The 115343-nt window shown below is 64.0% G+C and carries 100 protein-coding genes, 1 tRNA gene and 3 pseudogenes (1 of these 104 running past the window's edge); 69 read left to right on the top strand and 35 right to left on the bottom strand.

Annotated elements, in window-relative coordinates:
• From mraZ to lpxC, 17 genes are all read left to right on the top strand, one after another.
• A protein-coding gene (gene mraZ / locus AB4Y32_RS27360; protein ID WP_090868358.1) for a division/cell wall cluster transcriptional repressor MraZ crosses the window boundary here: on the top strand, positions 1 to 309 show its 3' portion. The gene continues 120 nt to the left of window position 1, outside the view; the window shows 309 of its 429 coding nt (coding positions 121-429); its start codon lies off the left edge, out of view; its stop codon occupies positions 307 to 309.
• 27 nt (positions 310 to 336) lie between these two features.
• On the top strand, positions 337 to 1278 hold the full coding sequence (gene rsmH / locus AB4Y32_RS27355) for a 16S rRNA (cytosine(1402)-N(4))-methyltransferase RsmH (protein WP_368724356.1): 942 nt from the start codon (positions 337 to 339) through the stop codon (positions 1276 to 1278).
• On the top strand, positions 1275 to 1628 hold the full coding sequence (ftsL, locus tag AB4Y32_RS27350) for a cell division protein FtsL (RefSeq protein WP_368724355.1): 354 nt from the start codon (positions 1275 to 1277) through the stop codon (positions 1626 to 1628). Before rsmH ends, ftsL begins: the two co-directional genes overlap by 4 nt.
• Positions 1625 to 3499, top strand: a complete 1875-nt coding sequence (locus AB4Y32_RS27345) for a peptidoglycan D,D-transpeptidase FtsI family protein (protein WP_368724354.1) — start codon at positions 1625 to 1627, stop codon at positions 3497 to 3499. Before ftsL ends, AB4Y32_RS27345 begins: the two co-directional genes overlap by 4 nt.
• Positions 3496 to 5034: a UDP-N-acetylmuramoyl-L-alanyl-D-glutamate--2,6-diaminopimelate ligase gene (locus AB4Y32_RS27340; RefSeq protein ID WP_368724353.1), complete on the top strand. Its 1539-nt coding sequence runs from the start codon at positions 3496 to 3498 to the stop codon at positions 5032 to 5034. Before AB4Y32_RS27345 ends, AB4Y32_RS27340 begins: the two co-directional genes overlap by 4 nt.
• Positions 5031 to 6458, top strand: coding sequence for a UDP-N-acetylmuramoyl-tripeptide--D-alanyl-D-alanine ligase (locus tag AB4Y32_RS27335; RefSeq protein WP_368724352.1), 1428 nt, complete (start codon positions 5031 to 5033; stop codon positions 6456 to 6458). Before AB4Y32_RS27340 ends, AB4Y32_RS27335 begins: the two co-directional genes overlap by 4 nt.
• Positions 6459 to 6475: 17 nt before the next feature.
• Complete coding sequence (gene mraY, locus AB4Y32_RS27330) at positions 6476 to 7645, top strand: phospho-N-acetylmuramoyl-pentapeptide-transferase (RefSeq protein WP_087735237.1); 1170 nt, start codon at positions 6476 to 6478, stop codon at positions 7643 to 7645.
• A 36-nt stretch (positions 7646 to 7681) separates the two neighbouring features.
• Positions 7682 to 9196, top strand: a complete 1515-nt coding sequence (gene murD, locus AB4Y32_RS27325) for a UDP-N-acetylmuramoyl-L-alanine--D-glutamate ligase (protein WP_368724351.1) — start codon at positions 7682 to 7684, stop codon at positions 9194 to 9196.
• Entirely contained in the window at positions 9193 to 10476 is a 1284-nt protein-coding gene (gene ftsW / locus AB4Y32_RS27320; RefSeq protein ID WP_368724350.1) for a putative lipid II flippase FtsW, read from the top strand. Before murD ends, ftsW begins: the two co-directional genes overlap by 4 nt.
• On the top strand, positions 10473 to 11588 hold the full coding sequence (murG, locus tag AB4Y32_RS27315; RefSeq protein WP_368724349.1) for an undecaprenyldiphospho-muramoylpentapeptide beta-N-acetylglucosaminyltransferase: 1116 nt from the start codon (positions 10473 to 10475) through the stop codon (positions 11586 to 11588). Before ftsW ends, murG begins: the two co-directional genes overlap by 4 nt.
• Positions 11585 to 12979, top strand: a complete 1395-nt coding sequence (gene murC, locus AB4Y32_RS27310; protein WP_368724348.1) for a UDP-N-acetylmuramate--L-alanine ligase — start codon at positions 11585 to 11587, stop codon at positions 12977 to 12979. The genes murG and murC overlap by 4 nt, the downstream gene beginning before the upstream one ends.
• Positions 12976 to 13917 (top strand): D-alanine--D-alanine ligase, encoded by a 942-nt coding sequence (locus AB4Y32_RS27305; protein ID WP_368724347.1) that lies wholly within the window; start codon positions 12976 to 12978, stop codon positions 13915 to 13917. Before murC ends, AB4Y32_RS27305 begins: the two co-directional genes overlap by 4 nt.
• Before the next feature lie 30 nt (positions 13918 to 13947).
• Positions 13948 to 14700 (top strand): cell division protein FtsQ/DivIB, encoded by a 753-nt coding sequence (locus AB4Y32_RS27300; RefSeq protein ID WP_368724346.1) that lies wholly within the window; start codon positions 13948 to 13950, stop codon positions 14698 to 14700.
• A 27-nt stretch (positions 14701 to 14727) separates the two neighbouring features.
• A complete protein-coding gene (gene ftsA / locus AB4Y32_RS27295; RefSeq protein ID WP_007747080.1) occupies positions 14728 to 15960 on the top strand; it encodes a cell division protein FtsA in 1233 nt (410 codons plus the stop codon).
• A 121-nt stretch (positions 15961 to 16081) separates the two neighbouring features.
• Positions 16082 to 17275: a cell division protein FtsZ gene (ftsZ, locus tag AB4Y32_RS27290; RefSeq protein ID WP_368724345.1), complete on the top strand. Its 1194-nt coding sequence runs from the start codon at positions 16082 to 16084 to the stop codon at positions 17273 to 17275.
• Between the two features lie 242 nt (positions 17276 to 17517).
• Positions 17518 to 18027 carry a peroxiredoxin gene (locus AB4Y32_RS27285; RefSeq protein WP_368724344.1) on the top strand — a complete coding sequence of 170 codons (510 nt, stop codon included), beginning with the start codon at positions 17518 to 17520 and terminating at the stop codon, positions 18025 to 18027.
• A 267-nt stretch (positions 18028 to 18294) separates the two neighbouring features.
• Complete coding sequence (gene lpxC / locus AB4Y32_RS27280) at positions 18295 to 19212, top strand: UDP-3-O-acyl-N-acetylglucosamine deacetylase (protein WP_368724343.1); 918 nt, start codon at positions 18295 to 18297, stop codon at positions 19210 to 19212.
• A gap of 88 nt (positions 19213 to 19300) precedes the next feature.
• On the opposite strand, the gene AB4Y32_RS27275 is transcribed toward lpxC, so the two are convergent.
• Positions 19301 to 19804 (bottom strand): DciA family protein, encoded by a 504-nt coding sequence (locus AB4Y32_RS27275; RefSeq protein ID WP_368724342.1) that lies wholly within the window; start codon positions 19802 to 19804, stop codon positions 19301 to 19303.
• A 317-nt stretch (positions 19805 to 20121) separates the two neighbouring features.
• Here AB4Y32_RS27275 and secA point away from each other — a divergent pair, with 317 nt between their 5' ends.
• The 4 genes from secA to AB4Y32_RS27255 all read left to right on the top strand — a co-directional run bounded on the left by secA (position 20122) and on the right by AB4Y32_RS27255 (position 25698).
• Positions 20122 to 22929, top strand: coding sequence for a preprotein translocase subunit SecA (secA, locus tag AB4Y32_RS27270; protein WP_368724341.1), 2808 nt, complete (start codon positions 20122 to 20124; stop codon positions 22927 to 22929).
• Positions 22930 to 23077: 148 nt separating this feature from the next.
• Positions 23078 to 24319 (top strand): bifunctional glutamate N-acetyltransferase/amino-acid acetyltransferase ArgJ, encoded by a 1242-nt coding sequence (argJ, locus tag AB4Y32_RS27265; RefSeq protein ID WP_368724340.1) that lies wholly within the window; start codon positions 23078 to 23080, stop codon positions 24317 to 24319.
• A gap of 57 nt (positions 24320 to 24376) precedes the next feature.
• On the top strand, positions 24377 to 25246 hold the full coding sequence (locus AB4Y32_RS27260; RefSeq protein WP_368724339.1) for an ATP-binding protein: 870 nt from the start codon (positions 24377 to 24379) through the stop codon (positions 25244 to 25246).
• Positions 25243 to 25698, top strand: a complete 456-nt coding sequence (locus AB4Y32_RS27255; RefSeq protein WP_368724338.1) for an NUDIX domain-containing protein — start codon at positions 25243 to 25245, stop codon at positions 25696 to 25698. The genes AB4Y32_RS27260 and AB4Y32_RS27255 overlap by 4 nt, the downstream gene beginning before the upstream one ends.
• Before the next feature lie 66 nt (positions 25699 to 25764).
• Here the strand turns inward: AB4Y32_RS27255 and yacG are convergent, their stop codons facing one another.
• The 9 genes from yacG to AB4Y32_RS27210 all read right to left on the bottom strand — a co-directional run bounded on the left by yacG (position 25765) and on the right by AB4Y32_RS27210 (position 33670).
• Positions 25765 to 25959: a DNA gyrase inhibitor YacG gene (gene yacG / locus AB4Y32_RS27250; protein ID WP_090868399.1), complete on the bottom strand. Its 195-nt coding sequence runs from the start codon at positions 25957 to 25959 to the stop codon at positions 25765 to 25767.
• Between the two features lie 59 nt (positions 25960 to 26018).
• Positions 26019 to 26774, bottom strand: a complete 756-nt coding sequence (gene zapD, locus AB4Y32_RS27245; RefSeq protein WP_007747120.1) for a cell division protein ZapD — start codon at positions 26772 to 26774, stop codon at positions 26019 to 26021.
• 195 nt (positions 26775 to 26969) lie between these two features.
• Entirely contained in the window at positions 26970 to 27572 is a 603-nt protein-coding gene (coaE, locus tag AB4Y32_RS27240; RefSeq protein ID WP_368724337.1) for a dephospho-CoA kinase, read from the bottom strand.
• 3 nt (positions 27573 to 27575) lie between these two features.
• Complete coding sequence (locus AB4Y32_RS27235) at positions 27576 to 28505, bottom strand: A24 family peptidase (RefSeq protein WP_368724336.1); 930 nt, start codon at positions 28503 to 28505, stop codon at positions 27576 to 27578.
• A 31-nt stretch (positions 28506 to 28536) separates the two neighbouring features.
• Positions 28537 to 29757 carry a type II secretion system F family protein gene (locus tag AB4Y32_RS27230; RefSeq protein ID WP_368724335.1) on the bottom strand — a complete coding sequence of 407 codons (1221 nt, stop codon included), beginning with the start codon at positions 29755 to 29757 and terminating at the stop codon, positions 28537 to 28539.
• The gene (locus tag AB4Y32_RS27225; RefSeq protein ID WP_368724334.1) at positions 29754 to 31001 is read right to left on the bottom strand and encodes a GspE/PulE family protein; all 1248 of its coding nucleotides are present in this window, start codon (positions 30999 to 31001) and stop codon (positions 29754 to 29756) included. The genes AB4Y32_RS27230 and AB4Y32_RS27225 overlap by 4 nt, the downstream gene beginning before the upstream one ends.
• A gap of 92 nt (positions 31002 to 31093) precedes the next feature.
• Complete coding sequence (locus AB4Y32_RS27220; protein ID WP_368724333.1) at positions 31094 to 32401, bottom strand: HlyC/CorC family transporter; 1308 nt, start codon at positions 32399 to 32401, stop codon at positions 31094 to 31096.
• Positions 32402 to 32560: 159 nt separating this feature from the next.
• A tRNA-Pro gene (locus AB4Y32_RS27215) sits at positions 32561 to 32637 on the bottom strand.
• Between the two features lie 43 nt (positions 32638 to 32680).
• Entirely contained in the window at positions 32681 to 33670 is a 990-nt protein-coding gene (locus AB4Y32_RS27210; RefSeq protein ID WP_368724332.1) for a polyprenyl synthetase family protein, read from the bottom strand.
• Between the two features lie 229 nt (positions 33671 to 33899).
• Between AB4Y32_RS27210 and rplU the strand changes: the two genes are divergently transcribed.
• The 4 genes from rplU to proB all read left to right on the top strand — a co-directional run bounded on the left by rplU (position 33900) and on the right by proB (position 37037).
• Entirely contained in the window at positions 33900 to 34211 is a 312-nt protein-coding gene (gene rplU, locus AB4Y32_RS27205; protein ID WP_006025184.1) for a 50S ribosomal protein L21, read from the top strand.
• A gap of 24 nt (positions 34212 to 34235) precedes the next feature.
• Positions 34236 to 34496: a 50S ribosomal protein L27 gene (rpmA, locus tag AB4Y32_RS27200; protein WP_087735215.1), complete on the top strand. Its 261-nt coding sequence runs from the start codon at positions 34236 to 34238 to the stop codon at positions 34494 to 34496.
• Between the two features lie 236 nt (positions 34497 to 34732).
• A complete protein-coding gene (gene cgtA / locus AB4Y32_RS27195; protein WP_368724331.1) occupies positions 34733 to 35845 on the top strand; it encodes an Obg family GTPase CgtA in 1113 nt (370 codons plus the stop codon).
• Between the two features lie 73 nt (positions 35846 to 35918).
• A complete protein-coding gene (gene proB / locus AB4Y32_RS27190) occupies positions 35919 to 37037 on the top strand; it encodes a glutamate 5-kinase (RefSeq protein ID WP_368724330.1) in 1119 nt (372 codons plus the stop codon).
• A 121-nt stretch (positions 37038 to 37158) separates the two neighbouring features.
• Here proB and AB4Y32_RS27185 read toward each other — a convergent pair whose 3' ends face one another.
• Positions 37159 to 37734, bottom strand: a complete 576-nt coding sequence (locus AB4Y32_RS27185; protein WP_368724329.1) for a CNP1-like family protein — start codon at positions 37732 to 37734, stop codon at positions 37159 to 37161.
• 79 nt (positions 37735 to 37813) lie between these two features.
• Positions 37814 to 38509: an RNA pyrophosphohydrolase gene (locus tag AB4Y32_RS27180; RefSeq protein WP_368724363.1), complete on the bottom strand. Its 696-nt coding sequence runs from the start codon at positions 38507 to 38509 to the stop codon at positions 37814 to 37816.
• A 267-nt stretch (positions 38510 to 38776) separates the two neighbouring features.
• On the opposite strand from AB4Y32_RS27180, the gene AB4Y32_RS27175 reads away from it, so the two are divergent.
• Both AB4Y32_RS27175 and AB4Y32_RS27170 read left to right on the top strand, forming a co-directional pair.
• Complete coding sequence (locus tag AB4Y32_RS27175; protein ID WP_368724328.1) at positions 38777 to 40525, top strand: proline--tRNA ligase; 1749 nt, start codon at positions 38777 to 38779, stop codon at positions 40523 to 40525.
• Positions 40526 to 40537: 12 nt separating this feature from the next.
• Positions 40538 to 41137, top strand: a complete 600-nt coding sequence (locus AB4Y32_RS27170) for a MarC family protein (protein WP_368724327.1) — start codon at positions 40538 to 40540, stop codon at positions 41135 to 41137.
• A 72-nt stretch (positions 41138 to 41209) separates the two neighbouring features.
• Here the strand turns inward: AB4Y32_RS27170 and AB4Y32_RS27165 are convergent, their stop codons facing one another.
• Both AB4Y32_RS27165 and ffh read right to left on the bottom strand, forming a co-directional pair.
• Positions 41210 to 41761 (bottom strand): hypoxanthine-guanine phosphoribosyltransferase, encoded by a 552-nt coding sequence (locus tag AB4Y32_RS27165; RefSeq protein ID WP_368724326.1) that lies wholly within the window; start codon positions 41759 to 41761, stop codon positions 41210 to 41212.
• 152 nt (positions 41762 to 41913) lie between these two features.
• The gene (gene ffh / locus AB4Y32_RS27160) at positions 41914 to 43281 is read right to left on the bottom strand and encodes a signal recognition particle protein (RefSeq protein WP_368724325.1); all 1368 of its coding nucleotides are present in this window, start codon (positions 43279 to 43281) and stop codon (positions 41914 to 41916) included.
• A 108-nt stretch (positions 43282 to 43389) separates the two neighbouring features.
• On the opposite strand from ffh, the gene AB4Y32_RS27155 reads away from it, so the two are divergent.
• The 7 genes from AB4Y32_RS27155 (at position 43390) to AB4Y32_RS27125 (ending at position 51767) form a co-directional block, all read left to right on the top strand.
• A complete protein-coding gene (locus AB4Y32_RS27155) occupies positions 43390 to 44337 on the top strand; it encodes an inner membrane protein YpjD (protein ID WP_368724324.1) in 948 nt (315 codons plus the stop codon).
• Positions 44338 to 44342: 5 nt separating this feature from the next.
• Positions 44343 to 44663, top strand: coding sequence for a PP0621 family protein (locus tag AB4Y32_RS27150; protein ID WP_368724323.1), 321 nt, complete (start codon positions 44343 to 44345; stop codon positions 44661 to 44663).
• Complete coding sequence (gene ampD / locus AB4Y32_RS27145; protein WP_368724322.1) at positions 44660 to 45280, top strand: 1,6-anhydro-N-acetylmuramyl-L-alanine amidase AmpD; 621 nt, start codon at positions 44660 to 44662, stop codon at positions 45278 to 45280. The genes AB4Y32_RS27150 and ampD overlap by 4 nt, the downstream gene beginning before the upstream one ends.
• A 491-nt stretch (positions 45281 to 45771) precedes the next feature.
• A complete protein-coding gene (locus tag AB4Y32_RS27140) occupies positions 45772 to 48768 on the top strand; it encodes a ribonucleoside-diphosphate reductase subunit alpha (protein WP_368724321.1) in 2997 nt (998 codons plus the stop codon).
• A 716-nt stretch (positions 48769 to 49484) separates the two neighbouring features.
• Positions 49485 to 50708, top strand: coding sequence for a ribonucleotide-diphosphate reductase subunit beta (locus AB4Y32_RS27135; protein WP_368724320.1), 1224 nt, complete (start codon positions 49485 to 49487; stop codon positions 50706 to 50708).
• 79 nt (positions 50709 to 50787) lie between these two features.
• Positions 50788 to 51114 (top strand): hypothetical protein, encoded by a 327-nt coding sequence (locus AB4Y32_RS27130; RefSeq protein ID WP_368724319.1) that lies wholly within the window; start codon positions 50788 to 50790, stop codon positions 51112 to 51114.
• Between the two features lie 29 nt (positions 51115 to 51143).
• A complete protein-coding gene (locus AB4Y32_RS27125) occupies positions 51144 to 51767 on the top strand; it encodes a histone H1-like repetitive region-containing protein (protein WP_342935874.1) in 624 nt (207 codons plus the stop codon).
• Positions 51768 to 52090: 323 nt separating this feature from the next.
• On the opposite strand, the gene AB4Y32_RS27120 is transcribed toward AB4Y32_RS27125, so the two are convergent.
• From AB4Y32_RS27120 to AB4Y32_RS27075, 10 genes are all read right to left on the bottom strand, one after another.
• A complete protein-coding gene (locus AB4Y32_RS27120) occupies positions 52091 to 52582 on the bottom strand; it encodes a glycine zipper 2TM domain-containing protein (RefSeq protein ID WP_368724318.1) in 492 nt (163 codons plus the stop codon).
• Between the two features lie 70 nt (positions 52583 to 52652).
• The gene (locus tag AB4Y32_RS27115) at positions 52653 to 53597 is read right to left on the bottom strand and encodes a carbohydrate kinase family protein (protein WP_368724317.1); all 945 of its coding nucleotides are present in this window, start codon (positions 53595 to 53597) and stop codon (positions 52653 to 52655) included.
• A 107-nt stretch (positions 53598 to 53704) separates the two neighbouring features.
• Entirely contained in the window at positions 53705 to 54205 is a 501-nt protein-coding gene (tpx, locus tag AB4Y32_RS27110; RefSeq protein ID WP_368724316.1) for a thiol peroxidase, read from the bottom strand.
• A 95-nt stretch (positions 54206 to 54300) separates the two neighbouring features.
• Positions 54301 to 56253, bottom strand: coding sequence for a zinc-ribbon and DUF3426 domain-containing protein (locus AB4Y32_RS27105; protein ID WP_368724315.1), 1953 nt, complete (start codon positions 56251 to 56253; stop codon positions 54301 to 54303).
• 59 nt (positions 56254 to 56312) lie between these two features.
• Positions 56313 to 57215, bottom strand: coding sequence for a 50S ribosomal protein L11 methyltransferase (prmA, locus tag AB4Y32_RS27100; protein ID WP_368724314.1), 903 nt, complete (start codon positions 57213 to 57215; stop codon positions 56313 to 56315).
• A gap of 3 nt (positions 57216 to 57218) precedes the next feature.
• Positions 57219 to 58586 carry an acetyl-CoA carboxylase biotin carboxylase subunit gene (accC, locus tag AB4Y32_RS27095; RefSeq protein WP_087735195.1) on the bottom strand — a complete coding sequence of 456 codons (1368 nt, stop codon included), beginning with the start codon at positions 58584 to 58586 and terminating at the stop codon, positions 57219 to 57221.
• Positions 58587 to 58721: 135 nt separating this feature from the next.
• Positions 58722 to 59195 carry an acetyl-CoA carboxylase biotin carboxyl carrier protein gene (accB, locus tag AB4Y32_RS27090; protein WP_368724313.1) on the bottom strand — a complete coding sequence of 158 codons (474 nt, stop codon included), beginning with the start codon at positions 59193 to 59195 and terminating at the stop codon, positions 58722 to 58724.
• A 68-nt stretch (positions 59196 to 59263) separates the two neighbouring features.
• The gene (gene aroQ / locus AB4Y32_RS27085; protein ID WP_342935868.1) at positions 59264 to 59728 is read right to left on the bottom strand and encodes a type II 3-dehydroquinate dehydratase; all 465 of its coding nucleotides are present in this window, start codon (positions 59726 to 59728) and stop codon (positions 59264 to 59266) included.
• A gap of 194 nt (positions 59729 to 59922) precedes the next feature.
• Complete coding sequence (locus tag AB4Y32_RS27080) at positions 59923 to 60468, bottom strand: TlpA family protein disulfide reductase (protein WP_368724312.1); 546 nt, start codon at positions 60466 to 60468, stop codon at positions 59923 to 59925.
• An 18-nt stretch (positions 60469 to 60486) separates the two neighbouring features.
• Positions 60487 to 61137, bottom strand: coding sequence for a UDP-N-acetylmuramate--alanine ligase (locus AB4Y32_RS27075; RefSeq protein ID WP_368724311.1), 651 nt, complete (start codon positions 61135 to 61137; stop codon positions 60487 to 60489).
• 164 nt (positions 61138 to 61301) lie between these two features.
• On the opposite strand from AB4Y32_RS27075, the gene mpl reads away from it, so the two are divergent.
• The 5 genes from mpl (at position 61302) to mtgA (ending at position 67263) form a co-directional block, all read left to right on the top strand.
• Positions 61302 to 62762, top strand: a complete 1461-nt coding sequence (mpl, locus tag AB4Y32_RS27070) for a UDP-N-acetylmuramate:L-alanyl-gamma-D-glutamyl-meso-diaminopimelate ligase (protein ID WP_439899851.1) — start codon at positions 61302 to 61304, stop codon at positions 62760 to 62762.
• Positions 62759 to 63361 (top strand): YqiA/YcfP family alpha/beta fold hydrolase, encoded by a 603-nt coding sequence (locus tag AB4Y32_RS27065; RefSeq protein WP_368724309.1) that lies wholly within the window; start codon positions 62759 to 62761, stop codon positions 63359 to 63361. The genes mpl and AB4Y32_RS27065 overlap by 4 nt, the downstream gene beginning before the upstream one ends.
• Positions 63362 to 63489: 128 nt before the next feature.
• Entirely contained in the window at positions 63490 to 65613 is a 2124-nt protein-coding gene (locus AB4Y32_RS27060; protein WP_368724308.1) for a ribonuclease catalytic domain-containing protein, read from the top strand.
• Positions 65610 to 66479 carry a shikimate dehydrogenase gene (gene aroE, locus AB4Y32_RS27055; protein WP_368724307.1) on the top strand — a complete coding sequence of 290 codons (870 nt, stop codon included), beginning with the start codon at positions 65610 to 65612 and terminating at the stop codon, positions 66477 to 66479. The genes AB4Y32_RS27060 and aroE overlap by 4 nt, the downstream gene beginning before the upstream one ends.
• Positions 66480 to 66528: 49 nt before the next feature.
• Complete coding sequence (mtgA, locus tag AB4Y32_RS27050; protein WP_368724306.1) at positions 66529 to 67263, top strand: monofunctional biosynthetic peptidoglycan transglycosylase; 735 nt, start codon at positions 66529 to 66531, stop codon at positions 67261 to 67263.
• Between the two features lie 75 nt (positions 67264 to 67338).
• Here the strand turns inward: mtgA and AB4Y32_RS27045 are convergent, their stop codons facing one another.
• The gene (locus AB4Y32_RS27045; protein ID WP_368724305.1) at positions 67339 to 67854 is read right to left on the bottom strand and encodes an outer membrane protein; all 516 of its coding nucleotides are present in this window, start codon (positions 67852 to 67854) and stop codon (positions 67339 to 67341) included.
• Between the two features lie 563 nt (positions 67855 to 68417).
• Between AB4Y32_RS27045 and AB4Y32_RS27040 the strand changes: the two genes are divergently transcribed.
• The 11 genes from AB4Y32_RS27040 (at position 68418) to pyrF (ending at position 80229) form a co-directional block, all read left to right on the top strand.
• Entirely contained in the window at positions 68418 to 69425 is a 1008-nt protein-coding gene (locus AB4Y32_RS27040) for an IclR family transcriptional regulator (protein WP_368724304.1), read from the top strand.
• Positions 69422 to 70468: a 2-dehydro-3-deoxygalactonokinase gene (locus tag AB4Y32_RS27035; protein WP_368724303.1), complete on the top strand. Its 1047-nt coding sequence runs from the start codon at positions 69422 to 69424 to the stop codon at positions 70466 to 70468. The genes AB4Y32_RS27040 and AB4Y32_RS27035 overlap by 4 nt, the downstream gene beginning before the upstream one ends.
• 97 nt (positions 70469 to 70565) lie before the next feature.
• A complete protein-coding gene (locus tag AB4Y32_RS27030; RefSeq protein WP_087735183.1) occupies positions 70566 to 71246 on the top strand; it encodes a 2-dehydro-3-deoxy-6-phosphogalactonate aldolase in 681 nt (226 codons plus the stop codon).
• The gene (locus AB4Y32_RS27025; protein ID WP_368724302.1) at positions 71243 to 72019 is read left to right on the top strand and encodes an SDR family oxidoreductase; all 777 of its coding nucleotides are present in this window, start codon (positions 71243 to 71245) and stop codon (positions 72017 to 72019) included. The genes AB4Y32_RS27030 and AB4Y32_RS27025 overlap by 4 nt, the downstream gene beginning before the upstream one ends.
• A gap of 180 nt (positions 72020 to 72199) precedes the next feature.
• Positions 72200 to 73198, top strand: a complete 999-nt coding sequence (locus AB4Y32_RS27020; protein WP_368724301.1) for an arabinose ABC transporter substrate-binding protein — start codon at positions 72200 to 72202, stop codon at positions 73196 to 73198.
• Positions 73199 to 73383: 185 nt separating this feature from the next.
• Positions 73384 to 74898, top strand: a complete 1515-nt coding sequence (gene araG, locus AB4Y32_RS27015; protein ID WP_368724300.1) for an L-arabinose ABC transporter ATP-binding protein AraG — start codon at positions 73384 to 73386, stop codon at positions 74896 to 74898.
• Positions 74899 to 75026: 128 nt separating this feature from the next.
• A complete protein-coding gene (gene araH, locus AB4Y32_RS27010) occupies positions 75027 to 76043 on the top strand; it encodes an L-arabinose ABC transporter permease AraH (RefSeq protein WP_368724299.1) in 1017 nt (338 codons plus the stop codon).
• A 37-nt stretch (positions 76044 to 76080) separates the two neighbouring features.
• On the top strand, positions 76081 to 76881 hold the full coding sequence (locus AB4Y32_RS27005; protein WP_368724298.1) for an SDR family NAD(P)-dependent oxidoreductase: 801 nt from the start codon (positions 76081 to 76083) through the stop codon (positions 76879 to 76881).
• Positions 76878 to 77840: an SMP-30/gluconolactonase/LRE family protein gene (locus tag AB4Y32_RS27000; protein WP_368724297.1), complete on the top strand. Its 963-nt coding sequence runs from the start codon at positions 76878 to 76880 to the stop codon at positions 77838 to 77840. Before AB4Y32_RS27005 ends, AB4Y32_RS27000 begins: the two co-directional genes overlap by 4 nt.
• 342 nt (positions 77841 to 78182) lie before the next feature.
• Positions 78183 to 79247, top strand: a complete 1065-nt coding sequence (locus AB4Y32_RS26995; RefSeq protein WP_368724296.1) for an aldose 1-epimerase — start codon at positions 78183 to 78185, stop codon at positions 79245 to 79247.
• A 160-nt stretch (positions 79248 to 79407) separates the two neighbouring features.
• The gene (pyrF, locus tag AB4Y32_RS26990) at positions 79408 to 80229 is read left to right on the top strand and encodes an orotidine-5'-phosphate decarboxylase (RefSeq protein ID WP_368724295.1); all 822 of its coding nucleotides are present in this window, start codon (positions 79408 to 79410) and stop codon (positions 80227 to 80229) included.
• Positions 80230 to 80260: 31 nt separating this feature from the next.
• On the opposite strand, the gene AB4Y32_RS26985 is transcribed toward pyrF, so the two are convergent.
• The 4 genes from AB4Y32_RS26985 to thiL form a co-directional block, all read right to left on the bottom strand.
• A complete protein-coding gene (locus AB4Y32_RS26985) occupies positions 80261 to 80776 on the bottom strand; it encodes a cupin domain-containing protein (RefSeq protein ID WP_368724294.1) in 516 nt (171 codons plus the stop codon).
• Between the two features lie 126 nt (positions 80777 to 80902).
• Positions 80903 to 81403, bottom strand: a complete 501-nt coding sequence (locus tag AB4Y32_RS26980; protein WP_368724293.1) for a CinA family protein — start codon at positions 81401 to 81403, stop codon at positions 80903 to 80905.
• A 53-nt stretch (positions 81404 to 81456) separates the two neighbouring features.
• A complete protein-coding gene (locus tag AB4Y32_RS26975; protein ID WP_368724292.1) occupies positions 81457 to 82053 on the bottom strand; it encodes a phosphatidylglycerophosphatase A in 597 nt (198 codons plus the stop codon).
• The gene (thiL, locus tag AB4Y32_RS26970) at positions 82043 to 83038 is read right to left on the bottom strand and encodes a thiamine-phosphate kinase (RefSeq protein ID WP_368724291.1); all 996 of its coding nucleotides are present in this window, start codon (positions 83036 to 83038) and stop codon (positions 82043 to 82045) included. The genes AB4Y32_RS26975 and thiL overlap by 11 nt, the downstream gene beginning before the upstream one ends.
• A gap of 218 nt (positions 83039 to 83256) precedes the next feature.
• Here thiL and AB4Y32_RS26965 point away from each other — a divergent pair, with 218 nt between their 5' ends.
• The 3 genes from AB4Y32_RS26965 to AB4Y32_RS26955 all read left to right on the top strand — a co-directional run bounded on the left by AB4Y32_RS26965 (position 83257) and on the right by AB4Y32_RS26955 (position 86921).
• On the top strand, positions 83257 to 85551 hold the full coding sequence (locus AB4Y32_RS26965) for an NADP-dependent malic enzyme (RefSeq protein ID WP_368724290.1): 2295 nt from the start codon (positions 83257 to 83259) through the stop codon (positions 85549 to 85551).
• Positions 85552 to 85939: 388 nt separating this feature from the next.
• The gene (locus tag AB4Y32_RS26960) at positions 85940 to 86344 is read left to right on the top strand and encodes a ribonuclease (protein WP_152755283.1); all 405 of its coding nucleotides are present in this window, start codon (positions 85940 to 85942) and stop codon (positions 86342 to 86344) included.
• A 16-nt stretch (positions 86345 to 86360) separates the two neighbouring features.
• Complete coding sequence (locus AB4Y32_RS26955) at positions 86361 to 86921, top strand: barstar family protein (RefSeq protein ID WP_368724289.1); 561 nt, start codon at positions 86361 to 86363, stop codon at positions 86919 to 86921.
• 153 nt (positions 86922 to 87074) lie between these two features.
• Here the strand turns inward: AB4Y32_RS26955 and AB4Y32_RS26950 are convergent, their stop codons facing one another.
• Both AB4Y32_RS26950 and AB4Y32_RS26945 read right to left on the bottom strand, forming a co-directional pair.
• Complete coding sequence (locus tag AB4Y32_RS26950; protein ID WP_368724288.1) at positions 87075 to 87815, bottom strand: 16S rRNA (uracil(1498)-N(3))-methyltransferase; 741 nt, start codon at positions 87813 to 87815, stop codon at positions 87075 to 87077.
• 19 nt (positions 87816 to 87834) lie between these two features.
• A complete protein-coding gene (locus AB4Y32_RS26945; RefSeq protein ID WP_368724362.1) occupies positions 87835 to 88248 on the bottom strand; it encodes a VOC family protein in 414 nt (137 codons plus the stop codon).
• 666 nt (positions 88249 to 88914) lie between these two features.
• Here AB4Y32_RS26945 and tkt point away from each other — a divergent pair.
• Together tkt and gap are read left to right on the top strand one after the other, a co-directional pair.
• Positions 88915 to 90933, top strand: coding sequence for a transketolase (gene tkt / locus AB4Y32_RS26940; protein WP_368724287.1), 2019 nt, complete (start codon positions 88915 to 88917; stop codon positions 90931 to 90933).
• A 105-nt stretch (positions 90934 to 91038) separates the two neighbouring features.
• On the top strand, positions 91039 to 92049 hold the full coding sequence (gap, locus tag AB4Y32_RS26935) for a type I glyceraldehyde-3-phosphate dehydrogenase (RefSeq protein WP_368724286.1): 1011 nt from the start codon (positions 91039 to 91041) through the stop codon (positions 92047 to 92049).
• Positions 92050 to 92158: 109 nt separating this feature from the next.
• Here gap and AB4Y32_RS26930 read toward each other — a convergent pair whose 3' ends face one another.
• A complete protein-coding gene (locus tag AB4Y32_RS26930) occupies positions 92159 to 92851 on the bottom strand; it encodes a FadR/GntR family transcriptional regulator (RefSeq protein WP_368724285.1) in 693 nt (230 codons plus the stop codon).
• Positions 92852 to 93102: 251 nt separating this feature from the next.
• Here AB4Y32_RS26930 and AB4Y32_RS26925 point away from each other — a divergent pair, with 251 nt between their 5' ends.
• From AB4Y32_RS26925 to AB4Y32_RS26915, 3 genes are all read left to right on the top strand, one after another.
• Positions 93103 to 94431, top strand: coding sequence for a C4-dicarboxylate transporter DctA (locus AB4Y32_RS26925; RefSeq protein ID WP_368724284.1), 1329 nt, complete (start codon positions 93103 to 93105; stop codon positions 94429 to 94431).
• Positions 94432 to 94533: 102 nt separating this feature from the next.
• Positions 94534 to 95544, top strand: coding sequence for an allantoicase (gene alc, locus AB4Y32_RS26920; RefSeq protein WP_368724283.1), 1011 nt, complete (start codon positions 94534 to 94536; stop codon positions 95542 to 95544).
• Positions 95545 to 95583: 39 nt separating this feature from the next.
• A complete protein-coding gene (locus AB4Y32_RS26915) occupies positions 95584 to 96096 on the top strand; it encodes an ureidoglycolate lyase (RefSeq protein WP_368724282.1) in 513 nt (170 codons plus the stop codon).
• 135 nt (positions 96097 to 96231) lie between these two features.
• Here the strand turns inward: AB4Y32_RS26915 and fur are convergent, their stop codons facing one another.
• Positions 96232 to 96660: a ferric iron uptake transcriptional regulator gene (gene fur, locus AB4Y32_RS26910; RefSeq protein WP_012401967.1), complete on the bottom strand. Its 429-nt coding sequence runs from the start codon at positions 96658 to 96660 to the stop codon at positions 96232 to 96234.
• 150 nt (positions 96661 to 96810) lie between these two features.
• Between fur and AB4Y32_RS26905 the strand changes: the two genes are divergently transcribed.
• From AB4Y32_RS26905 to AB4Y32_RS26865, 9 genes are all read left to right on the top strand, one after another.
• Positions 96811 to 97662 carry an outer membrane protein assembly factor BamE gene (locus tag AB4Y32_RS26905; protein ID WP_368724281.1) on the top strand — a complete coding sequence of 284 codons (852 nt, stop codon included), beginning with the start codon at positions 96811 to 96813 and terminating at the stop codon, positions 97660 to 97662.
• 250 nt (positions 97663 to 97912) lie between these two features.
• Complete coding sequence (dapB, locus tag AB4Y32_RS26900) at positions 97913 to 98710, top strand: 4-hydroxy-tetrahydrodipicolinate reductase (RefSeq protein ID WP_368724280.1); 798 nt, start codon at positions 97913 to 97915, stop codon at positions 98708 to 98710.
• Between the two features lie 61 nt (positions 98711 to 98771).
• Positions 98772 to 99509: a MotA/TolQ/ExbB proton channel family protein gene (locus AB4Y32_RS26895; RefSeq protein WP_368724279.1), complete on the top strand. Its 738-nt coding sequence runs from the start codon at positions 98772 to 98774 to the stop codon at positions 99507 to 99509.
• Positions 99510 to 99548: 39 nt separating this feature from the next.
• Positions 99549 to 100055 (top strand): ExbD/TolR family protein, encoded by a 507-nt coding sequence (locus AB4Y32_RS26890; protein WP_368724278.1) that lies wholly within the window; start codon positions 99549 to 99551, stop codon positions 100053 to 100055.
• A gap of 244 nt (positions 100056 to 100299) precedes the next feature.
• Positions 100300 to 102894 (top strand): leucine--tRNA ligase, encoded by a 2595-nt coding sequence (leuS, locus tag AB4Y32_RS26885; protein ID WP_368724277.1) that lies wholly within the window; start codon positions 100300 to 100302, stop codon positions 102892 to 102894.
• 72 nt (positions 102895 to 102966) lie between these two features.
• Positions 102967 to 103518: an LPS-assembly lipoprotein LptE gene (locus AB4Y32_RS26880; RefSeq protein ID WP_368724276.1), complete on the top strand. Its 552-nt coding sequence runs from the start codon at positions 102967 to 102969 to the stop codon at positions 103516 to 103518.
• A gap of 46 nt (positions 103519 to 103564) precedes the next feature.
• A complete protein-coding gene (holA, locus tag AB4Y32_RS26875; protein WP_368724275.1) occupies positions 103565 to 104704 on the top strand; it encodes a DNA polymerase III subunit delta in 1140 nt (379 codons plus the stop codon).
• A 229-nt stretch (positions 104705 to 104933) separates the two neighbouring features.
• Positions 104934 to 106205, top strand: a complete 1272-nt coding sequence (locus tag AB4Y32_RS26870; RefSeq protein WP_368724274.1) for a glutamate-5-semialdehyde dehydrogenase — start codon at positions 104934 to 104936, stop codon at positions 106203 to 106205.
• A gap of 26 nt (positions 106206 to 106231) precedes the next feature.
• Positions 106232 to 106654, top strand: a complete 423-nt coding sequence (locus AB4Y32_RS26865) for a CopD family protein (RefSeq protein WP_368724273.1) — start codon at positions 106232 to 106234, stop codon at positions 106652 to 106654.
• Between the two features lie 133 nt (positions 106655 to 106787).
• Here AB4Y32_RS26865 and AB4Y32_RS26860 read toward each other — a convergent pair whose 3' ends face one another.
• Both AB4Y32_RS26860 and AB4Y32_RS40730 read right to left on the bottom strand, forming a co-directional pair.
• Entirely contained in the window at positions 106788 to 110702 is a 3915-nt protein-coding gene (locus AB4Y32_RS26860) for a YadA family autotransporter adhesin (protein ID WP_439899852.1), read from the bottom strand.
• Positions 110691 to 110825, bottom strand: a pseudogene (locus tag AB4Y32_RS40730) (ESPR domain-containing protein); the annotation flags it as partial. The gene AB4Y32_RS26860 and the pseudogene AB4Y32_RS40730, both read right to left, overlap by 12 nt.
• Positions 110826 to 111808: 983 nt before the next feature.
• Here AB4Y32_RS40730 and AB4Y32_RS40725 point away from each other — a divergent pair.
• A pseudogene (locus AB4Y32_RS40725) lies at positions 111809 to 112207 on the top strand (ESPR domain-containing protein); the annotation flags it as partial.
• Between the two features lie 45 nt (positions 112208 to 112252).
• Positions 112253 to 115343: pseudogene (locus AB4Y32_RS26850) on the top strand (adhesin); the annotation flags it as partial.

Genomic DNA, 115343 nt, shown 5'->3' with positions numbered 1-115343 from the left:
GACGGCTGCCTGTTGCTGTTTCCGCGCCCCGAGTGGGAAGTCTTTCGCGCGAAGATCGCCGCGCTCCCGATGGAAGCCAAGTGGTATCAGCGGATCTTTCTCGGCAGCGCTGCGGATGTCGATCTCGATACGGCCGGCCGCGTGTTGATCGCGCCTGAGTTGCGCCAGGCGGCGTCGCTGGAAAAAGACGTGATGTTGTTGGGAATGGGTAATCGCTTCGAACTGTGGGACAAGGAAACGTACATCGCGCAGGAACAGGCGGCGATGGCGCAGGGCATGCCCGAGTCTCTGAAGAACTTCACATTCTGAACGCAGGTAATCGAAATGGCGCCTGCGATGGGTAACGAATTGCAGCATCGCACGGTGCTGCTCGAAGAAGCGGTGAATGCGCTCGTCACGCGCGCGGACGGCGTCTATGTGGACGGCACGTTCGGGCGCGGCGGCCATAGCCGTGCGGTGCTGGCAAGGCTGAGTGATGCGGGGCGTCTGATCGCTTTCGACAAAGACCCGCTCGCCATCGCCACCGCGCAGCAGATCGCCGATCCGCGCTTCGAGATCGTGCATGAAAGCTTCGCATCACTGCGCGACGCGATGAGCGCGCGCGGGGTAGGGCGTGTGTCGGGGGTGTTGCTGGATCTGGGCGTGTCGTCGCCGCAATTCGACGATCCGGAGCGGGGTTTCAGTTTCCGCGCCGATGGCCCGCTCGACATGCGGATGGACCCGACGCGCGGCGAGTCCGCGGCGGATTGGCTGGCGCGGGCCACGGTGCAGGAAATGACGGAGGTGATACGGGATTATGGGGAAGAACGGTTTGCTTTTCAGATTGCAAAGGCGCTTGCTGCTCGCCGGGCAGAGTCCGACCGTCTTGGGCCTCTCGTCAGCACGGGCGAGCTTGCCCAAATCGTGGCTAACGTCGTCAAAACCCGTGAGAAGGGTAAGGACCCGGCAACCCGCACCTTTCAAGCTATACGGATTCACATCAATCAAGAGCTTGCGGAGCTGCAAGTCGTACTAGAAGCAGCATTGTCGTTGCTGGAGCAAGGGGGGCGGCTGGTCGTGATCAGCTTTCATTCGCTCGAAGACCGGATCGTCAAGCGGTTCGTGCAGGCGCAGTCGAGCGCGCCTGCTGTCGACCGCCGTCTGCCGATCCGCGCAGTCGATCTGCCGAGCCCTCCGCTCAAACTGCTAGGCCGCGTATTTGCGAGCGACGCCGAAGTCGCCGCCAACCCGCGCGCCCGTTCCGCCGTGATGCGCGTTGCGGAGCGGATCGCGCCATGAATCGACTCAATATCTTCCTGCTGATCGTCGTAATGGGCTGTGCGCTTTCCGTCGTCAAGGCGACGAACCAGCAGCGTCAGTTCTTTATCCAGTTGCAGCGAGCCCAATCGCAGGAGCGCCAGCTGCAGCAGGATTATTCGCAGCTTCAATATCAGCAGAGCGCGCTGTCGAAGACTTCGCGCATCGAGCAGATCGCGACCGACTCGCTGAAGATGCAGGGCGCGACCACGGGGCGCACGCAATATCTGACGCTCGACGCCGGTTCCGCGAAGGCCGAAGACACGCCGATTCCCACTTCCGCGCCGGCTTTGGCGCCCGCCACGAACGTTCGTCGTCGAGGCACGCGATGAAGAAATCGTCGAACAAGAACAAGAGCGTCGCGTTCTCGGCGAATCCGATTCTTTCGGTGCGACTGCCGATGTGGCGCTCGAAGCTCGTCGTGTTCCTGCTCTTCATCGCATTCGTCGCGCTCGCGGGGCGCGCGTTCTGGATTCAGGGCCCGGGCAACGCGTTCTATCAGAAGCAGGGCGAAAGCCGCTATCAACGCAGGCTGGAACTTCCCGCGACACGCGGCAAGATTCTCGACCGCAACGGGCTCGTGCTCGCGACGAGCCTGCCCGTGCGCGCGATCTGGGCGATTCCCGAATCGGTGCCGGACGATCTCGGCGCGGACAAGCTCGCCCAGCTGGCCAAGCTGCTCGACATGACACAGCCGGAGCTGCGCAAGAAGCTGTCGGAAGACAAGACGTTCGTCTACGTGAAGCGCCAGGTGCCCATCGAGGTGGCCGCGAAAGTCGAAGCGCTCAATATTCCGGGCATCTATCAGCGCACCGAGTACAAGCGATTTTATCCGGAAGGCGAGATCACCGCTCACCTGATCGGCTTCACGAACGTCGAAGACGAAGGTCAGGAAGGCGTCGAGCTTGGCGACCAGAAGCTTCTCGCGGGCGTGGCCGGCAGCCGCCGCGTGATCAAGGATCGCCTGGGTCACATCGTCGAGGACGTCGACGAGCAGGTCGTGCCGCACAACGGTCTGGACGTCGATCTGTCGATCGACAGCAAGATCCAGTACATCGCGTACACGAACCTCAAGGCGGCCGTGCAGCGGTTCAAGGCCAAAGCGGGCGCCGCGATGGTGATCGACGTGCGCACGGGCGAAGTGCTCGCGCTCGTCAATTACCCGACGTACAACCCGAACGACCGCTCGCATCTGACGGGCGACCAGCTGCGCAACCGCATCCTTACCGATACGTTCGAGCCGGGCTCGATCATGAAGCCGTTCACGGTTTCACTGGCGCTCGACCTGCATCGCGTCACGCCGACTACACTTGTTGATACAGGCGGCGGCCGCTTCGTGCTTGACGGTGCGCCGATCACCGACGACTCCGCGTTCGGCGTGCTGACGGTCGGCGGCGTGATCCAGAAGTCGAGCAACATCGGCGCGACGAAGATCGCGATGCAGCTCAAGCCCGAAGAAATGTGGAACATGTACACCAGCATCGGTCTCGGCCAGGCGCCGAAGGTCGGTTTCCCAGGCGCGGCGGCGGGCCGTCTGCGTCCGTGGAAAAGCTGGCGGCGGATCGAGCAGGCGACGATGTCGTACGGCTACGGCCTTTCGGTGTCGCTGTTCCAGCTCGGGCGCGCGTACACGGCGATCGCGCACGACGGCCAGATCCTGCCCGTGTCGATCTTCCGCACGCCGAAAGATCAGCCGATGACAGGCGCGCAGGTTTTCTCGCCGACCACCGCGCGTGAAGTGCGCGCGATGCTCGAAACCGTCGTCTCGCCGGGCGGCACGTCGCCGGATGCGGCGGTGCCGGGCTATCGCGTCGGCGGCAAGTCGGGTACGGCGTACAAGCACGTCGGCCGCGGCTACGATCACAGCAAGTACCGCGCGTCGTTCGTCGGCATGGCGCCGATGCCGAATCCGCGCATCGTGGTGGCCGTGTCCGTCGACGAACCGACGGCGGGCAGCCACTTCGGCGGCCAGGTGTCGGGCCCGGTGTTCTCGTCGATCGTCGGCGATACGCTGCGCTCGCTGAATGTGCCGCCCGATCAGCCCGTCAAGCAGATGGTCGTATCCGACGACGTGAATCCCGCCGTGCCCGCGGCAGCATCCCAACCGGCGGCGAACGGCGCGAAAAGACTCGCGACGCATGCAGCGCCGAAGAAGTTGACGATTTCAGACAACGCGAAGAACCGCCCCGGAGTAGTTCGATGAGTGCGCTGCGTTCTTCTCATCCGGCGCAACAGCAGATTGCTGACGCGCTCGCCTGGCTGCGCTCACGCGTGCAGCCAGGCGCACATTTGCACGCCGATACCCGCACGATCGCGGCGGGCGACGTGTTTCTCGCCTATGCCGTCGACGGAGCGGACAACCGTCCGTTCATCGATAACGCGATCGAGCGCGGCGCGGCCGCCGTGCTCGTGCAATCGGACGGCTTCAGCGGCAACATCGACGCGGCGACGATGCTCACCGTGCCGCGCCTGAACGAACTGGCGGGCACGATCGCGAGCGCGTGGTACGGCGACCCGAGCGACGCGATGCGTGTGATCGGCGTGACGGGCACGAACGGCAAAACGTCGTGCACGAACTGGATCTCGGCGGCGCTGACGGCGATCGGCGAGCCGTGCGCGATCATCGGCACGCTCGGCAGCGGGATGCCGGGCCACCTCGTGCACACCGGCTTCACGACGCCCGATGCGCCGCAATTGCAACGCAGCCTCGCGCAGTTGCGTGTCGCAGGTGCGAAGGGGGTCGCGATGGAAGTCTCGTCGCACGCGCTGCATCAGGGCCGCGTGAACGGCACGGCGTTCAGTGTCGGCGTGTTCACGAATCTGACGCAGGATCACCTCGACTATCACGGCACGTTCGAGGCGTATGAAGCGGCGAAGGCGCGTCTTTTCGCCTGGCCGGAGTTGCAGGCCGCCGTCATCAACGCCGACGACGAAGCGGGCCGCCGCATGATCGCGAGCACGAAGGGCCACGCGAAGACGATCGCCTATGCGCTCGAGCCGCACGCCGACGTGCAGGCCGATGCGTCGATCGTCGCGTCAAACGTGCGCGCGACGGCGACGGGCACTGCATTTCATATCGCATCGGATTGGGGCGATACGGAGATCGAGGTCAACACGCTCGGCGCGTTCAACGTCAGCAATCTGCTCGGCGTGCTCGGCGCACTGCTCGCATCCGACGTGCCGTTCGATGCCGCCGTAGCGCAACTCGCAAAGCTCGAATCGGTGAACGGCCGGATGGAACGCCTCGGCGGCCGTTTGCAGAACGACGAACCGCTTGTCGTGATCGACTACGCGCACACGCCGGATGCGCTCGAAAAGACGCTGACCGCATTGCGCCCGATTGCCGATGCGCGCGGCGGCAAGCTGATCTGCATGTTCGGCTGCGGCGGCGACCGCGACGCGACGAAGCGTCCGCTGATGGGCGCAATTGCGGAGCGCTGCGCCGACGCCGTCGTCGTGACGAGCGACAACCCGCGCGGCGAAGATCCGCAAAAAATCATCGACCAGATTGCGGCCGGCATGAAGGACGACGCGAAGGCGCGCCGCATCGAAGATCGCGCGAGCGCGATCCTGCAAGCGGTGCGTTGCGCCGCGCGCGAAGACGTCGTCGTGCTGGCGGGCAAGGGTCACGAATCGACGCAGGAAATCATGGGCAAGAAGCGCGCGTTCTCGGATCAGGATCATGCTCGGCTCGCGCTCGCGGCCCGCGCGACGCACGGACGCGGAGGTGGCGAATGACCCGGCGAGGTGACGCGATGTTCTCGCTGCGTGAAGCCGCCGCCGTCATTCCGGGCGCAACGGTGACGGGCGACGAATCGGTTTCGTTCGACCGCATTTCGACGGACAGCCGCACGTGCGGTCCCGGCGACCTGTTCGTCGCGCTGAAGGGCGACCGCTTCGACGCGCACGACTTTCTCGCTGACGTCGCCGCGCGCAACGTGAGCGCGGTGCTCGTCACGCGCACGCCGGAGAACTTCGACGTGCCCGCGCTGCGCGTGCCGGGCGACACGCGCACGGCATTGGGCTCGCTCGCGAATGGCTGGCGCCGACGCTTTGCGATGCCGCTCGTCGCCGTGACGGGCAGTAACGGCAAGACGACGGTCAAGGAAATGATCTCGTCGATCTTCGCTGCGGCCGTCGGCGAGCAGTCGCGTCTCGCGACGGCGGGCAATTTCAACAACGACGTCGGCTTGCCTCTGACGCTGTTCCGTTTGAGCGAAGCGCACAAGCTCGCCGTCGTCGAACTCGGCATGAATCATCCGGGCGAAACGGCATTGCTCGGCAAGATCGCCGAACCCACGGTCGCCGTCGTCAATAACGCGCAGCGCGAGCATCAGGAATTCATGGCGACCGTCGAGGCCGTCGCGCTCGAACACGCAGCCGTGATTCACGCATTGAAGCCGGAAGGCGTCGCCGTGTTTCCCGCCAATGATGCCTATGCGAGCATCTGGCGCGTCGCGGCGACGGGCAGCCGCATCATCGATTTCGCGCTGAACACGGTGGAGCGCACGACGGAAGCGGCCGTTCAGGGCACGCTCGACGGCAATCAGTTGAGCATCGATACGCCCGAAGGCCACGTCGACGTCACGCTGCAAGTGCTCGGCGCGCACAACGCGCACAACGCACTGGCGGCGACGGCGGCGGCGCTCGCATCGGGTGTCGCGCTCGATGCGATCAAGCGCGGTCTCGAAGCGTTCGGCGCGGTGAAGGGCCGCCTGCAGGTGAAGCGCGCGGTGCTCGGCGCGATGGCGGGCGCGACCGTGATCGACGACACCTACAACGCGAATCCCGATTCGATGATCGCCGCAATCGACGTGCTCGCCGCGCGTCCGTCGCCGCGCGTGCTGGTGATGGGCGACATGGGCGAAGTCGGCGACAACGGCCCGGAATTTCATCGCGAAGTCGGCGCGTATGCGAAGGTGCGCGGCATCGATGCGCTGTACGCGCTCGGCGATGCATCGCGTGACGCGTGCGCCGCTTACGGCAGCGAAGCCAGGCATTTCGGCGACGTGCGTGCGCTCGTCGCGCAATTGCAGCAGGCCGGTCATGGCGCGGCTGCGACGTATCTCGTGAAAGGCTCGCGCTTCATGAAAATGGAACGCGTGGTGGACGCCGTTACGAGTCCACAACCCGCACCGGGCACGGCGCCCGGCGCACACTGAAAGAGAAGGACAGAAGCATGCTACTGGCGCTGGCGCAATGGCTGCAGAACGACGTCGGCTTTTTGCGCGTGTTCAGTTATCTGACGTTTCGTGCCGTCGCGGCGACGATCACCGCGCTGCTGATCGGGCTCGTCTGCGGCCCGTGGGTGATCCGCAAGCTGACGGCGATGAAGGTCGGCCAGGCCGTGCGCAAGGACGGCCCGCAAACGCACCTCGTGAAATCCGGCACGCCGACGATGGGCGGCGTGCTGATCCTGATCGGCATCGCCGTGTCGACGCTGCTGTGGGCCGATCTGACCAACCGCTTCATCTGGATCGTGATGCTCGTCACGTTCGGCTTCGGCGTGATCGGCTGGGTCGACGACTATCGCAAGGTCGTCTACAAGGACCCGCGCGGGATGTCGTCGCGCGAAAAGTATTTCTGGCAGTCGGTGATCGGTCTCTTCGCGGCCGTGTATCTCGCGTTCAGCGTGTCGGAAGCGAGCAACGTGCGCGTGTTCGATCTGTTCATGGCGTGGGTGCGCAGCGGCCTGTCGATGGGCCTGCCCGCACGCGCCGACCTGCTGCTGCCGTTCCTCAAGTCGATGACTTATCCGCTCGGCGTATGGGGCTTCATCGCGCTCACGTACTTCGTGATCGTCGGTTCGAGCAACGCGGTGAATCTCACCGATGGCCTCGACGGCCTCGTGATCATGCCCGTCGTGCTGGTCGGCTCGTCGCTCGGCGTGTTCGCCTATGTGATGGGCAGCGCTGTCTATTCGAAATACCTGCTGTTCCCGCATATAGCGGGCGCGGGCGAAATGCTGATCTTCTGCTCGGCGATGGGCGGGGCAGGGCTCGCCTTCCTCTGGTTCAACACGCACCCGGCGCAGGTGTTCATGGGCGACGTCGGCGCGCTCGCGCTCGGCGGCGCGCTCGGCACGATCGCGGTGATCGTGCGCCAGGAAATCGTGCTCTTCATCATGGGCGGGATTTTCGTCGCCGAGACGGTGTCGGTGATGTTGCAGGTCACGTGGTTCAAGTTCACGAAGGCACGTTTCGGCGAAGGCCGCCGCATCTTCAAGATGGCGCCGCTGCATCACCACTTCGAATTGTCGGGCTGGAAAGAGACGCAAGTCGTGGTGCGTTTCTGGATCATCACGCTGATGCTGTGCCTGTTCGGTTTGTCCACGCTCAAGCTGCGTTAAGCGGCATTCAAAGTCGCACTCAAGGGGAAGCAGTCGATGTTTGGCGAGAAGTTTCGGGATCGGCAAAAGCCGATGGTGCTCGTGCTGGGGCTCGGCGAATCGGGCCTCGCGATGGCGCGCTGGTGCGCGCGGCATGGCTGCCGCCTGCGCATCGCCGACACGCGCGAAGTGCCGCCGAACCTGTCCGCGCTAGAAGCGCACGGCATCGCTGGCGATTTCGTCGGCGGGCCGTTTTCGCCGGTCCTGCTCGAAGGCGTCGAACTGGTCGCGATCAGTCCGGGCCTGTCGCCGCTCGCCGCCGATCTCGTGCCGCTGATCGCAGCGGCGCGCGAGCGCGCCATCCCCGTGTGGGGCGAGCTCGAATTCTTCGCCCAGGCATTGAGAACGCTCGGCGAAAGCGGTTACGCGCCGAAGGTGATCGCGATCACCGGGACGAACGGCAAGACCACCACGACGAGCCTGACGGGCCTGCTGTGCGAGCGCGCGGGGAAGAAGGTCGCGGTCGCGGGCAACATCAGCCCGGCCGCGCTCGACAAGCTCACGGAAGCCATCGACAACACCGCATTGCCCGACGTGTGGGTGCTCGAACTGTCGAGCTTCCAGCTTGAGACCGCGCACACGTTCGAGCCGGACGCGGCCGTGATCCTGAACATCACGCAGGATCATCTGGACTGGCACGGCGGCCTCGATGCGTACGCGGCGGCGAAGGGCAAGATTTTCGGCAAGAACACGGTGCGCGTGCTCAATCGCGACGACACGCGCGTAATGGCGCTCGCGCCGTCGGAGCAGAACGGCTCGCAGGTGGTGACGTTCGGCGTCACGGAGCCTTTGCGCGACGGCGATTTCGGTCTGCTGCGCGACAGCGGCATGATCTGGCTCGTCGAGGCGCAGGACCGCGACGCGACCGACGAGCCCACGCCGACGCGCCGTCGCAAGAGCGAATCCGCGACGCCGCCCGATATTGCGTTGAAGCGGCTGATGCCCGCTGACGCGCTGCGCATCCGTGGCCTGCACAACGCGACGAATGCGCTCGCCGCATTCGCGCTTGCACGCGCCATCGGCCTGCCCGGCGCGCCGCTGCTGCACGGCTTGCGCGAGTATCGCGGCGAGCCGCATCGCGTGGAGCTGATCGCGTCGATCGACGGCGTCGACTATGTGGACGACAGCAAGGGCACTAATGTCGGCGCGACGGTTGCAGCGCTCGACGGTCTCGCGCAGCGCGTCGTGCTGATCGCGGGCGGCGACGGCAAGGGCCAGGCATTCGAGCCGCTCGCCGAGCCTGTGACGCGTTGGTGCCGCGCCGTGATGCTGATCGGCCGCGACGCGCCGCAGATTCGCGCCGCGCTCGCGCATACGGGGATCGTGATGACCGACCACGCGACGCTCGAAGAGGCGACGCGCGCAGCCACCGCCGTCGCCGAACCGGGCGACGCCGTGCTGCTGTCGCCTGCCTGCGCCAGCTTCGACATGTTCAAGGGCTACGCGCATCGCGCCGCAGTATTCCGCAGCGCGGTCGAAGACATCGCTGCCGAACGGGGGACGATGATATGAGCTGGTCGGAACGTTTCGGTTCGCAACTCGGCAAGCAGCGCGGCTCCATAGCGGGCCAGCCAGGCGGCGCGGCTGTGTCGGAACGCACGTCGCGCACGGGCGGACTGTCGAGCGCCGTCAACGGCGTGCGTCCGCTGCGCTCGCGGATGCTCGACTACGATCATTCGCTCGTATGGGTCGTCGTTGCGCTGTTGGGGCTCGGTATTGTGATGGTGTACTCGGCGTCGATCGCGATGCCCGATTCGCCGAAGTACGCGTCGTATCACGACTACGCATTCCTGATGCGCCAGGTCATCTTCGTCGTCATGGGCACGATCGCGGGCGTGATCGCGTTCCGCGTGCCGATCTCGACGTGGGACAAGTACGCGCCGAAGCTCTTCCTGATCGCGCTCGTCGCGCTGGTGATCGTGCTGATTCCGCACATCGGCAAAGGCGTGAACGGCGCGCGCCGCTGGATTCCCCTCGGCATCACGAACATGCAGCCGTCTGAAATCATGAAGCTCGCCGTGACGATCTACGCGGCGAACTACACGGTGCGCAAGCAGGAGTACATGCACAGCTTCGCTAAGGGCTTTCTGCCGATGGGCTTTGCCGTCGGCGTGGTCGGCATGCTGCTGCTGCTCGAGCCCGACATGGGCGCGTTCATGGTGATCGCGGCGATCGCGATGGGCCTGCTGTTTCTCGGCGGCGTGAACGGCAAGATTTTCGGCGGGCTGGTCGCAACGGCCGTGGGCACTTTCACGCTGCTCGTGTGGGCGTCGCCGTGGCGCCGCGAGCGGATCTTCGCGTACCTCGATCCGTGGGACGACCGTTACGCGCAGGGCAAGGCGTATCAGCTGACGCACTCGCTGATCGCATTCGGCCGCGGCGAATGGTTCGGCGTGGGCCTCGGTGGCAGCGTCGAGAAGCTCAACTATCTGCCGGAAGCGCACACCGACTTCATTCTTGCCGTGATCGGAGAGGAACTGGGCTTTGTCGGCGTGCTCGTCGTGATCCTGATGTTCTACTGGATCGTGCGCCGTTCGTTCGAGATCGGCCGTCAGGCGCTCGCGCTCGACCGCACGTTCGCGGGCCTGGTCGCGAAGGGCGTCGGCATCTGGTTCGGCGCGCAGACCTTCATCAACATGGGCGTGAACCTCGGTCTGCTGCCGACCAAGGGTCTCACGCTGCCGCTCGTCAGCTACGGCGGCTCGGGCATCTTGCTGAACTGCATCGCGGTGGCGGTGCTGATGCGAGTCGATTACGAAAATCGTGTGCTGATGCGCGGGGGCAAGGTATGACGATGCAGCAACGCACGCTGATGGTGATGGCGGGAGGCACCGGGGGCCACGTGTTCCCGGGCTTGGCCGTCGCTCATCTGATGCAGGCGTGGGGCTGGCGTGTCGTGTGGCTCGGCAATCCGTCGGGGATGGAAGCGACGCTCGTCCCGAAGCACGGCATTCCGATGGAGTACGTGCAGTTCGGCGGCCTGCGCGGCAAGGGCATCAAGACCAAGCTGATGCTTCCCGTGAATCTGCTGCGCGCGTGCATGCAGAGTCTCGCGGTGCTGCGCCGCGTGAAGCCGGACGTCGTGCTCGGCATGGGCGGCTACATCACGTTCCCGGCGGGCGTGATGACGGCAATGAGCGGCACGCCGCTCGTGCTGCATGAACAGAATTCGATCGCGGGTCTCGCGAACAAGGTGCTCGCGAAGCTCGCGAGGCGTGTGCTCGTCGCGTTCCCGAACGCATTGCCGCATGCCGAGTGGACGGGCAATCCGATTCGCGCGGAACTTGCGCGCACGCCGGCACCCAAAGCACGCTACGCGGCGCGCAGCGGTCCGCTGAACGTGCTGGTCGTGGGCGGCAGCCTGGGCGCGGCGGCGCTGAACGAAACGGTGCCGCGCGCGCTCGCGCAGCTCGCGCCGAACGAGCGGCCGCGCGTCGTGCACCAGGCGGGCGCGAAGCATATCGACGCATTGCGCGCGAACTACGCGGCGGCCGGCATCGCGGCGGGCGACGACGTGCAGCTCGTGCCCTTCATCGACGACATGACGAGCGCCTACGCGAACGCCGATCTCGTGATCTGCCGTTCGGGCGCGATGACGGTCGCGGAGATCGCGGCTGTCGGCGTGGCGGCGTTCTTCGTGCCGTTCCCGTATGCCGTCGACGATCACCAGACAACCAACGCAGCGTTTCTCGCCGATCACGGCGCGGCGCTGCTCGTACAACAGCGCGACCTGACGGCGGAGAAGCTCGCCGACTGGTTGCGCAGCCAGACGCGGGATTCGCTCGCGGACATGGCGGAGCGTTCGCGCTCGCTCGCGAAACCCGATGCCACCGAACAGGTCGCGCAGGTCTGCGCGACGGTTGCCGGCGCGACACCGAGCCTGAGCCCGGAAGGAAAGCAATGAAACATATCGTCAAACACATTCACTTCGTCGGGATCGGCGGCGCGGGCATGAGCGGCATCGCCGAAGTGCTCGTCAATCTCGGCTATCAGGTGAGCGGCTCGGATCTGTCGCGCAACGCCGTGACGGAGCGCCTCGCCGCGCTCGGCGCGCGCATCGCGATCGGCCACGACGCGGAGAACATCGAAGGCGCGAACGCAGTCGTCGTGTCGACGGCCGTGCGCAGCGACAACCCTGAAGTGCTCGCCGCGCGTCATCGCCGCATTCCCATCGTGCCGCGCGCGGTGATGCTCGCGGAACTGATGCGCCTGAAGCAGGGCATCGCGATCGCGGGGACGCACGGCAAGACGACCACGACATCGCTCGTCGCGAGCGTGCTCGCAGCAGGGGGGCTCGATCCGACCTTTGTGATCGGCGGAAGGCTGATCAGCGCGGGCGCGAACGCGCGTCTCGGCACTGGCGATTTCATCGTCGCGGAAGCGGACGAATCGGATGCGTCGTTCCTGAACCTCTTCCCGGTCATCGAGGTCATCACCAACATCGACGCCGATCACATGGACACTTACGGCCACGATTTCGCGCGGCTCAAGCAGGCGTTCATCGAGTTCACGCATCGGCTGCCGTTCTACGGCATCGCGGTGTTGTGCGTCGACGATCCCAACGTGAAGGAAATTTTGCCGTTCGTGTCGAAGCCGATCATCCGCTACGGCTTCGCGCCCGATGCGCAAGTGCGCGCCGTCAACGTCGAAGCGCGCGAAGGCCGGATGCACTTCACGGCGATGCGCGAAGATGCGCCGCCGCTCGACATCGTCTTGAACCTGCCCGGCATGCACAACGTGCAGAACGCTTTGGCCGCAATCGCAATTGCGACTGAACTCGAGGTGAAAGATGCCGATATCCAGCGAGCGCTCGCGGATTTCACCGGCGTCGGCCGACGTTTCCAGCGTTACGGCGAAGTGCCCATGGCAAGCGGCGGCGCGTACACGCTCGTCGACGACTACGGTCATCACCCGGTCGAGATGGCCGCGACGATCGCGGCGGCGCGCGGTGCATTTCCCGAGAAGCGTCTCGTGCTGGCATTCCAGCCGCACCGCTTCACGCGCACTCGCGACTGCTTCGAAGATTTCGTGAAAGTGCTGTCGACGGTCGATGCGCTCGTGCTGACGGAAGTGTACGCAGCAGGCGAGTCGCCCATCGTCGCCGCGGACGGCCGTTCGCTCGCGCGCGCGATCCGCGTCGCGGGGAAAGTCGAGCCTGTGTTCGTCGAAACGGTGGATGAAGTGCCGGATGCGCTGGCTGCGATCGTGCGCGACGGCGATGTGGTGATCACGATGGGTGCGGGTTCGATCGGCGCAGTGCCGGGCCGGCTCGCTGAAAACGAAGGTGTGAAATGAGCGGTATCGATCCTAAATCTTTCGGCAAGGTTGCCGTGCTGCTTGGCGGCGTGTCCGCCGAGCGCGAAGTGTCGCTGAACTCCGGTCGTCTCGTGCTGCAAGGGCTGCGCGACGCGGGCGTCGACGCGCATCCGTTCGATCCGTCCGAGCGGCCGCTGGCCGCGTTGAAGGACGAGGGCTTTGTGCGCGCGTTCAACGCGCTGCATGGCGGCTACGGCGAGAACGGCCAGATTCAGGGCGCGCTCGATTTCTACGGCATCCGCTACACGGGCAGCGGCGTGCTGGGCTCGGCGCTCGGCCTCGACAAGTTCCGCACGAAGCTCGTGTGGCAGCAGCTCGGCGTGCCGACACCGCCGTTCGAAGCGGTACTGCGCGGCGACGACTACGCTGCGCGTGCGCGGGACATCCTCGCGAAGCTCGGCTTGCCGCTCTTCGTGAAGCCCGCGAGCGAAGGCTCGAGCGTTGCCGTGATCAAGGTGAAGACGGCCGATGCGCTCGCGCCCGCGCTCGAAGAGGCGGCGAAGTTCGACAAGATCGTCGTCGTCGAGAAGAGCATCGAAGGCGGCGGCGAGTACACGGCGTGTATCGCGGGCGATCTCGATCTGCCCGTCATCCGCATCGTGCCCGCAGGCGAGTTCTACGACTATCACGCGAAGTACATCGCCAACGACACACAATATCTGATCCCGTGCGGCATCGCCGCCGAAGAAGAGGCGCGCCTGAAGAAGCTCGCGCGCCGCGCGTTCGATGTGCTCGGCTGCACGGACTGGGGCCGCGCCGATTTCATGCTGGACGGCGACCGTAATCCGTACTTCCTCGAAGTGAACACGGCGCCCGGCATGACGGATCACTCGCTGCCGCCGAAGGCCGCGCGCGCCGTCGGCATCAGCTATCGGGAACTGGTGGTGAAGGTGCTCGCGCTGACGCTGAAGGACTGAACAGAGAACTGAAGGAATCGCACGCAGATCATGTGGAACAACGTTCGCCAGCTCAATCTCGCCGCCAGCGCGTTGCACGCGCTGTTGCTGCTCGTGCTGCTGGCGGCCGGCGGCTACTGGCTGATCCAGCGCCCGAATTTCACGCTGCGCGAGATCCGCATCGACGGCGACACCGAGCACATCAATTCGCCGACCGTGCGCGCAGGCGTGATCGGACGCTTGAAGGGCAACTTCTTCACCGTCGATCTGGATACCGCGCGCCAGGCTTTCGAGCAGATGCCGTGGGTGCGTCACGCGAGCGTGCGCCGCGTGTGGCCGAATGCGCTCGCCGTCACGCTCGAAGAGTACAAGCCGCTTGGCACATGGGGCACCGATCAACTCGTGAGCACCGATGGAGAGGTGTTCACGGCGAACCAGGGCGAGCTCGACGAAGAGCTGCCCGCGTTCGAGGGCCCGGATGGGTCGGCGAAAGAAGTCGTCGCGCGTTATCAGGACTTCAAGAAGTGGTTTGCGCCTGTCGGGGCGACGCCGGATGAAGTGACGCTGTCGTCGCGTTTCGCGTGGACGGTGAAGCTGTCGAACGGCATGCAGGTCGAACTGGGACGCGAGCGCAATCAGGACACGCTGTACGACCGCTGCAAGCGGCTCACCGCGGCATGGGGCGCGGTGACGCAACGTTGGGGGAAGGATATCGAATATGCGGACTTGCGTTATCCGAACGGTTTCGCCATTCGTGCAGCAGGCATGCGCTTCATTACGGAACCCGACAAGGGCAAGAAGTAACAGGACATCACACGCAATGAGCACGCTATGAGTAAAGACTATAAAGATCTGCTGGTAGCCCTCGACATCGGCACGGCGAAAGTAGTCGCCATCGTCGCCGAGTTGAAGGGCGAAGGTCATTACGAGGTGATCGGACTCGGCCAGAGCGAATCGAAGGGGCTCAAGAAAGGCGTCGTGGTGAACATCGAGGCCACGGTGCAGTCCATTCAACGAGCGCTCGAAGAAGCCGAACTGATGGCCGACTGCAAGATCACGAACGTATTCACCGGGATCGCCGGCAGCCATATTCGCAGCTTCAATTCGAGCGGCATGGTGGCGATCAAGGAAAAGGAAGTGACGCAGACGGACGTCGCGCGCGTGATCGAGACGGCCAAGGCGATCAACATTCCGACCGATCAGCAGGTGCTGCACATCCTGACGCAGGAATTCATCATCGACGGCCAGGAAGACGTGCGCGAGCCGATCGGCATGAGCGGCATCCGTCTCGAAGTGAAGGTGCACATCGTGACGGGCGCGGTGAGCGCGGCGCAGAACATCGTGAAGTGCGTGCGCCGCTGCGGCCTCGAAGTGAACGATCTGATCCTGCAGCCGCTCGCTTCTTCGCTGGCGGTGCTGACGGAAGACGAAAAAGAACTAGGCGTGGTGCTCGTCGATATCGGCGGCGGCACGACGGACATCGCGATCTTCAGCGAAGGCGCGATCCGACATACGGCCGTGATCCCCATTGCCGGCGATCAGATCACGAGCGACATCGCGATGGCGCTGCGCACGCCGACGCCGGACGCCGAGGACATCAAGGTGAGTTACGGCATCGCGAAGCAGGCACTCGCCGATCCGGACGAAATGATCGAAGTGCCGGGGCTCGGCGAGCGCGGTCCGCGCACGCTGTCGCGCCAGGCGCTCGCGGCCGTGATCGAGCCGCGCGTCGAAGAACTGTTTTCGCTTGTGCAGCAGGTGGTGCGCGAGTCGGGTTACGAAGAGCTGCTCAGCTCGGGCGTCGTGCTGACGGGCGGCGCGTCGATGATGCCGGGCATGGTCGAACTGGGCGAGGACATCTTCCTGAAGCCGGTGCGCATCGGCGTGCCGGAGTACGCAGGCGGTCTCGCGGACGTCGTGCGCAATCCGCGCTATTCGACGGCGATGGGCCTGCTCGTCGAAGGACGTTCGCAACGCATGCGCGGCCGCAAGGTGGCGGTGCAGTCGGGATCGATGGGACAGGTGTTCACGAGGATGAAGGACTGGTTCCTCGGCAATTTCTAAAGAATCTGCAGCAAAGGGAAATACGCGCTGGTGCCGGCGGCCGGCGCGCGACAGAGGGTTGCCCGATCTTCTGCCGAATAACGGCCGAGTAAGCGGTACTTATTTTCTTGACGGAGGCAACATGGAATTCCAGATGCTGGAAACGGAAACCAACGGCACCATCATCAAGGTGGTGGGCGTGGGTGGTGCAGGCGGCAATGCAGTTGCACACATGATCAATCGCGGCGTGCAAGGCGTCGACTTCATCGTGATGAACACGGATGCGCAGGCGCTGTCGCGCTCGCGCTCGCCGAACGTCATCCAGTTGGGCAACACGGGTCTGGGCGCAGGCGCGAAGCCGGAAATGGGCCGCGCGGCAGCTGAAGAAGCACGTGAGCGCATCGCGGACGCACTGCGTGGCGCGCACATGGTGTTCATCACGGCAGGCATGGGCGGCGGCACGGGCACGGGCGCAGCACCCGTGGTCGCGCAGATCGCGAAGGAAATGGGCATTCTGACGGTCGGCGTCGTCAGCAAGCCGTTCGAGTTCGAAGGCGGCAAGCGCATGCGCGTCGCTGAAGCTGGTTCGCAGCAACTGGAGGATCACGTCGACTCGCTGATCGTCGTCCTGAACGACAAGCTGTTCGAGGTGATGGGCGATGACGCCGAAATGGACAAGTGCTTCCAGTGCGCTGACGACGTGCTCAACAACGCAGTCGCGGGCATCGCCGAAATCATCAACGTCGATGGTCTCGTGAACGTCGACTTCGAAGACGTGAAGACGGTGATGGGCGAGCAGGGCAAGGCGATGATGGGCACGGCGACGGTGGCCGGCGTCGATCGCGCGCGTCTCGCAGCCGAACAGGCTGTCGCAAGCCCGCTGCTGGAAGGCGTCGATCTGTCGGGCGCGCGCGGCGTGCTGGTCAACATCACGTCGAGCCGTTCGCTGCGTCTGTCGGAAACGCGCGAAGTGATGAACACGATCAAGAGTTATGCTGCTGATGACGCGACCGTGATTTTCGGCGCGGTGTACGACGACGCGATGGGCGATGCGCTGCGCGTGACGGTGGTGGCAACGGGTCTGGGCCGCGCTGCGAAGAAGCAGCAATCGGCGCCGATGACGCTGCTGCGCACGGGCACGGATAACCAGCCGGTCGGCGCGGCGCCGCATGGGTACAACACGCAGCATCACGCGGCGGCGGATTACGGTTCGCTGGACACGCCGGCAGTGTGGCGCACCTCGCGTGATACGGCGGCTTCGCACGTGCAGGCGCTGCAGGAGAAGGGCGTCGATACGTACGACATCCCGGCCTTCCTGCGCAAGCAGGCAGACTGAGGTTCACGCAGGAGCGGGCTTTCTGCGGCGTAATCGTCTGATTTATGGCTCGATTGCGCGCAGCAGGAATGCACGAGCGTGGCGGGTGGAACGGCAATGAGGCCGCGTTGGGTCGCGCGCGCGGCACGGACAGGTGCCCTCTTCGCATCGGCGAAGCGGTTCGGGGCACTGTCGCCGGATGAAATCTCCACTGCGGCACGAGTACGTGCGAGCGTGCTCCGCATCGATGCGAAGGATCGAGCATGATTCAGGTAGGTGAAAAGCTTCCCCAGGCGACCGTTTACGAGTTGATCGAGGACGGGCGCGAGGGCTGCACGATCGGGCCGAACAGCTTCGACGTGCGCGAACAGACAGCGGGCAAGCGCGTGGTGATCTTTGGATTGCCGGGCGCGTTCACGCCGACCTGTTCGGCCAAGCACGTGCCGGGTTACGTCGAGCAGGCGGAGAAGTTCCGTGCTGCCGGTATCGACGAGATCTGGTGCGTGTCCGTCAACGACGCGTTCGTCATGGGCGCGTGGGCACGCGATCAGCGCACCTCGGGCAAGGTGCGGATGACGGCGGACGGCAGCGCGGCTTTCACCCGGGCTCTCGGTCTGGAGCAGGACCTGTCGGCGCGCGGCATGGGAATCCGTTCCCAGCGCTACGCGATGGTGGTCGACGACGGCGTGGTCAAGACGCTGTACGTCGAGGCACCCGGCAAGTTCGAAGTAAGCGATGCGGCGAGTATTCTCGCGACGTTGAGCCAGGCATGACGCGGCATTGAAGCTTCGCCGCAACCGCGACCGTAATTGTTGCGCTGCGGCAACGCTTTTATGACCCCGCTGTGACAGGCCGTAACGCGGGCCGATGACCGGAAACGCCTCCGTTCCGGGCATCGGCCCGTCACGCTTCCCGATCAGGTAACGCAGCGAAACAGATTGAAACGCCAGCGCAACGGCGCTCCGGAAACGATTGGAGTATACTTCGCGCTATGAAATAAAAAGTCCTGATTAGGATTTTCAATCGAATAGAAGATCACCATGTTGAAGCAGCGCACTATCAAACAGATCGTCAAAACGGTTGGCATCGGCTTGCACTCGGGCCGCAAGGTCAACCTGACGCTTCGCCCGGCGGCGCCGGACACGGGCATCGTGTTTTCCCGCGTGGATTTGCCCACGCCGGTGGACATCCCCGCATCGGCGATGGCGATCGGCGATACGCGGCTTGCATCGGTGTTGCAGAAGGACGGCGCGCGCGTGTCGACGATCGAGCACCTGATGTCCGCGTGCGCGGGCTTGGGTATCGACAACCTCTACGTCGACGTCACCGCTGAAGAAATCCCCATCATGGACGGCAGCGCGGCGTCCTTCGTGTTCCTGATCCAGTCGGCGGGCATCGAAGAGCAGAACGCGGCGAAGAAGTTCATCAAGGTCAAGAAGCCGGTCGAAATCCGCGACGGCGACAAATTCGCGCGTCTCGATCCGTACTTCGGCTTCAAGTTGAAGTTCACGATCGACTTCCGCCATCCCGCCGTCGACAAGACGGGCCAGGCCCTCGAAGTGGACTTTGCGAATACCTCATACGTGCGCGAGATTGCGCGTGCCCGTACGTTCGGCTTTGCGCACGAAGTCGAAATGATGCGCGAGCTGGGCCTCGCGCGCGGCGGCAGCATGGATAACGCGATCGTGCTCGACGAGTACCGCATCCTGAACAACGACGGCCTGCGTTACGACGACGAGTTCGTGAAGCACAAAATGCTGGATGCGATCGGCGATCTGTACGTGGTCGGCCATCCGCTGCTCGCTTCGTACGACGCATACAAGTCGGGCCACGGCCTGAACAACGCGCTGCTGCGCGAACTGCTGGCGCATGAAGATTCGTATGAGATCGTCACGTTCGACGATCCGCAGAAAGCGCCGCGCGGTTTCGCGTATGACACGCAGACGGCGTTTGCCTGACTTCAAGCTCGGGCAATCACCGGACAGCAACGAAAAAGCGGCCTGAAAAGGCCGCTTTTTTTCATTCCAACGCGATTCTTCTGCGAATTCATTTCCGATGCCGGGCGGCCATGCGTGCGAGCGCGGCCTGCAACGGCGACGGCTCCAGCGATTCGCTGAGCTCGTGCAGCGCATCCGCGCCCGCGCGCGACATGCGCGCCTGCTTCACGCGCGGCGGCTCTTTTGCGGGCTGCGGGCGGACGCGGATTTTCAGCGAATTTACGGGCCAGCCACGCTGCTGCAGATCCGACAGCAGACGCGGCTCCAGATGCCGCAGCCGTGCAGCGAGCGCGTTGTGCGCGGCGAACAGCGCGAGCACGCCGTCCTTGATGAAGCCGGGCTCGACGCTCGTCGCCAGGTAGTCGGGCAGCAGTTCGGTCAGATCGCGCTCCAGCGCGGCGACCTGTTCGACGCCGGCCCGTAGTGCCGCGAACGCGTCGGTGCGGCTGAGCACTTCGGCGACGGCTTGCGGCCTGCGCACGTCGAACGACCGCGAGCCCGGCTTCGTGCCGGGCTTCAGCGACTGCCTTGAAAACGGTGAGAAACGGCTCATCTGAGACTTTGAATGGTAGCCGCGCCGCATGCGCGCCCATGCCGCGATTGTACCGGTTGTAACGTGCGGCAGCGGCGCGCAACGACGTTCGCACATGCCGCAGGCGCCTGTATCCGCAGCGCTTTCGCCCTGGCCGGACGGCCAACGGTCTTGCTGCTGACACAGGCGTACGCGGGGGCGCGTGCTAAAATCCATGATTCGAATTCACTCTTGGACCTAAGCCGCCGAGGCCCAAACGACCGAGGGTTGCAACAAGGTGAAAGGGTGTAAAAGCCGGCCTTGCAACCCAGCCGAAGCCGCGACGCAATCACGATCCGATGACCACCGGTTTTCTACAAAAGATTTTTGGCAGCCGCAATCAACGGCTCGTCAAGCAATATCAAAAGACCGTCGCGGCGATCAATGCGCTCGAACCGCAGATCGAGCAATTGACGGACGATCAACTGCGCGCAAAAACGACGGAATTCCGGCAACGCGTCGGCAGTGGCGAGTCGCTCGACAAGCTGCTGCCCGAGGCGTTCGCGGTCTGCCGCGAGGCGGGCAAGCGCGTGCTGAAGATGCGGCACTTCGACGTGCAGCTGATCGGCGGCATGGTCCTGCACTACGGCAAGATCGCGGAAATGCGTACGGGCGAAGGCAAGACGCTCGTCGCAACGCTCGCGGCCTACCTGAACGCGCTGTCCGGACGCGGCGTGCACGTCGTGACGGTGAACGACTACCTCGCGCAGCGCGACGCCGAGTGGATGGGCCGTCTGTATAACTTCCTCGGCCTGTCGGTGGGTATCAACCTGTCGCAGATGGACCACGGCCTGAAGCAGGAAGCGTACGCAGCGGACATCACGTACGGCACGAACAACGAATTCGGCTTCGACTATCTGCGCGACAACATGGTCTACGAGACCGATGCGCGCGTGCAGCGGGCGCTGAACTTCGCGATCGTCGACGAAGTGGACTCGATCCTTATCGACGAAGCCCGCACGCCGCTGATCATCTCCGGCCAGGCCGAAGATCACACTGAACTTTACGTGCGCATGAACGCGCTGCCGCCGCTGCTCGAGCGGCAGATCGGCGAAGAGAAGGCGGACGGCACGGGCGTCGAGAAGCCGGGCGACTACACGCTGGATGAAAAGGCGCGCCAGGTGTTCCTGACGGAATCGGGCCACGAAAAGGCCGAGCGGCTGCTCGCCGAGTGGGGCCTGATCGGCGAAGGCGAGAGCCTCTACGCGCCGCAGAACATCACGCTGATGCATCACGTGTACGCGGCGCTGCGCGCACACACGCTGTTCTACAAGGACCAGCACTACGTCGTGCAGAACGGCGAAGTGGTGATCGTCGACGAGTTCACCGGTCGTCTGATGGCGGGCCGCCGCTGGTCGGACGGTCTGCACCAGGCCGTCGAAGCGAAGGAGCACGTGAAGATCCAGAGCGAGAACCAGACGCTCGCATCGATCACGTTCCAGAACTATTTCCGCATGTACGCGAAGCTGTCCGGTATGACGGGTACGGCCGACACCGAAGCGTACGAATTCAACGAAATTTACGGCCTCGAAACGGTCGTGATCCCGACCAACCGCCCGCCGAAACGGATCGACAAGCAGGACCAGATCTACAAGACGGCGATGGAGCGCTACAACGCGGTGATTCGCGATATCCGCGAATGCTATGACCGCAGCCAGCCGGTGCTGGTCGGCACGACGTCGATCGAAAACTCGGAACTGCTGTCGCAATTGCTGAACAAGGCCGGTCTGCCGCACGAAGTGCTGAACGCGAAGCAGCACGCGCGCGAAGCGGCCATCGTCGCGGAAGCGGGTCGTCCGAAGCGCATCACGATCGCGACGAACATGGCCGGTCGCGGTACGGACATCGTGCTCGGCGGCAATGCCGAGAAACAGGCTGCGTTCATCGAAGCCGACCTGTCGATCCCCGAAGACGAAAAGGCGGCGCGCATCCAGAAGCTGCACGACGAGTGGCAGACGCTGCACGATCAGGTGAAGGCCGCGGGCGGCCTGCATATCATCGGCACCGAGCGTCACGAATCGCGTCGTATCGACAACCAGTTGCGCGGCCGTGCCGGCCGTCAGGGCGACCCGGGCTCGTCGCGGTTCTACCTGTCGCTCGAAGATCCGCTGCTGCGTATTTTTGCGGGCGACCGCGTGCGCGCGATCATGGATCGCCTGAAGATGCCGGAAGGCGAGGCGATCGAGGCGGGCATCGTCACGCGTTCGATCGAATCGGCGCAACGCAAGGTCGAAGCGCGCAACTTCGATATCCGCAAGCAGCTGCTCGAATACGACGACGTGTCGAACGATCAGCGCAAGGTGATCTATCAGCAGCGCAACGAACTGCTCGAAGCGCACGACATCACCGAAACGATCGGCGCGATGCGTCACGGCGTGGTCGGCGACATCGTCCATCAGTTCGTGCCGGCGGGCAGCATCGAAGAACAATGGGACGTGCCTGAACTGGAAGAAGTGCTGCGCAACGACTGGCAGCTCGATCTCGCGATTCAGGAGATGATCAACGAGTCGCAGTCGATCGAAGCCGGCGAGATTCTCGAAGCGGTGACGGCCGCCGCCGACGAGGCTTACGAGTCGAAGGTCGAGCAGGTGGGCCGCGAATCGTTCAGCGCGTTCGAGCGCTCGGTCATGCTGCAGACGCTCGATCGCAGCTGGCGCGAACACCTCGCCGCGCTCGATCATCTGCGTCAGGGCATTCACCTGCGCGGCTATGCGCAGAAGAACCCGAAGCAGGAATACAAGCGCGAAGCGTTCGAGCTGTTCGCCGCGATGCTCGACTCGGTGAAGCTCGAAGTCACGCGCATCGTGATGAACGTGCAGATCCAGTCGCCGGAACAGCTGGAGCAGGCCGCCGAGCAGTACGAAGAGCAAGGCAGCCATCTGGAGAACATCGAGTTCCGCCATGCCGATTACGCCGAAGGCGGTGCAGCCGTCGCGGCGGCGCCCGTCGCGGCAAACGCGGCAGCATCGATGATCGGCGACGCGATGGCGCACAGCCACAGCGCAGCGGCACCGCTTTCCGGCGCCGTGCCGAAAGTGGGCCGCAACGATCCATGCCCGTGCGGCAGCGGCAAGAAGTACAAGCAGTGCCACGGCAAGATTGCGTGACACACGGAGCGGCGCGCATCATGCGCGCCGCGTCGTTTGAAGCGCGCATTGTTGGTGATTTCGCGGTGGCGCGGACCCATCCGGCGCCATCACCATTGATCCCCGATGCCGGCGCCCGCCGGCATTTCAGTCTCGACAGGTCGCAACCATGGCTGTCAATTTCCCCTCGATCGATCCCGCTCAACTCCACCCCGTTGCCGGCGTCACGCTAGGCTGGGCCGAGGCGAACATCCGCAAGCCGAACCGCAAGGACGTGCTCGTCATTTCCGTCGACGAAGGCGCGACGGTCGCTGGCGTGTTCACGTCGAACCGTTTCTGCGCGGCGCCGGTCACGGTGTGCCGCGAGCATCTCGAGCGCGTGCGCGCGGGCGGCAAGGGCATTCGCGCGCTGGTCGTCAACACGGGCAATGCGAACGCGGGCACGGGCGAGCCGGGCATGGTGCACGCGCGCGAGACGTGCGATGAGCTGGCGCGCCTCGCGGACATCGCGCCGGAACAGGTGCTGCCGTTCTCGACGGGCGTGATCCTGGAGCCGCTGCCCATCGACCGTCTGAAGGCCGGGCTGCCCGCCGCGCTCGCGAATCGCCAGGCTGCGCACTGGTACGACGCGGCGCAGGCCATCATGACCACCGACACGTTGCCGAAAGCCGTATCGCGCCAGGTGACGATCGACGGCCACACTGTCACGTTGACGGGCATCAGCAAGGGCGCCGGCATGATCAAGCCGAACATGGCGACGATGCTCGGCTTCCTCGCCTTCGACGCGAACGTTGCACAGCCGGTGCTCGACGAACTGGTGAAGCATGTCGCCGCCCGCTCGTTCAATTGCATCACGATCGACGGCGATACGTCGACGAACGATTCGTTCATCCTGATCGCGTCGGGCAAGTCGAGCCTGCCCGCGATCACGTCCACGGATTCGCCCGCGTACGCCGCTCTGCGCGATGCCGTCACGCAAACGGCGCAGACGCTCGCGCAACTGATCGTGCGCGACGGCGAGGGCGCGACGAAGTTCATGACGGTGCAGGTGGAAGGCGGCTCGAGCGTCGCCGAGTGCCGCCAGATCGCCTATGCGATCGGACATTCGCCGCTCGTGAAGACGGCGTTCTATGCGTCGGACCCGAACCTCGGCCGCATTCTGGCCGCCATCGGTTATGCGGGCGTGACGGATCTCGACGTCGGCAAGATCGATCTGTATCTGGACGATGTGCTCGTCGCGAAAGCGGGCGGCCGCAATCCCGAGTACAAAGAGGAAGACGGGCAGCGGGTGATGAAGAAGCCTGAAATTCTGATTCGCGTCGCGCTGGGCCGTGGCGATGCGCAGGCGACGATCTGGACGTGCGACCTGTCGCACGATTACGTGAGCATCAACGCCGACTACCGTTCGTGATTTGCGCGATATGCGCGTGATTGGCTCCTGATTCCAGATTCGTTCCGATCTCACCACATGGATAAACTCGAAAAATTTCTGACCCGCGCCGAGGCCGTGCTGGTGCGGCTCGAAGCGATGCTTCCGCCCGCCGCGCCCGATGTCGACTGGTCCGCGGCTGTCGCTTTCCGCTGGCGCAAGCGCCAGGGGCGCGGCTATCTGCAGCCGGTGCCCGCCATTTCGTCGATCTCGCTGGACGACCTGCAGAACATCGATCGTCAAAAGAACCTGATCGAGCAGAACACGAAGCAGTTCGTGAGCCAACAGCCCGCGAACAACGTGTTGCTCACGGGCGCGCGCGGCACGGGCAAGTCGTCGCTGATCAAGGCGTGTCTGAATGCGTACTCGAAGGACGGTCTGCGTCTGATCGAAGTCGACAAGGACGACCTGCACGATCTGGGCGATATCGTCGATCTGATTTCGGCGCGTCCCGAGCGCTTCATTGTGTTCTGCGACGACCTGTCGTTCGAGGAAGGCGAGTCGGGCTACAAGGCGCTGAAGGTGGCGCTCGACGGATCTGTGGCTGCGCAGTCGGACAACGTGCTGATCTACGCGACGTCGAACCGCCGCCATCTGCTGCCGGAGTACATGAGCGACAACGAGACGTACAAGCACATGCCCGACGGCGAAATCCATCCGGGCGAAGTGGTCGAAGAAAAGATTTCGCTGTCGGAGCGTTTCGGCCTGTGGGTCAGCTTCTATCCGTTCAAGCAGGACGATTATCTGTCGATCGTCGCGCACTGGCTGCATCACTTCGGCTGCAACGATGCCGATGTCGAAGCGGCGCGCGGCGACGCGCTGATCTGGGCGCTGGAACGCGGCTCGCGTTCGGGGCGCGTCGCGTGGCAGTTCGCACGCGACTGGTCGGGCCGGCGGGCGCAAGCATGAGCGACCCGGTGCAAAACGGCATCCAGAGCGCCGCGCAGAACGCGAGCGAACTCAACGCTGCCGGGCGGCCGGTCACGGAAGTGGCCGTCGGCGTGCTCGTGCAGCCCGATGGCCGGTATCTGCTCGCGCAACGTCCAGCAGGCAAGCCCTATGAGGGTTACTGGGAATTTCCGGGCGGCAAGCTGGAGCCGGGCGAGTCGGTCGAAGCCGCGCTCGCGCGCGAGCTGCACGAAGAACTCGGCATCGACGTGCAGGCGAGCCACCGCTGGCACGTGCTCGAACACGACTATCCGCACGCGTACGTGCGTCTCTATTTCTGCAAGGTGACGGCGTGGCACGGCGAGCCGCATGGGCGCGAAGGCCAGGCGTTCGCGTGGCAGGCGTTGCCGGCACAGGTGTCGCCGCTATTGCCCGCGACGATTCCCGTGCTGGAATGGCTGGCCGCGGAGTGAGAGAAGAGGGCGCAGCCGCAGCACGCGGCGTGCGCCTCGATGATGACTCGCGGCGCGCGTCGCCCTTCAGTGCGAGCGGTTTTCGCCGGGCGTATCGTCGGTTGTCGGTTCGTCGTCGGTGCCGCCGATCTTGTATTTTTCGGCAGCCCACGCGCCGAGATCGATCTGCTTGCAGCGCTCGGAACAGAACGGTCGGAAGCGGTTCTCAGGAGTCCAGCGGACATCCTTTCCGCAGGTCGGGCATTTGACTACAGTGGTCATTCGGTCAGACGTTCAATCGCAAACAGTGGAGCTTCATAAATGAGGCGCTTTGCCTCAGATTAAAGACTGCACAGCGTCAACTGGAACGGCACGTCGACATCGACGGCGCGCGGACGCAAGTCGCCATCCTGCACCGTGAAGCGCACCCACAGCATGTACTTGTTGGCGCTCGCTTCCGGGATCACCCGCAATTCGGGTGCCACGCGCACCTGCATCAGCTGATACGTGCGGCCTGACAGCATCTGCTGGTAGCTGCCCTGCATCGCCATCACTTTCGACGCCTGTCCCGATTCGCGCGCAAGCCGCAGCACGATAGCGGCGGCGTCGCGCAGCGGCAAAAGCGGCATCACCCATTTGGCGATGTCCTGGCGGCGTTGATCGGGATGCGTCTGCTGCCACGCGTAATACGACGGAAGATCGAACTTGCAGGTGCCGCCGGGGATGATGGCGCGGCTGCGGATGCTCGCGAGCCACTCGTTGTCCGCAAGATGCTGGCCAGTCTTGCCTTGCATTTGCGTAAGCCCGGCGAGAGTCTGCTCGATTTCGCCGAGGACGGCTTCGAGCGCGTTCTGCTCGATGCCGGGATTGCCGCGAAACGGAGCGAGCGTTTGACGTTGCCGCTCCAGTTCCTTCATCAGATCGGACTTCAGATCTGCGCGGCCCGCGACCTCGGAGATTTCGAACAGCGTAGTCAGCGCGACGTGGTGTTCCCTGGCGTCTTCCTGAGTCAGAAAGAACGTGAAGCGCTCGAACAGGTCTTCGAGGCGCAGCAGCGTCCGGATTCGCTCGTTGAAGGGATACTCGTAAAGAATCAAGCGGGCTCGCCTCGGGCGTGGTCGGTGACGGAATTGCAGGACATTCTAATGCCGTGGGACTACCCTCGCAATCACACACTATTTCCGCGAGCTTCTGTCAATTTTTGCGCTGTATTCTGCGCATTCGTTGCGTGCTCGCGCCGTTCCCGACAACATGCGCCCGCTTTACAGGCGCTGAACAGAATCGCTTACGGCTCATGCGGCCGCGAGTGAAAGATACATGCGATGAAGGCGATCGACATCAAGGTCGAGCGCTTCGAGCGATGCACCGTCATTGGAGACCACGTCGTCGGCTGCGGCGATGCGTGCTTCGCGCGTCGCCTGGCGCGCGATGATCGCCAGCACCTGTTCGCGCGTGAACGCATTGCGTCGCATGACGCGAGCGATCTGCATCTCGATGCTGCAGTCGACGGTCAGCACGCGATCCACGCGTGTTTTCCAATTGCCCGATTCGACGAGCAGCGGCACGACCATGATCACGTAGGGTCCGCGCGCCTGTTGACGCTCGCGTTCCGTCTCCGCGCGAATCAACGGATGTGTGATTGCTTCGAGCCGTTTGCGTGCATTCTCGTCGCTAAAGGCGAGCGCTCGCATGCGGGCGCGATCGAGCGAGCCATCGGACGCGACGAACGATGCGCCGAACTCGGCGGCAATGGCGGGCATCGCGGGCCCACCCGGCGCGGTGACGCGATGCGCGATCACGTCGGTATCGACCAGCGTTACGCCGCGCTTTGCAAACAGATCGGCGACAGTAGACTTGCCGCTGCCGATGCCGCCCGTCAATCCAACAGCAAACATGCGTCAGCCTCCGAAAGCCGTATAAAGCGGCGTGCCGAGAAAGAGCGTAGTGGCGCCGGCTGCAGCGAGAAACGGGCCGAACGGTAGCGGCTCTTCGAAGCGCATGCGGCCAATCCCTGTCGCGACCAGTCCGATGACGGCGCCCGCCACGGCTGCGATCAGAATGATCTGCGGCAGCGCAGCCCATCCAAGCCAGGCACCGAGCGCGGCGAGCAGCTTGAAGTCGCCATAACCCATTCCTTCGATGCCGCGCACGAGCCTGAACACCCAGTGCACGCACCACAGCGCCAGGTAGCCGGCGATTGCGCCGATCACGGCGTCGTGCAGGCTCGCGAACACCGAATTGAAGTTGACGATAAAGCCCGCCCACAGCAACGGCAAGGTCATCGAGTCGGGCAGCAGGTGCGTGTCGATGTCGATCGCGCTCATCGCGAGCAGCGCGGCGCAAAGTCCGTATGCCGCGAGCGCCGTGCCTGTCGGGCCGTACGAGACGAACGCGCCGAGCGCTAGCGCCGCGCTCGACAGTTCGAGCAGCGGATAGCGGAAGCTCACGCGGCTTTTGCATTGCGAGCAACGGCCGCGCAGCATCAGATAGCTGAAGACAGGAATGTTCTCCCACGCGCGCAGCACGTGGCCGCAATGAGGACAGGCGCTGCGCGGCAGCCAGAGGTTGTAGCGTGCGGGCAGGCCGTCGTCGTCGAACGAGTGCCCTGTCGCTTCGCTCACTTCGGCGCGCCACGCGCGTTCCAGCATGATCGGCAAGCGATGCACGACGACGTTCAGGAAACTGCCGATCACCAGGCCGAACACGATGACGAACGCGATCTGCGCGAGGGCGGGCAGCGCGCCGAATGCCACGCCGAGGCTGTCCGAGAAACGGGCGAGCGGGCCGCTAAAGGATAGATCTGACACGGGCGTGAGCGTGGTCGGCATGGTCGATTGGATGGATTCGGCTGCGATGCTACTACACCACGTTGCCAAGTTGGATGATGGGAAGATACATCGCGATCACGAGACCGCCGACGAGCCCGCCCAACACGACGATCACGAGCGGTTCGCACAGGCTCGCGAGACCCGCGATTTTTTCGTCGACCTGTCGATCGCTCAGCGACGCGACGTCGAGCAACATCGTGTCGAGCGTGCCCGATTCTTCTGCGATGGCGACGGGTTGCACGATGTCCTCCGGAAAGCATTGCGCTTCGCGCATTGCGGGCGCGAGCCGCACGCCGCGTCGAAGCTGCGCCGAGATCGTGATGGTCCCGCGATCGAACCAGGCGTTGCCCGTCGCGTGCGTGAGCGAATCGAATGCGTCGGCAAGGGGCGTCCCCGCCGACAGCAGCGTGCCGAGCGCACGACTCCAGCGCGCGGCGCAGAGCGTCGCAAGCAGCGAGCCGGCGATGGGCAGCTGCAGCATCGCCCGGGAGAACTGCAGCCGGGATGCCTCCGAGCGGCTCAGCAGATGACGCATGGCGAGCACGAGCACGCATACGATCGAAGCGAGCGGCACGCTCCAGCGGCCAGCGGCTGCCGACATCGCGAGCACCAGTTGCGTCGGTGCGGGCAGCTTCGCGCCGAAGCCATCGAAGATCTGCTTGAACGTCGGAACGACCCACACTAGCAGCGCAGCCGTAATCGCGATCGCAAGCAGCAGGATCGCGACGGGATAGGTGAGCGCGGCGCGCACTTTGGCCCGCTGCGCGGCGGCGCGCTCGCGGTCGTCTGCGAGTCGCGCGAGCACGGCAGGAAGGGCGCCTGACGCTTCGCCCACTTCGACCAACTGACGATACAGCGCGCCGAACTGCACCGGATGACGGGCGAGCGCCGCCGAGAAGCCGAGCCCTGCTGTGATATCGCGAGTGAGCGCATTCACGATGCGCGGCATGCCTTTGGCACGCTTGCTGTCTTTCGATGCATTCGCCAGCAGTTCGAGCGACGACGCGAGTGGCAGGCCCGCACGCAGCAGGCTCGACAGCTGGCGCGTGAACAGCGTGACGTCGGCGGCGCGTACTTTGGGCTGCGGAGCTGCGCCGCGCACGCTCCATTCGAGGCCATAGAGCGCGTCCTGCTTCAGCATCGCGCGAGCAGCCGCAAGATCCGGCGCGATGATGGTGCCGCGCCGGCGCACGCCCTGCGCGTCGAGCGCGCGCCATGCAAAGCGCTGGTCCTGGATTGTCGTGGCCGTCATGCGACCTCCGTTGCGCTGAGCGCTTCGGCGAGACTCGTCGTGCCGTCGAATGCGCGGGCCAATGCCGCTTCGCGCAGCGTCTGGACCCGTTCGGCGTGCGCCTGTCGAGCGATCTCGTGCGTGCCGGCGCGCGCGACGATCAGTTCACGCATCGCGTCAGAAACGGGCATCACCTGATGGATGCCGACGCGTCCGCGAAAGCCGATGCCGTGGCAGGCTTCGCATCCTCGTGGAAGGTAGGGATGCCACTGCGTGGTGTCAGCGTCGGGCACGCCGGCGGCGCGCAACGACGCGGGCGTTTCCATCGACGGCTGCCTGCATGCGACGCACAGGCGTCGCACCAGCCGCTGCGCGGTCACGAGACGTAGCGCGGCCGCGAGATTGTATGGCTCGACGCCGATGTCGATCAGGCGCGCGATGGCAGCGGGCGCGTCGTTCGTGTGCAGCGTCGACAAGACCAGGTGGCCCGTTTGAGCCGCCTTGACGGCCACATCGGCCGTCTCTTCGTCGCGGATTTCGCCGACCATGATCACGTCCGGGTCCTGGCGCAGGAAAGCACGCAACGCGACGGCGAACGTGAGGCCCGCCCTCTCGCGAACGCTGACCTGATTGATGCCCGCAAGCTGAATCTCCGCCGGATCTTCGACCGAGCAGAGATTGCGGGACTCGGCATTCAACAGTTGCAGGAAGCAGTACAGCGATATCGTCTTGCCGCTGCCCGTCGGTCCCGTGACGAGCACGAGCCCATGCGGCGCGCGGATGGAGCGGTCGACGATATCGCGCTGAGCGGGCGCCAGGCCAAGCGAGTCGAGCGACAGATCGGCTGGCAGCGCGTCGAGCCTACGCAGCACGAGCTTTTCGCCGAACAGCGTGGGCAGCGAATTGACGCGATAGTCCTCGACCCGGCCCGCAGCGACGGGCAGCCGCAAGCGGCCGTCTTGCGGCACGCGGCGCTCGGCGATATCCATGCGAGCCAGTACTTTCACGCGTGTGATGAACGCGTCGCGCAGATGCGCCGGCGGGCGGGCGATCTCGTGCAGCACGCCATCGACGCGCAGACGCATCCGCCAGCCGTGCTCCATCGGTTCGATATGCAGATCGGATGCGTTGAGGCGCGCGGCTTCGAGAAGCGTATCGGCGAGCAGGCGGACGGCTGGCGGATTGTCCGCGTCGGCCGTAGCGGGTGGCTGCCGGGTCGCGGCCACCTTGAGCGGAGGCGAGGCCGGATGGGAAGAGGTGCGCATCGAAAACCGGCTGGGAGCCGCCCGTAGAACATGACGGCTTCATCTTCGGAGATCGTGCGCCTGGCCGCTATTCGGCCGAATGGCCAGGTGCGCTATCCGCGGCTCACGAGCCGCTTGATTTTTGAACCCGGTGGGAGACCGGGGCGAAAGATCTTCACTGTTCTGATCGCCTGGTCGTCGCTGCGCATCACTTCGAGTTTGATGTCGCCAATCTTCACGCAGACGTCGCCTTCCGGAATCTCTTCGAGAACTTCCAGGATCAGTCCGTTGAGCGTCTTTGGGCCATCCGTCGGCAGACGCAATTGCAGCCAACGGTTCAGTTCGCGAAGGGGCATGCTGCCCGCGACGATGCACTCGCCGTCTTCGTTCCAGCCGCCGCGCGAACTCGCGCTGCGCGGCACCGACGTCGTGAATTCGCCGATCAGTTCCTCGATGATGTCCTCGGGCGTCACGAGTCCCTGCAGCTCGCCGTATTCGTCGACGACGAGCGCAATCCGATGCCGGCTTTCCTGGAAATACTGGAGTTGCTGAAAGACGGGTGTGCCTGTCGGCACGAAGTACGGCTCGGCGAGCAGTTCGCGCAGCGTGTCGCGCTCCAGTTCCTGGTTGTGCAATGCGGAGAGCGTCTTGCGCACATGGAGCACGCCGAGCACGCGGTCGAAGTCGCCCTGATAGACGATCAGCTTGTTGTGATAGCAGGTTTCGAGCTGATGCAGGATCTGCTCGAATGGCGCGTCGAAATCGAGCGCCTCGATGCGGCGGCGGGGAATCATCACGTCGTCCACGGTGATGTTTTCGAGGTCGAACAGGTTCAGCAGGATGCTGCGGTGCTTGGTCGGCATGAAGCTGCCGGACTCGAGCACGATGGTGCGCAGTTCTTCCGTTGACAGCCGCTGTTCGTGCGCGCTCTTCGTATTGATGTGCAGCACGCGCAGGATGCTGTTGGCGAACAGGTTGACGAACCAGATCAGCGGCTTGGACACACGCATCAGCGGTGCGATCAACAGGCTGGCCGGCAACGCGATTTTTTCGGGGAACGTCGCGCCGACGATCTTCGGCGTGATTTCGGCGAACACGATAATGAGAAACGCGACGATACCCGTCGCAACCGACAGCACGATGCTGTTGCTGCCGAACGTGTGCAACGCGATCGACGTGGTGAGCACCGGGATGATTGTGTTGAACAGGTTGTTGCCGATCAGCACGGCGCTCAGCAGCTCATCGGTGCGCGCGAGCAGGCCTTGCGTGGTTTTCGCGCCGAGCGCGCCCTTGCCGGCTAGGTGCTTCAGACGATGACGATTGATCGCCATCATCGCTGTCTCGGTAATGGAGAAGAAGCTTGAGCAGATGAGAAGCAGGACGACGGCGCCTATTTGCGCCCATAAGGGAAGTTGTTCCACGCGTCGTGAATAAGAGAAGGGGAGGGATGGGGAGAATATAGCAGAGGGGCCGGACGGCTCTCATCGGCCGGATGGCCAGGTCGGCTTGCTGTCCATTCAGGTGATTGGCAAACCCGATGGGCGAAAAAAAACCGCGCAACGCGCGGTTTTTTCAAAATCTGGTCGGGGTGAGAGGATTCGAACCTCCGGCCTCTACGTCCCGAACGTAGCGCTCTACCAGGCTAAGCTACACCCCGATTTGGTTACTCGATTCAGACTAATTCGGCGCTTCAGTCTCGTTTAAGACTGTCTCGTCGTCGAGTAAGAACATAATTCTAGCAGGCTTTCCTTGTAAATGGAACTGGGAAACGAAGAAATTGCTGCTGCGGCTGCCTGCGCTTCCTGCTTCGCGCATCCGAGCGTGTGATCGAGCGCGCCCGAGTGCGTGATCGCCTCGAAAATCTCGTCGAAGCGGTCTGTGCCGCCTTGTTCGATTGCCTCGCGCGCGAGCGCCGCCTGTTCCGGCGTGCCGCGCTCGATCAGATAGATCAGCGGCAGCGTCGGCTTGCCTTCGCGCAGATCGTCGCCGGCGTTCTTGCCCATCGACTCGGGCGTGCCCGTGTAGTCGAGCCAGTCGTCCATGATCTGAAACGCCGTGCCGATGCGGCGGCCGAACTCGGCGGCGGCGGCTTCCGTGGTCGCGTCCACGCCCGACAGCACGGCGCCCAGCTGGGCGGCCGCTTCGAACAGCTTGGCCGTCTTGTAGCGGATCACCTGCATGTAGCGCGCTTCGTCGACGTCGGCGTCATGCATGTTCAGGAGTTGCAGCACTTCGCCTTCGGAAATAATGTTGGTCGCTTCCGAAAGAATCTCCATCACGCGCATCTTGCCCACGCCGACCATCATCTGAAACGAGCGCGAGTAAAGAAAGTCGCCGACCAGCACGCTCGACGCGTTGCCGAACAGCGCATTTGCCGTCTGACGCCCGCGCCGCAGATCGGATTCGTCGACGACGTCGTCGTGCAGCAGCGTCGCCGTGTGGATGAACTCGACGACGGCCGCCAGTTCGTGCCGATGCCCCGTCCTGTCACCGAGCGCGCGCGCCACGAGCAGGAGCAGCGCGGGGCGCAGGCGCTTGCCTCCGGCACTGATGATGTACTCGGAGATCTGGTTGATCAGCATCACCTCGGACGCCAGGCGGTGCCGGATGACGCGATTCACCTGCTGCATGTCTTCGACGATCGGAGCGAGCAGATTGGCTGCGTTGGGAGTAGTGGCGGTTGACGACATGGTGACGAATTCGGGTAGTGCCGCGAATTATAAGGCGAACTGCGGTAATTCAGCGCCGTACGCCCAGCGATCGTGGCCGTTTTGGCATTGGCATGTGGCGTTTGTTGCGCGCCGGACGGCTTGGCGTGGTCGGTGTCAACTGCTTTTGACCGCGCAGCTAACTCTATGTATAATCGAGCGTTTCCGCGCGTGGTGCGTCGGGAAAAATGAATCCAGAGTGAGGTTTTCAATGTACGCGGTCATAAAAACCGGCGGCAAGCAGTATAAGGTTGCTGTCGGCGAAAAACTTAAAGTAGAACAGATACCGGCAGACATTGACGCTGAAATCACGCTCGACCAGGTTCTCGCAGTGGGCGAAGGCGAATCGATTAAGTTCGGTACGCCGCTGGTCAGTGGGGCTTCCGTCAAGGCTACCGTTGTGTCGCACGGTCGTCACGCCAAAGTGACCATCTTCAAGATGCGTCGCCGGAAGCACTACCAAAAGCATGGCGGCCATCGCCAGAACTACACCGAACTGCGCATCGACGCGATCAACGCATAAGCGCATCGGGCAAGGAGTAATCACATGGCACACAAAAAGGCAGGCGGCTCTTCCCGGAACGGCCGCGACTCCGAGTCGAAACGCCTCGGCGTGAAGGTTTACGGCGGTCAGGCCATCCTGGCTGGCGGCATCATCGTGCGTCAGCGCGGTACGCGCATGCACGCTGGTGAGAACGTCGGCATCGGCAAGGATCACACGCTGTTCGCACTGGTCGACGGCCACGTCAAGTTCACGACGAAGGGCGCCGACAAGAAGCACATGGTCAACGTCGTCCCGGCTGTCTGAGATTAAATCAGACACGGGCTTCAGGACCGGAAAAGGCCCCGCGAAGTTTGCGGGGCCTTTTTGTTTGCGAATTTCGTTTGCGGGTCTCCTTTGAGAGTTTTCGCTCGCGGACCCGTATCGTCGCGGCATTTCGTTGTCGCGAATCGACAAGAATCAAGGTCAATCTGGCCAAACGGCCAATGGTGCACGCGCGCAACGCGCGGCAAAATAGCAATACACACGGGACGGAGTAACGCATGAAGTTCATTGACGAAGCGAGGATCGAAGTCATCGCCGGCGACGGAGGAGATGGCAGCGCGTCGATGCGCCGCGAGAAATTCGTCCCGTTCGGCGGTCCGGACGGCGGCGACGGCGGCCGCGGCGGTAGCGTCTATGCAATCGCAGACCGTAACATCAACACGTTGATCGACTACCGCTACGCGAAAAAGCATCAGGCGCGCAACGGTGAGAACGGCCGCGGCTCGGACTGCTACGGCAAGGGCGGCGACGACATCACGCTGCGCATGCCCGTCGGCACGATCATCGCCGACATGGACACGGGCGAGGTGATCGCCGACCTCACCGAGCACAATCAGACCGTGCTGGTCGCGCAGGGCGGGGCGGGCGGCCTCGGCAATCTGCACTTCAAGTCCAGCACGAATCGCGCGCCGCGGCAGAAGACGGACGGCAAGCCGGGCGAGCGCCGCATGCTGCGTCTCGAGTTGAAGGTGCTCGCGGACGTCGGCTTGCTGGGCATGCCGAACGCGGGCAAGTCGACGTTCATTTCGTCGGTGTCGAACGCGAAGCCGAAAATTGCCGATTATCCGTTCACGACGCTCGCGCCGAATCTCGGCGTCGTTCGCGTCGGGCCGAGCCGCAGCTTCGTGGTCGCCGACATTCCCGGTCTGATCGAAGGCGCGGCGGAAGGCGCGGGCCTGGGCCACCAGTTTTTGCGGCACTTGCAGCGCACGGGCCTGCTGCTGCACATCGTCGATCTCGCGCCGTTCGACGAAACCGTCGATCCCGTCGCGGAAGCGAAGGCGATCGTCAACGAGCTGCGCAAGTACGACGAGGAGCTGTACGGCAAGCCGCGCTGGCTCGTGCTGAACAAGCTCGACATGATCCCGGAAGAAGAGCGCAAAGCACGCGTCGCCCGCTTTATCAAAGACTTCGAATGGGAAGGTCCCGTTTTCGAAATTTCGGCGCTGACGGGCCAGGGCTGCGAGAATCTTTGCTACGCGGTCTACGACTACATCGCAGAGCACTCCGATGCGCACCGCGCAGCCGAAGCGGAGGATCTGGCCGCCGACGTGCGTTTCCGCGACCAGCAGGCGGGCAGCACGGGGGCATCGGCCGAGCCGCAGGAGTAAGCAGCCGTACCCTGGATGCCGGCGCATTTCCAGCAAGCGCCGGCCTTACGAATCATCTTGGAGACCGCGCACAATGCGTTCCGTTATCGCAGATTCCAGGCGATTGGTGGTGAAAGTCGGGTCGAGCCTCGTCACAAACGACGGGCGTGGGCTCGATCATGCAGCAATCGGTCGCTGGGCCGCTCAGATTGCCGCGCTGCGCGGGCAGGGCAAGGAAGTCGTGCTCGTCAGTTCCGGCGCGATCGCCGAAGGCATGCAGCGCCTTGGCTGGACGAAGCGCCCGCGCGAAATCGACGAGTTGCAGGCGGCGGCGGCCGTCGGGCAGATGGGGCTCGCGCAGGTCTACGAAAGCCGCTTCGCCGAGCATTCGATCCGCACCGCGCAGATTCTTTTGACGCATGCCGATATGGCAGATCGCGAACGCTATCTGAATGCGCGCTCGACGCTGCTGACGCTGCTGCGTCTTGGCGTCGTGCCGATCATCAACGAGAACGACACGGTCGTCACCGACGAAATCAAGTTCGGTGACAACGATACGCTCGGCGCACTGGTCGCGAACCTGATCGAAGGCGACGCGCTGATCATTCTCACCGACCAGCAAGGTCTCTTCACCGCCGATCCGCGCAAGGATTCGAGCGCGACTCTTGTCCAGCAAGCCGACGCCGGCACGCCGGAACTGGAAGCGATGGCGGGCGGCGCTGGGTCGAGCATCGGCCGCGGCGGCATGCTGACGAAGATTCTCGCGGCGAAACGCGCGGCGCACAGCGGTGCGAACACGGTGATCGCAAGCGGCCGCGAGGCGGATGTGCTCGCGCGGCTCGCAGCGGGCGAGGCAATCGGCACGCAACTCATCGCGCGTACCGCTCGGATGGCGGCGCGCAAGCAGTGGATGGCGGATCACCTGCAGGTGCGCGGACACGTCGTGATCGACGACGGCGCGGTCGAAAAACTTACCGGGGGCGGCAAGAGCCTGCTGCCGATCGGCGTCGTCGGCGTGCAGGGCGCGTTTGCGCGCGGCGAGGTCATCGCGTGTCTGAACGCGTCGGGGCGCGAGGTCGCGCGCGGACTGACGAACTACAGCAGCGCGGAGGCGAAGCTGATCCAGCGTCGTCCGAGTGGCGAGATCGAAACCGTACTGGGCTATATGCTCGAGCCCGAATTGATCCATCGGGATAATCTGGTGCTCGTCTAACAATCGGTCACGCGCCCGTCGCTCCGGAAAGCAAAAAGCCGCCCCATCGAAAGATGGGACGGCTTTTTTCGTTGCGCCATCATCGAGGTTCCGCGCTTTCCGCGCGCGGATAAAGCCCCGATCAGTTGCCGCGAATCAGCGTACTGTTCGCGCGCTTGTATTTGATGTTGGTCAGGATCGCATCTGCCTTGCCGGTCGGCATCTTGCTTGAGCAGAAGTAATCCTGATAGAGCGACGCGTGGTACGCGTTCAGATCGCCATTTTCAATACGCGTCCAGTCGTTTTCGACCGTACGGTCCCAGCCGTCGTGGTCTGCGTTGAGGCCGGCATACAGCTTCCACGAGTAGTCCTGGCAGCGGATGCCCTCGTAGTTGACGTTGCGCGCGCCGCTCGGGCTCGTGATCACCACCGTGTAGCGAACGACGCCGTCGCTATCGACGGTCAGCGATTTCGCATCGAGCGCGAACTGAAGCGGCGTGTTCTGCGAAACGGTGAACGGCAGCAGTTTGCCGGGTTGCGGCATGGGCGGGAGCGTATCGACCTTCTTTTCGGTCCAGGTCGATGGCCGGTCGAGCAGATACTGGAAGTCGCTCTTCGGTCCGTCGGACGCGTTGGAGTTGGAACTCTTGGTGCTCGAACAGGCAGCCAGCAAAACGCCGGTGGCGACGCACGCCACGGCGAAAGCAGATACTTTCAATATGGTTTCCTCGAAACACCGGCGCAGCGTGGCATGCCCACACCGCACCGGCAGATGCGGCATGGACAGCCGCACAGAGTCAGTCGCGCAGTCCCGGCGCCTGAACGACCGGGTCTTCCGTCGACGAACAGTCCGACCCGATTGTCGCACGCAGTGTCGTTTCGACGACGATCGTCGCCGTGACCGTGGTCACGGATGACGCGGACGCCATCGACGCCCCGGGCGGCGTATTCACCGACGACGCCATCCGCGGATAGCGCTGCCCGTGATGATGTCCACCGGGCCGTTCCGTGCGCGGCTGAGGCCGCCGCAGGAAGCGGGACAACTCCGTTAACGCCAGCTGATACACATCCCGCTTGAACTCGATTACGCAGTCGAGCGGCACCCAGTACTCGTTCCAGCGCCAGGCATCGAACTCAGGGTGATCGGTCGCGCGCAGACAGATGTCGCAATCGCGTCCAATCATCCGGAGCAGGAACCAGATCTGCTTCTGGCCGCGGTAGTGACCGCGAACCTCGCGCTTGATGAACTTGTCCGGCACCTCGTAACGCAACCAGTCGCGCGTGCGACCGATAACCTTGACGTGCTCCGGAAGCAGGCCGGTTTCTTCGTGTAACTCCCGATACATCGCTTGCACGGGGGTCTCACCGTATTTGATGCCCCCTTGCGGAAACTGCCAGGAATGTTCACGGAGCCGTTTGCCCCAAAACACCTCGTTGCGAGCGTTCAAGAGGATGATGCCGACGTTCGGGCGAAAGCCTTCACGATCCAGCATACAACCACCTTCGAATCCTTTAAAATTGCTTTGATTATAAACAGATAACGGGTCCGACGCACCGCTTCGCACCAGATTGGCGCGATTGGACGTAACAGGCCGCGCCCGCTGCCGCGAGAGCCGCTTCCCAGCGCCGTTGGGCAAATGCCCGCGCATGCGACAATCGCTATTCGGCGTGTGTTGGTGTGGCCCGCGCTCAGGCGCGCGAACCCATCGTCTTACCTCTTCGGGCGGCCCTTTTGGTCCGCCGCTTTTGGAAAATTCTGAATGAAAGCCTCCCGTTTCTTTATCGGCACCCTGAAGGAAGCGCCTTCCGACGCGGAAATCGTCAGTCACAAGCTCATGGTTCGCGCCGGGATGATCCGACGCGTCGCTGGCGGCATTTACAACTACCTGCCAATCGGCCTGCGCTCGATCCGCAAGGTGGAAGCGATCGTGCGCGAAGAAATGAACCGGGCAGGCGCGCTCGAACTGCTGATGCCGGCCGTGCAGCCGGCGGAACTGTGGCAGGAGTCGGGCCGCTGGGAAAAGTACGGCCCCGAACTGCTGCGCTTCAAGGACCGCAAGGAGAGCGACTTCGTGATGGGACCGACGCACGAAGAGGTGGTCACGGACATCGCGCGCAACCAGATCAAGAGCTACCGGCAGATGCCCGTGAACTTCTATCAGATCCAGACGAAGTTCCGCGACGAGATCCGCCCGCGCTTCGGCGTGATGCGCGGCCGCGAGTTCATCATGAAGGACGCGTACTCGTTCGATAAGGACCTCGACGGCCTGAAAGAGACGTATCGCAAGATGTACGAAGCGTACGTGCGCATCTTCACGCGCCTCGGTCTCGATTTCCGCGCGGTCGCGGCGGACAACGGTTCGATTGGCGGCAGCGGCTCGCATGAGTTCCACGTGATCGCGGAGACGGGCGAGGACGACATCGCGTATTGCCCGACTTCCGACTTCGCAGCGAACGTCGAAGCGGCCGAAGCGCTGCCGCTGATCGCCGTGCGCGCGGCGCCGAAGGAAGAGTTGAAGAAGACGCCGACCCCGGGCAAGGCAAAGTGCGAAGCCGTGGCCGAGTACCTGGACATCCCGCTCGAACGCACGATCAAGTCGATCGTTCTAGCTACCGACAACAAAGCGGAAAACGAAGGCGCCGAGCCGACCATCTGGCTGTTGATGCTGCGCGGCGATCACGATCTGAACGAGATCAAGACGAACAAGCTGCCGGGTCTCGCCGAATACCGCTTCGCAACGGAAGACGAAATCGTCGAGTGGTTCGGCACGCCGCCGGGCTACCTCGGGCCGCTCAACACGAAGAAGCCGGTCAAGGTGATCGCGGACCGCACGGTCGCGAACATGAGCGATTTCGTCGTCGGCACGAACGAAGTGGATTTCCACACGACGGGCGTCAACTGGGGCCGCGATCTGCCGGAGCCTGTCGTCGCCGATATCCGCAACGTGAAGAAGGGCGACCCGTCGCCAGACGGCAAGGGCGTCATCGAGATCTGCCGCGGCATCGAAGTCGGCCACGTGTTCCAGCTCGGCACCAAGTATTCGGACGCGATGAACGCGAAGTATCTGGACGAGTCGGGCAAGCCGCAATCGATGCAGATGGGCTGCTACGGCATCGGCATCACGCGTATCCTCGGCGCCGCGATCGAACAGAACTTCGACGAGAAGGGCATCATCTGGCCGGAATCGATCGCGCCGTTCGAAGTGGTGCTGTGCCCGATGGGCTATGACCGCAGCGACGCCGTGCGCGAACACGCCGACAAGCTGTACGCGGAACTCGTCGCAGCGGGCATCGACGTGATCCTCGACGATCGCGGCGAGCGTCCGGGCGTGATGTTCGCGGACTGGGAACTGATCGGCGTGCCGCATCGTCTCGTGATCGGCGACCGTGGCCTGAAGGACGGCAAAATCGAGTACCAGGGCCGCCGCGATGTGGAAGCCACGCTGCTGCCCGTCGAAGGCGCGGCGCAGTTCGTGAGCGAGAAGATCAAAGCGGCACTCGCGCACTGACGGGAGCGGACAGTGGAGTACAACTTCCTGTCTGCGACCGTCCTGCTCATTCTCATCACTGATCCACTCGGCAACATCCCGCTCTTCATCAACTGCTTGCGGGGTGTTGCGCCTCACCGGCGCATCCGCGTGATTCTGCGCGAAGTTGCCACCGCGTTCGTGATCCTGCTGGTCTTCATGCTCGTCGGCGACCGCTTTCTGCGGATGATGAGCCTGACCGATCTGTCGTTGCGCATCGGCGGCGGGATCGTGCTGTTTCTGATCGCGCTGCGGATGATCTTCCCGCATCCCGATGGCCCGTTCGGCGCCGATTCGCGCGCCGCCGAGCCGCTGATCGTGCCGCTTGCGATTCCGGCGCTCGCCGGTCCGTCGGCCCTTGCGACGGTGATGCTGCTGACGTCTCAGGCGCCGAGCAAGATGGCCGAATGGGTGGCGGCGCTGACGGTGACGATGATCGTCTGCGCGATCGTGCTGGTGCTGGCCGAGCGTATCCAGCAGTGGCTCGGCGAGCGTACCGTGACGGCGTTCGAGCGCTTGATGGGTCTCGTGCTCGTCGCGATTTCAGTCGAAATGATGCTGGGCGGCATTCGCTCCTTCGTGCGTCAGCTTTGAAGCCGAATCGATGCAGCAACAAAAAAGCGACCCATGAGGTCGCTTTTTTGTTTGGGCATTAGCGGAAAGGCGTTACGCGCCTTCCGTCAACGCGCGAATGGTGGGCAGGTTGCGCCAGTATCCCTTCGCGTCCATTCCGCAACCGAACACGTAACGGTCCGGCACTTCGAAGCCGCAAAAGTCCGGGTGCAGCGGCTTCGCCTTCGGGATGATCTTCTCGCACAGCACCGCGCTCATGAAGCGCTTCGCGCCCATCGCCATGATGCGGTCGCGGATCGCGGCCATCGTCTCGCCTTCGTCGAGGATGTCGTCGAGCACCAGCACGACGCGGTCCTTCACCGACTCGGCAGGCGCAACGCGCCATTGCATTTCCGCGCTGCCCTTGATCGCGTTGCGATAGCGCGTGAGGTGGATGTAGTCGAACTCAAGCGGGAAGTCCAGATGCGGCAGCAGCATGCCCGTGAACACCGCCGCGCCGCCCATCACCGACAGCACGAGCGGAAAGTCTTCGGCCATCTCGGCGCGGATGGCGTTCGCCATGCGGCCGATGGAGGCGTTGACGTCGCTGGCCGAAACGATTTCTTCGGAGTGGCGGAAAATGTGGAGAGCTTCTTCGCGATTCATGACGTCTGGCGGGCAGTAACTGTATACATAGTGTGAGAGACAACGACACGGTGCGCTACAGCATATACCCGCGCCTCATTCGGCATACGCACCGGGTCGAGATGGCCGACGCGCGCCCGCATTTGCGAATGAGCGCGCGCGGCCGGAAGGGATCAGCGCATGCCCGGCATCATGCCCTTCATGCCGCGCATCATCTTCTGCAGGTTGCCGCCCTTGAGCTTCTTCATCATCGTGCGCATCTGGTCATACTGGTTCAGGAGCCGGTTGACTTCCTGAACCTGCACGCCCGCGCCCGCCGCGATGCGGCGCTTGCGCGTCGCCTTGATCAGCTCGGGCTTCGCGCGCTCGGCGGGCGTCATCGAGTTGATGATGCCTTCCATGCGGCGCATCTGCTTTTCGGCCTGGCCCATGTCGGCATTCGACGCGGCCTGCTGGAACTGCGCGGGCAGCTTGTCCATCAGCGACGACAGCCCGCCCATCTTCTTCATCTGCGAAAGCTGCGCGCGGAAATCGTTCAGATCGAAGTCGCCGCCTTTCTTGACCTTGTCGGCGAGCTTCTGCGCGGCCTGCACGTCGACGCCGCGCTGTGCTTCCTCGACGAGCGCGAGAATGTCGCCCATGCCGAGAATCCGGTTCGCCATCCGGTCCGGATAGAAGATCTCGAGGCCGTCGAGCTTTTCCGCGACGCCGACGAATTTGATCGGCTTGCCTGTCACGTGACGCACCGACAGCGCCGCGCCGCCGCGCGAATCGCCGTCGAGCTTCGTCAGCACGACGCCTGTGAGCGGCAGCGCGTCGTTGAACGCCTTCGCGGTGTTCACCGCGTCCTGACCGAGCATCGCATCGACGACGAAGAGCGTTTCCGCCGGATCGAGCGCCTTATGCAACGCCGTGATCTCATTCATCATCGCTTCGTCGATGCCAAGACGGCCGGCTGTGTCGACGAGCAGCACATCGTGATAGTGACGCTTCGCCCAGTCGACGGCGGCACGCGCGATATCGACGGGCTTCTGGTCCGGCTGCGACGGGAAGAAATCGGCGCCTACCTGCTCAGTCACGGTCTTCAACTGAGCGATAGCGGCGGGGCGATACACGTCGCACGACACCGTCAGCACTTTCTTCCTGTACTTCTCGCGTAGAAGTTTGGCGAGCTTGCCGACGGTGGTCGTCTTACCCGCGCCCTGCAGACCCGCCATCAGGATGATCGCGGGCGGCGTGACAGCGAGATCCAGCTCGGCGGCCTTGCCTTCGTAGTCGCCGCCGATCACGGCCGTCAACTCGCGCTGCACGACGCCGACGAGCGCCTGACCCGGCGACAGGCTGGCGATCACTTCCTCGCCGAGCGCCTTCTCCTTCACCTTCGCGATGAAGTCACGCACGACGGGCAGCGCCACGTCCGCTTCGAGGAGCGCGAGGCGCACTTCGCGCAGCATCTCCTGCGTGTTCGCCTCGGTGAGGCGGGCTTCGCCGCGCAGCGTCTTGACGACGCGCGCCATCCGTTGAGTGAGATTGTCGAGCATGGGAAGCGATGAGCAGTGCGGCCCGTTCCGTCACCGCGCCAGAGCGGCCGACGCCGCTAGCGCAGCGTCGCAAACGTCATGGAGAAAGGCCTAGTGTAAACTTCGAATATGGATATTGTACTGTATGCCCTCACTGCGCTCCTGTACGGCGGTCTCGCCGTCGCGGGCTGGCGCGCGCACCGCCAGACGGCCGTGCGGCCCATGCTCGAAAGCGTGTCACCCGTTTCGTCCGCAGCGCCGCTGCCGGCGGGCGGCGGGCGAGGGCTGTCATCGCAAGCACCCGCGGGCATGTCGACGACCACGCGCATCGTGCTGCTCGCCGCGCTGCTCGCACACGGCGTGCTGCTGCACACGACGATCTTCCCGCATGACGCGATGGTGTTCGGTTTCGCGTTCGCGCTCTCCGCGATGTTCTGGCTCGGTGCGGGCATCTACTGGGTCGAGAGTTTCTTCTTTCCGCTTGACGGCCTGCGCCTGCTCGTCCTGCCGCTGGCTTGCGTCGCGTCGCTGCTGCCGCTGCTGTTCAGCGGCGTTCACGTGCTGTCGTACGCGGCCGATCCGCTCTTCAAGCTGCACTTTCTGATCGCGAACGTCGCGTATGGTCTGTTCGCGATCGCGGCGCTGCACGCGGTGCTGATGCTGCTCGTCGAGCGCCGGCTGCACGCGATGCGCGGCGGCACGCTCGCGCGGCAAGGCGCGGCAGCCGCGAACGGCTGGCTGTCGAGCTGGCTCGATACGCTGCCGCCGCTGCTCACGCTTGAGACGCTGCTGTTCCGTCTGATCGGCGCGGGTTTTGTGCTGCTCACGCTGACGCTGCTCTCCGGCATCCTGTTCAACGAACAGCTCGCCGACCGCGCGTTGCAACTCGATCACAAGACCGTGTTCGCGATTCTCTCGTGGATCATGTTCGGCGCGCTGCTGACGGCGCGCAAAGTGTCCGGCTGGCGTGGGCGCGCGGCGTTGCGCTGGGTGCTCGCGTCGTTCGTCGCGCTGCTGCTCGCGTATGTCGGTAGCCGTTTCGTTTTCGAGGTGCTGTTGCACCGCCCTGTGGTCTGAGTGTCATGCGACAAATCTTTTTGCTGATCCTGTTGTTCATCGTCGGCCAGTGGCTGGTGAAGGCGCTGCGCCGCGCCGATTCGTCGCGCACGGCGCGCACGGGCGCGGGCGGTCATGCGGGTGCCGATGCGCACGCGGACGCGCGCAGCCATGGTCATGCGCACGGCAAGTCCGCGGGCCAGCTCGCCGAGCCGATGATCCGCTGCGTCGAGTGCGGCGTGCACGCACCGAAGAGCGATTCCGTCCTGGTCGACGGGCAGACGTTCTGCTCGCACGATCACGCGAAGCGCTACGCCGCCCGTCCCGCAGGCCGCAACGCGCGATGACGGCAGCAACTGCCGCGCGTTTCACCGTCGATGCAAACGGCTGGGTCAACGAAGCGCACAAGCTGCCGTCGCCGAATTTCGAGGCACGCCCGAACAGCGCGCGTCCCACGCTGATCGTCGTTCATAACATCAGCCTGCCGCCGAACGAATTCGGCGGCGCGGGCATCACCGATCTCTTCCTTAACCGGCTCGACTGCGACGCGCATCCATACTACGACGCGCATCTGCGCGATGTGCGCGTGTCCGCGCATTTCGTGATCCGTCGTGACGGCGCGCTCGAGCAATACGTGTCGTGCGACCAGCGCGCGTGGCATGCGGGCGCGTCGAACTTCTTCGGTCGCGAGCGCTGCAACGACTTCTCGATCGGCATCGAGCTCGAAGGCAGTGACACGACGCCGTTCGAAGCAGCGCAATACGAGACGCTCGCACCGCTCGTGCAGGCGCTCGCCGCGCACTATTCAATCGACGCGCTCGCCGGCCACGCCGACATCGCGCCCGGCCGCAAGACCGATCCCGGTCCGCACTTCGACTGGTCGCGTCTGCAACGCGACGCGGCGCTCGCCGATCGGTACTTCCCCTATCTGCATCCGTCGTCGCGCGCGCCGATAACGTCGTAAGCGCGTCACTTCGCGTTCGTATCATGCCGCGCCGACGGCGCGAGATCGCTGTGTTTCGTCGTCGCCTTCATCCGGCGCGGACTACCCAAAAGTCAATACCGTCTGACCAAATAAAACAATTTGCGATAGCCGTTCAGTACACTATACTTCGTGCCGTAATGCAGTCGATGCACTATATCTTGTGTTGATCAGGCGGCGCCCCGCTCCGTGAGCATGGCGCCGTCAGCATTCCCGGCATTGAAAAAACTTGATGCGGCGCAGTCGGTTGAGAGAGCCGGCGCGCCCGCAGCTTCGAAGAAAAGGGCGCAGTCAGTGATCGCGACACACATGATGAAGGCGTACGTCCCAACGGATCTGTCGCATCCGGCCACTCCGCTTTACGGTTCCCGCTACCTCTTTTCTTTTGCCCTATCGCATGCGTCCGGGGTGGCGCAGCGTTTGTACTAATCCGCGGATCACTCCGCACCATTCCAAGACCAGGAGCTTTGCACATGCAAACGACCGACAACGTGACGACCCGGTTCGAGGGCGCACCCACTGGCCGCCCCGTCGAAGGGCTCGCACAGGGCGCCCAGGCGCTCGCGCCGCAGACGGGCTATGCCGACTACAAGGTGATCCGTCGCAACGGCAGCGTAGTGTCGTTCGAGCCGTCGAAGATCGCCATCGCGGTGACGAAGGCGTTTCTGGCCGTCAACGGTGGTCAGGGCGCGGCGTCGGCGCGCGTTCGCGAGCTGGTCGAACAGCTCACGCAGAACGTCGTCCGCGCGCTCGTGCGCAGCCGTCCGAATGGCGGCACGTTCCATATCGAAGACATTCAGGATCAGGTCGAACTCGCGCTGATGCGCACGGGCGAGCACAACGTCGCGCGTGCCTACGTGCTGTATCGCGAGAAGCGCAGCCAGGAGCGCGGTCATGAGGCGGAAGCGCCCGCAGGCGCGCCGGGGCTCAATGTGACCGACAACGGCATCACGCGTCCGCTCGATCTGCCGGCGCTGCGCGGCCTGATCGAATCGGCGTGCGCGAACCTGGGCGATGCGGTGAACGCGGAGCCGATCGTCGCCGAGACGGTGAAGAACCTGTACGACGGCGTGCCGATGAGCCAGGTCTACGACTCGGCCATCCTCGCTGCGCGCACGATGATCGAGAAGGACCCGGCGTACAGCCAGGCCACGTCTCGCATCCTGCTGCACACGATCCGCCGCGAGATCCTCGAAGAGGAAGTCACGCAAGCCGAAATGGCCGGCCGCTATGCCGAGTACTTCCCGCTCTTCATCAAGCGCGGCGTGCAAGCCGAGCTGCTCGACGACAAGCTGCTGCAGTTCGACCTGAAGCGTCTCGGCGCCGCGCTCGACGCGGACCGCGACCTGCAGTTCGGCTACCTCGGCCTGCAGACGCTGTATGACCGCTACTTCCTGCACGTCGACGGCACGCGCATCGAAATGCCCCAGGCATTCTTTATGCGTGTCGCGATGGGCCTCTCGCTGAACGAGATCGACCGCGAAGCGCGCGCGATCGAGTTCTACAACGTGCTGTCGAGCTTCGACTTCATGTCGTCGACGCCGACGCTGTTCAACTCGGGCACGCGCCGCTCGCAGTTGTCGTCGTGCTATCTGACGACCGTCGACGACGACCTCGACGGCATCTACGAAGCGCTGAAGGAAAACGCGTTGCTGTCGAAGTTCGCCGGCGGTCTCGGCAACGACTGGACGCGCGTGCGCGCGCTCGGCTCGCACATCAAAGGCACCAACGGCAAGTCGCAAGGCGTGGTGCCGTTCCTGAAGGTCGTCAACGATACGGCTGTCGCCGTGAACCAGGGCGGCAAGCGCAAGGGCGCGGTGTGCGCGTACCTGGAATCGTGGCACCTCGACATCGAAGAATTCCTCGAGTTGCGCAAGAACACGGGTGACGACCGTCGCCGCACGCACGACATGAACACGGCGAACTGGATTCCCGATCTGTTCATGAAGCGCGTGCTCGAAGGCGGCGACTGGACGCTGTTCTCGCCGTCCACCTGCCCGGACCTGCACGACAAGTTCGGCGCCGAGTTCGAAGCGGCTTACACGGCTTACGAAGACAAGGTCGCGCGCGGCGAGATCAAGCTGTTCAAGAAGATTCCGGCCGCGCAGCTGTGGCGCAAGATGCTCGGCATGCTGTTCGAAACGGGTCATCCGTGGATCACGTTCAAGGACCCGTGCAATGTGCGCTCGCCGCAACAGCACGTCGGCGTCGTCCACTCGTCGAACCTGTGCACGGAAATCACGCTGAACACGAGCGACGCCGAAATCGCCGTCTGCAACCTGGGCTCCGTGAACCTGGTCGCGCACCTGAAGGAGCAGGCCGACGGCACGCTCGCGCTCGATCACGACAAGCTGAAGCGCACGATCAGCGTCGCGATGCGCATGCTCGACAACGTCATCGACATCAACTACTACGCGGTCGCGAAGGCGCGTAACTCGAACCTGAAGCATCGCCCCGTCGGCATGGGCATCATGGGCTTCCAGGACTGCCTGCACGTGCTGCGCACGCCGTACGCATCGCGGGAAGCCGTCGAGTTCGCCGACCGTTCGATGGAAGCCGTCTGCTACTACGCGTACTGGGCGTCGACGGAACTGGCGGAAGAGCGCGGCCGCTACTCGACCTACCGCGGCTCGCTGTGGGATCGCGGCATCCTCCCGCAGGACACGCTCAAGCTGCTCGCCGACGCACGCGGCGGCTACGTCGACGTGGACTCGAGCGAATCGATGGACTGGGCATCGCTGCGTTCGCGCATCGCCACGCATGGCATGCGCAACTCGAACTGCGTCGCGATCGCGCCGACGGCGACGATCTCGAACATCATCGGCGTGTCTGCATGTATCGAGCCGACGTTCCAGAACCTGTACGTGAAGTCGAACCTGTCGGGCGAATTCACGGTGGTGAACGACTACCTCGTGCGTGACCTGAAGGCACGCGGTCTGTGGGACGAAGTGATGGTCGCCGACCTGAAGTACTTCGACGGCTCGCTGTCGCGCATCGACCGTGTGCCGGCCGACCTGCGCGCGATCTACGCGACCGCGTTCGAAGTCGATGCAACGTGGCTGGTCGAAGCGGCGTCGCGCCGTCAGAAGTGGATCGACCAGGCGCAGTCGCTGAACATCTATATGGCGGGCGCGTCGGGCAAGAAGCTCGACGAGGTCTACAAGCTCGCATGGCTGCGCGGCCTGAAGACGACGTACTACCTGCGCACGATGGCGGCGACGCACGTCGAGAAGTCGACGGTCGCGCACGGCGCGCTGAACGCGGTGCCGTCGGGCGATGGTGGCGAAGGCGGCGCAGCGGGTGGCTTCGGTGTCGGCGGCGGTGCGGCTTCGTCGGGCGTGACGGGCGGCTTCCAGGCATCGGCCGCGGCAGCAACGGCAGTGCCCGCAGCAGCACCCGAAGCGGATGGTCCTGTCTGCATGATGCGTCCGGGCGACCCTGGCTTCGAAGAGTGCGAAGCCTGCCAGTAAGCACGCGCGGTCAGCACGCAGTACCGCTGTCAGCAGGAAGCGGCAGCAAGCAGTAACCCGCCGCCGGTCCTCGCCGGTGGCGCGCAGAAAGAGATGAGCGGCGCAGGTGGAGCGCGCCGCTCATCGAGAAACGAAGTCGAAGCAGCACGCACGCCGGACGTCGAGCAAGACTCAGGGCAAGACTTCGATGACGCGCCGCGAAAGCAGAAGCCGATGCGCTTCGAGCGGGCGTGACGCGCAAGAGCCGAAACTCGAGCAGCACTTCGATCAGGCGATTCATCGCGCAGTTTGCGCGGCGATGTGCCGGGGCAGTCAGCCAGGCAAAGCAGCGAGGAACATCACGTGCTACATGTCGGTTGATGGCTGCGAGGAAACACGAAGCCGCAAGCCGAATGCAGCACGCGAAGCAGCGGACGAGCGGGCGATCATCACATGCCCGACATGCTTCGACAGAACATCGCGACGTGTACGAAGACGCAATCGTTTCGAAGCCGAAGCAACGCACACGCATCGCTGAAGCAACGCTCGTTCGATCGTGCATCGCGCTACATCGACACACGTTTCGATCGACTCGCATCGAGTGACCTTCACTGACTCATGAACAAAGTGTTGTATGAAGGTCGCAACGCGATTCGAAAACAGGATTTTTCATGAGCGGACCCTTTTAACGCTCGTGAAAAGATGGTACAAACCGATCTAAATTGATGGTGACATTTATGCTCAACTGGGATGACGAGATCACTGCCGTAACTCCCTCGAGTGCGACGCAACCGAACGTGCTGCGCAACGCTGAGGGACCGGCCGTCGGTTCGCAAGTGCAATCGCGTTCCGCTCATCAAGCTCCCTCGGCTCAACAAGTCTTCGCAAACGACATCGCAATCGCTCCGCCAGCACAAACGAATGCGCCGGCTGTCGCTCCCGAAGCTCGCGTGAATGTCGCCGACAAGCGCATCATCAACGGTCAGACTGACGTCAATCAGCTGGTGCCGTTCAAGTACAAATGGGCGTGGGAGAAGTATCTGTCCGGTTGCGCGAACCACTGGATGCCGCAGGAAATCAACATGTCCCGCGACATCGCGCTCTGGAAAGACCCGAACGGGCTGACAGAAGACGAGCGCCGCATCGTGAAGCGCAACCTCGGCTTTTTCGTGACGGCCGACTCGCTCGCGGCGAACAACATCGTTCTCGGCACGTACCGTCACATCACGGCGCCCGAATGCCGCCAGTTCCTGCTGCGCCAGGCGTTCGAAGAGGCGATCCACACGCACGCTTACCAGTACATCGTCGAGTCGCTCGGTCTCGACGAAGGTGAAATCTTCAACGCGTATCACGAAGTTACATCGATCCGCGACAAAGACGAATTCCTGATTCCGTTCATCCACACGCTGACCGACCCGGCCTTCAAGACGGGCACGCTCGAAGCAGACCAGAAGCTGCTCAAGTCGCTGATCGTGTTCGCGTGCGTGATGGAAGGTCTGTTCTTCTACGTCGGCTTTACCCAGATCCTGGCGCTCGGCCGCCAGAACAAGATGACGGGCGCGGCGGAACAGTACCAATACATCCTGCGCGACGAGTCGATGCACTGCAATTTCGGCATCGACCTGATCAACCAGATCAAACTCGAAAACCCGCACCTGTGGACGCCGGAGTTCCGTGCGGAGATCCGCGAGATCTTCAGGCATGCGGTCGACCTCGAATATCGCTACGCAGAAGACACGATGCCGCGCGGGGTGCTCGGCCTCAACGCATCGATGTTCAAGAGCTATCTGCGCTTCATCTGCAACCGTCGTTGCCAGCAGATCGGTATCGATCCGCTGTTCCCGAACGAGGAAAACCCGTTCCCGTGGATGAGCGAGATGATCGACCTGAAGAAGGAACGCAATTTCTTCGAGACTCGGGTTATCGAATATCAGACCGGTGGCGCGCTGTCCTGGGAGTAGCCCAACGCGTCGCGTATGTATTTGATGGGGTTGCCGCCGGCCGTGCCGCGGCAAGTTTGATGAGGAGCATGACCGCCTGATGCAGAGCGTGCCCGGTGCGCCGCGGAATGCCGCGGCCCATAAAGATTACAGGCACTTTGCGAACCCTTCAGTGGGATGGGCAAACTTCCCCCCGGAAAAAGCCGTCCGCGCGAAAGCGAGCGGCTCGATCAAACGATTGGCGGCATCGACATCCGATGCCGACTGGACTTGGCGCGCTGTGCCCGATGGCACGGCGCGCCTTACCGTATTCATTAGCGTAAGCGCGCTGGAGCTGCGTACGCCGATGAATAGCCCGCTTCGCAGTGGCCGCCGTGAGAAGCGTCCGCGGGAAGCGGGTTTTGACGAAGGGTGTAGTTTGAACTGACTCTCATCTGAAACCTGAAGGAGAAAATGATGGCACTCGCCAAGAAGAAGCCGGCAGCCAAGAAGGCTGCAGCAAAGAAGGTCGTCGCGAAGAAGGCGGCTCCCGCCAAGAAGGCAGCACCGGCTAAGAAGGCCGCTGTGAAGAAGGTTGCAGCGAAGAAAGTCGCCGTGAAGAAGGTTGCTGCGAAGAAGGCGGCACCGGCGAAGAAGGCAGCTGCAAAGAAGGTCGCAGCGAAGAAGGTTGCAGCAAAGAAAGTCGCCGTGAAGAAGGTTGCTGCGAAGAAGGCAGCACCGGCGAAGAAGGCCGCTGCAAAGAAGGTCGCAGCGAAGAAAGTTGCAGCGAAGAAAGTTGCAGCGAAGAAAGTCGCCGTAAAGAAGGTTGCTGCGAAGAAGGCAGCGCCGGCGAAGAAGGCCGCTGCGAAGAAGGCGCCCGCTAAGAAGGCTGCTGCCAAAAAGGCTGCGCCCGCGAAGAAGGCTGCCGCGAAAAAGGCCGCTGCCCCTGCGAAGAAGGCTGCTCCTGCGAAGAAGGCTGTTGCGAAGAAGGCAGCACCTGCTCCCGCTGCGCCCGCTGCTTCGACGGCGCCGGCTGCTACGGTCAAGACCGCGTTGAACCCGGCTGCAGCATGGCCGTTCCCGACGGGCAGCCGTCCGTAAGAGCCGATGCCGCAACGGACGTATCCAGCATGCGTCCGGCGATTGAGTAGGGCTACTCAATCAAACTGATCCCGCCGCCGGGCGACTGGCGGCGGGATTTTTTCGTCTGCTGTTCGACTTGTGCGTCTTGTGTTTCATGCCGTCGTCGACGCGATGGGCTCGCGCGCGGCAAAGTCAGTCGAAGGATGCGCAGCTCATGCGGCGATGCGCAATCGAGAGACGAAAAAAAACGAATGCGCAGGGGAGCACATGCGTGTGAGGCTGCCGTCACGGCGCGAGAGCGCGCCGTCGGCGGGGAAATGGATTGCGTCTGTGGGAACGGGTCAGTGGGTCACGCGGGTCACGCCGCCGCTCGACAGCAGACGCACGCGCTCGCCGGCCTGGAAGAGTTCGCCTGTCGCGCTTTGCGTGATCGCGCGCATGTCGCCGTTGTCGAGGCGCACCGTGATCTCGACGCCATCGCGCATAGCGGTGCTGTTCTCGATCGTGTTGCCTGCGACGGCGCCCGCCAGCCCGCCGACGATGCCCGTCAGGATTGAGCCACGGCCGCCGCCGATCGCGCTGCCCGCGACCGCGCCGAGCGCGCCGCCGCCCACTGCGCCAATGCCGCTCGGCTGACCGTTGTTCGTGCTGATCTTTACGGCACGCACGCTGTCGACGATGCCCATGCGTACGGTCTCTTCACGTTGCGCTTGCGATGACGTGTACACGTCGGCGGAACTGCTGTTGTACGCGCAGCCTGTCACGGCAAGCGAACTGACGATCACCACGCCCAGTATCAGACGGCCCACAGTAGTACGACTTGTTGTTTTCATTCCCTTGACTCCAAACGGGCTCGCTTCTCCGAGCCCTCAAACCCGACTGACCAGGCGCGGCGTATGCGCGTCACGCGCCCGCGGGCAGTTCGTAACTGAATGCCTGCTTGAACCGGTCGTTGATCTCCGCGCGCGAAGGCGCATAGTTTTGCGGCCCTTGATGTTCGATCTTGAGCGCGCCCATCAGACTCGCGAGACGGCCCGTGGTTGCCCAGCCGAGACCCTTCTCGATGCCGTGCAGCAGGCCGCCCCGGAAGGCGTCGCCGCAACCCGTGGGGTCCAGCACCTGCTTTGCCTTGACGGCCGGAATCTCTTCGATGCCGCCCGAGTGATGAATCTGCGCACCGTGTTCGCCGCGCGTCACGATCAGCGCATCGACACGGCTTGCGATCTCTTCGATCGACCAGCCCGTCTTGTTGCTCACGAGCGCGGCTTCGTAGTCATTGACTGCCACGTAGGTGGCAAGTTCAATCATGCGGCGCAGCGACGCGCCGTCGAACAGCGGCAGCCCTTGGCCCGGATCGAAGATGAACGGAATGCCCGCCGCCGCGAACTGTTCGGAGTGCTGGATCATGCCGTCGAAGCCGTCCGGCGCAACGATGCCGAGCTTCACGTCCGGCTGGTCGGCGCGGTTCAGATGCGACTGCATCATCGCGCCCGGGTGGAACGCGGTGATCTGATTGTTCTCGAGGTCGGTCGTGATCATCGCCTGCGCCGAGTAGGTGTCGGGCAGCACGCGCACATGCTCTTTCGACAGTCCGAGCATATCGAGGCGATCGATGTACAGCTGCGCGTCGACCGCGCCGAGCGTCGCCATGATGCGCGCGTCGCCGCCGAGCAGATGCAGCGAGTACGCGATATTGCCCGCACAGCCGCCAAATTCGCGACGCATCGTCGGCACGAGGAAGCTGACGTTCAGGATGTGGACCTGTTCCGGCAGGATGTGCTCCCGAAAGCGCCCTTCGAAGGTCATGATGTTGTCGTAGGCGAGCGAGCCGCAAATCAGCGTAGCCAAAGCGAGCGTTCCTATAAGTATCGGTCGGAGGGAAAAGGATGCGACGATGTGACAGCGCCGCTCCCGGGCGATGCGGGAGCGGCGCTGTGTCGACGCGAGCGTGAAGCTTACTTCAGCGCGGCGAGCGCTGCGTCGTAGTTCGGTTCGTTCTTGATTTCGCCGACGAGCTCGGCGTGCACGACCTTGTCGTTTTCATCGAGGACGACGACGGCGCGTGCCGTGAGGCCCGTCAGCGGGCCGCTCGTCACGTCGACGCCATACGCTTGCGCGAACTCGTGGCCGCGGAACGTCGAGGCCGTCACGACGTTTTCGATCCCTTCCGTCGTGCAGAAGCGCGAAGCGGCGAACGGCAGGTCGCCCGACACGACGATCACGGCTGTGTTGCTCAGCTTCGCGGCTGCTTCGTTGAACTTGCGCGTCGACGTTGCGCAGGTCGGCGTGTCGAGACTCGGGACGATGTTCAGCACCTTGCGCTTGCCGGCGAAATCGGCGAGTGAGAGCGGCTTCAGATCCTTGCCGATGAGCGTGAAGGCGGGCGCCTTCTGGCCGACGGACGGGAACTTGCCAGCGACTTCGATCGGGTTGCCACCCAGCGTGACTTGACTCATGTTGTGCTCCGAAGATTCGTCAGGGATTGACGGGATGCGCGCCCGGTTCGTGCCGGATGCGCGGGTGTAACCAGCTTGCGCCGCAGAGATACCCGTTACGGATAGAAAATCTGCACGCGGAAATTCGAGGCGACGGCGTTGCCGGTGTCGAGGCGCACGATCATCGTCTGCGTCGTGCGGGCGGGCAGGCCCGCCGCAATCGGCGTGCCGGGCTTCACATAGTCTTGCGGCCACAGCACGCGCCGCACGGCGACGTTGTTGTTCTCGTCAAGCAGCGTCAGTTCGACGGCGGGATAGGCGAGCGCGATGTCGAAGCGGTTGCGCAGCGGCATCCTCAATTCGAGCTTGTGCGGCCCGTCGATCTGGCGCAGATCGGACGGCTCGACCAGCAGGCCGTCGATATCGCGCGGCGGTCCGACCTTGCAGCCCAGGTTCGCGCAAGCCTTCACGAAGAGCGGCTGCGCACCGGGCCACACGACCATCACCGATTCGCGTTGCCACCATGCGAGCTGCGCGAGCAGCAAAACGGCCAGCACGGCGATCACGACTCCACCGACGGCCTGCCACGCGATGCGGCGCGAGTCTTGTCCGAGCGGCTCGCGCCGGACGGCGAAGGCGTCGTCGTCATCGTCGGGCGCGGCGGCGAACGGCTTGCGCGCGCCCGCGCCGAAGTGCGGCTCGTGATCGTGTTCTTCAGCAGGTGAGCCGAAGTGGGGCTCGCGGTCCCGGTGATCGTCGCCAGACGGAACGGCCGCGCTGTCATCGGGGTCGAAAAAGGGTTTGTGCCGCTTGTCGCGAAGCGGCTCGTACAGCCCTTCGTGCAAGGTTTCGTGCAGCGGCTCGTGCAATGGCTCGTGCAGCGACGCGTCGGCTTCGGCCTTCGCTGCGCCCGCTGTTCCGGCATCGGGTGCGCGCGCCGATTCGCGAGCGGGCTCCGCTGCGCGCCACGTATGCGGCGGCGGCTCCGCGATTTCCTGCTCGAGCACGCGTTCGGGCGAGGCTTCGAAGGTCGGCTCTGTCTTCGGCGCAGCAGGTGATTCGGCAGATCGCGCGACCTTCGGCTGAGCTTGTGCGTCGCCTGACGGTTCGACCTTCGGCTGGGCTTGTGTGTCGCCTGACGGCTCGACCTTCGGCTGGGCTTGCGCGTCGCCTGACGGTTCGACCTTCGGCCGAGCTTGCGCATCGCCTGACGGCTCGATCTTCGGCTGAGCTTGCGTGGCGATCGACGGTTCGACCTTCGGCTCCGCTCGCGTTTCGGCAGGCGGCGCGGCCTTCTGCTCGACGTGCGGCTCGACCGGTTTGCGCGCGGCCGCCTTTTCCGCATTCAGCGGCTCCGAGTCGGTCAGTTCGAGCGTCAGAGGCGGCTGAGCGGAACTCGGAATCGTGACGGGCTTGAGCGGAATCGTCGATGCATTGTGGCGGATGCGTCCGTCGATCGACGCATCGGGCGACGCTGCCCACGGGTTCCATGCTTCCGCGCGGAAGTCGGGCGAGCCGGCGGTTGGCGTGCCGTGCGCGGGCGCCGTGTCTCTGGCTTCGACGGGCGCTTTGTCGACGTGCGCTTGCGCCGCGGCGTGACCGGCCGGCGCTTCTTCGTGCCGTACAGCCTCGTTGCTTGCGAACGGCTTTGCAGCATGCTCGCTGCTGGTTTCTGCCAGATGCGCGGTGGGGGGGGCTGCCGTAGCTTCAGCGGCGTGCGGCGAAGCGGATTCCGCGGCGTGCATCCCCGCATCTTTGGCCGGCTGCTCGGCGCGATGCGTATCGGTATCGGCAGGTGCAGCAGGTTCGACAGCGGGAGCGGTACCATCACGCGCGGGCGCTCGCCCGCCGTTCGCCAGTTTATCGAGCGTGTACGCGGTCACATCGTCGATCGACACGCGCTTTGCTTTATCGACGCTCGTGCCGTTGGTCACATCAAAGAGATTGTTCGATGCGTCGAATACCTCGTGGCAATGGCCACAACGAACGAGCCCGCGGCGCAGCGTGAGCTGCTCCGGCTGGAGCTTGAAAGCGGTTTTACAGAAGGGACAGCGTGTCGCTAGAAGCATATTGAGTCGATTGACCGGTTAGCCGTTAAGGGGCCGGAAGCTGACAGATATGCCTTATTCTAATGGCTTTCGCGTCGGGTACCTGCAAGGCAGACCCAGCCCTCGTGTTCACGCCATACGGCGATGTCGATCCATTGCCGATAGATGAGCGCGACCTCTTCAGCCTGGCGCGCGAGAATGCCCGACAGCGCAATGCGTCCGCCCGGCTTCACCTTCGACGACAGCATCGACGCCATCAGTTTCAGCGGGTTCGACAGAATGTTCGCCACGACGATATCGAACTCGCCCGCGGGGCAATCGTCGGGTAGACCGTACGTGACGTCGGCGTGATTGCGCTCGCTGTTCTGGCGCGCCGACTCGACCGCTTGCGGGTCGATGTCGATGCCGATTACCGGGTCCGCGCCGCATTTCTTCGCAAGAATCGCGAGAATGCCCGAGCCGCAGCCATAGTCGAGCACCGACTCGCCTTTCTTCACCGATTGCTCCAGCCACTCCATGCACAGACGTGTCGTCGGGTGGCTTCCCGTGCCGAACGCGAGGCCGGGATCGAGTTCGAGCACCAGCGCATCGGGATCGGGTGCAGCGTGCCACGACGGCACGACCCAGACGCGCTCGCCGATCGGAATCGGATCGAACTGGGATTGCGTGAGACGCACCCAGTCCTGCTCCTCGACTTCGCGCACGCTGAACGACGGCGTGTCGGCGAGACAGAGTTCGTTCGCGGCGGCCGCGAGCAGTACCGCCGGCTCGTGCTCGGGCGCGAGCAGCGCGATCACGCGCGAATGCGTCCACGCGGTGCGCTCCGGCGTGAGACCGGGCTCGCCGAATAGCGGCTGCTCGTCGGGCGTGTCGGCATCCGCGTCTTCGACGGACACCGACAGCGCGCCCAGTTCGAGCAGTGCATCCGACAACGCTTCCGCGTGTTCGCGCGCGAGTTCGACGATCAGTTCCCGGTAGCTCATTGCTTACGCTTCTTCCGGTGCGGCCTGCAGCTTCGCGGCCAGCCGGTTTTCGAGGTAATGGATGCTCGTGCCGCCTTCGACGAACTTCGCGTCGAGCATTAGCTCGCGATGCAGCGGAATGTTGGTCTGAATGCCTTCGACCACCATTTCCGACAGCGCGATGCGCATCCGGCTGATCGCCTGCTCGCGCGTCGCGCCGTAAGCGATCAGCTTGCCGATCATCGAATCATAGTTCGGCGGCACGAAATAGCCGTTGTACGCGTGCGAATCGACGCGAATACCGGGGCCGCCCGGCATATGCCACGACGTAAGACGCCCAGGCGACGGAATGAACTTGAACGGATCTTCGGCGTTGATACGGCACTCGATTGCATGTCCGCGGAACTGAATGTCGCGCTGGCGGAGCGCGAGCTTCTCGCCGGCAGCGATGCGGATCTGTTCCTGAACGATGTCGATGCCCGTGATCAGTTCGGTGACGGGGTGCTCGACCTGCACGCGCGTGTTCATTTCGATGAAGTAGAACTCACCGTTCTCGTACAGGAATTCGAACGTGCCCGCGCCGAGGTAGCCCATCTTCTTGCACGCATCCGCGCAGCGGTCGCCGATGCGCTCGATCAGGCGTCGCGCGATGCCGGGCGCCGGCGCTTCCTCGATCACCTTCTGGTGACGGCGCTGCATCGAGCAGTCGCGTTCGCCGAGCCAGAGCGCGTTCTTGAACGAATCGGCGAGCACCTGGATTTCGATGTGCCGCGGGTTCTCCAGGTATTTCTCCATGTAGACCTGCGGATTGCCGAACGCGCGGCCGGCTTCTTCGCGCGTCATGTTGACGGCGTTGACGAGCGCGGCTTCCGTGTGCACGACGCGCATGCCGCGGCCGCCGCCGCCGCCCGCCGCCTTGATGATCACCGGATAGCCGATCGCGCGCGCAATCTTCACGATTTCCTTCGGATCATCCGGCAATGCGCCTTCCGATCCGGGCACGCACGGCACGCCCGTCTTGATCATCGTCTGCTTTGCCGTGACCTTGTCGCCCATCAGGCGAATCGTGTCGGGGCGCGGGCCGATGAACACGAAGCCCGATTGCTCGACGCGCTCGGCAAAGTCCGCGTTCTCGGAGAGGAAGCCGTAGCCGGGGTGAATCGCCTCGGCGTCCGTCACTTCCGCCGCGCTGATCAGCGCGGGCATGTTCAGATAGCTCAGGTTCGACGGCGCCGGTCCGATGCAGACCGCCTCGTCGGCGAGCTTCACGTATTTGGCTTCCTTGTCGGCTTCGGAATAGACGACGACCGTCTTGACGCCGAGTTCGCGGCACGCGCGCTGAATACGGAGCGCGATTTCGCCGCGATTGGCAATGAGGATTTTTTCAAACATAGCGGATATTCGACTCATCAATGGGCGCCGCGTGTCGGTTGCGCAATTGCTTCCAGAAGCGCGTCTGCCACAGAGGATCGGTGCGCGCCCGAAGAAGGAGGGCGCGCGGATGGCGTACGGCTAAAAAGCGCCGCGTCAGCCGATCACGAAGAGCGGCTGGCCGTATTCGACTGCCTGCCCGTTCTCGACGAGGATTTCCTTGATGACGCCAGCCTGATCCGACTCGATTTCGTTCAGCAGCTTCATCGCTTCGATGATGCAGATCGTCTGGCCTTCCTTGACGGCGTCGCCCACCTGCACGAACGGATCGGCACCCGGCGACGGCGCGCGATAGAACGTGCCGACCATCGGCGAGGTCACGACGTGACCCTGCGGCGCAGCGGCGGCCGGCGTGGCCGGCCCGGCGACGGCGGGTGCTTCCGCCGGATGAACGCCAGGCGCGGATGCCGTCGCCGGGAATTGCGGCGCGAAGTTGCCGGGTTGCTGGACGTAAACCGGCGGCGCGTTCTTGACGATGCGCACCTTGCCTTCGCCCTCGGTCACTTCGAGTTCGGAAATGCCGGACTCGGAGACGAGGTCGATCAGAGTCTTCAGTTTACGTAGATCCATGGGCTTCCCCTTTCAATGCGTGAAGCGCCGGCGGGATGCCGCCGGCGCTGAATTCGTGTTTTGGGTTGTCAGTCGCGCGACGTCCCGGCTGTCTGAACGGACAACCGGTCGAGCGCGTATTCGAGTGCGTACAGATAACCCTTCCAGCCGAGGCCGCAAATCACGCCCTCTGCCTGGTCGGAGAAATACGAGTGATGCCTGAACGGTTCTCGACGATGCACGTTCGACAGATGAATCTCGACGAACGGGATGCCGACGCCCGCTAGTGCGTCCCGGATCGCTACGCTCGTATGCGTGTACGCGGCGGGATTAATCAGGATGAAATCGGTCTTCTCGGTCCGGGCGGCCTGGATGCGATCGACGAGTGCGCCTTCGTGATTGCTCTGGAAGGTGGCCAGTTCGACGCCGGCGTCGGCTGCGCGGTCGGCGAGCGCCTGATCGATCTGCGGGAGCGTGACGCGGCCATACACCTCAGGTTCCCGGGTGCCGAGAAGATTGAGATTGGGGCCGTGCAGAACCAGCAGTCGCGTCATGGTCGCTTCGTTTTCCGTGGAATTGGCCGCACTTTAGCGCTGATTAGAGAAATTTGTCTAGTTTCTCGAGCACCCGCGACGATCCGGCGCCTTTCCGGGATAGCCGCAACTGGCCGAACTTCCGACAATTCCGCTCGAATGTCGGGCAACCTGGACCCAAACGTTCTCAACTAAACGTCAATAAGTTGTCGACGTCACAGCGCGTCGAGCGTCCGTTTCAGCTCGTCGGGCTTGACCTGTCCTAATTTTGTCGACCGTACGACCCCTTTTGCGTCAATTACGACGGTATAAGGCAAACCGCCCGCGTTGTTGCCGAATGCGCGGGCGAGGTCAGCGCCGCCGAATCCGGCGACGAAAATCGGGTAGTCGACGGGCACTTTCTGAAGGAACGCCTTCACGTTCTTATCCGAGTCGACGCCGAGTCCCACGAACTCGATGCCTTTCTTCGCGTATTCCTTATGCAACTGCGACAGCGACGGCATTTCCTCGACGCACGGTCCACACCACGACGCCCAGAAGTTGACGACGACGGGATGGCCCTTGAACCCGGCGAGCGACTGCGGCTTGCCGTCCGCGTTCGTGACGTTCGCCGACCACAGCTGGTTGACGGCGTTGTTGTCGGCGGGCGCGGCGTTCGCGACGCCCGCGAGGTCGTTGCTGCCGAGGAACCAGTGGCTCGCTACTGCTCCTCCCACCGTTGCGACGACGGCCACAGTCGCGATTGCCAGAATGCGCTTCATATATAGAGAGTGTGTCAGTTAGAGGAAAGGCGAGCCGTCGCTCTCGTCGATCAGCGCCTGCACTGCGCGAACGTCGGCCCTTGCGAGCCGGCCCCGCGCGTCGGCTCGCACTGCGCCGCGCAGGTCATCGGTGCTGTACAGCGCGACGTGGATACCGACGGGCTCGGCGTCCCGTCCTTCATCGGTCGGACGCCAGAGAAAGCTCAATGTTTCGACGTATCCGCGCCCCGCAAAGTGCCGGGTTTCGGAAACGTCGTACTGCACATTCGCATCCAGCAGGTAAATGGCGACTTCCTTCGGGTTATCGCAGAACGCTTGCAGATGTATGTCGGAATGCTCGCCAGCCGTACCGCCCAACACGGCCCCCGTCAGATAAGGATTGAACGGCGCGAGCCGCTGCATCCAGTCCAGCGCAATTTCTCTCAGGCGGCGCAGCACGGCCGGCTGGCTGTCGCCCTGAAACAGCGACTGGTATTCCCGGATTTCTTCCTCGATCTGGTCGTTATCCGGCAGCCATTCGCCCGCGACGCGCGTCTCCCCGACGACTTGCCGCGCAGCCTTGCGCTTGGCCGTCGAGTAGTCGAGACCGTCTTCGGCGATCATTCTCGCAGCTGCGATCGCGATTTCCTCGCGCACGCGCTGCGGATCGAAATGTGATTTGCGAACCATCCGTCAATGATACTAGAGAAAACCCGGTGGCCTTTTTGCGCGCGCCCGCGCCGCCCAAGGCTCGAGCGCGCGTTCGACGGCGCTTCGGAAAGCTCGCGCGCGCAGGAACGGGCGGGCCTGTCGGTTACAATAAGCGTCCTTTGCCGCGAGGGCTTTTCGGCCCTTTGCGCGCATCTCCTTCCACGCAAAACACGCCCTGCGGCGCGACAGCTTTTATGCACATTCACATCCTCGGCATCTGCGGCACGTTCATGGGCGGTCTCGCTGTTCTCGCGCGCAACGCTGGGCACACGGTGACGGGTTGCGACGCCGGCGTCTACCCGCCGATGAGCACGCAGCTCGAGGCGCAAGGGATCAAGCTGATCGAAGGCTGGGGCGTCGAGCAGCTCGACCTGAAGCCCGATCTCTTCGTGGTCGGCAACGTCGTGACGCGCGGCAATCCGCTGATGGAAGAAATCCTGAATCGCGGCCTGCCGTACACGTCCGGTCCGCAATGGCTCGGCGAGCATGTGCTGAGCGGCAAATGGGTGCTCGCGGTCGCGGGCACGCACGGCAAGACGACCACGACGTCGATGCTGACGTGGCTGCTCGAAGACGCCGGGATGAATCCAGGCTTCCTGATCGGCGGGGTGCCGTTGAATTTCGGCGTGTCGGCGCGGCTGACCGATTCGAGCTTCTTCGTGATCGAAGCCGACGAATACGACACGGCGTTCTTCGACAAGCGCTCGAAGTTCGTCCATTACCGGCCGCGCACGGCGATCCTGAATAACCTGGAATTCGATCACGCCGACATCTTCCCGGATCTCACTGCGATCGAAACGCAATTTCATCACCTCGTGCGCACGGTGCCGGGCATCGGCCGCATCGTGTCGAATGGCCGCGAAGACGCGCTCGAACGCGTGCTGACGCGCGGCTGCTGGAGCGATGTGGAGCGCTTTGGCGTCGAAGGCGGCTGGCAGGCGCTGCCCGCTGAAGACGGTGTCGCCGTCGACGAGCGCTTCGCCGTCTATCACGGCGGCGAGCGTGTCGGCGTGGTCGACTGGCAGGTGCAGGGCGACCACAACCGGATGAACGCCATCGCCGCGATCGCCGCAGCGCGCCACATCGGTGTGCCGCCCGCGCAGGCCGCGAAGTCGCTGTCGACCTTCCGCAACGTGAAGCGCCGGATGGAAGTGCGCGGCAGCGTCGACGGCGTGACCGTCTACGACGATTTCGCGCATCACCCGACGGCGATCCAGACGACGATCGCCGGCCTGCGCACGCGGGTGGGCCGCGACAACACACGCGTACTCGCCGTGTTGGAGCCGCGCTCGAACACGATGAAGCTCGGCGTGATGAAGGCGCAGTTGCCGTCGAGCCTCGCCGACGCCGACCTCGTATTCGGCTACGGCGCGCCGGCGGGCAAGGACGCGCTCGGCTGGGACCTCGCCGAAGCGCTCGCGCCGATGGGCGGCAAGGCGCTGGCGTTCAGCGACATCGACGCGCTGGTCAAAGCCATCGTCGCGGCGGCGCAGCCTGGCGATCACGTACTCGTGATGAGCAACGGCGGCTTCGGCGGTGTGCACCAGAAGCTGCTCGACGCGCTGTCGGCGCGCCCGGCGGAGCAGGCGCGGGGCGTCGCGTGATTCTCTATCTGCACGGTTTCCGCTCGTCGCCCAATTCGTTCAAGGCGCGCGTGATGGCCGGGCGGCTTGCCGCGCTCGGCCGCAGCGCAGAATGGTGCTGTCCGATGCTGCCCGTGTCGCCGCTCGAAACCGTGGCGCTCGTCGAAGAACTGGTCGCCGCGGCCAGGCCGGCGCATGTGACGATGATCGGCAGTTCGCTCGGCGGCTACTTCGCGACGCATCTCGCTGAAAAGCACGGCTGGCGCGCGTTGCTGCTGAACCCGGCCGTCGTGCCGCAGCGCGACCTGAGCCACTATCTCGGCGAGCAGCCGTTGTGGCACGGCGGTGGCAGCATCGTCGTCGAGCCGCATCATCTGGATGAATTACGCGCGCTCGGCGTTGCGTCGATCACGCGCCCCGAACGCTATTATCTGATTGCCGCCACCGGCGACGAAGTGCTCGATTATCGCGAAATGCTCGCGCACTATCCCGGCGTGCGGACGAAACTGATCGAAGGCAGCGACCACGCGATCAGCGAGTTTCCCGATTATGTCGACGACGTGCTCGCGTTTTGCGACGCCGCCGACGCCGAGCCGCCCGCGCCACGCGAGGCGGCATGATCCGATGATCCGCAAACGGCGCGCGCCGTCCGGCACGCGCGTTGCGGAGCACCACACCGAACACGACGCCGACGCACAATCACGCAGCACCGCGCGCCGGCCGACGCAAGCCAGAACGAGAGTATTGAGTGAACGTTTTCTTTGAGGAATCGGGCAGTTTCAAGGCGGGCAGCGTGCTGTCGCGTCAAGGCGACGCGTTCCAGGTCGAGCTGCCTGGCGGACGCCGCGCGAAAGTCCGCGCGAAAGACGTGCTGATCGAGTTCGAGAAGCCGACGGCGGGCGAGCTGATGGAGCAGGCCGATGCCGTCGCGCAGGAGATCGATCTCGACTTTCTGTGGGAATGCGCGCCGGAAGAAGAATTTCCGTTTGCGACGCTCGGCGCCGAGTATTTCGGCGACTCGTTCGGACCCGTCGAGCGCGCGGCGCTGATCCTGCGCATGCACGGCTCGCCCGTCTATTTTCGCCGCAAGGGGCGCGGCCAGTATCAGCGCGCGCCCGAAGAGCAACTGAAAATGGCGCTCGCGTCGCTCGAGCGCAAGCGCCAGCAGGCGCTCGTCCAGCAGAGCTACGAAGAGGAACTGAAGGCGGGCCGCCTGCCGGACGGATTCCAGAGCAAGGCGCTCGGACTGCTGACGAGGCCCGACAAGAACGCGATCGAATACAAGGCGCTCGAAGCGGCAGCGGCGGCGCGCGGGATTTCGGCGGCGCGTCTGATGCTCGAATGCGGCGGCATTCCGTCGGCGCGCGCGCTGCACGAAGCGCGTTTCCTGTCCGAATACTTTCCGCACGGCACGGGTTTTCCGCACGTGACGATCGGCGAGCTGCCGGACGATTTGCCGCAAGCCGAAGTCGAAGCCTTCTCGATCGACGACGTGACCACGACTGAAATCGACGACGCCTTCTCCGTCGAGCATCTGGCCGACGGGCGCGTGCGAATCGGCATTCACATTGCTGCACCCGCGCTCGGCATCGCACGCGGCGATGCCGTCGATGCGATCGCGCGGGGCCGTCTGTCGACCGTGTACATGCCGGGCGACAAGATCACGATGCTGCCCGATTCCGTCGTGGACAAATTCACGCTCGCCGAAGGCGGCTTGCGGCCGGCGCTGTCGCTGTACAGCATCGTGAATCGCGAGACGCAGGAAATCGTCGCGAGCGAAACGCGCGCCGAACTCGTCTACGTGAAGAACAATCTGCGCCACAACACGCTCGACGAACTCGTGACGGAAGAGGCGCTCGCCAACGGCACGGGCGACTATCCGCACAAGGAAGACATCGCGGTGCTGTGGCCGTTCGCGCAGTCGCTGTTCGAGAAGCGCCAGGTCGCGCGCGCGGGCTACGGCCTGAAGCGCGAAGTGCAGCGCAATACCGATTTCAACTTCTACGTCGAAGGCGAGCACGTGTCGATCACGCCGCGCCGACGCGGTTCGCCGCTCGATACGATCGTCGCCGAACTGGCGATCCTCGCGAACTCGACGTGGGGCGCGTTCCTGCACGATCACGGCGTGCCGGGCATCTACCGCTCGCAGCGCGCGTTCGGCGCGCCGACGGGCCCGAAACGCACGCGCATGCAGACGACGGCCGCGCCGCACGAAGGCCTCGGCGTTGCGCAGTACGCGTGGAGCACGTCACCGCTGCGCCGCTATGTCGACCTCGTCAACCAGTGGCAGCTGATCGCTTGCGTGCAGCACGGCGTGACGGCCAAGCTCGTGTCGCCGTTCAAGCCGAAGGACGCCGATCTGTTCGCCGTCGTGCAGGGCTTCGACGACACCTACAGCGCATACGCCGATCATCAGCGGCGCATGGAGTATTTCTGGTGTCTGCGCTGGCTCACGCAGGAGAACAGGAAGCAGGTGGTCGCGTCGGTGGTGAAGGGCGATCTCGTGCGGCTCGAAGAAGTGCCGCTGCTGCTGCATGTGCCCGGGCTCGGCGTGCATGCGCGCGGCACGCGGCTGATGCTCGAAGTGATGTCGGTGGATGAGCTGACGATCGAGGCATCGGTGCGTCCGCTGCACGTGCTCGATGCGCCGACGGTGACGAGCGGCGCGGAAGAAGAGGACGAGGGCGACGAGGAGATCATCGACGCCGCCGACGCATCCGCCGAAAGCGAAGCGGAAGCGCAGGCCGAGGCCGATACCGCGACGAACGCGGCGGACGGCGAACCGGCCGCCGGAAACGATTCGTCGGATTCTGCTGATCAAAAAGACCCGAAACAGGACGTGGGCCATCACGCGACGGAGCCCAGCCGATGAGCACAACGCCGCTCCAGCGCGACCGCTATGCGGTGATCGGCAATCCGATCGCGCACAGCAAGTCGCCGTTCATCCATGCGCGTTTCGCCGAGCAGACAGGCGAGCCCGTCGAATACGGCCGTCTGCACGCGCCCGTCGATCAGTTCGCGGCGCACGTGCGCGCGTTCATCGACGAAGGCGGGCGCGGCCTGAACGTGACCGTGCCGTTCAAGCTCGACGCACACGCGTTCGCCACGTCGCTGTCGCCGCGCGCGGCCGCGGCGGGCGCGGTCAATACGCTGCGCTTCGAGAAGGACGGCAGCATCTACGGCGACAACACCGACGGCTTCGGCCTCGTGCGCGACATCGAAGTGAATCTGCGCGTGCCGCTCGCGGGTGCGCGCGTGCTGCTGCTGGGCGCGGGCGGCGCGGCGCGCGGCGTCGTGCTGCCGATACTCGAGCGCAAGCCGCATACGCTGACCATAGTGAACCGCACGGCATCGAAGGCCGACGCGCTGATCGCGCAGTTCGCGAGCGCGGCAAGCGACGCGGCGTGCCGTCTGACGGGCGGCGGCGCCCAGGCGATCGAACCGGGCGCGTACGACGTGATCGTCAACGCGACGGCGAGCAGCCTCGATGCGTCGCGTCCCGAGTGCGACGACGGCGCGTTCGGCGCGGGCACGCTCGCGTACGACATGATGTACGGCGCGCAGCCGACCGTGTTTATGCAGCACGCCAGCAAGCTGGGCGCGCGCGCGGCGGACGGACTCGGCATGCTGGTCGAGCAGGCGGCGGAGTCGTTCTTCGTGTGGCGCGGCGTGCGTCCCGATGGCGCGCCCGTGCTCGCCGCGCTGCGCGAGATGCTGCGCGCGCCGCAAAGCGCGTGAGCGCGAGCAGCGCCCACGCGTTCCCCGACTTCACGGCACAGCGACGACGATGACACAAACGAGGCGTGCGAGCAGGCCCGGATCGAATGCGGGGCCGACGCGCTGGGTGGCCTACGCAGTCGCGGTGTTCGTCGCCGCCTGGTTCGCAACGCAGTTGTTCTACTTCGCGCAAATCGCGTTATGGAATTACGTGAATCCGCGATCGACGGCGTTCATGCGTTCCGACGCCTGGCGTCTGTCGCAGGATCGTCCCGATCTGTCGATCCAGCGCATATGGGTGCCCTACGATCAGATCTCGCGCAATCTGAAGCGCGCGATCATCGCGTCGGAAGATGCGAATTTCGTCAATAACAACGGCTACGAAACCGACGCGATTCTCCAGGCTTGGGAGAAGAACAAGGCGCGCGGCAAGATTGTCGCGGGCGGTTCGACGATCACTCAGCAGCTCGCGCGCAATCTGTTTTTGTCGCGAGAAAAGAGCTATATCCGCAAGGGCCAGGAACTGATCATCACGTGGATGCTCGAGACGCTAATGGACAAGGAGCGAATCTTCGAGATCTATCTGAATTCGGTCGAATGGGGCAATGGTGTGTATGGCGCGGAAGCGGCGGCGCGCTATTACTTCAAGACGTCGGCGGCGAAGCTGACGGCGGGCCAGTCGGCGAGGCTCGCGGTGATGCTGCCGAGACCGAAATACTTCGACGAGCATCGCAGCTCCGGCTATCTCGCGCAGCGCGCACGGGTCATCGCCCGCAGAATGGGCGCGGCGGAATTGCCGGATTGATTGTCCGGTTTCAAGGCGTAATAAAAACGGCGATTATTTTCCGGATAATCGCCGTTTTTATTTTGACGAGTCGGGCTATTTGAATCTGTAATTCGCTCCGACGGTAATGCTGTTATTTACCCAATGGGTATTGTATGCATTGGCTGCATCATGAGTCCATTCGGAGAACAAGCTCACATTTTTCGTGAATTGATATTCGACGCCAATGCCGTAATGGAAGGCCGACGAGGGCCAGTTGGTGGTTACGCCAAGGCGCGCATACGGCATGAATCGATCGATCGGATAGCCAATCTTTGCATCGACTCCGCCGTCCTTGTAGGTCGCGGAACCGTGGTGCAGATCGGCGAATGCGTCAGCGCCAAGTACCAACGGGCCAAGATTGAAACCATAGCCGACCACCACGCCAGGGAAGAACGTCGTGTGCGACGGCTTTGCCATTGCGCCCGATGCACTCGAAAAGTTCGCACCAGCCTTGACGCCGACATAAGGACCGGAGAAGTCAGCTACCAACTGATCGTGCGTCGGTTGTGCGTGAGCCATGCCGGCGCCGACAATTGCCGCGCATATAAATAGCGGTTTGAATCTGTTCATGATTTTATCGGTATTTTAAATTGAGTTGCGAGAATGCCAGCGAATCGAAAATGTTCGGCATTGGCCTGGTTTGGACAACTGTCGGCGGCATTTAGTGATTTGCTTTAGCGTAAGCAGGCTAAGCAAGCAAAAGCGGACTCTCAATCGGATGACTCCGAAACCCATATCGCCCATCTTTGATTTCGCTAATTCCTGACTACAGACACTTATCGCCAGGCAGGAGGATTGTGGATATTTCTGTCGGATATTCCGTAGCTCCGTCGCCGGCGGCGTCGTCCCAACATATGAGCGTTGCGTTCATATGTTGGTGAATCTCAAAAAAGCGCCCTACAATCCGGTTCAACAAGCCGAACGACACCGGCAAGAATCACCGCTCCCTCGCCAACGCCATGCGCGGCGCATGAAGCGGGATGAAACTGGAGACGCCACGCCATGCTTTCCTGCACCTTGCTGCACGACACGCGCGCTGCGCACACACTGCACGCGCCACTTCGAGTCGCTCCGGACGCGAGCCGCCAAGCCGGCACCTCGCGGTAACCCTCTCTGCACGTTGCCCACCCGCCATGAACAAAGCGATGACTACCCACGCCGAGTCAGAAGCGCCAGATGTGCAGGACGCGTCTGCAGCATCCGAAGCGTCTGAAGCACCGGAAGCACCAGGAACGCAGAAGGGCGACGCCGCGCGTAAGCCCGCGCCGCGCTCCGCGAACGGTGCCGTCGTTCCGACGCCGCCCGCCGACAGCATCGGCCTGCCGAGCACGCTGCTCGACATCACGCCGCAGCAGGCGGGCACGCAGACGCTGCTGCGCGGCCTCGCGATTCTCGAAGCCGCTGCAGCGGGCGTGCGCGATCTGCGCACCTTCGGCGCCGCGCTCGGCACGACGCGCAGCACGACGCACCGGCTCGTCAGCAGCCTCGTGCAGGCGCGTTATCTGCGCCAGGTGCAGGGCGGCTATCTGCTCGGTCCGAAGCTGATCGAGCTCGGCACGATTGCGCTCGAACAGATGCCGCTCACGACGGTCGCACGTCCGCATCTGGAGTCGCTCGCCGAAATGACGCACGACACCATCCATCTCGGCGTGCGCGACGGCGACGACGTGCTGTACATCGACAAGATCCCCGGCACGCGCGGCCTTGAAATGCGCTCGCGCGTCGGCCACCGGATGCCGCTCGCGTCGACGGGCATCGGCAAGGCGATGATGCTCGACCTCGTTCCCGATCAATGGCAGTCGCTGTTCGACGCGTCGCGGCGCGCGCTCGCGGGCGTCAGCTTCAAGCCCGACAACCGGCCCGATCAGCAGACCTTCATGCAGCGCATGACGAACTACTCGGCGGGTGGCTTCACGTTCGATCTCGAAGAGAACGAAGCCTCGATCCGTTGCGTGGCCGCGCCCGTGCGCGACGCGTCGGGTTCGATCGTCGCGGCGCTGTCGGTGGCGAGCACGATTCCGTACATGTCGCTCGAGCGCATGGACGAGCTGATTCCCGTCGTGCAGCGCGAAGCGCGCGCAATCTCCGAAGAACTGGGCTGGCGTGTTCCGCAACCGACTACGCGCAGGATCAAACGATGACTCAGACGGGTTCGACCCTGTCCATGCAACGCGCCGAGCCGGCAAGCGGCGCCGCGTTGATCGCGCTCGACTGGGGCACGACCTCGCTGCGCGCGTATCTGTTCGACGCGAACGGCGCGGTGCTGGAGACGCGCGCATCGACGGCAGGCATCATGAATCTGCCGCGCCCCGCTGCGGAAGGCGGTTTCGATGCCGCGTTCGATGCCGCGGTCGGCGCGTGGCTGGACCGCTCGCCCGAACTGCCCGTGATCGCTGCGGGCATGGTCGGCAGCGCGCAGGGCTGGAAGGAAGCGCCGTATGTGAATACGCCCGCGAGCGCCGATGCGCTCGTCGACGGCATCGTGCGCGTGCAGACGGCGCGCGGCGTGCCGCTCAACATCGTCCCCGGCGTGCTGCAGAACGGCGAGCTGCCGAACGTGATGCGCGGCGAGGAAACACAGATTTTCGGCGCGCTGGCTTGCGCCGCTGCGTCGGGCGCCGCTGCATCGGCGGCCGGCAAGGGCGTGCTGATCGGCCTGCCCGGCACGCACGCGAAATGGGTGATGGTGCGCGACGCGAAGATCGAGCGCTTTCACACGTTCATGACGGGCGAAGTGTTCGCGGCGCTCACCGAGCACACGATTCTCGGCCGCACGATGGTCACGCCCGACCGTCCCGACACGGATGCGTTTCTGCGCGGCGTGCGAGTCGCCCGCGAAAAGGGCCAACCCGGCGTGCTTGCGACGATCTTCAGCACGCGCACGCTCGGCCTGACGGCTCAACTGACGCGCGAGCAGCAGCCCGACTATCTGTCCGGTCTCCTGATCGGCCACGAACTGGGCGGCCTCGAAGCCGCGCTCGCGCAACAGCAATCGACGCTCGCCGGCCGGTCGTTGCAACTGATCGGCAACGAAGCGCTGTGCGAGCGCTACGTGCTCGCGCTCGACCAGTTCGGCTGCCATCGGGCGGAACTCGTGAGGCACGCGACGGAGCGCGGCTTGTGGCGCATCGCGACGCAAGCAGGCCTCGTCGGCGAGGCGTCGGGCGCCGCGCAGGCGAACTGAAGCGACCTGAAGCGACCTGAAGCGACCTGAAGCGGAATCGACCTGAAGCGGTGGGCGACGAACAGCAACTGACACAGCAAGCGATATAGGAACCGACATGCAACTCGATCTGAATCTGCCCGCACCGTATCAGCCGCACGCCGGCCTGATGGCCGCTTTCGAAGCGTGTCCGCTGATTGCGATCATGCGCGGCATCACGCCGGCCGACGCCGCCGATCACGGCCGCGCGCTCTACGAAGCCGGCTTCCGGATCATCGAAGTGCCGCTGAATTCGCCGAATCCGTTCGACAGCATTTCGGCCATTCGCCAGGCCATTCCCGTCGATGCGATCGTCGGCGCGGGCACGGTGCTGCGCGGCGAGCTCGTGCACGACGTGAAGGCGGCGGGCGGCGAGCTGATCGTGATGCCGCACAGCGACCCTGAAGTGGTGACGACGGCGAAGTCGCTCGCGATGGCCTGCGCGCCCGGCGTCGCGACGCCGACGGAAGCGTTCCTCGCGCTGAAGAACGGCGCCGACGTGTTGAAGATGTTCCCGGCCGAACAACTCGGCTGCCAGGTCGTGAAGGCGTGGCGCGCGGTGATCCACAACGACGTGCCGTTGCTTCCCGTCGGCGGCATCGCGCCGGACAACATGGGCCCGTTCCTGAGCGCGGGCGCGAACGGTTTCGGGCTGGGCTCGGCGCTGTACAAGCCGGGTCAGCCGGCGACGGCGACGGCTTCGAACGCGAAGGCGTTCATCAACGGCCTGCGCATCGCACGCGCGGGCGTGAAGAAATGAACCGCCTCGCGGGCAAGGTCGCGCTGGTGACGGGCGCGGGACGCGGCATCGGCGCAGCGATCGCGGCGGCGTTCGCACGCGAAGGCGCGGCAGTCGTGCTGGCGGAACTCGATATCGAAACAGCACGAAAGACGGCCGCCGACATCGCGTCGCAAACGGGCGGCAAGACGCTCGCCGTGCAGACGGACGTCACGCAACCGGCTTCCGTGCAGCGCGCGGTGAGCGAGGGCGAAAAGGCGTTCGGCCCGATCGGCGTGCTCGTGAACAACGCGGGCATCAACGTCTTTTGCGACCCGCTGACGATGACCGACGACGACTGGCGCCGCTGTTTCGCCGTCGACCTGGATGGCGTGTGGAACGGTTGCCGCGCGGTGCTGCCGGGGATGGTCGAGCGCGGCGAGGGCAGCATCGTGAACATCGCGTCGACGCACTCGTTCAAGATCATTCCGGGCTGCTTTCCGTATCCCGTCGCGAAGCACGGCGTGATCGGCCTCACGCGCGCGCTCGGCATCGAATACGCGCCGCGCAATGTGCGTGTGAACGCGATCGCGCCCGGCTATATCGAAACGCAGCTGACGCACGACTGGTGGAATACGCAATCCGATCCGGCCGCTGCGCGTCAGGCGACCCTCGATCTGCAGCCGATGGGACGCATCGGCAAGCCGGAGGAAGTTGCGATGACAGCCGTTTTTCTCGCGTCGGATGAAGCGCCATTCATCAACGCGAGTTGCATCACGGTCGATGGCGGACGCTCTGTGCTCTATCACGACTGAGCCGTACAGAAGAAAGCGGAACGAAGCAGTAGCGAAGGAACAGAAGAAAAGCAGCAAAGCCGCCTCGCAAGAAGAGGCGACGGTGTCGACCGCTTGACGCGCTGGCCGCGTGTGTCAAAGCCGGTACAAGAAGACGCGGCCAATACCTTCTCGTTACTCACTAGTCAGGAGACACGCATTATGAAACGCAGAATTTTCCTCACGCTGGCAGCGGCGGCGACGGCGGTGCTCTTCAACGCACCCGTCGCGCAAGCCGCCGACCCGGTCAAGATCGGCTTTCTCGTGAAGCAGCCGGAAGAGCCGTGGTTCCAGGACGAGTGGAAGTTCGCCGAAACGGCCGCCAAGGAAAAGGGCTTCACGCTGGTGAAGATCGGCGCGCCGTCGGGCGAGAAGGTGATGAGCGCAATCGACAACCTCGCTGCGCAAAAGGCGCAGGGCTTCGTGATCTGCACGCCGGACGTGAAGCTCGGACCGGGCATCGTCGCGAAGGCGAAGGCTGACGGCCTGAAGATGATGACGGTGGACGACCGTCTCGTCGACGGCGCGGGCAAGCCGATCGAATCGGTGCCGCATATGGGCATCTCGGCTTACAACATCGGCAAGCAGGTCGGCGAAGGCATCGCGGCTGAAATCAAGAAGCGTGGCTGGGACGTGAAGGAAGTCGGCGCGATCGACGTGACCTACGAGCAGCTGCCGACGGCTCATGACCGCACGTCGGGCGCAACGGATGCGCTCCTTGCCGCCGGTTTCCCGAAGGCCAACGTGATCGCCGCGCCCCAAGCAAAGACCGACACGGAAAACGCGTTCAACGCAGCGAACATCGCGCTGACGAAGAATCCGCAGTTCAAGCACTGGGTCGCCTACGGCCTGAACGACGAAGCCGTGCTCGGTGCGGTGCGCGCAGCGGAAGGCCGCGGCTTCAAGGCCGACAACATGATCGGCGTCGGCATCGGCGGCGCGGACTCGGCATTGAACGAGTTCAAGAAGCCGAACCCGACGGGCTTCTTCGGCACCGTGATCATCAGCCCGAAGCGCCACGGCGAAGAGACGTCGGAACTGATGTACGCGTGGATCACGCAAGGCAAGGAACCGCCGAAGCTCACGCTGACGCAGGGCATGCTCGCCACGCGCGACAACGTCGGCGAAGTGCGTGAAAAGATGGGCCTCGCAGCGAAGTAAGCGGGCAGAAGGGCGCAGGCGCGTGAATGCCGTCGGGCGGCATTCACGCGCTGCGCGCAGGACGGAACGGATCGGAAGCAGGCGAAGGCAAGCCGTCGTGCAGGCGAACAAGAGACGACTATGCAGACGACTATGCAGACGACCGCGGCCAGCGCGAAGGATCAATCGAAGCAACAGGAGGCAAAGTGTCAGCGACGCTGCGTTTTGACAATATCGGCAAGGTGTTTCCAGGCGTGCGTGCGCTCGACGGAATTTCTTTCGACGTGCACGCTGGCCAGGTGCATGGCCTGATGGGCGAAAACGGCGCAGGGAAATCGACCCTGCTGAAAATTCTCGGCGGTGAATATCAGCCGGATTCCGGCCACGTGCTGATCGACGGCAACGAGGTGCATTTCGCGAATGCAGGCGCGTCGATTGCCGCGGGGATCGCGGTGATTCACCAGGAACTGCAGTACGTGCCGGACCTGACGGTATCGGAAAACCTGCTGCTGGGCCGCTTGCCCAACACGATCGGCTTCGTGAAGAAGGCCGATGCGAAGCGCTACGTGCGCGAGCGGCTCAAGGCGATGGGCGTCGATCTCGATCCGAACGCGAAGCTGCGCAAGCTCTCGATCGCGCAACGGCAGATGGTCGAAATCTGCAAGGCGCTGATGCGCAACGCTCGCGTGATCGCGCTCGACGAACCGACGAGTTCGCTGTCGCATCGCGAGACGGAAGTGCTGTTCAAGCTGGTGCGCGATCTGCGCGCCGACAACCGCGCGCTGATCTACATCTCGCACCGGATGGACGAGGTCTATCAGCTGTGCGACGCGTGCACGATCTTCCGCGACGGCCGCAAGGTCGCGTCGCATCCGACGCTCGAAGGCGTGAGCCGCGACACGATCGTCAGCGAAATGGTCGGCCGCGAAATCTCGGACATCTACGGCTACCGGCCGCGCGACCTGGGCGAAGTGCGCTTCTCGGCGAAGAACATCGAAGGCCGTCCGCTCGCCGAGCCCGCGAGCTTCGACGTGCGGCGCGGCGAGATCGTCGGCTTCTTCGGTCTCGTCGGCGCGGGCCGCAGCGAACTGATGCACCTCGTCTATGGCGACGATCCGAAGAAGGGCGGCGAGCTCGTGCTCGACGGCAAGCCGATCAAGGTGAAGAGCGCCGGCGAAGCGATCCGCCAGGGCATCGTGCTGTGCCCGGAAGACCGCAAGGAAGAGGGCATCGTGGCGATTGCGTCGGTCGCGGAGAACATCAACATCAGCTGCCGCCGTCACTATCTGAAGGCGGGCGTGTTTCTCGACCGCAAGAAGGAAGCCGAAACGGCCGACCGCTTCATCAAGCTGCTGAAGATCAAGACGCCGAGCCGCCGTCAGAAGATTCGCTTCCTGTCGGGCGGCAACCAGCAGAAAACGATTCTGTCGCGCTGGCTGGCCGAGCCCGATCTGAAGGTGGTGATTCTCGACGAGCCGACGCGCGGCATCGACGTCGGCGCGAAGCACGAGATCTACAACGTGATTTATCAGCTCGCGGAGCGCGGCTGCGCGATCGTGATGATTTCGTCGGAGCTGCCTGAAGTGCTGGGCGTGTCCGACCGTATCGTCGTGATGCGGCAAGGGCGCATTTCCGGCGAGCTGCCGCGCGGCGCAGCGACCGAGCAATCGGTGCTGAGCCTCGCGCTGCCGAAGAGTTCGTCGACGGCGCAAGCGGCATGAGTTTGCGCAGGACGTTTGCGCGCGTCGCGAACGAATACTGCGAACGAGCACTGAACGAGATCTGAATCCGACCGGGACGACAGCCCCGATAGACCGACAGCCCGTGGGGAACGGGAGGAGTGAACCAAATGCAAGCCAGAGAAAACCTCGCGCAACAGGCCGCCAAGAGCGCCGCCGAAGCGCTGATTCCGCAAGCCAGCGACAAGCAGAAGTGGTGGCAGCAGATCACCGAGTACAGCCTGATCGTGATCTTCGCGGTGATGTTCATCACGATGTCGCTGACCGTCGATCACTTCTTCTCGATCGAGAACATGCTGGGCCTCGCGCTGTCGATCTCGCAGATCGGCATGGTCGCGTGCACGATGATGTTCTGTCTCGCGTCGCGCGACTTCGACCTGTCCGTCGGCTCGACGGTGGCGTTCGCGGGCGTGCTGTGCGCAATGGTGCTGAACGCGACGGGCAACACGTTCATCGCGATCTTCGCGGCCGTCGTGGCGGGCGCGGTCATCGGCTTCGTGAACGGCGCGGTGATCGCGTACTTGCGCATCAACGCGCTGATCACGACGCTCGCAACGATGGAAATCGTGCGCGGCCTCGGCTTTATCGTGTCGCATGGGCAGGCAGTGGGCGTGTCCTCGGATACGTTCATCGCGCTCGGCAGCCTGTCGTTCTTCGGCGTGTCGCTGCCGATCTGGGTGACGCTGATCTGCTTCATCGCGTTCGGCGTCATGCTCAACTCGACAGTGTACGGCCGCAATACGCTCGCCATCGGCGGCAATCCGGAGGCATCGCGTCTCGCCGGCATCAACGTCGAACGCACGCGCGTCTTCATCTTCCTGATTCAGGGCGCGGTGACGGCGCTGGCAGGCGTGATTCTCGCGTCGCGCATCACGTCGGGTCAGCCGAACGCGGCGGAAGGCTTCGAGCTGAACGTGATTTCGGCGTGCGTGCTGGGCGGCGTGTCGCTGCTCGGCGGCCGCGCGACGATTTCGGGCGTGGTGATCGGCGTGCTGATCATGGGCACCGTCGAAAACGTGATGAACCTGCTGAACATCGATGCGTTCTATCAGTACCTCGTGCGCGGCGCGATCCTGCTCGCGGCCGTGCTGCTGGACCAGTTGAAGAACCGTGGCTCGCGCGACTGATCGCGCGCAACAACCAACGTCAGAAGGAAACCGAACGATGTCGTCTCCGGCCAACGCGAATGCGCGCGACGAACACAGCGTCTATGCGCGCTATCCAAGCCTCGTGGACCGCACGGTGCTGATCACGGGCGGCGCGACGGGCATCGGCGCGTCGTTCGTCGAGCAGTTCGTCGCGCAGGGCGCGCGCGTCGCGTTCTTCGATATCGACGAAACGGCGGGCGATGCGCTCGCCGACTGCCTCGGCGATTCGCGCCACAAGCCGCTCTTTCTGTACGTCGATCTGATGGATATCGACGCGCTGAGGAAAGCGATCGCCGACGTGCGCGCCGCGGTGGGTCCCATCTCGGTGCTCGTCAACAATGCGGCGAACGATCAACGCCACAAGATCGAGGACGTCACACCTGAATCGTTCGACGCGGGCATCGCCGTCAACGTCCGTCATCAGTTCTTCGCGGCGCAGGCCGTTGCCGACGACATGAAGGCAGCGAGAGGCGGCTCGATCATCAACCTCGGCTCGATCAGCTGGATGCTGAAGAACGGCGGCTATCCCGTGTACACGATGGCGAAGTCGGCCGTGCAGGGGCTCACGCGCGGGCTCGCGCGCGATCTCGGTCCGCACAACGTCCGCGTCAATTCGCTGGTGCCGGGCTGGGTGATGACGGAAAAGCAGAAGCGCTTGTGGCTCGACGATGCGGGGCGGTTCGCGATCAAGCAGGGCCAGTGCATCGACGCCGAGCTGCTGCCCGAAGACCTCGCGCGGATGGCGCTTTTCCTCGCCGCCGACGACAGCCGCATGATCACCGCGCAGGACGTGATCGTCGATGGAGGCTGGGCATGAGCGACAGGACGCGAAGCGCGACGGAAAGCGAAGCGAACGACGCGGCGCCGAACGGGCAGGCGGCGCTGCTCGTCGATTCGCAATGCGCGCTTGGCGAGGGCGCGACGTGGGATGCGCGCGGCGGCTTCTTCTACTGGACCGATATTGAAGGCGCGCGTCTATGGCGGTACGATCCGCGCGATGGACGCAGCACGTTCTGGAGCATGCCTGAGCGGCTCTCGACATTCGCGCTCTGCGCCGATCCGCATTACATGCTGTTGGGTCTTGCGTCGCGGCTCGCTTTCTTCGAGCTTGCAACGGGACAGATCGAGCACATCGTCGATGTCGAAGCGGACATGAATACGCGCGTCAACGATGGACGCTGCGATCGCCAGGGGCGCTTCGTGTTCGGCACGAAGGACGAAGCGTCGCCCGTGCAGCCGATCGGAGGGTTCTACCGGCTGAATCACGATCTGTCGCTGGAGCGTTTGCCGTTGCCATCGCCGGCGATTTCGAACAGTATCGCGTTCAGCCCCGACGGCTCGACGATGTATTTCTGCGATTCGCCGACGCGCGAAATTCGTGCGTGCGATTACCAGGCGGACGGCCGCGTTTCGAACGAGCGCCTGTTCGCGAAGCTGACCGACGCAACGGGCGAGCCGGACGGCTCGACGGTCGATAGCGATGGCGGACTGTGGAACGCGCAATGGGGCGGACGACGCGTCGTGCGCTATGACGCGAGCGGCGTCGAGACGGAACGCATCGACGTGCCGACCGCGCAGCCCAGTTGCGTCGCGTTGGGCGGCGCGCAGATGGGCACGCTGTATGTGACGAGCGCGCGTGTCGGGCTCGAAGAGCAGGCGCTCGCTGCCGATGCGCTCGCCGGTGGCGTGTATGTCGCGACGCAGGGCCGGCGCGGCTTGCCGGAGCCTGTGTTCAACGGCTCGCCGTTGGCGCTCGCGGGTAGCAGGGGCGCGTAGCCGGTTGGAGCGAGATGCGCGCTATCGGAGGTGGTCGGTAGTCCTGGCAAATGGGCGGGGCAAATGCCCGTAGCAAATGCGCGTGGCAAATGGGCGTAGCAAATGCGCGTGGCAAATGCCCGAAGCGAAGCGCGGCCCAAAGCGCGTAGCAAACACGCGAAGCACGTGATCGAAAGAAGCATTCTGGAGCAGGGCAGTCCGCGCCCCGAAGGAAGTCCACGCGAGGGGCAGCATGCAGCAAAGACCCAAGAGGCGGCCGCTACGCCGCGCCGCCCGCATAAGCCGCCGTCTGCCGTCCAAAGCGCCGATGGCGATGTTCGATGCCTCTCATGGGAGCCTGATATGACTGTCGCGAATTCCGCTGTTCCGTCGTCTCCTCAGTCTCGCGCGCGGCGAGCGCGTCTTGCGGCCGCCGTGCAGCAACCGGTGCTGGCCGGGCCGAGCACGTCCGCAGTGGCGGTCGGCGCGGCGAGCGCCGGCGACGTCGCGTGCGTGACGCTCGCCAATTCCCTGTTGCGGCTCGACGTGGCGCCGACGCTCGGCGGCGGCATCACGCGCTTCGACTTCCGCAACGAAGGCACGCTCGTGCCCGTGTTCAGGCGCTGCCGCCATGTCGATGCGGACACCGACGCGAACGATCTCGCGTGCTATTCGCTGCTGCCGTATTCGAACCGGATCGGCGGCGGACAATTTACGCTGGGTGAGCGTGTGATCGACGTGCCGTGCAACCGCGCCGGTGAGCCGCTCCCCATCCACGGCGACGGCTGGCTCGCGAAGTGGGACATCGCAGCCGCCGATCACGACAGCGTCACGCTGACGCTCGACCGGCGCGACGGCAAGCCCTACGCGTATCGCGCGAAGCAGACTTACGCGCTCGAAGGCGCGACGCTCGTCATTACGCTCGAAGTCGAAAACACGGGACGCGAAGCGATGCCGTTCGGCGTCGGCGTGCATCCGTTTCTCGTGCGCGATGCCGACACGCAACTGTCGGCGGCAGCGGCGGGCCTCTGGCTTTCCGGCGACGACTGGCTGCCCGTGCGCCACGTTCCCGTGCCGCCCGCGTGGCAGTTCGGGGTTGCATATCCGCTGCCGCGCTCGATCGTCAATCATGCATTCACTGGCTGGAGCGGACACGCAACCGTGGTGTGGCCGAAGCGCCGGCTGTCGCTGACGATATCGACGAGCACCGAGTACTACATCCTCTACACGCCGACATCGAAGGACTTCTTCTGCTTCGAGCCCGTCGATCACCCGATCAACGCGATGAACCTGCCGGGCGGCGCGGCCGCCAATGGCATGACGATGCTCGCGCGCGGCGAGCGGCTCGTGCGCTCGTTCAGCTTTACCGTCGAGCGAACGGGATTGCGCGCGATGGCGGGCGGACGCGGCGCGAAGCGCGGGCAATGAGCGCGGCGCTCTCGTGATTGGCATGTGGTTGCTGAGTGGTCGTTGCCTGGTCGCTGCGTGGTCGCTTTGCAATGGCTGCGCGCGGACAGGCTGCGTCCACATCCGGCGGCGCGGGTAAAATACGCGGCTCATCAGTCATTGACGCGCCGCGAGATTTTCTATGTCCACATTCATCCAGACGCTCGACCACGCATGGCAGACCACGAATTCGCTGCTGTGCGTCGGACTCGACCCTGAGCCGTCGAAATTCCCCGGCACGTACGCCAACCGCTCGGACGCGATCTTCGATTTCTGCAAGAAGATCGTCGATGCGACGGCACCCTACGCATCGTCGTTCAAGCCGCAGATCGCGTACTTCGCCGCGCATCGCGCCGAAGAGCAGCTGGAGCAGCTGATCGCGCACATCCATCTGAAGCACCCGGGCCTGCCTGTGATTCTCGACGCGAAGCGCGGCGACATCGGCAGCACGGCGGAGCAATATGCGCGCGAAGCGTTCGACCGTTATCGTGCCGATGCCGTGACGGTGAATCCGTACATGGGTTTCGATTCGATCGAGCCCTACCTGGAACACGAGGGCAAGGGTGTGATCGTGCTGTGCCGCACGTCGAACCCGGGCGGCTCGGACCTGCAGTTCCTGGAGACGGGCGGCCGTCCGCTGTATCAGACCGTCGCGCGCCTTGCGGCGGAAAAGTGGAACGCGAAGGGCCAGTTGGGCCTCGTCGTGGGCGCGACGTTCCCGAAGGAAATCGAAGTGGTGCGCGGGATCGTCGGCGAGATGCCGCTGCTGATTCCGGGCATCGGCGCGCAGGGCGGCGACGTCGAGGCGACGGTGAAGGCCGGCCGCACTGCGGCGGGCACGGGGATGCTGATCAACTCGTCGCGCGCGATCCTTTACGCGGGCAAGGGCGACGACTGGGCGGAAGCAGCGGCGCAGGCGGCGAAGGATACGCGCGACCGTATCAATGCGTACCGGCAGGCATAACGAAAAGCTGTGCTTTTGATGGGGCGGCCGGTCAGCGCTGGCCGGCCGTGGGGCCGAGCTTCACGATCAGATCGCGATGCTGCGGGAACTCGTTCAGCAACGCCTCGACGCCGGCGATTTCGAATTCGCTGAACTCGAATCCCGGCGCGACCGTACAACCGACGAGTGCAACGCTCGTCGCATCGTCGCACCGGGCGGCGAACCAGCGGCCGGATCGAACGACGGCCTGAAACACGCAATCGGCTTCGGCGATCGCATCGCCGAGCCGATGAACGGTGAGCGCGCCGTCGTCTTCGAGCACGTACACATTGAGCGGATCGCCGGCGTAGAAGTGCCAGAGTTCGTCGGACTTGATCCGGTGCCACGCGGAGTGCGCGCCATCGCAGAGAAGGTAGTAGATCGCGGTGGATGCCGAGCGGCGTTCCGTCGAATCCTCGCGACAAATCGAATCAGCGGCGCGGTAGGTCTCGCGGAAGAAACCGCCTTCGGGATGCGGCTGGAGATCGAAGCGGCGGATCAGTTCATCGCGGTCAGTATTCGTGGCCATGATCTTCCGAGGAGCGCAAAGGCGGCGTGGGCTGCGTGTGAATGATGCGACGGGGAAACGGCGCGAGAACTAAAAAGAATCTAGCGATTCAGGCCGCTTTTCTCGCAAGGAACAAGGAAAGAAAAATCAACGCTCGCGCTCGTCGAGCAAAGTCAAAAGCCCGCGCAGCGCATGTGTCGCGGCCTGCACTCTGACCCGCTCGCGATCGCCTTTGAAAACCAGCGTCTCGACGACGGTATGCAGCCGGTTGCTCCAGCCGAAACACACCATGCCGACAGGCTTGGACTCGGTTCCGCCGCCGGGCCCGGCCACGCCCGTGATCGACAGCGCGATCTGCGCGCGGGAATTCCTCAATGCGCCTTCGACCATCGCCCGCGCAACAGGCTCGGACACCGCGCCATGCTTGTCGATCAGATCGGACGGCACGCCGATCATTTCGATCTTCGCCTGGTTGGAGTACGTCACGAAGCCGCGCTCGAACCATCCGCTGCTGCCCGAAATGTCGGTGATGGCCGTCGCGACCATCCCGCCCGTGCAGGATTCAGCCGTGGCAAGCATCAGCCGCTCGTCACGCAGACGATTGCCGGCGCGAATCGCGAGTTGATGAACGACGGAATCGGTAGCCATGCTGGACTCCGGGTAAGAGCGACGCCAGGGGCGCCGGGAGCACAAGGAGAAAATCAGACCGACATCCGCCAGAGCGCAATCACCAGCAACGTGAAAAACGCCGCGACGAGATCGTCGAACATGATGCCAAAGCCGCCTTTCAGTCTGCGGTCGAAATACCGGATGGGCGGCGGCTTCACCATGTCGAAGAAACGGAAGATGATGAACGCCCACAACTGGCCGGTGAAAGTGGCAGGCGTGACCATCAGCAGCACAAGCCAGAACGCGACGATCTCATCCCACACGACGGGCGACGGATCGTCGACGCCGAGCCTGTTGGCCGTGAAGCCGCAGATCCCGATGCCGGCGATGAAGCCGCCGACGATCAGAATGCCCCATTCGATGACCGTGAGCTGCGCGCTGAACGCCGCGAACGACGCCCATGCGAACAGCGTTCCGAAGGTGCCCGGCGCGATGGGTGACAGGCCACTGCCGAAGCCCAGAGACAAGATATGCAGCGGATGTGACAGCATGAAGCGCGCATTCGCGCGTCGCGGCCTGGGCGCGCGCGGCTCGCCCTGGCCGGAGCCGTTCGGCGACCCGTCCGGTCGTCCGTTCGTTGGCGCGTCGGAAAATTGGCCGGCGGAGCCAAGCGAGGTTTCATTCTGCATGGAAATGGTCGAAGCCTTGCAACGTCAAAGTGAGGGGGGCACCCGACGCGTCGTGCCAGGAGATCGCGGGCGCGGCGCCGGCTGAGTCGAGTGGAGTTATTGTACCGACGCGCGTCACGGGCACACCCGCCTGTTGACCCGCTGCAACGACTGCGGCACGCGCGGACGCGGGCGCGGTGAAGCACAGCTCGTAATCGTCGCCGCCCGCGATCGTGCAGCGGCGCTGGATGTCGGCGGAAAGGCGGCGCAGCGCATCCGAGCGCGGCAGCGCGTCGGCGTCGACCGTTGCGTTCAGGTGCGAGCGCTCCAGAATGTGCATCAGGTCGCCCGCGAGACCGTCCGAGATGTCGAGCGCCGCGCGCGCCACGCCGCGCAGCGCGAGGCCGAGCGCGATGCGCGGCTCGGGCAGCTCCATCGCGCGGCGGAATGTTGCGGTTTCGCTTGCATCGGCGGACCACTCGCCGCGCTGCACGCCAAGATTCGCGCGCGCGTCGCCCAATGCGCCCGACACCCAGATGTCGTCGCCGGGCTGCGCGGCATCGCGGCGCAGCGCGCTCTGCGGCGGTACCGAGCCGAACACGGTGATGCACAGATTGAGCGGCCCGCCCGTCGTATCGCCGCCGATCAGTTCGCAGCCGTGGCGCTCGGCCAGATCGAAGAGCCCGTCGCTGAACGCGGACAGCCAGTCGGTATCGGCCTTCGGCAACGAGAATGCCAGCGTGAATGCCTGAGGTTTCGCGCCCATCGCGGCAAGATCAGACAGATTCACCGCGAGCGCCTTGTGACCGAGCGCTTTTGGATCGACATCAGGAAAGAAGTGGTGGCCTTCGACCAGCATATCCGTCGAAATGGCGAGCATCTCGCCGGCGGGCGGGGCGAGCAGCGCGCAATCGTCACCGATTCCGAGCGCGGCGCGCTGCGGGTAAGTCGAACCTGACGCGCGGCGCGCGAAGAAGCGGTCGATGAGCGAAAACTCTGAAAGCATAGATGGGCGTGTCAGTGGGAACGGGCGGCCGAAGCGAGTGAATCGAGAGGCTCAAGAAACGCGAACCAGTCGCGGCGAAAGCCGTGACGAAATCGGGCGCTTTGCTTTCGCGCTGTTTCGGTCGCGGCACTTGCACCCGGATTGCAGGCTTCGATTCGTGGGATTGGCGCTACAATGCCGTCGAACACCTATTCTAATCCGCACTTTCACGTCCGCTCATGTCGACTCCCGTCAATACCAAACTCCGTGAAGCCGCTCTCGATTATCACGAATTCCCGACCCCCGGGAAAATCGCGATCGCCCCGACGAAGCAGATGATCAACCAGCGCGATCTGGCGCTGGCGTACTCGCCGGGCGTTGCGTTCGCGTGCGAAGCGATCGTCGAGGATCCGCTCAATGCCGCGCGCTTCACGGCGCGCAGCAACCTGGTCGGCGTCGTGTCGAACGGCTCGGCAGTGCTCGGCCTCGGCAACATCGGGCCGCTCGCGTCGAAGCCCGTGATGGAAGGCAAGGCCGTCCTCTTCAAGAAGTTCGCCGGGATCGACGTGTTCGACATCGAATTGAACGAGTCGGACCCGCACAAGCTGGTCGAGGTGATCGCCGCGCTGGAGCCGACTTTCGGCGGCATCAACCTGGAAGACATCAAGGCGCCCGACTGCTTCATCGTCGAGCGCGAGTGCCGCAAGCGCATGAAGATTCCCGTGTTCCACGACGACCAGCACGGCACGGCAATCGTCGTCGCGGCGGCGTTCACGAACGGCCTGAAGGTGATCGGCAAGGATATCCGCGAAGTGAAGCTGGTCGCGTCGGGTGCGGGCGCGGCGGCGCTCGCGTGTCTGAACCTGCTCGTCGATCTCGGCCTGCCGCTCGAAAACATCTTCGTGACCGACCTGGCCGGCGTCGTCTACAAGGGCCGCGTCGAACTGATGGACCCGGACAAGGAGCGCTTCGCGCGTGAAACCAACGCGCGCACGCTGTCGGACGTGATCGCTGGCGCGGACGTGTTCCTCGGCCTGTCGGCGGGCGGCGTGCTCAAGCAGGAAATGGTCAAGCAGATGGCGGACAAGCCGCTCATTCTCGCGCTCGCCAACCCGACGCCGGAAATCCTGCCCGAACTCGCGCTGGAAGTGCGCCCGGATGCCGTGATCGCGACGGGCCGCACCGACTATCCGAACCAGGTCAACAACGTCCTGTGCTTCCCGTTCATTTTCCGCGGCGCGCTCGACGTCGGCGCGACGGTCATTACGAAGGAAATGGAAATCGCCGCGGTCAACGCGATCGCGGAACTGGCGCGCCAGGAGCAGTCTGACATCGTCGCGACGGCGTACGGCATTCAGGACCTGTCGTTCGGTCCGGAATATCTGATTCCCAAGCCTTTCGATCCGCGCCTGATCGTCAAGATCGCGCCCGCCGTCGCGCAGGCCGCGATGGATTCTGGCGTCGCGACGCGTCCGATCGAGGACATGGAGGCGTACACGCAGCATCTGCAGCAGTTCGTCTACCACAGCGGTACGACGATGAAGCCGATCTTCCAGCTCGCGCGCGGCGTCGAGCCGGAAAAGAAGCGCATCGTGTTCGCGGAGGGCGAAGAAGAGCGCGTGCTGCGGGCGGTGCAGATCGTCGTCGACGAGAAGCTCGCGAAGCCGATCCTGATCGGCCGTCCCGCTGTCATCGAGCAGCGCATTGCGAAGTATGGCCTGCGCCTCGTCAACGGCCAGGATTACACCGTGGTCAACACCGATCACGACGAGCGTTATCGCGACTTCTGGCAGACGTATCACAAGATGATGTGCCGCAAGGGCTTCACCGAGCAGATGGCGAAGCTCGAAATGCGCCGCCGCACGACGCTGATCGGCTCGATGCTGGTGACGAAGGGCCACGCGGACGGCATGATCTGCGGCACGGTCAGCACGACGCACCGCCATCTGCACTTCATCGACCAGGTGATCGGCAAGAAGGAAGGCGCGAAGGTCTACGCGGCGATGAACGCGCTGGTGCTGCCGGGCCGGCAGATCTTCCTCGTCGATACGCACGTGAACGTCGATCCGACGGCGCAAGAGCTGGCCGAAATCACGATCATGGCGGCGGAAGAAGTGCGCCGCTTCGGCATCGAGCCGAAGATCGCGCTGGTCTCGCATTCCAACTTCGGTTCGAGCAATGCGCCTTCTGCGCAGAAAATGCGCGATGTGCTCGCTATCTTGCAGGAACGCGCGCCGCATCTGCAGATCGACGGCGAAATGCACGGCGATCTCGCGCTCGATGCAAACCTGCGCCGCGAAGTGCTGGCGGATTCGACCCTGGAAGGCGACGCGAACCTGCTCGTGATGCCCAACATTGACGCCGCGAACATCTCGTACAACCTGCTGAAGACGGCCGCGGGCAACAACATCGCAATCGGACCGATCCTGCTGGGCGCGGCACAGCCGGTGCACGTGCTGACCCCTTCCGCGACGGTGCGCCGGATCGTCAACATGACGGCGCTGCTGGTGGCTGACGTGAACGCGTCGCGTTAAATCTGTCGTTTGTGTGTCGTGCGGGCTGACGATTGTTAGCCTGTGCGGGCAAAAAAAGAGGCGTGCCCCCCAATGGGGGGCACGCCTTCGAGCAGTGGCTGGGGATTAGCCATCCCGCAAAAGGTCGACGCAGACATGAATCCGGCGTGCAGACTGTCAGGACGACGAGGCATGAGAGTCGTCCAACATCGAACCTCAAAGATAAGCTTATCTCGATCGAGATAACGTGTGCGTCAAGATTTGTCAAATCTGGCGTCGGCGGTCGGCCAATACCCGCCCGGACGACCTTTCGTCCGACCAATGAACATTGATTCCAAAAGACATTAGCGATACCCTTACGACTTTCATGGTCGTCAAACTCGTTATTCAACAGCGGGAATCCTGATTCATGGCACGCAAGTGGCTCCGCGACGGCGTGCTGATCGCCGCCTTGACGGTGGGCGGTCTTGTCGGCAGCAGCTACCAGACGGGCGCCTTCGCCCGTGAAGCGCAACAGGCGCAGGCAGGCGGCACCATCGCGTTGGCGCAATTGCCGCCGGAAGCTGTCAGGACATTGAACTCGATTGCCGCTGGCGGGCCTTACCCGTATGAAAAGGACGGCGTCGTGTTCGGCAATCGTGAACGGTTGCTGCCGCCGCACCGGCGCGGGTATTACCACGAATACACCGTCCCCACGCCACACGCCCGCGATCGCGGCGCACGCCGCATTGTCTGTGGAGGGCCGCTCAGGCGGACCGACAATTGTTATTACTCAGACGACCACTACGCCAGTTTTAATCGCATTATTGATTGACATCGGGATAATCGGCATGAGCGACAACGTCTACGCGCACGACTCGAAAGTCGCGACGGATTTTTTCGCGCCCGGCGAAGGCAATATGTTCCAGCGCGTCATGCAGATGCGCGATGCCGGCCAGGCCCGTGACGTCCAGAACGAAGCGAGCACGGGACCTTCATCGGAAGAGGGACGCATGAGTCTTTTCCAGACCGTACGACCGAACATCGTACAGTCGATCCGCGCATTCCGCGTGCAGGATCTCGCTGACGAAGCGAATCGGCTCGGTCAGCATTTTCTCTACGCTTTTGTCGGCAATGCGCAGTCCAAACAAGAAGTGATGGAGACGATTGCCACGTCGTTCCTGTTTCCCAAGCACTTCGGCAAGAACTACGACGCGCTTTACGACTCGCTGACCGATCTCGTCCACAAGGCCGGCGCCCAGCCTGGCTTCGTCATCGTGCTCGAAGCGCTGCCGATCGCGACCAAATTTGACAAGGAAGCGCGTGAGACTTTGCTCGACGTGTTCCGCGAAGCAGCGGAGTTCTGGGCCGAGCGCAAGGTCGCGTTCCGTGTGTTTTACTCGTTTGCTTGAAATGTCCGAGGTGAAGAGCATGTCGCGGGGAATTGTTCGACGCCGATCGATCGCCACTCAAGATAGGACCAACAAAAAGGCCCGCCGTCCGGCGGGCCTTTTCATTTTCAAACGGACGTTTCCTGCTTTCTAAACGCCGTTTGCCGTAAGCGCCTACCAGCCGCCCCAGCGCGCCGCGAGTGCTGACAGCACCGCGATCCCGGCCGTTTCCGTGCGCAGCACCCGCGGTCCGAGGCCGACGGCCATGAATCCGTGGCTTGCGGAGGCGGCTTCTTCGGCGGCCGAGAAGCCACCCTCTGGGCCGACCAGCACCAGCGCGCGAACTTTCGGCGGCTCGCTCGGCAGCGCGGAGAACGGCACGCTCGCCCGTGGCGACAGCAAGAGCCGCAATTCGCCTTCGACCGGTTGCTTCGGCATCGAGCCGAGCCAGGTTGCGAGTTCGCGCGTCGGCATCACTTCCGGCAGGCGGTTGCGCCCGCACTGCTCGCAGGACGCCTGGACGATCCGCTGCCAGTGAATCTGGCGGCGCTGCGCGCGCTCGCCAGCAAGGCGGACGACGCTGCGCGTCGTCGTCAGCGGCACGAATTCGGATGCGCCCAGTTCCGTCGCCTTTTCGATCAGCCAGTCCATCTTGTCGCTGCCGGCGATGCCTTGCGCAAGCGTGAGCTGATAGGGCGGCTCCGCCTCGATGTCGCGATGTTCGCCGATTCGGGCGATCGTCCCATGCCGATCCATATCGACGATTTCGGCGCTGTACTCGCCGCCATTCCCGTTGAACAGGCTGACGGTGTCGCCCGGCTGCAAACGCAGGACGCGGACATGCCGGTTGACTTCATCCGGCAGGGAAACGATGTCGTCGGTCTTGAACGGGGTGCCGACGAAAAAGCGAGGCATAAGGAAAGTTCTCATTCACTCAAGACAGATGGCAGGCCAACGCCCAGCGATAGCCGTCGAGATCTTCGATCTGGGCAAAACGATCGCCCCAGAACTGATCTTGCGGTTCGCTCAGCGACCTGGCGCCGGCCGCGATGGCCCGCGCATAAACCGCGTCGACATCGTCGACATAGAGATAAAACGATTGGGGCGCGATCGCGCCGGAGCTTTTCGGCGTTTTGGCCGTGGAGCCGAACGCGCCTTCCGGCGCGAACATCACAATCAACTGGTCCTGATACGTCATCTCGACATGCATCACGACGCCCTCGTCGTGCACGCTGTCGCGGACGCGGAAACCAAACGCCGCCTCGAAGAACGCGATCGCGGTGCGTGCATCGCGGACCGTCAGATACGGTGTCAGCCACGGCACTCCGGCTGGGCGTGGGGCAGTCATCGAACTCTCCTGAACCAATGGGTCGCTTACGCCATCGCCGCCGCGACCAGCCTTGCCTTGCGGCAGACAGCCGGTGCCAAAGAGGCGATGCATTTTGCAGCAGTGTCAAAGCCAAGGCTTTAAGAATCGGCTTAGTTTACTGCCTGATGCGCGATGAACGGCGAACAATGGATCGCGCGGCGATATTTCCGGGCTTCGCGTTCCGGCGAATTTGCACGCCACAATGAGACGAAAATCTGATAGCTCGCGTTCAATTTGCGGCTTCGTCGATGATCGCGCGCAAATTTGGTTGATCGCGTGCGGCGTCTGCACGGAAAGATTCAGTCGAGGCCTCAAAAGTTCTTCACGTTTGCGCGTCATCAAACGCCGCAACGAGTGATCGATGGAAACTGCGGGCCTTGCCGACGACCTCGCTCGACGGGCAGCGGACGGCGAGAAAACCACGGCAAATGGCGCGAACATGCGCGCCGGATCTCCCCGAAACGCCCGCCGATGGCGGAAGCCGCGTCCGGCTATCTGTTAGAATGTCCAGCTTTGCAGCCCTGTCCGTTTGTTCAGCCCGCCTCGCGTCTTCCGGCGCCGCACCGTGCGCCAAAGCTGACCGGCCGCCGCACTTCCGGACCACCAACGGCGCCCCCGCTTTTTGGACCAATCCCCGGACCCGACATGACGATCTCGTCTCCCGCCCCCACTTCCCTGATGGCCAACGCGATTCGCGCGCTCGCCATGGATGCCGTTCAACAAGCGAATTCCGGACACCCCGGCATGCCGATGGGCATGGCCGAAATCGGCGTTGCACTGTGGTCGCGCCATCTGCGGCACAACCCGAAGAATCCGCATTGGGCGGATCGCGACCGCTTCGTGCTGTCGAACGGCCACGGCTCGATGCTGCTGTATTCGCTGCTGCATCTGACGGGCTACGACCTGCCGATGGAAGAACTGAAGAACTTCCGCCAACTGCATTCGAAGACGCCGGGCCACCCGGAATACGGCATCACGCCGGGCGTCGAGACGACGACGGGCCCGCTCGGTCAAGGCCTTGCGAATGCAGTCGGCATGGCGCTCGCCGAATCGCTGCTCGCGAACGAATTCAACAAGCCTGACGCGAAAATCGTCGATCACCACACGTATGTGTTCCTCGGCGATGGCTGCCTGATGGAAGGCATTTCGCACGAAGCCTGCTCGCTCGCCGGCGTGCTGAAGCTGAACAAGCTGATCGCGTTCTACGACGACAACGGCATCTCGATCGACGGCGACGTCGTTCACTGGTTCCACGACGACACGCCGAAGCGCTTCGAAGCGTACGGCTGGAACGTGATTCCGGGCGTGATCGGCCACGACGTCGAAGCCGTCGATGCCGCGATCAAGAAGGCTTGGCAGTCCGACAAGCCGACGCTGATCTGCTGCAAGACCGTGATCGGCGAAGGCTCGCCGAACAAGGCGGGCACTCACGACGTGCACGGCGCGGCGCTGGGCGACAAGGAAGTCGCGGCCACGCGCGAGAAGCTCGGCTGGAACCACCCGCCGTTCGTGATTCCGCAGGAAATCTACGCAGCGTGGGACGCGAAGGAGCAGGGCGCGAAGGTCGAAGGCGACTGGAACCACGCGTTCGCCGCGTATCGCGCGAAGTACCCGCAGGAAGCCGCCGAATTCGAGCGCCGCATGGCGAACAAGCTCCCCGCCGACTGGGCTGAAAAGGCGCAGGCGATCATCGCCGGCGCGAACGAGCGCGCGGAAACCGTCGCGACCCGCAAGGCGTCGCAGCAGGCCATCGAAGGCCTCGCGGCCGTGCTGCCGGAACTGTGCGGCGGCTCCGCTGACCTGACGGGCTCGAACCTCACGAACTGGAAGGCGGCGAAGTACGTGCGCGTCGGCGAAACGGGCGCGGCGGGCAGCTACGTGAACTACGGCGTGCGCGAGTTCGGCATGAGCGCGATCATCAACGGCCTCGCGCTGCACGGCGGCCACAAGGCATTCGGCGGCACGTTCCTGACGTTCTCCGACTACAGCCGCAACGCGCTGCGCGTCGCCGCGCTGATGAAATCGCCGTCCATTTTCGTGTTCACGCACGACTCGATCGGCCTCGGCGAAGACGGTCCAACGCACCAGTCGATCGAACATGTCGCGAGCCTGCGTCTGATTCCGCACATGCAGGTGTGGCGCCCGGCGGATACCGTCGAAACGGCCGTCGCATGGACGCAAGCCGTCGAGCATCAGGGCCCGTCGTGCCTGATCTTCAGCCGCCAGAATCTCGCGTTCAACCCGCGCACGGATGCGCAGATCGCCAACATCGCGAAGGGCGGCTATGTGCTGCAAGACTGGAACGACGAGATCGTCGCGCGCAAGATCATCCTGATCGCGACGGGCTCAGAAGTCGAACTGGCGATGAAGTCGGTCGAGGCGCTCGCGCGTGAAGGCATCGCGGCACGCGTCGTGTCGATGCCGTCCACCACGACGTTCGACAAGCAGGACGCCGAGTACCGCGAGCGCGTGCTGCCGCACGGCGTGCGCCGCGTCGCGATCGAAGCGGGCGTGACGGATTTCTGGCGCAAGTACGTGGGTCTGGAAGGCGGCGTCGTCGGTATCGACATGTTCGGCGAGTCGGCCCCGGCAGGCGTGCTGTTCAAGCATTTCGGCTTTACCGTCGAGCATGTGGTCGCGACGGCCAAGGCGGCGCTCGGCTGATGCGAATTGCCCGCCGCGCGCTGCCGCCATCAAGTGCGCGCAGCGGGCTTCGTGTCGCAGCCGGTGCATCAGGGAAGAATTTTTTCAGCCATCAGGAGATAGAACATGACGATTCGTGTCGCAATCAACGGCTATGGCCGGATCGGCCGCAATACGCTGCGCGCCTTTTATGAGAACGGCAAGAAGCATGACCTCGAGATCGTCGCGATCAACGACCTTGGCGACGCCAAGACCAACGCGCATCTGACGCAGTACGACACGGCGCACGGCAAGTTCCCGGGCGAAGTGACTGTCGACGGCGAGAACCTCATCGTCAACGGCGACAAGATCCGCGTGCTGGCCAACCGCAACCCGGCTGAACTGCCGTGGGGCGAGCTGGGCGTCGATGTCGTGATGGAATGCACGGGCTTCTTCACGACGAAGGAAAAGGCGAGCGCCCACCTGAAGGGCGGCGCGAAGAAGGTGATCATCTCGGCGCCGGGCGGCAAGGACGTCGACGCGACGATCGTCTACGGCGTGAACCATCAGACGCTGAAGGCCGAGCACACGGTCATCTCGAACGCATCGTGCACGACGAACTGCCTCGCACCGCTCGTCAAGCCGCTCAACGACAAAATCGGTCTGGAAACGGGTCTGATGACCACGATCCACGCGTACACGAACGACCAGGTGCTGACCGACGTGTATCACGAAGACCTGCGCCGCGCGCGCTCGGCCACGCATAGCCAGATCCCGACGAAGACGGGCGCTGCATCGGCTGTCGGCCTCGTGCTGCCGGAACTGAACGGCAAGCTGGACGGCTACGCGATCCGCGTCCCGACCATCAACGTGTCGATCGTGGACCTGTCGTTCATCGCCAAGCGCGACACGACCGTCGATGAAGTCAACGCGATCATGAAGGAAGCGTCGGAAGGCGCGCTGAAGGGCATCCTCGGCTACAACTCGGCGCCGCTGGTCTCGATCGACTTCAACCACAACCCGGCTTCGTCGACGTTCGACGCGACGCTGACCAAGGTGTCGGGCCGTCTGGTGAAAGTGTCGAGCTGGTACGACAACGAGTGGGGCTTCTCGAACCGCATGCTGGATACGGCGGTTGCTCTCGCGAAGGCGAAGTAACAAGCGCTCCTCGCTGCGTTCATGGCGCGAAAAAGCCGCTCTCCGGAGCGGCTTTTTTTCATTTCTTGCTCGCGGTTTTGCGAGTGGGCCGTTCAGGAGCGTTCCATGCTCACGCATGCGGCGTCGGAAAGTACACGCCCGCGCGCTGAGCCGCGTTCGCGATGTGCTTCTCGATGGCCTTGCCGGCCGCGTGCGGATCGCGTGCCTTCAGCGCATCGAGAATCGCCCGATGCTCGTGATAGGTCGACAGCACCAGTTCCCGCCGATAGAACGGCATGCGCTGGCTCTCCTTCATGATGTCGGCGCTGCTGCGCAGAATCGATTCGATGGCCGCATTGCCGGCAATATTCACGATGCGCATGTGGAAGTCGAAGTCGAGTTGCGCGGCCTCGTCCAGTTCGCCATTGGTGAGCGCGTTGTGTAGCGCGGCGATGTTGTCTTCGAACCATTCGACGTCGTCGTCGCCGATCGCGAGCGCCGCCATGCGTGCGACAAAGCCTTCCAGCGCGAAACGCATCTGATATGTGTCCGGCAGCGACGACTGATCCGCGAAACGCCACGGATGCGCGGACGACGCCTTCGTCGACTGCACATACACGCCTTTGCCCGGGCGGATCGTCAGCATGCCGAGCGCCTCGAGCGTCGACAACGCCTCGCGCAGCGAGGCCCGGCTGATGTCCAGTTCCTCCGACAATTGCCGCTGCGCAGGCAACAGGCTCCCAACGGGATAAGCGCCGCCTTCGATCCTCTCGCGGATCGTCGCGATGGCGGCGTCGGTGACGGTGTGCGGGACGTTCTTCATGATGGCGTCGCGGTTCGATGCGGTCTGACCAGCATTGTAGAACGGATACGAGAAATCGTCGCAACCGCCGCAGCGATGCAAATTCCGGGCGAGAAGGCCGGTCAGACCAGGCCGGGTAAACACCGGCCCCAAAATCCTTGACCCAACTATATCGGCTTCCTACTATTCGCCATAACAGTACTGGTCGGACCAGTATGAACAGGTGACGACAGACCCGTACTGTAGACCCAACTCGTGATCGGGAGAAAGCCGTGTTGAAGTTCTTCAATTCGCTGTTTGGCCGGGTGGTGATCGCTCTTGTGGCGGGCATCGTGATCGGCGCGCTGTTTCCGCATTTCGCGCAGTCGCTGCGTCCATTGGGCGACGGCTTTCTCAAGCTGATCAAGATGGTGATCGGCCCCATCGTTTTCTGCGTCGTCGTCAGCGGGATGGCGCATGCGGGCGATCTGAAGAAGGTGGGGCGCGTCGGGCTGAAGGCCGTCGTCTACTTCGAAATCATGACGACGATCGCGCTCGTGATCGGCGCGGTGCTCGCTTACGTGACGCGGCCCGGCGTCGGCATGAACGTCGATCTGCACTCGCTCGATGCCGCGTCGCTCGCCACCTACACCGAGCACGCGAAGAGCCTGAAGGATACGGCGGCGTTTCTGCTGAAGATCATTCCCGACACGGCGATCGACGCGTTCGCGAAGGGCGACATCCTGCAGATCCTCGTGTTCTCCGTGCTGATCGGCTCCGCGCTGTCGCTGCTCGGGCCGCGCGCGCAGCGCGTCAACGGCCTGATCGACGAGCTTGCGCAGGTGTTCTTCCGCGTGATGAGCTTCATCATCAAGCTGGCGCCGCTCGGCGTGCTGGGCGCGATCGCATTCACGACGGGTACGTACGGCGTCGCGTCGCTGAAGCAACTCGGCATGCTCGTCGTCGTGTTCTACGCGAGCTGCATCGTGTTCGTCACAGTCGTGCTCGGCGTCGTGATGCGCCTCGCCGGCTTCAGCGTCTTCAAGCTGATCCGCTACCTGCGCGAGGAACTCTCCATCGTGCTCGGCACCGCTTCGTCGGACGCCGTGCTGCCGCAGATCATGCGCAAGCTCGAATGGATGGGCGTGAAGGATTCGACCGTCGGCCTCGTGATTCCGACCGGCTACTCGTTCAATCTCGACGGTTTCTCGATCTATCTGACGCTCGCCGTCATCTTCATCGCGCAGGCGACGAATACGCCGCTGTCGATGCACGACCTGATCGTCGTCGTGCTGGTGTCGCTGATTACGTCGAAGGGCGCGCACGGCATTCCCGGCTCCGCGATCGTGATCCTCGCGGCGACGCTCTCCGCGATTCCCGCGATTCCTGTGCTCGGCCTCGTGCTGATCCTGCCCGTCGACTGGTTTGTCGGCATCGCCCGCGCGCTGACGAATCTGATCGGCAACTGCGTCGCGACGGTGATCGTCGGCGTATGGGAGAACGACATTGACAAGGCGCGCGCCCGCCGCGTGCTGAATCTCGACAGCGACTACCGCTTCGTGCCGACCGTCACCGACCTCGGCGAAGAAGCGGGCCACGTGAATCCCGCGCACGCCGTATGACAACGCTTTCCGCCATCTGACCGACCACCAATGGCAACGGCGGCGGGCTTGCAGGGCCTGCCGCCGACTCACTCACTCGACTGAAGACTGAACGAACCGATCATGGCCAATCCGATTCTCGATCCGAACGCACCCGCCTTCACGCGCCGCTACATGAATCTTGCCGACCCGCGTCTGGGCGCCAAGGCGCTCTTCGCCAGCGACGAATTCTTCGCGCCGAAAGAGCGCATGCTCGACCCGCAGCCGGCGGTGTTCATCCCCGGCAAGTACGACGACCACGGCAAATGGATGGACGGCTGGGAGACGCGCCGCAAGCGCACGACGGGCCACGACTACTGCGTCGTGCGGCTGGCGCGGCCGGGGATCGTGCACGGCGTCGATCTCGACACGAGTCACTTCACGGGCAATTTCCCGCCGGCCGCGTCGATCGAAGCCTGCTATTCCGACGGCGACGTGCCCGCCGATCACGCCGACTGGCAAACCATCGTCCCGGCGACGACGCTGCAGGGCAATCAGCATCACTACGTCGAAGTCAGCGATGCGCGCGCCTTCACGCATCTGCGCGTGAACCTGTATCCGGACGGCGGACTCGCGCGGCTGCGCGTCTATGGGCAGCCGAAGCGCGACTGGGAGCGGATCGAGCGCGGAACACTCGTCGATCTGGCCGCAATCGAAAACGGCGCGTACCTTGTCGCGGCGAACAACCAGCACTTCGGGCCGGCATCGCAGATGCTGATGCCGGGGCGCGGCGTGAACATGGGCGACGGCTGGGAAACGCGGCGGCGCCGCGAGCCGGGCAACGACTGGGCGATCGTCGCGCTCGCGCGTCCTGGCGTGATCCGCAAAGTCGAAGTGGATACGGCGCACTTCAAGGGCAATTTCCCTGACCGCTGCTCGCTGCAAGCGGCGTCCGTCACGGGCGGCACCGACGATTCGCTCGTCACGCAGGCGATGTTCTGGCCGGTCCTGCTGCCGGACCAGAAGCTGGAAATGGACAGCGTCCACACGTTCAGCGCCGAACTGGCCGCGCTCGGACCTGTTACGCACGTGCGCTTCAACATCTACCCGGACGGCGGCGTGTCGCGTCTGCGTCTGTGGGGCGAGATCGAATAAGGCACACTGAACAGGTCGGCAGGACTCACGGAGAAGGCCATGAACACACTGCGCATCGAGCGTCTGACGCGCGAAGCGTTCGCCCCTTTCGGCGACGTGATCGAACTGGAAGGCGCGCGGCATTATCCGATCAACGAAGGCACGACGGAGCGCTATCACGATCTCGCGAAAGTGGACGTGAGCACGCAGGGCGGCCGTCCGCTGATCAACGTGTTTCGCGCGCAGCCGCGCTCATGGCCGATCGATATCGTGATGATGGAGCGGCATCCGTTGGGCAGCCAGGCGTTCGTGCCGCTCTCGGATACGCCGTATCTGATCGTTGTCGCGCCGGCCAGTGAGCTCGACCCGACAAAACTCAGAGCGTTCTCGACGCGCGGCTGGCAGGGCGTGAATTACGCGAAGGGCGTCTGGCATCATCCGCTGCTGGCGCTGGAGCGCGTGAGCGATTTCCTGATTGTCGATCGCGGCGGTGACGGGCCCAACTGCGACGAAGTGCCGTTGCCACAAGCGTGGCGTCTCGAACGGGAGTCGCTCGAGGCCGTTGCCGTTTAAGACGTTCGCTTGCGTCGCCCGCTTCCCGTAAGCAGTGGAAAGCAAAAGGCCCGGCTGATTTTCATCGGCCGGGCCTTTCTGCGTATTGCCTTTCACGTCGACGATGCCGCACCCCGAATCGCGGCCCGACGCCCGTCAGTGCTTGCGATGCGGACACTTGTCTTTCGTGCACGCGCCATACAGCGCGAGCGCGTGTTCCTGCAGCTTGAAGCCGCGTTCCTTCGCGATCGCCTGCTGGCGGTTCTCGATTTCAGGGTCGAAAAACTCTTCGACCAGGCCGCAGTCGATGCACACCAGATGGTCGTGATGCGTCCCTTCGTTCAGCTCAAAAACGGCTTTACCCGACTCGAAATTGCTGCGCGACAGCAGTCCCGCCTGCTCGAACTGCGTGAGCACGCGGTACACCGTGGCGAGCCCGATATCCAGTTCTTCATGCAGCAGATTGCGGTAGACATCTTCGGCGGTCAGATGGCGCACCGGGCTGTGCTGAAAGATCTCCAGAATCTTGAGGCGCGGTAGGGTCGCCTTGAGTCCGATATTTTTCAGATCGGTTGGATTGGTCATGGCAAGGGATCCCTAGAGTACAATGCAAGGTTCTAATAGTAATGTGAATTGCAGTTGAGGTCATCTTCGACGGAAACTCGCGCGGCTCGGGAAGCCCGCACGGTGAGGGAAATGATTCCAAAAGCTCTATTGATCAACAGGGGGAGCCGCATGCGGGGCACCTTGATCGTCGCTGCGGCTGTGGCGCTTCTTGCTGGATGTTCCACGTACGACAGCCTGACGCAGCGCGTTGCCCAAAGCATCACGCCGTACCGCATTACTGTGGTTCAGGGCAACTTCGTATCGAAGGAAATGGCCTCGCAGATGCAGGTCGGCATGTCGCGTGCGCAGGTGAAACAGGTGCTCGGCACGCCGCTTCTGACCGACATGTTCCACGCCGACCGCTGGGACTATGTCTTCTACTTCAAGCGCGGTTCGACCTCCATCGTCCAGCAGCGTGATTTCACCGTGAACTTCTCGGGCGATCGCGTCGCGAGCTGGTCGGGCGGCGAAGATCTGCCGTCGAACCTCGAACTGCTCGCAGATATCGACGGCGACCGCACGGGCAAGAAAGTGGCGGCAGCGCCTGCTGTCGCGAGCGCTGCGGGTGCGGCGAGCGCGCCCGTTGCGGCGGCGTCCGCGCTCGTCTCGACGCCCGATACGGCGCGCTCGTCTACGTCCGAAGCCACGCAGGCCGGCAATCTGCCCGCCGTCGATCCGAACGCGCAGGCCGCCCAGGCTGCGAACCGCCTGACCAATGCTGTGCAGGCGCCCGCGCCTGGCACGACGCCGTCGGTGCGCGCGGGCACGCCGCCGTCGAATGGCGGCGTGCCGCAGAACGCGACGGAGCCTGGTCAGCCGCAGTTCCGCTTCACGCGTCCGCCGCCTCCGCAGATCCAGGGCGTGCCGAAGGAGAACCCCGTCGGTCCGACTGGCCCGCAAAGCAACAATGGGCAGGCGAAAGCCGCGCCCGTCGCATCGTCGCCTGATTCGTCCCAGACCAACCCGGGAACGGGCGGCTGATTCCGCTGTCCGTAACATGACGGGCATGACGGGCGGCTTCTTCGCCCGTCGTGCGTTTCGGCGCGGTGCACGGCCGCTTTGGCTCATCGCATGATGTCACCGCGCTCTATTCCGGCGCATGCGCGGGTGTCCGTTGCTCGCTTCGTTTCCTTGATCGTCGGCCGGCGCGCTGCCTTTCGGATCAACTGAGGGCGCAACGGTCGACGCAACCCGATGGCGCCGTTCGACGGCGCTGTTTGCTGGATTACCCATGAAAATTGCCATCGCTGGCGCATCGGGCCGCATGGGCCGGATGCTCATCGAAACCGTCCTCAACGATCCCGACGCGACGCTCTCCGGCGCGCTCGATCGCAAGGGCGCGCCGCAACTCGGTCAGGACGCCGGAGCGTTTCTGGGCAAACAGACGAGCGTGCCGATCTCGGACGATATCGACGCCGTGCTCGCGCAATCCGACTATCTGATCGATTTCACGCGTCCCGAAGGCACGATCGCGCACATCGATACAGCGCTGCGCACGAACACGAAGCTCGTGATCGGCACGACGGGGTTCGACGACGCGCAAAAGGCGCACATCCGCGCCGCGGCCGAAAAAATCGCGATCGTGTTCGCGTCGAACTTCAGCGTCGGCGTTAATGTGACGATGAAGCTGCTCGAATTCGCCGCGCCTCATTTCTCGCAGGGCTACGACATCGAAATCATCGAGGCGCATCACCGTCATAAGGTGGACGCGCCGTCGGGCACCGCTCTGACGATGGGTGAAGTGGTGGCGAACGCGCTGGGCCGCAAGCTCGAAGATTGCGCTGTCTATGCGCGCGAAGGCGTGACGGGCGAACGCGATCCGTCGACGATCGGCTTTTCGGCAATTCGCGGCGGCGACATCGTGGGCGATCACACGGTGCTGTTTGCCGGAATCGGCGAGCGCATCGAGATCACGCACAAGTCGGCAAGCCGTCTGTCGTATGCACAAGGCGCGCTGCGTGCGGTACGTTTCCTCCAGGGCCATCAGAATGGCCTGTTCGACATGCAGGACGTGCTCGGCCTTCGCTAGGCACCCGTAGCCTGCTCTCACGCGCCGGGGCACTCGTGGCCGAGGCGAACGGCGAGGTCCGATGGCAAACTCCGGCATCATCCACTACCTGCAATCCAGCGACGCCATTACGCATGGCGTCGCATACGTGCTGCTGGCGATGTCGATTGCGAGCTGGTGTTTCCTGATCGTCAAAAGCTGGATGCTCGGGCGCGCGAAGCGCCAGGGGCCGCGCGCCATTGCGATTTTCTGGCAGGCGCCGACGCTCGCCGATGGCGTCGCCGCGCTGCGGCTCGCCGATCGCGAGCACATCTTTTCTCCGTTGGCGGAAGCGGCGCTGCAGGCGTCGGAAGTTGAGGTGCCGGGCGCGCTGCTCGCGCGCGTCGAGCGCAGCGAACGCGTGCTGAGGGCGTTGCGCCAGGCGCTGCATCGCTCGCAGCGGCGGCTGGAGTTCGGGCAGGTGCTGCTGGCGTCGGTGGGCAGCACGGCGCCGTTCGTCGGGCTGCTCGGCACCGTGTGGGGCATCTATCACGCCCTCGGCAGCATCGCGTCGAGCGGGCAGGCGATGATCGAAAACGTCGCGGGGCCCGTCGGCGAAGCGCTCATCATGACGGCGTTCGGCCTCGTCGTCGCGATTCCCGCCGTGCTTGCCTATAACGTGCTGGGACGGATGGTGCGGCAGTTGTCGGAGGAACTCGACGGCTTCGCGCATGATCTGCATGCGTATGTCTGCGCGCCCACCGGCGAGACGCACGACGGCACTCGCGCCGAGATGCGCGACGCCCAGGGCAGGCGCTCGCCCGCGCGGACGCAAGCTTAGGCTCAGCCAGGGCTGAAACGGAAAGGGCGAGGCACGACAATGGCATTCGGCGGACTCGACAGACACAAGACGGCCGCGCCGATGGCGGACATCAACATGACGCCGCTGATCGACGTGATGCTCGTGCTGCTGGTCATTTTCATCATCACGGCGCCGCTGTTCACGCACGCGATCCGGCTCGATCTGCCGCGCGTAGCGTCCGCCGAGGCGCGCGAGACGCCGCAGACCATCACGCTGTCGATCGATGCAGCAGGCAAGCTCTACTGGAACGACAAGCCCGTCACGCTCGAACAGATGCGCGCGCAGTTCAACGACGCCGGCAAGCAAAAGGAGCAGCCTGAAATCCATCTGCGCGCCGAGCGCTCGACGCGCTACGAGGTGATCGCGCAAGTAATGGGCGCCGCACAGCAGGCGGGGCTGGAGCGGATCGGTTTCGTGACCGAGCCGCCGTCGGCGGGCAATGCGAAAACCGGCGCGGCGACGACAGGCGGCGTGAACGCGGGCCCGCCAGCGCCTTCGACAGCGGGAGCATCCGCCGCGCGGTAAGCGCCAGGGCGTCGCTCGCCGGGCCAAAAGCCCGCTTTCACCGCGAATCAGGATCGAATCGGGACCAATCGGCGTGCAAATCGCGCCGCATACGCCGCATGGCGTGCGGCGTCGTCCCGCCCGGACGGTATAATCAGCGTTTTCCCCTTGACGCAAGGGGAACCGACGAGACATTTCTTCACGCAGAGCACCGGCCGGTGCCGAAGCACTGAAAGCGGCACCGAACCAGCGATCCCATCACACCATGCACGAAAAATACGTTCCCTCCGACGTCGAATCCGCCGCGCAAGGACAATGGCGCGCCAGCGACGCGTACAAAACGACGGAAAAGACCGACAAGCCGAAGTTCTATTGCGTTTCGATGCTGCCGTATCCGTCGGGCAAGCTGCATATGGGACACGTACGCAACTACACGATCAACGACGTGATGTACCGCTATCTGCGGATGAACGGCTACAACACGCTGATGCCGATGGGCTGGGACGCGTTCGGCATGCCCGCCGAGAACGCCGCGATGGCCAACGGCGTGCCGCCCGCGAAGTGGACGTACGACAACATCGCGTACATGAAGAAGCAGATGCAGTCGATGGGGCTCGCTATCGACTGGTCGCGCGAAGTGGCTACGTGCAGCCCGGACTACTACAAGTGGAACCAGTGGATCTTCCTGAAGATGCTGGAGAAGGGCATCGCGTACAAGAAGACGGGCACCGTGAACTGGGACCCTGTCGATCAGACCGTGCTCGCGAACGAGCAGGTGATCGACGGCCGCGGCTGGCGCTCGGGCGCGCTCGTGGAGAAGCGCGAAATCCCGATGTACTACATGCGCATCACGCAGTACGCGGATGAACTGCTGAACGATCTCGACGGCCTCGGCTGGCCCGAGCGCGTGAAGATCATGCAGCAGAACTGGATCGGCAAGAGCTACGGCGTGAACTTCGGCTTCCCGTACGAAATCGACGGCCAGCAGAAGATCTTGCGCGTGTTCACGACGCGCGCCGACACGATCATGGGTGTGACGTTCTGCGCGGTCGCCGCCGAGCACCCGCTCGCGATGCGCCTCGCACAGGACAAGCCCGAGCTGCTGCCGTTCATCGACGAATGCAAGCACGGCGGCGTCGCCGAAGCCGACATGGCGACGATGGAAAAGAAGGGCATGCCGACGGGCTTTTACGTCACGCATCCGCTGACGCAGGAAAAGGTCGAGGTGTGGATCGGCAACTACGTGCTGATGAGCTACGGCGAAGGCGCGGTGATGGGCGTGCCGGCGCACGACGAGCGCGACTTCGCGTTCGTGAAGAAGTACGGCATTCCCGTCAAGCAGGTGGTCGCGGTCGAGGGCGAGCCGTTCTCGACGGACGCATGGCAGGAGTCGTACAGCGACAAGGAAAACGGCGTGCTGGTGAACAGCGGCAAGTACGACGGCCTGAAGTACCAGGAAGCCGTCGATGCGATCGCCGCCGATCTCAAGGCGCTCGGCCTCGGCGACAAGCAGGTCACGTGGCGTCTGCGCGACTGGGGCATCTCGCGCCAGCGCTACTGGGGCACGCCGATCCCGATCATCCACTGCCCGTCGTGCGGCGACGTGCCCGTGCCGGAGAAGGATCTGCCCGTCGTGCTGCCCGAAGACCTCGTGCCGGACGGCACGGGCAATCCGCTCGCGAAGTCGGAAGCGTTTTTGAACTGCACGTGTCCGAAGTGCGGCGCGGCCGCGAAGCGCGAAACCGACACGATGGATACGTTCGTCGATTCGTCGTGGTACTTCTATCGCTACGCGGCACCCGACGCGAAGACGATGGTCGACGAGCGGACAGATCACTGGATGCCGATGGACCAGTACATCGGCGGCATCGAGCACGCGATTCTTCACCTGTTGTACTCGCGTTTCTGGGCGAAGGTCTGCCGCGATCTGGGCATCGTGAAGTTCGGCGAGCCGGCGAAGAACCTGCTCACGCAGGGCATGGTGCTCAACGAAACGTACTACCGCGAAAACGAAGCGGGCAAGAAGACCTGGTACAACCCGGCCGACGTCACCGTCACGCACGACGACAAGGGCCGCCCGATGGGTGCGACGCTGAACGCCGACGGCCAGCCCGTCGAGCTGGGCGGCGTCGAAAAGATGTCGAAGTCCAAGAACAACGGCGTTGATCCGCAAGTGCTGATCGACCAGTACGGCGCCGACACCGCGCGTCTCTTCACGATGTTCGCAGCGCCCCCCGAGCAGCAGCTCGAGTGGTCGGGCGCGGGCGTCGAAGGCGCGAGCCGCTTCCTGCGCCGCGCGTGGGCGTTCGGCCAGGCGAACGAAGCGGCGCTGCGCGAGCGCGCATCGTTCGATGCCGCGAAGCTCGCCGATACTGAAAAGACGCTGCGCCGCGAAATCTACGGCGTGCTGAAGCAGGCCGATTTCGACTATCAGCGTCTGCAGTACAACACGGTCGTGTCGGCGGCGATGAAGATGCTCAACGCGCTCGAAGGTGCAAAGGGAGCAAGCCCCGCCGTGCTGCGCGAAACCTACGGCGTGCTGCTGCGCGTGCTGTACCCGGTCGTGCCGCACATCACCTTCCAGCTCTGGCAGGAACTCGGCTACGCGGACGAATTCGGCACGCTGCTCGATGCGCCGTGGCCGAAGGTCGACGAAAAGGCGCTGGAGCAAAGCGAAATCGAACTCGTGCTGCAGGTGAACGGCAAGGTGCGCGGCGCCGTGACGGTCGCCAGGGACGCGTCGCGCGAAGCGATCGAAGCCGCTGCCCTCGCGCACGAAATGTTCGCGAAGTTCAGCGAAGGCAAGCCGGCGAAGAAGGTGATCGTCGTGCCCGGCCGCCTCGTGAACGTCGTCGTCTGACGGGCCGCGCCGAATGTACCGGTCGGTGTCGATCGATGGCGATTGCGCTTTAACTGCGAACCAGGAGCCCATGTGAACCGCAGATCGTTTTTGACCCTGGCGTGCAGCGCGGTGCTGCTGTCCGCGTGCGGCTTCCAGTTGCGCGGCCAGCAGAACTACGCGTTCAAGCGCCTCGCCATCACGGGCGCGACGCCGCCCGTCGCTGCGCGCCTGACGCGCATGGTGCAGGGTGGCAGCGACACCGTGATCGTGAATTCGTCCGCCAACGCGGATGCGGTCCTGGTGGTTTCGGAGGCGCGCGGAACGGGTGTGCTGACGCTGAACTCGCTCGGCGTAGTCGAGGAGTACGCGCTGAACTATTCGCTGAACTACACGCTGAGCGGTTCGGACGGTACTTTGCTGATTCCGCCAAGCTCGATCGCGTTGAATCGCGCAATGACGTATAGCGACCAGTTCTCGCAGGCGAAGACCGCGGAGGCAGACATCCTTTACGCCGACATGCAGAACGACGCCGTCGATCAGCTGATGCGGCGCCTCGCCGTCGTGCGCTCGCTGCATCCGGCGCCGGGCCAGGAAGTGCCGGGCGTCGCGCCGCGCGCGCCGCTGCCGCCGCCGCCGCTCTGATCCGCCGACTGCATCGACCCGCTTTCACTCTCGTTCATCCGTAGCCATGCAACTGCGTCTTGACGCGCTCGAAGCGCACCTCGCGAAAGGACTCGCCGGCCTGTACGTCGTGTACGGCGACGAGCATCTGCTCGCGCAGGAAGCGTGCGACCGCATCCGCGCGGCGGCGCGCGCGAGCGGCTTTACGGATCGCACGGTATTCACGGTGGAGCGCGGTTTCGACTGGAGCTCGCTGCTTGGCGCGAGCCAGTCGATGTCGCTGTTCGGCGACCGGCAGCTCGTCGAATTGCGCATTCCGACGGGCAAGCCCGGCAAGGAAGGCGCGGACGCGCTGAAGACACTCGCGGCGTCAGCGAACCCTGATGTGCTCACGCTCGTCACGCTGCCACGCCTCGACGCCGCGACGCAAAAGGCCGCGTGGTTCACGGCTTTGGCGGAAGCCGGCGTCGCGCTGAAAATCGATCCCGTCGAGCGCGCGCAGTTGCCGAACTGGGTCGGGCAGCGGCTTGCGCAGCAAGGTCAGCGCGTGGCGGCGGGCGAAGACGGCAAGCGCGCGTTGCAGTTCATCGCGGAGCGCGTTGAAGGCAATCTGCTCGCGGCGCACCAGGAGATCCAGAAGCTCGGGTTGCTGTATCCGTCCGGCGTGCTGACATTCGAACAGGTCCACGATGCCGTGCTCAACGTCGCGCGCTACGACGTGTTCAAGCTCAACGAAGCGATGCTGGCAGGCGACGTCGCCCGGCTGTCGCGGATGCTCGACGGTCTGAAGGGCGAAGGCGAGGCAGCCGTGCTCGTGCTGTGGGCCGTCGTCGAAGAGATTCGCACGCTGCTGCGGATCAAGCGCGGCGTCGAAGCAGGCAAGCCGCTCGCGATGCTGCTGCGCGAGAACCGCGTATGGGGCCCGCGCGAGCGGCTCGTCGGACCGGCGCTGTCGCGCGTCACGGAGGCGTCGCTCGAAAAGGCGCTCGCGCTGGCGGCGAAGCTCGACCGGCAGGTGAAGGGCTTGTCGGGCGGCACGCCGGGCAATCATCGCAATGACCCGCCGCCCGATCCATGGGCGGGCCTCTTCGAACTCGCGATGGCTGTTGCCGGCGCGCAGGCTCCGCAAGCGCACGCCGCGCCGACGCGGCCTGCGCCAGGTCGAACGGCTCCCGCGCGACCGGCGCCAATGCGCCGACCGTCGTAGGCTGTCGCACGCCTGACGGATCATCACGCAGGGCCGCGTGCCAGCAACGCTCGCGTGTGTCCAGATTCCTCGTCAGGCCGTCCGGCAGCCTTTCCCGGTCCGTGACACGGTGGCACGGCGCCGCCGCGCCAAGCACGCTGTAGTCACACGTCTTACAATCGTCGCATCGTTCCGCTTGCAGAAATCGTCCGCCGCGCTTCGTGCAGAAAGCGGCACAACGGGAATCACCATGGATATCGACCAGTACATGACCGACCTCGGCCGCCGCGCGCGTCATGCATCGCGCGCAATGGCGCGGGCGTCGACGGCGGCGAAGAACGCCGCGCTCGAAGCCGTCGCAATCGCCATCGAGCGTGAAACGGATGCGCTGACGGAAGCGAATGCGCGCGATCTCGCGCGTGCTCGCGACAAGGGCCACGACGCTGCCTTCATCGATCGCCTGACGCTGTCGGATAAGGCGCTGAAGACGATGGTCGAAGGCTTGCGGCAAGTGGCCGCGCTGCCCGATCCGATCGGCGAGATCAGCAATCTGAAGTACCGGCCGAGCGGCATCCAGGTCGGCCAGATGCGCGTGCCGCTGGGCGTGATCGGCATCATCTACGAGTCGCGGCCGAATGTGACCATCGATGCGGCCGCTCTGTGCCTCAAATCCGGCAACGCGACGATTCTGCGCGGCGGGTCGGAGGCGCTCGAATGCAATACCGCGCTCGCGAAGCTGATCGGCGAAGGGCTGGAGAAAGCCGGCCTGCCGCAGGAAGCCGTACAGGTGGTCGAAACGTCGGATCGCGCGGCCGTCGGCAAGCTGATCACGATGACCGAATACGTCGACGTGATCGTGCCGCGCGGCGGCAAGAGCCTGATCGCGCGCCTGATCGAAGAAGGCCGCGTGCCGATGATCAAGCACCTCGACGGGATCTGCCATGTGTACGTGGACGATCGCGCGGACATCGCGAAGGCGATGAACGTCTGCGACAACGCGAAGACGCACCGCTACGGCACGTGCAACACGATGGAGACGCTGCTGGTCGCGCGCGGCTTGGCGGCTGAGGTGCTGCCGCCGCTCGGCAAGCTCTATCGCGGCAAGGACGTGGAACTGCGCGTCGATCCGGCAGCGCGGCGCGTGCTTGAGGCGGCGGGCGTCGGTCCGCTCGTCGATGCGACCGAGGAAGACTGGCGCACCGAATATCTCGCGCCCGTGCTGGCGATCAAGGTGGTCGACGGCATCGACGACGCGATCGGGCACATCAACGAATACGGCTCGCATCACACGGATGCGATCGTCACTGAAGACTACGACCGCGCGATGCGCTTCCTGCGCGAAGTGGATTCGGCGAGCGTGATGGTCAACGCATCGACGCGTTTTGCCGACGGCTTCGAATTCGGCCTCGGCGCGGAGATCGGCATTTCCAACGACAAGCTGCATGCGCGCGGGCCCGTCGGGCTGGAAGGGCTGACGTCGATGAAATACGTCGTGCTGGGACACGGCGAAGGTCGGCAGTAATTTCGGACATCGAGATAACAGAAAAAATGCCGATGCTTTGGGTCAAGACGTTTCACATCGTTCTGGTGGCTTCGTGGTTCGCGGGGCTCTTTTATCTGCCGCGGATTTTCGTCAATCTCGCGATGGAAACCGATCCGAATGCGGTGAAACGTCTGTTGATCATGGCCCGCAAGCTGTTTCGCTTCATGACGCTCATCGCGGTGCCCGCGCTGGCGTGCGGCTTGTGGCTGTGGCTGGTGATCGGGATCGGCAGCGGCGAGGGCTGGATACACGCGAAGGTCGGCGTGGTCGTGCTGCTCGTCATCTATCACGCGTATTGCGGCGTACTGCTGCGCACGTTCGAGCGCGGTGAAAACCGGCGCTCGGACAAATGGTATCGGATGTTCAATGAGCTGCCTGTTCTCGGCATGCTCGCGGCGGTTGCGCTGGTGGTGATCAAGCCATTTTGAGCGCTTTTTGATGGGTGTTTTCTCCACTTTCGTCTTTCAATAAAAAAAAGCGGTGTGCTGTTTCCGGCACACCGCGCTTCAATGCTTCCCGCTGGGCAAACGCCGCAACTTCCGGCGCTTGCCCTCGAGTCCGTTAGAACTCGTAGCCCACCTGTGCACGGACACCTGCATCGCCCGTCGACGTGACCGACAACGCGCCGTTGACCAGCCACTTGCTGTCGACCGAGCGATAGGTCACACCGACGCCGACAGCCGAGCCGCTCTTGTACGAGCCGGCGCCTGCCGCGACGACCGTCTTGCCCGGGCCCGACGGAGTCAGGTTCGGCATCGCCATCGCAGCGGCGATGCCTGCGTACGAGTTCTTCGCGACCTGGTTCACCGTGTTCTGCATCGTGTTGAACCGCTGGTCGGTGTAGTCCTTCGCGGTCATGCCGGCCGGCATGTTGCCCATCGCGTTCTGCACCGTTTCGTTCAACTGGCTGACATTGACGGCGTCGGTTGCTTCCGTACCGGCCGCGACGTTGGCGATCTGACGCTCGCTGCCCTTTGCGCCCACCGACACGGTGTTCGCACGATCAGCGACCGAGTTCGCACCCAGCGCCACCGAGTTGTCCGCCGTCGCCTTCGCGTTGCCGCCGATCGCAACCGCATTCGTGCCCGTCGCCTGCGAATCCGCCAGTTCCGAGTTCGAATGGAAGTACTTGATGCCAGCGTTGCCCGTCGTGATTTCGGTCAGCGTGTTGTTGATGCTGTTGATATCCGACGAGTTCTGCGTGACACGCGTGTCGAGGTTCGTTACGGCACCGGCGATCGAATTGACCGTCGTGCCGCCGACATTGAATGTCGGGGCCGAGATCGTGCCGTCGCTGTTCACCGTCGAGCCGCCGCCGATTGCGTTGGCGATCGACTGGTTCATCGAGTACGCCTGGGCGCCGGTGACGGCGTCCGTGCTCGATGCGCTGATGTCGCCGCTCGTGATGCCTGTCAGCTTGCGCGTGCCCGCCGTGCCGCTGAAGTCGACGGCCGAACCGTCCGTGTTCTTTGCAACCGTGATGTTGTGCGTCGTCTGATCCTGCTGGACCATGCCGATCGTGCCGCTGTTCAGGCCGTTCGTGATGCTTGCGATGTCAGCGGTGTTCTGCGTCGTGCGGGCGTCGATGTTGGTGATCGCGCCGCCCACGCTGTTGACCGTCGTGCCGCCGACCACATACGCCGGCGCCGAGATCGTGCCGTCGCTGTTCACGGTCGAGCCGCCGCCGAGCGCGCTCGCCATCGAGTTGCTTACGTTGTACAACTGCGAGCCGTTGATGGCATCGGTGCTCGATGCGCTCACGGCGCCTGCCGCCACGCCCGTGATGACGCGCGGGCCTGCCGTGCCGGACACGTCGATCAGCGAACCGCCCGTGCTGGCCGCGACGGTGATGTTCTGCGTCGTCGGGTCTTGCTGGACGAGACCGACCTGGCCACTGTTGATCTGGTCGGTCAGGTTCGTGATGTTGGTTGCGTTCTGCGTCGTGCGGGCGTCGATGTTGCTGACTGCGCCGCCGATGCTGTTGACCGTCGTGCCGCCGACCGTGTAGCTCGGTGCCGAGATCGAGCCATCGCTATTGACCGACGAACCGCCGCCGAGCGCGTTGCTGACCGACTGGCTCACGCCATAGAGCTGCGCGCCGTTGACGGCATCGAGGCTCGATGCGTTCACGTTGCCTGCCAGGACGCCCGTCAAGCGACGCGCGCCGGCCGTGCCCGTGAAGTCGACGATCGTTCCGTCCGTGTCCTTGGCGACGGTGATGTTGCGGGTCGTCGGGTCCTGCTGAACCAGGCCCACTTCACCGCTGGCGAGCGCCGTGGTCAGGTTGGTGATGTCGGACGAGTTTTGCGCGATCTGCGTCGTGTTTTGGATCGTGCGAGCGTCGATATTGCTGACTGCGCCGCCGATGCTGTTGACCGTCGTGCCGCCGACCGTATAGCTCGGAGCCGAGATCGAACCATCCGGGTTCACCGTCGAGCCGCCGCCGATCGCGCTGGCCGTCGAGCTGCTCACGCCGTACAGCTGCGTGCCGTTGACGGCATCGACGCTCGATGCGTTGACCGCGCCTGCTGCGACACCCGTCAGCTTGCGAACGCCCGCCGTACCGGTGAAGTCGACGATGGAGCCATCCGTTGCGCTTGCGACCGTGATGTTGCGGGTCGTGGCGTCCTGCTGGACCAGACCGACCGAGCCGCTGCTGATCTGCGTGGTCAGGCTGGTGATGTCGGCTGCGTTCTGCGTCGTGCGGGCGTCGATGTTGCTGATCGCGCCGCCGATGTTGCTCACCGTCGTGCCGCCGACCGTGTAGGACGGTGCGCTCACTGTGCCCGTGGTCGCATCGTAGGTCGAGCCGCCGCCCAGCGCTGCTGCCGTGTTCGCGCCGATCTCGTCGGCCTTTGCGTTTTCCGACTGCAACTGGCTCACGTTCACTGCGTCCGTCGCTGCTGAACCGGCCGCCACGTTCGTCACGCGACGCTCGGCGCCCGCCGAGCCTATCGACACTTCGCCGTTGGCCGTCGATGACGTGCCCGACAGCGTACCGCTGGCGGGGTTGTAGCCCACCGTGCTCAAGTCGGCCGTCGTCGTCGAGCCCGCGCCGAGCGCGACCGAATTCGTCGCGCTTGCCGTAGCATTGAAGCCGATCGCGACGCCAGCATTTGCGGAAACCGTTGCCTGATCACCGACGGCGATACCGTTTAGCGCGTTCAGTGCCCGGGTCCGACGGCCCATCGCGATGGCAGCCGAGGAATTCGCATCCGTCATCGACTGCGTGCCCATAGCGATGGCATCGCTTGCGACCGCCGTCGAACTCTGACCGATCGCAAAAGTATTCTGGCTGATAGCCTTTGCGCCATAGCCCAACGCGGTTGAATACTGGCCGACACTGGCGGACTGTCCACCGAGTGCAATAGATTCCGCCCCTGATGCCGTTGTACCGACTCCAATGGCTGTAGCGCTACCGCCCGATGCCGTTGCCGCGCCACCAATTGCCACTGTGTTAGCGCCCGACGCGGTCGAATCGGCCAGAGCCGAATTCGCGTGGAAATACTTGATGCCCGAACCGTTGTTGATGTTGTTGACGGTCGTGTTGATGGTGCTGATGTCCGCCGTGTTTTGCGTCACGCGGCTGTCGATGTTGCTGATCGCGCCGCCGATGTTGCTCACCGTCGTGCCGCCGACCGTGTAGGACGGTGCGCTCACGGTGCCCGTGGTCGCATCGTAGGTCGAGCCGCCGCCCAGCGCTGCTGCCGTGTTCGCGCCGATCTGATCGACCTTTGCATTTTCCGACTGCAACTGGCTCACGTTCACTGCGTCCGAGCCGTTCAGGCCCGCCGCGACGTTTGTGACGCGGCGCTCGGCGCCTGCTGCGCCAACGGACACTTCACCACCGGCCGCCGTCGCCGCCAGCGTACTGCTGCCCGGGTTATAGCCTGCCGTGCCCAGCGTCGCCGAATCCGCGACCGAATTCGCACCCAGCGCGACCGAGTTCGACGTGTTGGCGACAGCATTGGTGCCCAGCGCGACCGCCGAGGAGGCCGACGCCGTGGAACCGGCGCCTACGGCAGTAGCGCCCGTGCCCGAGGCGGTAGACGAACTGCCGATTGCGGCGGCGCCAAGCACTGACGCGAACGAACTGTCACCGATGGCCATCGCAGAGTTTGCACTTGCGGTCGCACTGTTGCCAAACGCCGACGCGTGAACGCCACTGGCAAGTGCATCACTACCGACGGCCGTGGCACCGCCCGCTGTCGCCTTGGTACGTACACCAAGCGCAACCTGATCCCAGTCTCCGCCCGTTATGCCGTTCCAGGTCGTACCGCTTCCTGCGCCGCCGGCGGTTGCAGTCGAACCGATTGCGATCGCACTGGTCCCGGTCGCGTTCGCGCAGTAAGTGCCAACAGCTCCATCAATGGCGATCGAAGATCCTGAGCCCGTGTTCGCACAACCGCCCAAGTCCAGACCTGTCCCCGAGTTGGCTAACGCTGTGCCGCTGGCCAGAAGTCCACCGACAAGCACGGTCGTGCAGGTAACGAGAACTGCCTGAATGCTCGACTTCTTCTTGCGCCCCTTCGCGTTTTCATGGGCCGCTACCCAAGTGCCAGTCGACTCATTCCAAACCGATCGGTACGTTCTGTTCATTTGTTATCCTAATTAAATGGAATTTCAGGTGCCGTTGACTTGCTTGATTGCGTGTTGAGCGCCAGCGAAATCCGGGCACGGGGAGGTCCGCCGTCATCCCAGGCGGAGGTGCCGTCGTAGTGATCGACCACGCACGGACGATCGTCCACCGCATCGGGTTTTCGAGAGCTTCTAGTAGCAACCGGTAGCAATGCAGCTACTGACCACGCGACACCCATCTTCGTCGGGGTGGTCAGTCCGCTATTCGAACGCAAGCAGTCTCGCAGTTTCTCCTTCAGCGAATTGGCTACTTGCTGAGATGTTCGACGGGGCCGACTTTATGAGAGAGCGGGGACGAGTTAAATAGCAAGGCTCTTAAAAAATTGAGTGTCGAGCGCGCGCTTGCGTCTGCGCAATCAGATCGAATGCGAGAAGTCATGCTTGATCGCATGACACAAAGGACGTTTCTTAGGTCACGCGGTGGCAAACCGCTTCCCTCTTGCCATTCTTGAAATAGCGATCCCGCGCATCGGCGGGACTCCAGTTGATGGTCCGGCGCCGAGCGGTCCGCTCCTTCGATGCGCTTTACGAGCTTGTACTTTCCGACCTTTTCACTTACGGCGCCTCAATTACGTCGGGATTTCATCAGATCTCTTTAGGAAAAGCCGTTTGTGGCCGTGTCGATGACATGGGTCAAAGCAAGTTAGCTCTTAGATAGTGCGGCGGCTTGACGCGCGAATTAGGACTGTTCTTATTTATTGCGAGGTTTGGCATCTCTAAAGTTCATCCCCAGGATGGCAGATTATTTGAGATGGCGCACCAACTCCATTGCGCACATCGAACCAGCCTGCGCCGCTGACGGTTGACCAGCTAACCCTCGGCGAAGACCCGATCGCTTTCGGGGTTGCGGCACGACGACCAGTGCTCGTCCGCACATTACTTCTATTACAGATCACATCAATAGCTTCGAGGCACACGATTGCCTCATGAAAACAGGATAGCGAATGAATAAGGCGTACCGATCAATTTGGAACGAGTCGACCGGGACTTGGGTGGCGGCGCAGGAAAATGCGAAAGGGCGCAAGAAGAAGTCCAAAGCCAGGACTCTCATGACGTTGGCTGTCTTGTCGGCAGTGCATGCGGGCGTCGCATTTGCAGGCAGTGTGGATGGTGGGACGGTGACAGGAAATAACGGCGCGATGGCCGTAGGTAACACCGCGAGCTCATCCGGCACAGGATCGATTGCAATCGGTGTGGGTGGGAGTGTAAATGCTCATACTGTTTCGTCCGGTACCGATGCGCTGGCTGTCGGCAATGGCGCGGCCGCCACAGCGCAGGCTGCGGAAGCACTGGGTGGATGGTCCACTGCATCGGGAACCAGTGCAGTGGCGGTGGGCACGGGTGCCCTTGCAACACAGAGCTCTGCATTGGCGGTGGGCTCTAGTTCAATGGCGACCGCACAAAGCGCTGCTGCCATAGGACCATCCGCGACCGCGTCGGCTACCAGCGCCATCGCACTTGGCGCTTCTGCTGCTGCCGTGACGGCCAACTCGGTAGCACTGGGTGCGAACTCGGTCGCGGATTCGACGACGCTCGGTACGGCGGGCTATAACCCGGGCAGCGGCACGCTGTCGGCGGCGACGGCGCCGGGCGGTGAAGTGTCGGTGGGCAAGGCGGGCGCGGAGCGCCGCATCACGAACGTTGCGGCGGGCCTGAATGGCACGGATGCGGTGAACGTAAGCCAGTTGCAGTCGGAAGACGCGAAGGTCAATCAGAGCGGCACGACGACGGCGGCAGCGCTGGGCGGCGGCTCGACCTACAACTCGACCACTGGTGCGATCAGCGCGCCGAGCTATGCGCTCCCGAACGCGAATGCGATCGACGGCACGTCGGGCGCTAAGGCGGACATAGGCTCGGCGTTCAACACGGTTGACACGGCGCTGGGAAAGCTGAATACAAGCATAACGAATATCACCACCGGCGGTGCCGGCATCAAGTATTTCCATGTGGCCGGAGGCGCCGACTCGTCCGCGACAGGCAGTAACGGTGCAATGGCAATCGGCCCGTCATCGACGGCATCCGGTATGGGCTCCATCGCCATGGGCACGACGGGCTCGTTTAGTGGAGTGGCCATTTCCTCGGGCATGGATGCAATGGCGCTCGGCAACGGCTCGCTGACAACCGCCGAGGCAGCAACGGCGGTTGGTGTGAGCGCGACGGCGAGCGGCGGCAATTCGATTGCCCTCGGTGCCGGCGCCCTTGCCGCGACGGCGAGCTCGGTGGCGCTGGGCGGGAGCTCGCTGGCCAACTCGACGACGCTGGGCACGGCAGGCTTTACGCCGGCGGGCGGCACGGCGATCTCGGCGGCAACGGCGGCGGGTGAAGTGTCGGTGGGCAAGTCGGGCTCGGAGCGTCGCATCACGAACGTCGCAGCCGGCCTGAACCCGACCGATGCAGTGAACCTGAGCCAGCTGACGTCGGAAGACGCGAAGGTCAACAACGTCTCGAACAATGTGTCGAACGTGGCCAACAATCTCGCCAACACCAACAATAACCTCGCCAACACCAACAACAACGTCGCGAACCTGAGCAACAACGTGACGAACATCGTCAACGGTGGCGGCATCAAGTACTTCCACGCAAACTCGACGTTGGCGGATTCGACGGCAAGCGGTGTTAATGCCGTGGCGATCGGCGGCGCGGCTGTGGCAAGCGGTTCCGGCGGTGCGATTGCAATGGGTGCGCAGTCGCTTGCTTCGGGCGGTGGCGCGATTGCGCTCGGTCAGGGAGCGACGTCTACGGGCGTGGTCGATATTGCCATTGGTCAGAATGCGCAAAACGCCGCGGGTGTGAACAACTCGATCGCCATTGGCGGCAGTGCATCGTCGGGCAACCAGTCGACGTCGATCGGTAACGGCGCCGACACCCATCTCTCGTCCTATGCGGTGGCGATCGGTCACAGCACCACAGTGACGGGCGCAAATTCGACAGCGCTGGGTGCGGGCGCGTTAGCATCGGCGGCCAACAGTGTCGCTCTGGGAAGTAACTCGACGACGACGGCCAATCTGAGCGCCGCAGGCTATAACCCGGGCAGCGGCACGCTGTCGGGCACGGCGTCGGTGGCCAACGGCGAAGTGTCGGTGGGTTCGGCAACCAAGGAGCGCCGCGTGACGAACGTGGCGGCGGGTTCGGCGGCCACCGATGCGGTGAACGTGAGCCAGCTGCAGTCGGAAGACGGCAAGGTCAACCAGGCGGGCACGACGGCGGCGGCGGCGCTGGGCGGCGGCTCGACCTACAACCCGGCGACGGGCGCGGTGAGCGCGCCGAGCTACGCGCTGACGAACGCGAACGCGATCGACGGCACGTCGGGCGCGAAGGCGGACATCGGTACGGCGTTCACGACCGTCGATACGGCGCTGGGCAAGCTGAACAACAACATCAGCAACGTTTCGAACAACGTGTCGAACGTGGCGAACAATCTCGCCAACACCAACAACAACGTCGCGAACCTGAGCAACAACGTGACGAACATCGTCAATGGCGGCGGCATCAGGTACTTCCACGCGAACTCATCGCTGGCGGACTCGGTGGCGACGGGCACGGATGCGGTGGCGATCGGCGGCAATGCGAGCGCGACGACGGCCAACTCGGTGGCGCTGGGCTCGAACTCGCTGGCGAACTCGACGTCGCTCGCCACGGCAGGCTTCACGCCGGCGGGCGGCACGGCGATTGCAGCGGCAACGGCTGCGGGCGAAGTGTCGGTGGGCAAGGCGGGTGCTGAACGTCGTATCACGAACGTGGCGGCCGGTCTGAACCCGACCGATGCGGTCAACGTGAGCCAGCTGAGCTCGGAAGACGCGAAGGTCAGCAACGTCTCGAACAACGTGTCGAACGTGGCGAACAATCTCGCCAACACCAACAACAATGTCGCGAACCTGAGCAACAACGTCACCAACATCGTCAACGGCGGCGGCATCAGGTACTTCCACGCGAACTCGACGCTGGCGGATTCGTCGGCGACGGGCACGGACGCGGTGGCGATCGGCGGCAATGCGAGCGCGACGACGGCCAACTCGGTGGCGCTGGGTTCGAACTCGACGACGACGGCGAACCTGTCGGCAGCGGGTTACAACCCGGGCAGCGGTACGCTGTCGGGCACGGCATCGGCGGCCAATGGTGAAGTGTCGGTGGGCAAGACGGGTTCGGAGCGCCGCGTGACGAACGTCGCAGCAGGCAGCGCGGCCACGGACGCGGTGAACGTGAGCCAGTTGCAGTCGGAAGACGCGAAGGTGAACGCGGAAGGCGCAGCGACGGCAGCAGTGCTGGGCGGCGGCTCGACGTACAACTCGACGACGGGCGCGATCACGAACCCGACGTACGTCGTGGGTGGCAGCACGTATAACAACGTGGCGGGCGCGATGACCAACATCGACGGCCGTGTGACGCAGAACACGACCGACATCAGCAACATCACGACGCAGCTCAACAGTGGCGAGATCGGTCTGGTGCAGCAGGATGCGTCGACGGGCACGATCACGG

This window comes from Paraburkholderia phymatum, from assembly GCF_040965635.1.
In the GTDB taxonomy this organism is placed as follows: Bacteria; Pseudomonadota; Gammaproteobacteria; order Burkholderiales; family Burkholderiaceae; genus Paraburkholderia; species Paraburkholderia phymatum_B.
This window is presented reverse-complemented; position numbering and strand designations above follow the sequence as displayed.

Excerpts from the sequence above, each read along its gene's own strand:
- AB4Y32_RS27120 (WP_368724318.1), bottom strand. The coding sequence starts at position 52,582 with ATGAAAACAACAAGTCGTACTACTGTGGGCCGTCTGATACTGGGCGTG.
- dapB (WP_368724280.1), top strand. The coding sequence starts at position 97,913 with ATGAAAATTGCCATCGCTGGCGCATCGGGCCGCATGGGCCGGATGCTC.
- AB4Y32_RS27230 (WP_368724335.1), bottom strand. The coding sequence starts at position 29,757 with ATGACGGCCACGACAATCCAGGACCAGCGCTTTGCATGGCGCGCGCTC.
- coaE (WP_368724337.1), bottom strand. The coding sequence starts at position 27,572 with ATGTTTGCTGTTGGATTGACGGGCGGCATCGGCAGCGGCAAGTCTACT.
- ftsW (WP_368724350.1), top strand. The coding sequence starts at position 9,193 with ATGAGCTGGTCGGAACGTTTCGGTTCGCAACTCGGCAAGCAGCGCGGC.
- AB4Y32_RS26980 (WP_368724293.1), bottom strand. The coding sequence starts at position 81,403 with ATGGCTACCGATTCCGTCGTTCATCAACTCGCGATTCGCGCCGGCAAT.
- AB4Y32_RS27130 (WP_368724319.1), top strand. The coding sequence starts at position 50,788 with ATGCAGAGCGTGCCCGGTGCGCCGCGGAATGCCGCGGCCCATAAAGAT.
- AB4Y32_RS26955 (WP_368724289.1), top strand. The coding sequence starts at position 86,361 with ATGAGCGACAACGTCTACGCGCACGACTCGAAAGTCGCGACGGATTTT.
- lpxC (WP_368724343.1), top strand. The coding sequence starts at position 18,295 with ATGTTGAAGCAGCGCACTATCAAACAGATCGTCAAAACGGTTGGCATC.
- AB4Y32_RS27345 (WP_368724354.1), top strand. The coding sequence starts at position 1,625 with ATGAAGAAATCGTCGAACAAGAACAAGAGCGTCGCGTTCTCGGCGAAT.
- aroE (WP_368724307.1), top strand. The coding sequence starts at position 65,610 with ATGAGCACAACGCCGCTCCAGCGCGACCGCTATGCGGTGATCGGCAAT.
- araH (WP_368724299.1), top strand. The coding sequence starts at position 75,027 with ATGCAAGCCAGAGAAAACCTCGCGCAACAGGCCGCCAAGAGCGCCGCC.
- AB4Y32_RS26975 (WP_368724292.1), bottom strand. The coding sequence starts at position 82,053 with ATGCAGAATGAAACCTCGCTTGGCTCCGCCGGCCAATTTTCCGACGCG.
- AB4Y32_RS27040 (WP_368724304.1), top strand. The coding sequence starts at position 68,418 with ATGAACAAAGCGATGACTACCCACGCCGAGTCAGAAGCGCCAGATGTG.
- AB4Y32_RS26985 (WP_368724294.1), bottom strand. The coding sequence starts at position 80,776 with ATGGCCACGAATACTGACCGCGATGAACTGATCCGCCGCTTCGATCTC.
- AB4Y32_RS27180 (WP_368724363.1), bottom strand. The coding sequence starts at position 38,509 with ATGCTGGATCGTGAAGGCTTTCGCCCGAACGTCGGCATCATCCTCTTG.
- AB4Y32_RS27000 (WP_368724297.1), top strand. The coding sequence starts at position 76,878 with ATGAGCGACAGGACGCGAAGCGCGACGGAAAGCGAAGCGAACGACGCG.
- AB4Y32_RS27335 (WP_368724352.1), top strand. The coding sequence starts at position 5,031 with ATGACCCGGCGAGGTGACGCGATGTTCTCGCTGCGTGAAGCCGCCGCC.
- AB4Y32_RS27080 (WP_368724312.1), bottom strand. The coding sequence starts at position 60,468 with ATGAAGCGCATTCTGGCAATCGCGACTGTGGCCGTCGTCGCAACGGTG.
- rsmH (WP_368724356.1), top strand. The coding sequence starts at position 337 with ATGGGTAACGAATTGCAGCATCGCACGGTGCTGCTCGAAGAAGCGGTG.
- alc (WP_368724283.1), top strand. The coding sequence starts at position 94,534 with ATGGCCAATCCGATTCTCGATCCGAACGCACCCGCCTTCACGCGCCGC.
- holA (WP_368724275.1), top strand. The coding sequence starts at position 103,565 with ATGCAACTGCGTCTTGACGCGCTCGAAGCGCACCTCGCGAAAGGACTC.
- AB4Y32_RS26930 (WP_368724285.1), bottom strand. The coding sequence starts at position 92,851 with ATGAAGAACGTCCCGCACACCGTCACCGACGCCGCCATCGCGACGATC.
- ftsZ (WP_368724345.1), top strand. The coding sequence starts at position 16,082 with ATGGAATTCCAGATGCTGGAAACGGAAACCAACGGCACCATCATCAAG.
- rplU (WP_006025184.1), top strand. The coding sequence starts at position 33,900 with ATGTACGCGGTCATAAAAACCGGCGGCAAGCAGTATAAGGTTGCTGTC.
- ftsL (WP_368724355.1), top strand. The coding sequence starts at position 1,275 with ATGAATCGACTCAATATCTTCCTGCTGATCGTCGTAATGGGCTGTGCG.
- AB4Y32_RS26945 (WP_368724362.1), bottom strand. The coding sequence starts at position 88,248 with ATGACTGCCCCACGCCCAGCCGGAGTGCCGTGGCTGACACCGTATCTG.
- AB4Y32_RS27235 (WP_368724336.1), bottom strand. The coding sequence starts at position 28,505 with ATGCCGACCACGCTCACGCCCGTGTCAGATCTATCCTTTAGCGGCCCG.
- rpmA (WP_087735215.1), top strand. The coding sequence starts at position 34,236 with ATGGCACACAAAAAGGCAGGCGGCTCTTCCCGGAACGGCCGCGACTCC.
- AB4Y32_RS27020 (WP_368724301.1), top strand. The coding sequence starts at position 72,200 with ATGAAACGCAGAATTTTCCTCACGCTGGCAGCGGCGGCGACGGCGGTG.
- ftsA (WP_007747080.1), top strand. The coding sequence starts at position 14,728 with ATGAGTAAAGACTATAAAGATCTGCTGGTAGCCCTCGACATCGGCACG.
- AB4Y32_RS27035 (WP_368724303.1), top strand. The coding sequence starts at position 69,422 with ATGACTCAGACGGGTTCGACCCTGTCCATGCAACGCGCCGAGCCGGCA.
- yacG (WP_090868399.1), bottom strand. The coding sequence starts at position 25,959 with ATGACCACTGTAGTCAAATGCCCGACCTGCGGAAAGGATGTCCGCTGG.
- AB4Y32_RS27340 (WP_368724353.1), top strand. The coding sequence starts at position 3,496 with ATGAGTGCGCTGCGTTCTTCTCATCCGGCGCAACAGCAGATTGCTGAC.
- murC (WP_368724348.1), top strand. The coding sequence starts at position 11,585 with ATGAAACATATCGTCAAACACATTCACTTCGTCGGGATCGGCGGCGCG.
- aroQ (WP_342935868.1), bottom strand. The coding sequence starts at position 59,728 with ATGACGCGACTGCTGGTTCTGCACGGCCCCAATCTCAATCTTCTCGGC.
- cgtA (WP_368724331.1), top strand. The coding sequence starts at position 34,733 with ATGAAGTTCATTGACGAAGCGAGGATCGAAGTCATCGCCGGCGACGGA.
- AB4Y32_RS27140 (WP_368724321.1), top strand. The coding sequence starts at position 45,772 with ATGCAAACGACCGACAACGTGACGACCCGGTTCGAGGGCGCACCCACT.
- pyrF (WP_368724295.1), top strand. The coding sequence starts at position 79,408 with ATGTCCACATTCATCCAGACGCTCGACCACGCATGGCAGACCACGAAT.
- AB4Y32_RS26950 (WP_368724288.1), bottom strand. The coding sequence starts at position 87,815 with ATGCCTCGCTTTTTCGTCGGCACCCCGTTCAAGACCGACGACATCGTT.
- AB4Y32_RS27105 (WP_368724315.1), bottom strand. The coding sequence starts at position 56,253 with ATGCTTCTAGCGACACGCTGTCCCTTCTGTAAAACCGCTTTCAAGCTC.
- AB4Y32_RS26905 (WP_368724281.1), top strand. The coding sequence starts at position 96,811 with ATGCGGGGCACCTTGATCGTCGCTGCGGCTGTGGCGCTTCTTGCTGGA.
- AB4Y32_RS27030 (WP_087735183.1), top strand. The coding sequence starts at position 70,566 with ATGCAACTCGATCTGAATCTGCCCGCACCGTATCAGCCGCACGCCGGC.
- AB4Y32_RS26890 (WP_368724278.1), top strand. The coding sequence starts at position 99,549 with ATGGCATTCGGCGGACTCGACAGACACAAGACGGCCGCGCCGATGGCG.
- prmA (WP_368724314.1), bottom strand. The coding sequence starts at position 57,215 with ATGAGCTACCGGGAACTGATCGTCGAACTCGCGCGCGAACACGCGGAA.
- AB4Y32_RS27025 (WP_368724302.1), top strand. The coding sequence starts at position 71,243 with ATGAACCGCCTCGCGGGCAAGGTCGCGCTGGTGACGGGCGCGGGACGC.
- tpx (WP_368724316.1), bottom strand. The coding sequence starts at position 54,205 with ATGAGTCAAGTCACGCTGGGTGGCAACCCGATCGAAGTCGCTGGCAAG.
- AB4Y32_RS27165 (WP_368724326.1), bottom strand. The coding sequence starts at position 41,761 with ATGAATCGCGAAGAAGCTCTCCACATTTTCCGCCACTCCGAAGAAATC.
- AB4Y32_RS27300 (WP_368724346.1), top strand. The coding sequence starts at position 13,948 with ATGTGGAACAACGTTCGCCAGCTCAATCTCGCCGCCAGCGCGTTGCAC.
- AB4Y32_RS27260 (WP_368724339.1), top strand. The coding sequence starts at position 24,377 with ATGGATAAACTCGAAAAATTTCTGACCCGCGCCGAGGCCGTGCTGGTG.
- AB4Y32_RS27210 (WP_368724332.1), bottom strand. The coding sequence starts at position 33,670 with ATGTCGTCAACCGCCACTACTCCCAACGCAGCCAATCTGCTCGCTCCG.
- AB4Y32_RS26870 (WP_368724274.1), top strand. The coding sequence starts at position 104,934 with ATGGATATCGACCAGTACATGACCGACCTCGGCCGCCGCGCGCGTCAT.
- tkt (WP_368724287.1), top strand. The coding sequence starts at position 88,915 with ATGACGATCTCGTCTCCCGCCCCCACTTCCCTGATGGCCAACGCGATT.
- AB4Y32_RS26965 (WP_368724290.1), top strand. The coding sequence starts at position 83,257 with ATGTCGACTCCCGTCAATACCAAACTCCGTGAAGCCGCTCTCGATTAT.
- AB4Y32_RS27155 (WP_368724324.1), top strand. The coding sequence starts at position 43,390 with ATGGATATTGTACTGTATGCCCTCACTGCGCTCCTGTACGGCGGTCTC.
- accC (WP_087735195.1), bottom strand. The coding sequence starts at position 58,586 with ATGTTTGAAAAAATCCTCATTGCCAATCGCGGCGAAATCGCGCTCCGT.
- AB4Y32_RS27075 (WP_368724311.1), bottom strand. The coding sequence starts at position 61,137 with ATGGTTCGCAAATCACATTTCGATCCGCAGCGCGTGCGCGAGGAAATC.
- AB4Y32_RS27305 (WP_368724347.1), top strand. The coding sequence starts at position 12,976 with ATGAGCGGTATCGATCCTAAATCTTTCGGCAAGGTTGCCGTGCTGCTT.
- AB4Y32_RS27125 (WP_342935874.1), top strand. The coding sequence starts at position 51,144 with ATGGCACTCGCCAAGAAGAAGCCGGCAGCCAAGAAGGCTGCAGCAAAG.
- gap (WP_368724286.1), top strand. The coding sequence starts at position 91,039 with ATGACGATTCGTGTCGCAATCAACGGCTATGGCCGGATCGGCCGCAAT.
- argJ (WP_368724340.1), top strand. The coding sequence starts at position 23,078 with ATGGCTGTCAATTTCCCCTCGATCGATCCCGCTCAACTCCACCCCGTT.
- secA (WP_368724341.1), top strand. The coding sequence starts at position 20,122 with ATGACCACCGGTTTTCTACAAAAGATTTTTGGCAGCCGCAATCAACGG.
- AB4Y32_RS26915 (WP_368724282.1), top strand. The coding sequence starts at position 95,584 with ATGAACACACTGCGCATCGAGCGTCTGACGCGCGAAGCGTTCGCCCCT.
- AB4Y32_RS27285 (WP_368724344.1), top strand. The coding sequence starts at position 17,518 with ATGATTCAGGTAGGTGAAAAGCTTCCCCAGGCGACCGTTTACGAGTTG.
- proB (WP_368724330.1), top strand. The coding sequence starts at position 35,919 with ATGCGTTCCGTTATCGCAGATTCCAGGCGATTGGTGGTGAAAGTCGGG.
- murG (WP_368724349.1), top strand. The coding sequence starts at position 10,473 with ATGACGATGCAGCAACGCACGCTGATGGTGATGGCGGGAGGCACCGGG.
- AB4Y32_RS27045 (WP_368724305.1), bottom strand. The coding sequence starts at position 67,854 with ATGAACAGATTCAAACCGCTATTTATATGCGCGGCAATTGTCGGCGCC.
- accB (WP_368724313.1), bottom strand. The coding sequence starts at position 59,195 with ATGGATCTACGTAAACTGAAGACTCTGATCGACCTCGTCTCCGAGTCC.
- murD (WP_368724351.1), top strand. The coding sequence starts at position 7,682 with ATGTTTGGCGAGAAGTTTCGGGATCGGCAAAAGCCGATGGTGCTCGTG.
- ampD (WP_368724322.1), top strand. The coding sequence starts at position 44,660 with ATGACGGCAGCAACTGCCGCGCGTTTCACCGTCGATGCAAACGGCTGG.
- AB4Y32_RS27175 (WP_368724328.1), top strand. The coding sequence starts at position 38,777 with ATGAAAGCCTCCCGTTTCTTTATCGGCACCCTGAAGGAAGCGCCTTCC.
- mtgA (WP_368724306.1), top strand. The coding sequence starts at position 66,529 with ATGACACAAACGAGGCGTGCGAGCAGGCCCGGATCGAATGCGGGGCCG.
- leuS (WP_368724277.1), top strand. The coding sequence starts at position 100,300 with ATGCACGAAAAATACGTTCCCTCCGACGTCGAATCCGCCGCGCAAGGA.
- mraY (WP_087735237.1), top strand. The coding sequence starts at position 6,476 with ATGCTACTGGCGCTGGCGCAATGGCTGCAGAACGACGTCGGCTTTTTG.
- AB4Y32_RS26995 (WP_368724296.1), top strand. The coding sequence starts at position 78,183 with ATGACTGTCGCGAATTCCGCTGTTCCGTCGTCTCCTCAGTCTCGCGCG.
- AB4Y32_RS26960 (WP_152755283.1), top strand. The coding sequence starts at position 85,940 with ATGGCACGCAAGTGGCTCCGCGACGGCGTGCTGATCGCCGCCTTGACG.
- AB4Y32_RS27225 (WP_368724334.1), bottom strand. The coding sequence starts at position 31,001 with ATGCGCACCTCTTCCCATCCGGCCTCGCCTCCGCTCAAGGTGGCCGCG.
- AB4Y32_RS27255 (WP_368724338.1), top strand. The coding sequence starts at position 25,243 with ATGAGCGACCCGGTGCAAAACGGCATCCAGAGCGCCGCGCAGAACGCG.
- AB4Y32_RS27005 (WP_368724298.1), top strand. The coding sequence starts at position 76,081 with ATGTCGTCTCCGGCCAACGCGAATGCGCGCGACGAACACAGCGTCTAT.
- AB4Y32_RS27135 (WP_368724320.1), top strand. The coding sequence starts at position 49,485 with ATGCTCAACTGGGATGACGAGATCACTGCCGTAACTCCCTCGAGTGCG.
- thiL (WP_368724291.1), bottom strand. The coding sequence starts at position 83,038 with ATGCTTTCAGAGTTTTCGCTCATCGACCGCTTCTTCGCGCGCCGCGCG.
- AB4Y32_RS27150 (WP_368724323.1), top strand. The coding sequence starts at position 44,343 with ATGCGACAAATCTTTTTGCTGATCCTGTTGTTCATCGTCGGCCAGTGG.
- AB4Y32_RS27275 (WP_368724342.1), bottom strand. The coding sequence starts at position 19,804 with ATGAGCCGTTTCTCACCGTTTTCAAGGCAGTCGCTGAAGCCCGGCACG.
- fur (WP_012401967.1), bottom strand. The coding sequence starts at position 96,660 with ATGACCAATCCAACCGATCTGAAAAATATCGGACTCAAGGCGACCCTA.
- ffh (WP_368724325.1), bottom strand. The coding sequence starts at position 43,281 with ATGCTCGACAATCTCACTCAACGGATGGCGCGCGTCGTCAAGACGCTG.
- AB4Y32_RS26895 (WP_368724279.1), top strand. The coding sequence starts at position 98,772 with ATGGCAAACTCCGGCATCATCCACTACCTGCAATCCAGCGACGCCATT.
- AB4Y32_RS26865 (WP_368724273.1), top strand. The coding sequence starts at position 106,232 with ATGCCGATGCTTTGGGTCAAGACGTTTCACATCGTTCTGGTGGCTTCG.